Annotated in this window: 101 protein-coding genes and 8 pseudogenes (1 of these 109 cut by a window edge); 68 read left to right on the plus strand and 41 right to left on the minus strand. The window is 34.1% G+C overall.

All coding sequences use genetic code 11. The features are described 5' to 3' along the window. A protein-coding gene (locus MHH45_RS25065) for an ABC transporter permease (RefSeq protein WP_016115898.1) crosses the window boundary here: on the plus strand, positions 1-1328 show its 3' portion. 1243 nt of this gene lie to the left of the window's left edge; the window shows 1328 of its 2571 coding nt (coding positions 1244-2571); its start codon lies off the left edge, out of view; it ends in the stop codon at positions 1326-1328. A 397-nt stretch (positions 1329-1725) separates the two neighbouring features. On the opposite strand, the gene MHH45_RS25070 is transcribed toward MHH45_RS25065, so the two are convergent. Beyond that, a complete protein-coding gene (locus MHH45_RS25070) occupies positions 1726-2148 on the minus strand; it encodes an Lrp/AsnC family transcriptional regulator (protein ID WP_016131863.1) in 423 nt (140 codons plus the stop codon). 157 nt (positions 2149-2305) lie between these two features. On the opposite strand from MHH45_RS25070, the gene MHH45_RS25075 reads away from it, so the two are divergent. Then, complete coding sequence (locus tag MHH45_RS25075) at positions 2306-2506, plus strand: DUF1272 domain-containing protein (protein WP_016115896.1); 201 nt, start codon at positions 2306-2308, stop codon at positions 2504-2506. 127 nt (positions 2507-2633) lie between these two features. Next, positions 2634-3191: an isochorismatase family protein gene (locus MHH45_RS25080; RefSeq protein ID WP_016115895.1), complete on the plus strand. Its 558-nt coding sequence runs from the start codon at positions 2634-2636 to the stop codon at positions 3189-3191. Between the two features lie 548 nt (positions 3192-3739). On the opposite strand, the gene MHH45_RS25085 is transcribed toward MHH45_RS25080, so the two are convergent. After that, positions 3740-4156, minus strand: coding sequence for an Lrp/AsnC family transcriptional regulator (locus MHH45_RS25085; protein ID WP_088094299.1), 417 nt, complete (start codon positions 4154-4156; stop codon positions 3740-3742). Positions 4157-4281: 125 nt separating this feature from the next. On the opposite strand from MHH45_RS25085, the gene MHH45_RS25090 reads away from it, so the two are divergent. The 5 genes from MHH45_RS25090 (at position 4282) to MHH45_RS25110 (ending at position 8138) form a co-directional block, all read left to right on the plus strand. Next, a complete protein-coding gene (locus MHH45_RS25090) occupies positions 4282-4836 on the plus strand; it encodes a cysteine hydrolase family protein (RefSeq protein ID WP_016115893.1) in 555 nt (184 codons plus the stop codon). 462 nt (positions 4837-5298) lie between these two features. Continuing rightward, entirely contained in the window at positions 5299-5943 is a 645-nt protein-coding gene (locus tag MHH45_RS25095) for a recombinase family protein (RefSeq protein WP_016115892.1), read from the plus strand. Between the two features lie 3 nt (positions 5944-5946). Beyond that, positions 5947-6411: a hypothetical protein gene (locus MHH45_RS25100; RefSeq protein ID WP_016115891.1), complete on the plus strand. Its 465-nt coding sequence runs from the start codon at positions 5947-5949 to the stop codon at positions 6409-6411. A 425-nt stretch (positions 6412-6836) separates the two neighbouring features. Next, complete coding sequence (locus tag MHH45_RS25105) at positions 6837-6980, plus strand: resolvase (protein ID WP_077293793.1); 144 nt, start codon at positions 6837-6839, stop codon at positions 6978-6980. Positions 6981-7193: 213 nt separating this feature from the next. Next, complete coding sequence (locus MHH45_RS25110) at positions 7194-8138, plus strand: phosphotransferase enzyme family protein (RefSeq protein ID WP_016115890.1); 945 nt, start codon at positions 7194-7196, stop codon at positions 8136-8138. 158 nt (positions 8139-8296) lie between these two features. On the opposite strand, the pseudogene MHH45_RS25115 reads toward MHH45_RS25110, so the two are convergent. Continuing rightward, positions 8297-8506 (minus strand): annotated as a pseudogene (locus MHH45_RS25115) (DDE-type integrase/transposase/recombinase); the annotation flags it as partial. Between the two features lie 106 nt (positions 8507-8612). On the opposite strand from MHH45_RS25115, the pseudogene MHH45_RS25120 reads away from it, so the two are divergent. Together MHH45_RS25120 and MHH45_RS25125 are read left to right on the plus strand one after the other, a co-directional pair. Further along, positions 8613-10049 (plus strand): annotated as a pseudogene (locus MHH45_RS25120) (IS4 family transposase). A gap of 275 nt (positions 10050-10324) precedes the next feature. Then, positions 10325-10510 carry a hypothetical protein gene (locus tag MHH45_RS25125; RefSeq protein WP_016115887.1) on the plus strand — a complete coding sequence of 62 codons (186 nt, stop codon included), beginning with the start codon at positions 10325-10327 and terminating at the stop codon, positions 10508-10510. An 83-nt stretch (positions 10511-10593) separates the two neighbouring features. Here the strand turns inward: MHH45_RS25125 and MHH45_RS25130 are convergent. From MHH45_RS25130 to MHH45_RS25145, 4 genes and pseudogenes are all read right to left on the minus strand, one after another. Beyond that, positions 10594-11927, minus strand: a protein-coding gene (locus MHH45_RS25130) for an IS3 family transposase (protein ID WP_088094298.1) whose coding sequence is annotated in 2 segments (ribosomal slippage) — positions 10594-11543 and positions 11543-11927 — 1335 coding nt in all. Because the reading frame shifts where the segments join, the coding sequence is not laid out codon by codon here. A gap of 134 nt (positions 11928-12061) precedes the next feature. Beyond that, positions 12062-14290, minus strand: a complete 2229-nt coding sequence (locus tag MHH45_RS25135; protein WP_088094491.1) for a transglutaminase TgpA family protein — start codon at positions 14288-14290, stop codon at positions 12062-12064. Next, a complete protein-coding gene (locus MHH45_RS25140; RefSeq protein WP_016115883.1) occupies positions 14287-15501 on the minus strand; it encodes a DUF58 domain-containing protein in 1215 nt (404 codons plus the stop codon). Before MHH45_RS25140 ends, MHH45_RS25135 begins: the two co-directional genes overlap by 4 nt. After that, a pseudogene (locus MHH45_RS25145) lies at positions 15501-16464 on the minus strand (AAA family ATPase). Before MHH45_RS25145 ends, MHH45_RS25140 begins: the two are co-directional and overlap by 1 nt. 460 nt (positions 16465-16924) lie before the next feature. Here MHH45_RS25145 and MHH45_RS25150 point away from each other — a divergent pair. After that, on the plus strand, positions 16925-17089 hold the full coding sequence (locus MHH45_RS25150) for a hypothetical protein (protein WP_229161835.1): 165 nt from the start codon (positions 16925-16927) through the stop codon (positions 17087-17089). A 501-nt stretch (positions 17090-17590) separates the two neighbouring features. Here the strand turns inward: MHH45_RS25150 and MHH45_RS25155 are convergent. Further along, positions 17591-18364, minus strand: a complete 774-nt coding sequence (locus MHH45_RS25155) for a Cof-type HAD-IIB family hydrolase (RefSeq protein WP_016115880.1) — start codon at positions 18362-18364, stop codon at positions 17591-17593. Between the two features lie 199 nt (positions 18365-18563). Between MHH45_RS25155 and MHH45_RS25160 the strand changes: the two genes are divergently transcribed. From MHH45_RS25160 to MHH45_RS25210, 11 genes are all read left to right on the plus strand, one after another. Beyond that, a complete protein-coding gene (locus MHH45_RS25160) occupies positions 18564-18740 on the plus strand; it encodes a hypothetical protein (protein ID WP_016115879.1) in 177 nt (58 codons plus the stop codon). 527 nt (positions 18741-19267) lie between these two features. Further along, the gene (locus MHH45_RS25165; protein WP_016115878.1) at positions 19268-19468 is read left to right on the plus strand and encodes a hypothetical protein; all 201 of its coding nucleotides are present in this window, start codon (positions 19268-19270) and stop codon (positions 19466-19468) included. 358 nt (positions 19469-19826) lie between these two features. Further along, positions 19827-20459 carry a type 1 glutamine amidotransferase family protein gene (locus tag MHH45_RS25170; RefSeq protein WP_016115877.1) on the plus strand — a complete coding sequence of 211 codons (633 nt, stop codon included), beginning with the start codon at positions 19827-19829 and terminating at the stop codon, positions 20457-20459. 895 nt (positions 20460-21354) lie between these two features. Beyond that, positions 21355-24138, plus strand: coding sequence for a dynamin family protein (locus MHH45_RS25175; RefSeq protein ID WP_016115876.1), 2784 nt, complete (start codon positions 21355-21357; stop codon positions 24136-24138). Between the two features lie 263 nt (positions 24139-24401). After that, positions 24402-25235, plus strand: coding sequence for a GNAT family N-acetyltransferase (locus tag MHH45_RS25180; protein WP_016115875.1), 834 nt, complete (start codon positions 24402-24404; stop codon positions 25233-25235). Between the two features lie 302 nt (positions 25236-25537). Then, the gene (locus tag MHH45_RS25185; RefSeq protein WP_016133212.1) at positions 25538-26449 is read left to right on the plus strand and encodes an ATP-binding cassette domain-containing protein; all 912 of its coding nucleotides are present in this window, start codon (positions 25538-25540) and stop codon (positions 26447-26449) included. Continuing rightward, positions 26446-27180: an ABC transporter permease gene (locus MHH45_RS25190; protein WP_016115873.1), complete on the plus strand. Its 735-nt coding sequence runs from the start codon at positions 26446-26448 to the stop codon at positions 27178-27180. The genes MHH45_RS25185 and MHH45_RS25190 overlap by 4 nt, the downstream gene beginning before the upstream one ends. 269 nt (positions 27181-27449) lie before the next feature. Beyond that, on the plus strand, positions 27450-28058 hold the full coding sequence (locus tag MHH45_RS25195; protein ID WP_016115872.1) for a TetR/AcrR family transcriptional regulator: 609 nt from the start codon (positions 27450-27452) through the stop codon (positions 28056-28058). 12 nt (positions 28059-28070) lie between these two features. After that, on the plus strand, positions 28071-29357 hold the full coding sequence (locus MHH45_RS25200) for an MFS transporter (protein ID WP_016115871.1): 1287 nt from the start codon (positions 28071-28073) through the stop codon (positions 29355-29357). Positions 29358-29553: 196 nt separating this feature from the next. Beyond that, on the plus strand, positions 29554-29973 hold the full coding sequence (locus MHH45_RS25205; protein WP_016115870.1) for a VOC family protein: 420 nt from the start codon (positions 29554-29556) through the stop codon (positions 29971-29973). A 281-nt stretch (positions 29974-30254) separates the two neighbouring features. After that, positions 30255-31079, plus strand: a complete 825-nt coding sequence (locus tag MHH45_RS25210) for a VanW family protein (RefSeq protein WP_016115869.1) — start codon at positions 30255-30257, stop codon at positions 31077-31079. A gap of 160 nt (positions 31080-31239) precedes the next feature. Here MHH45_RS25210 and MHH45_RS25215 read toward each other — a convergent pair whose 3' ends face one another. Then, positions 31240-32097 carry a hypothetical protein gene (locus tag MHH45_RS25215; RefSeq protein ID WP_016115868.1) on the minus strand — a complete coding sequence of 286 codons (858 nt, stop codon included), beginning with the start codon at positions 32095-32097 and terminating at the stop codon, positions 31240-31242. A gap of 145 nt (positions 32098-32242) precedes the next feature. Between MHH45_RS25215 and MHH45_RS25220 the strand changes: the two genes are divergently transcribed. After that, on the plus strand, positions 32243-32524 hold the full coding sequence (locus MHH45_RS25220) for a hypothetical protein (RefSeq protein WP_016115867.1): 282 nt from the start codon (positions 32243-32245) through the stop codon (positions 32522-32524). After that, positions 32521-32931, plus strand: a complete 411-nt coding sequence (locus MHH45_RS25225; RefSeq protein WP_088094492.1) for a hypothetical protein — start codon at positions 32521-32523, stop codon at positions 32929-32931. Before MHH45_RS25220 ends, MHH45_RS25225 begins: the two co-directional genes overlap by 4 nt. Positions 32932-33174: 243 nt before the next feature. Here MHH45_RS25225 and MHH45_RS25230 read toward each other — a convergent pair whose 3' ends face one another. From MHH45_RS25230 to MHH45_RS25255, 6 genes are all read right to left on the minus strand, one after another. Next, positions 33175-33657 (minus strand): CcdC family protein, encoded by a 483-nt coding sequence (locus MHH45_RS25230; protein WP_016115865.1) that lies wholly within the window; start codon positions 33655-33657, stop codon positions 33175-33177. Positions 33658-33670: 13 nt separating this feature from the next. Continuing rightward, complete coding sequence (locus tag MHH45_RS25235; RefSeq protein WP_016115864.1) at positions 33671-34069, minus strand: DUF2871 domain-containing protein; 399 nt, start codon at positions 34067-34069, stop codon at positions 33671-33673. 57 nt (positions 34070-34126) lie between these two features. Continuing rightward, on the minus strand, positions 34127-34498 hold the full coding sequence (locus MHH45_RS25240) for an HsmA family protein (protein ID WP_016115863.1): 372 nt from the start codon (positions 34496-34498) through the stop codon (positions 34127-34129). A gap of 223 nt (positions 34499-34721) precedes the next feature. Further along, positions 34722-35435: an ABC transporter ATP-binding protein gene (locus tag MHH45_RS25245; protein ID WP_016115862.1), complete on the minus strand. Its 714-nt coding sequence runs from the start codon at positions 35433-35435 to the stop codon at positions 34722-34724. Next, entirely contained in the window at positions 35435-36499 is a 1065-nt protein-coding gene (locus MHH45_RS25250; protein ID WP_016115861.1) for an ABC transporter permease, read from the minus strand. Before MHH45_RS25250 ends, MHH45_RS25245 begins: the two co-directional genes overlap by 1 nt. Positions 36500-36738: 239 nt before the next feature. Continuing rightward, the gene (locus MHH45_RS25255; protein WP_016115860.1) at positions 36739-36978 is read right to left on the minus strand and encodes an ATP-binding protein; all 240 of its coding nucleotides are present in this window, start codon (positions 36976-36978) and stop codon (positions 36739-36741) included. A 62-nt stretch (positions 36979-37040) separates the two neighbouring features. On the opposite strand from MHH45_RS25255, the gene MHH45_RS25260 reads away from it, so the two are divergent. Continuing rightward, a complete protein-coding gene (locus tag MHH45_RS25260; RefSeq protein ID WP_016133211.1) occupies positions 37041-37412 on the plus strand; it encodes an HAD hydrolase family protein in 372 nt (123 codons plus the stop codon). Positions 37413-37476: 64 nt separating this feature from the next. Continuing rightward, positions 37477-37695, plus strand: coding sequence for a transcriptional regulator (locus MHH45_RS25265; RefSeq protein WP_088094493.1), 219 nt, complete (start codon positions 37477-37479; stop codon positions 37693-37695). Here the strand turns inward: MHH45_RS25265 and MHH45_RS25270 are convergent. Both MHH45_RS25270 and MHH45_RS25275 read right to left on the minus strand, forming a co-directional pair. Next, the gene (locus MHH45_RS25270) at positions 37689-38123 is read right to left on the minus strand and encodes a CBO0543 family protein (protein WP_016115857.1); all 435 of its coding nucleotides are present in this window, start codon (positions 38121-38123) and stop codon (positions 37689-37691) included. The genes MHH45_RS25265 and MHH45_RS25270 overlap by 7 nt on opposite strands. Beyond that, positions 38062-39273 carry a DUF2515 domain-containing protein gene (locus tag MHH45_RS25275; RefSeq protein ID WP_170927965.1) on the minus strand — a complete coding sequence of 404 codons (1212 nt, stop codon included), beginning with the start codon at positions 39271-39273 and terminating at the stop codon, positions 38062-38064. Before MHH45_RS25275 ends, MHH45_RS25270 begins: the two co-directional genes overlap by 62 nt. 224 nt (positions 39274-39497) lie before the next feature. Here MHH45_RS25275 and MHH45_RS25280 point away from each other — a divergent pair, with 224 nt between their 5' ends. Beyond that, entirely contained in the window at positions 39498-39887 is a 390-nt protein-coding gene (locus tag MHH45_RS25280) for a VOC family protein (RefSeq protein WP_016115855.1), read from the plus strand. A gap of 140 nt (positions 39888-40027) precedes the next feature. On the opposite strand, the gene MHH45_RS25285 is transcribed toward MHH45_RS25280, so the two are convergent. Further along, positions 40028-40672 carry a YczE/YyaS/YitT family protein gene (locus MHH45_RS25285; protein WP_088094494.1) on the minus strand — a complete coding sequence of 215 codons (645 nt, stop codon included), beginning with the start codon at positions 40670-40672 and terminating at the stop codon, positions 40028-40030. A 141-nt stretch (positions 40673-40813) separates the two neighbouring features. Between MHH45_RS25285 and MHH45_RS25290 the strand changes: the two genes are divergently transcribed. After that, on the plus strand, positions 40814-40987 hold the full coding sequence (locus tag MHH45_RS25290; RefSeq protein ID WP_016131861.1) for a hypothetical protein: 174 nt from the start codon (positions 40814-40816) through the stop codon (positions 40985-40987). Here MHH45_RS25290 and MHH45_RS25295 read toward each other — a convergent pair. Further along, a pseudogene (locus MHH45_RS25295) lies at positions 40977-41204 on the minus strand (PhzF family phenazine biosynthesis protein); the annotation flags it as partial. The gene MHH45_RS25290 and the pseudogene MHH45_RS25295 sit on opposite strands and share 11 nt — an antisense overlap. 106 nt (positions 41205-41310) lie before the next feature. Here MHH45_RS25295 and pepT point away from each other — a divergent pair. Together pepT and MHH45_RS25305 are read left to right on the plus strand one after the other, a co-directional pair. Further along, positions 41311-42543, plus strand: a complete 1233-nt coding sequence (pepT, locus tag MHH45_RS25300) for a peptidase T (RefSeq protein ID WP_088094495.1) — start codon at positions 41311-41313, stop codon at positions 42541-42543. Between the two features lie 212 nt (positions 42544-42755). Continuing rightward, positions 42756-43022, plus strand: a pseudogene (locus MHH45_RS25305) (lactonase family protein); the annotation flags it as partial. A gap of 78 nt (positions 43023-43100) precedes the next feature. On the opposite strand, the pseudogene MHH45_RS25310 reads toward MHH45_RS25305, so the two are convergent. Then, a pseudogene (locus tag MHH45_RS25310) lies at positions 43101-43847 on the minus strand (DNA-3-methyladenine glycosylase family protein); the annotation flags it as partial. Between the two features lie 201 nt (positions 43848-44048). Here MHH45_RS25310 and MHH45_RS25315 point away from each other — a divergent pair. From MHH45_RS25315 to MHH45_RS25350, 8 genes are all read left to right on the plus strand, one after another. Next, positions 44049-44807, plus strand: a complete 759-nt coding sequence (locus MHH45_RS25315) for an exodeoxyribonuclease III (protein WP_016131858.1) — start codon at positions 44049-44051, stop codon at positions 44805-44807. Between the two features lie 122 nt (positions 44808-44929). Beyond that, a protein-coding gene (locus MHH45_RS25320) for an IS3 family transposase (protein ID WP_340862129.1) occupies positions 44930-46263 on the plus strand; the annotation gives its coding sequence in 2 pieces (ribosomal slippage) (positions 44930-45317 and positions 45317-46263; 1335 coding nt in all). A gap of 304 nt (positions 46264-46567) precedes the next feature. Beyond that, positions 46568-47533, plus strand: coding sequence for an iron-hydroxamate ABC transporter substrate-binding protein (locus tag MHH45_RS25325; protein ID WP_016115848.1), 966 nt, complete (start codon positions 46568-46570; stop codon positions 47531-47533). Between the two features lie 27 nt (positions 47534-47560). Further along, on the plus strand, positions 47561-48568 hold the full coding sequence (locus MHH45_RS25330) for a FecCD family ABC transporter permease (protein ID WP_033671417.1): 1008 nt from the start codon (positions 47561-47563) through the stop codon (positions 48566-48568). Beyond that, positions 48561-49583: a FecCD family ABC transporter permease gene (locus MHH45_RS25335; RefSeq protein ID WP_016131856.1), complete on the plus strand. Its 1023-nt coding sequence runs from the start codon at positions 48561-48563 to the stop codon at positions 49581-49583. The genes MHH45_RS25330 and MHH45_RS25335 overlap by 8 nt, the downstream gene beginning before the upstream one ends. A gap of 24 nt (positions 49584-49607) precedes the next feature. Next, positions 49608-50426 (plus strand): ABC transporter ATP-binding protein, encoded by an 819-nt coding sequence (locus MHH45_RS25340; protein WP_016131855.1) that lies wholly within the window; start codon positions 49608-49610, stop codon positions 50424-50426. 24 nt (positions 50427-50450) lie between these two features. Continuing rightward, positions 50451-51272, plus strand: a complete 822-nt coding sequence (locus tag MHH45_RS25345; RefSeq protein ID WP_016115844.1) for an alpha/beta hydrolase — start codon at positions 50451-50453, stop codon at positions 51270-51272. 206 nt (positions 51273-51478) lie between these two features. Beyond that, on the plus strand, positions 51479-51784 hold the full coding sequence (locus tag MHH45_RS25350; protein ID WP_016115843.1) for a metal-sensing transcriptional repressor: 306 nt from the start codon (positions 51479-51481) through the stop codon (positions 51782-51784). A gap of 319 nt (positions 51785-52103) precedes the next feature. Here the strand turns inward: MHH45_RS25350 and MHH45_RS25355 are convergent, their stop codons facing one another. Together MHH45_RS25355 and MHH45_RS25360 are read right to left on the minus strand one after the other, a co-directional pair. Beyond that, positions 52104-52376: an HU family DNA-binding protein gene (locus tag MHH45_RS25355; protein WP_003199316.1), complete on the minus strand. Its 273-nt coding sequence runs from the start codon at positions 52374-52376 to the stop codon at positions 52104-52106. A gap of 101 nt (positions 52377-52477) precedes the next feature. Then, positions 52478-53293, minus strand: a complete 816-nt coding sequence (locus MHH45_RS25360) for a formate/nitrite transporter family protein (protein ID WP_088094648.1) — start codon at positions 53291-53293, stop codon at positions 52478-52480. 900 nt (positions 53294-54193) lie between these two features. Between MHH45_RS25360 and MHH45_RS25365 the strand changes: the two genes are divergently transcribed. The 9 genes from MHH45_RS25365 to MHH45_RS25405 all read left to right on the plus strand — a co-directional run bounded on the left by MHH45_RS25365 (position 54194) and on the right by MHH45_RS25405 (position 63770). After that, the gene (locus MHH45_RS25365) at positions 54194-54868 is read left to right on the plus strand and encodes a CsxC family protein (protein WP_340863456.1); all 675 of its coding nucleotides are present in this window, start codon (positions 54194-54196) and stop codon (positions 54866-54868) included. 140 nt (positions 54869-55008) lie between these two features. Then, positions 55009-56007, plus strand: coding sequence for a BC_2427 family protein (locus MHH45_RS25370; protein WP_016131851.1), 999 nt, complete (start codon positions 55009-55011; stop codon positions 56005-56007). An 88-nt stretch (positions 56008-56095) separates the two neighbouring features. Beyond that, positions 56096-56407 (plus strand): hypothetical protein, encoded by a 312-nt coding sequence (locus tag MHH45_RS25375; RefSeq protein WP_016115838.1) that lies wholly within the window; start codon positions 56096-56098, stop codon positions 56405-56407. A gap of 320 nt (positions 56408-56727) precedes the next feature. Continuing rightward, entirely contained in the window at positions 56728-57270 is a 543-nt protein-coding gene (locus tag MHH45_RS25380) for a DUF420 domain-containing protein (RefSeq protein ID WP_033671477.1), read from the plus strand. Between the two features lie 236 nt (positions 57271-57506). After that, positions 57507-58670 carry an iron-containing alcohol dehydrogenase gene (locus MHH45_RS25385; RefSeq protein WP_077295783.1) on the plus strand — a complete coding sequence of 388 codons (1164 nt, stop codon included), beginning with the start codon at positions 57507-57509 and terminating at the stop codon, positions 58668-58670. 159 nt (positions 58671-58829) lie between these two features. Next, positions 58830-59582 (plus strand): DeoR/GlpR family DNA-binding transcription regulator, encoded by a 753-nt coding sequence (locus tag MHH45_RS25390; RefSeq protein ID WP_016115835.1) that lies wholly within the window; start codon positions 58830-58832, stop codon positions 59580-59582. Further along, positions 59579-60490 (plus strand): 1-phosphofructokinase, encoded by a 912-nt coding sequence (gene pfkB / locus MHH45_RS25395; RefSeq protein ID WP_016131849.1) that lies wholly within the window; start codon positions 59579-59581, stop codon positions 60488-60490. Before MHH45_RS25390 ends, pfkB begins: the two co-directional genes overlap by 4 nt. 12 nt (positions 60491-60502) lie before the next feature. Further along, positions 60503-62356, plus strand: a complete 1854-nt coding sequence (locus MHH45_RS25400) for a PTS fructose transporter subunit IIABC (RefSeq protein ID WP_016115833.1) — start codon at positions 60503-60505, stop codon at positions 62354-62356. Between the two features lie 529 nt (positions 62357-62885). Further along, a complete protein-coding gene (locus tag MHH45_RS25405; RefSeq protein WP_340863349.1) occupies positions 62886-63770 on the plus strand; it encodes a cell wall-binding protein EntA in 885 nt (294 codons plus the stop codon). A 93-nt stretch (positions 63771-63863) separates the two neighbouring features. Here the strand turns inward: MHH45_RS25405 and MHH45_RS25410 are convergent, their stop codons facing one another. Next, a complete protein-coding gene (locus MHH45_RS25410; RefSeq protein ID WP_170927990.1) occupies positions 63864-64100 on the minus strand; it encodes a hypothetical protein in 237 nt (78 codons plus the stop codon). A 325-nt stretch (positions 64101-64425) separates the two neighbouring features. On the opposite strand from MHH45_RS25410, the gene miaA reads away from it, so the two are divergent. Then, positions 64426-65376, plus strand: coding sequence for a tRNA (adenosine(37)-N6)-dimethylallyltransferase MiaA (gene miaA / locus MHH45_RS25415; RefSeq protein WP_016115830.1), 951 nt, complete (start codon positions 64426-64428; stop codon positions 65374-65376). Positions 65377-65401: 25 nt separating this feature from the next. Continuing rightward, positions 65402-65626 carry an RNA chaperone Hfq gene (gene hfq, locus MHH45_RS25420; RefSeq protein ID WP_000813896.1) on the plus strand — a complete coding sequence of 75 codons (225 nt, stop codon included), beginning with the start codon at positions 65402-65404 and terminating at the stop codon, positions 65624-65626. A gap of 70 nt (positions 65627-65696) precedes the next feature. Here the strand turns inward: hfq and MHH45_RS25425 are convergent, their stop codons facing one another. Beyond that, positions 65697-67841, minus strand: a complete 2145-nt coding sequence (locus MHH45_RS25425) for a Gly-Xaa-Xaa repeat protein (protein WP_340863352.1) — start codon at positions 67839-67841, stop codon at positions 65697-65699. A gap of 115 nt (positions 67842-67956) precedes the next feature. Continuing rightward, positions 67957-68919 (minus strand): tyrosine-type recombinase/integrase, encoded by a 963-nt coding sequence (locus MHH45_RS25430; RefSeq protein ID WP_016115826.1) that lies wholly within the window; start codon positions 68917-68919, stop codon positions 67957-67959. 119 nt (positions 68920-69038) lie between these two features. Between MHH45_RS25430 and spoVK the strand changes: the two genes are divergently transcribed. Next, positions 69039-69995, plus strand: coding sequence for a stage V sporulation protein K (gene spoVK, locus MHH45_RS25435; protein WP_016115825.1), 957 nt, complete (start codon positions 69039-69041; stop codon positions 69993-69995). A gap of 47 nt (positions 69996-70042) precedes the next feature. Here spoVK and MHH45_RS25440 read toward each other — a convergent pair whose 3' ends face one another. Together MHH45_RS25440 and MHH45_RS25445 are read right to left on the minus strand one after the other, a co-directional pair. Further along, complete coding sequence (locus MHH45_RS25440) at positions 70043-70177, minus strand: hypothetical protein (protein WP_001051869.1); 135 nt, start codon at positions 70175-70177, stop codon at positions 70043-70045. Positions 70178-70425: 248 nt separating this feature from the next. Continuing rightward, positions 70426-71049: a trimeric intracellular cation channel family protein gene (locus MHH45_RS25445; protein ID WP_016115823.1), complete on the minus strand. Its 624-nt coding sequence runs from the start codon at positions 71047-71049 to the stop codon at positions 70426-70428. 92 nt (positions 71050-71141) lie between these two features. Here MHH45_RS25445 and hflX point away from each other — a divergent pair, with 92 nt between their 5' ends. The 4 genes from hflX (at position 71142) to glnA (ending at position 75630) form a co-directional block, all read left to right on the plus strand. After that, a complete protein-coding gene (hflX, locus tag MHH45_RS25450) occupies positions 71142-72419 on the plus strand; it encodes a GTPase HflX (protein WP_016115822.1) in 1278 nt (425 codons plus the stop codon). Beyond that, a complete protein-coding gene (locus MHH45_RS25455) occupies positions 72412-73683 on the plus strand; it encodes a methionine gamma-lyase family protein (RefSeq protein ID WP_016115821.1) in 1272 nt (423 codons plus the stop codon). The genes hflX and MHH45_RS25455 overlap by 8 nt, the downstream gene beginning before the upstream one ends. Before the next feature lie 174 nt (positions 73684-73857). After that, a complete protein-coding gene (gene glnR, locus MHH45_RS25460) occupies positions 73858-74247 on the plus strand; it encodes a transcriptional repressor GlnR (protein WP_002014475.1) in 390 nt (129 codons plus the stop codon). 48 nt (positions 74248-74295) lie between these two features. Then, entirely contained in the window at positions 74296-75630 is a 1335-nt protein-coding gene (gene glnA, locus MHH45_RS25465; RefSeq protein ID WP_016115819.1) for a type I glutamate--ammonia ligase, read from the plus strand. A gap of 131 nt (positions 75631-75761) precedes the next feature. On the opposite strand, the gene MHH45_RS25470 is transcribed toward glnA, so the two are convergent. Then, positions 75762-76916, minus strand: coding sequence for a tyrosine-type recombinase/integrase (locus tag MHH45_RS25470; protein ID WP_016115818.1), 1155 nt, complete (start codon positions 76914-76916; stop codon positions 75762-75764). 192 nt (positions 76917-77108) lie between these two features. Next, positions 77109-77501, minus strand: a complete 393-nt coding sequence (locus MHH45_RS25475) for an ImmA/IrrE family metallo-endopeptidase (protein WP_416076161.1) — start codon at positions 77499-77501, stop codon at positions 77109-77111. On the opposite strand from MHH45_RS25475, the gene MHH45_RS25480 reads away from it, so the two are divergent. Together MHH45_RS25480 and MHH45_RS25485 are read left to right on the plus strand one after the other, a co-directional pair. Beyond that, positions 77496-77645: a hypothetical protein gene (locus MHH45_RS25480; RefSeq protein ID WP_175637027.1), complete on the plus strand. Its 150-nt coding sequence runs from the start codon at positions 77496-77498 to the stop codon at positions 77643-77645. The genes MHH45_RS25475 and MHH45_RS25480 overlap by 6 nt on opposite strands. A gap of 202 nt (positions 77646-77847) precedes the next feature. After that, a complete protein-coding gene (locus MHH45_RS25485) occupies positions 77848-78060 on the plus strand; it encodes a hypothetical protein (protein ID WP_033671414.1) in 213 nt (70 codons plus the stop codon). A gap of 62 nt (positions 78061-78122) precedes the next feature. Here the strand turns inward: MHH45_RS25485 and MHH45_RS25490 are convergent, their stop codons facing one another. Continuing rightward, a complete protein-coding gene (locus MHH45_RS25490; RefSeq protein ID WP_016115816.1) occupies positions 78123-78374 on the minus strand; it encodes a hypothetical protein in 252 nt (83 codons plus the stop codon). 783 nt (positions 78375-79157) lie between these two features. Here MHH45_RS25490 and ltrA point away from each other — a divergent pair. From ltrA to MHH45_RS25510, 4 genes are read left to right on the plus strand one after another with little or no spacing between them, the layout of a single operon-like run. Beyond that, positions 79158-80957 carry a group II intron reverse transcriptase/maturase gene (gene ltrA / locus MHH45_RS25495; protein WP_088094630.1) on the plus strand — a complete coding sequence of 600 codons (1800 nt, stop codon included), beginning with the start codon at positions 79158-79160 and terminating at the stop codon, positions 80955-80957. Positions 80958-80983: 26 nt separating this feature from the next. Then, the gene (locus MHH45_RS25500) at positions 80984-81106 is read left to right on the plus strand and encodes a hypothetical protein (protein ID WP_016115814.1); all 123 of its coding nucleotides are present in this window, start codon (positions 80984-80986) and stop codon (positions 81104-81106) included. Beyond that, on the plus strand, positions 81078-81272 hold the full coding sequence (locus MHH45_RS25505) for a hypothetical protein (RefSeq protein WP_016133205.1): 195 nt from the start codon (positions 81078-81080) through the stop codon (positions 81270-81272). The genes MHH45_RS25500 and MHH45_RS25505 overlap by 29 nt, the downstream gene beginning before the upstream one ends. A gap of 2 nt (positions 81273-81274) precedes the next feature. Next, on the plus strand, positions 81275-81436 hold the full coding sequence (locus tag MHH45_RS25510; RefSeq protein WP_016115812.1) for a DUF3797 domain-containing protein: 162 nt from the start codon (positions 81275-81277) through the stop codon (positions 81434-81436). Between the two features lie 106 nt (positions 81437-81542). Here MHH45_RS25510 and MHH45_RS25515 read toward each other — a convergent pair whose 3' ends face one another. Next, positions 81543-81995 (minus strand): hypothetical protein, encoded by a 453-nt coding sequence (locus tag MHH45_RS25515; protein ID WP_016115811.1) that lies wholly within the window; start codon positions 81993-81995, stop codon positions 81543-81545. 181 nt (positions 81996-82176) lie between these two features. Here MHH45_RS25515 and MHH45_RS25520 point away from each other — a divergent pair, with 181 nt between their 5' ends. Next, entirely contained in the window at positions 82177-82371 is a 195-nt protein-coding gene (locus tag MHH45_RS25520; RefSeq protein WP_088094629.1) for a DUF7167 family protein, read from the plus strand. Between the two features lie 116 nt (positions 82372-82487). On the opposite strand, the gene MHH45_RS25525 is transcribed toward MHH45_RS25520, so the two are convergent. Continuing rightward, on the minus strand, positions 82488-82784 hold the full coding sequence (locus MHH45_RS25525) for a hypothetical protein (protein WP_016131846.1): 297 nt from the start codon (positions 82782-82784) through the stop codon (positions 82488-82490). Positions 82785-82914: 130 nt separating this feature from the next. On the opposite strand from MHH45_RS25525, the gene MHH45_RS25530 reads away from it, so the two are divergent. The 5 genes from MHH45_RS25530 to MHH45_RS25550 all read left to right on the plus strand — a co-directional run bounded on the left by MHH45_RS25530 (position 82915) and on the right by MHH45_RS25550 (position 85235). After that, complete coding sequence (locus tag MHH45_RS25530) at positions 82915-83037, plus strand: DUF3983 domain-containing protein (protein WP_016115808.1); 123 nt, start codon at positions 82915-82917, stop codon at positions 83035-83037. Positions 83038-83154: 117 nt separating this feature from the next. Then, entirely contained in the window at positions 83155-83325 is a 171-nt protein-coding gene (locus MHH45_RS25535) for a hypothetical protein (RefSeq protein ID WP_016115807.1), read from the plus strand. A gap of 26 nt (positions 83326-83351) precedes the next feature. Next, positions 83352-83834 (plus strand): ArpU family phage packaging/lysis transcriptional regulator, encoded by a 483-nt coding sequence (locus MHH45_RS25540; RefSeq protein WP_016115806.1) that lies wholly within the window; start codon positions 83352-83354, stop codon positions 83832-83834. Then, positions 83834-84376, plus strand: coding sequence for a site-specific integrase (locus MHH45_RS25545; protein ID WP_016115805.1), 543 nt, complete (start codon positions 83834-83836; stop codon positions 84374-84376). Before MHH45_RS25540 ends, MHH45_RS25545 begins: the two co-directional genes overlap by 1 nt. 364 nt (positions 84377-84740) lie before the next feature. Beyond that, complete coding sequence (locus tag MHH45_RS25550; protein WP_016115804.1) at positions 84741-85235, plus strand: hypothetical protein; 495 nt, start codon at positions 84741-84743, stop codon at positions 85233-85235. Between the two features lie 288 nt (positions 85236-85523). On the opposite strand, the gene MHH45_RS25555 is transcribed toward MHH45_RS25550, so the two are convergent. After that, positions 85524-85826, minus strand: coding sequence for a WGxxGxxG family protein (locus tag MHH45_RS25555; RefSeq protein ID WP_016115803.1), 303 nt, complete (start codon positions 85824-85826; stop codon positions 85524-85526). Positions 85827-86164: 338 nt separating this feature from the next. On the opposite strand from MHH45_RS25555, the gene MHH45_RS25560 reads away from it, so the two are divergent. Next, the gene (locus MHH45_RS25560) at positions 86165-86680 is read left to right on the plus strand and encodes a DUF3231 family protein (protein WP_033671413.1); all 516 of its coding nucleotides are present in this window, start codon (positions 86165-86167) and stop codon (positions 86678-86680) included. A 607-nt stretch (positions 86681-87287) separates the two neighbouring features. On the opposite strand, the pseudogene MHH45_RS25565 reads toward MHH45_RS25560, so the two are convergent. After that, positions 87288-87893 (minus strand): annotated as a pseudogene (locus MHH45_RS25565) (transposase); the annotation flags it as partial. 2 nt (positions 87894-87895) lie between these two features. Between MHH45_RS25565 and MHH45_RS25570 the strand changes: the two are divergent. Next, entirely contained in the window at positions 87896-88936 is a 1041-nt protein-coding gene (locus MHH45_RS25570) for an N-acetylmuramoyl-L-alanine amidase (protein WP_016115800.1), read from the plus strand. Positions 88937-89004: 68 nt separating this feature from the next. Here the strand turns inward: MHH45_RS25570 and MHH45_RS25575 are convergent, their stop codons facing one another. The 7 genes and pseudogenes from MHH45_RS25575 to MHH45_RS25605 all read right to left on the minus strand — a co-directional run bounded on the left by MHH45_RS25575 (position 89005) and on the right by MHH45_RS25605 (position 94214). Continuing rightward, complete coding sequence (locus tag MHH45_RS25575; RefSeq protein WP_016115799.1) at positions 89005-89472, minus strand: DUF2691 family protein; 468 nt, start codon at positions 89470-89472, stop codon at positions 89005-89007. Positions 89473-89549: 77 nt separating this feature from the next. Continuing rightward, a complete protein-coding gene (locus MHH45_RS25580; RefSeq protein ID WP_016115798.1) occupies positions 89550-89756 on the minus strand; it encodes a hypothetical protein in 207 nt (68 codons plus the stop codon). A gap of 11 nt (positions 89757-89767) precedes the next feature. Then, complete coding sequence (locus MHH45_RS25585) at positions 89768-90277, minus strand: DUF7018 domain-containing (lipo)protein (RefSeq protein WP_016115797.1); 510 nt, start codon at positions 90275-90277, stop codon at positions 89768-89770. Between the two features lie 81 nt (positions 90278-90358). After that, positions 90359-91237: a DUF7018 domain-containing (lipo)protein gene (locus MHH45_RS25590; protein WP_088094725.1), complete on the minus strand. Its 879-nt coding sequence runs from the start codon at positions 91235-91237 to the stop codon at positions 90359-90361. 56 nt (positions 91238-91293) lie between these two features. Further along, on the minus strand, positions 91294-91848 hold the full coding sequence (locus tag MHH45_RS25595; RefSeq protein ID WP_077295818.1) for a hypothetical protein: 555 nt from the start codon (positions 91846-91848) through the stop codon (positions 91294-91296). 211 nt (positions 91849-92059) lie between these two features. Further along, positions 92060-92632, minus strand: a pseudogene (locus MHH45_RS25600) (helix-turn-helix domain-containing protein); the annotation flags it as partial. Between the two features lie 425 nt (positions 92633-93057). After that, positions 93058-94214 (minus strand): IS3 family transposase gene (locus tag MHH45_RS25605; protein ID WP_098116938.1). Its coding sequence is split into 2 segments (ribosomal slippage): positions 93058-93962 and positions 93962-94214, totalling 1158 coding nucleotides; the frame shifts between segments, so codons are not numbered across the junction. Between the last annotated feature and the right edge of the window lie 87 nt (positions 94215-94301).

Below are 94301 nucleotides of genomic sequence, written 5' to 3' on the forward strand. Positions count from 1 at the left end.
AGCTAATTAATATAAATATTGGACCTATCGGAGCATTTTTATTTGTAATAGGATTATTGTTTGCTATACCGTTTATCATTAGAATTATTACACCAATAATCACTAAACCTTTTCAACGCGTCTTTCGTATAGAAACTTCCATAAGTAGCCGGAACGTGGTACGTAATAGACAAAAAGCAGCGATTTCAGTTGCAATATTGTCTTTTGGATTTATGTTAGCGTTGGTAGGAAATATGTATATGAATTCAATGCAGGAAGGTATGAGGCAAGGGATTAAGAAAAGCATGCCAGCTGACTTATCTATTCGTGTACCAATGTTAGGTCGAGCAAATGAACAAATTCCTTTTGAGTGGTTAGAAAGAATAAACCAAATTAAAGGTGTACAGAATACAGCGGCTATTGCAACAGATACAAAATCTAAATTAGTTGATTACGATTTTAAAAAATCTGATTCAGAATGGTATGACTTTGTGCGGAAAAATAATATTAATCCCGAAAGAATGGAAGTCTCTGGTATAGATTCAACTGTGTTTAACCAGATAAAAAAAATAAAAGTAGTATCAGGAAAAAGTTTAGAGGAACCTCTTAAAAACGGTGAAGGGGTTATTTCAAAGAGGACTGCCGATTACTTAGGAATAAAATTGAATGATAAAATTAAGGTTCAATCACAGGGGCATGAACCACAGCTTATTAAGATCGTGTCTATATTGGAAAAAAATTTACAAATGGGTACCATGGGGGTACTAGTTAATGAGGAATGGGCAAAAAAGAACTTCCAAATAACAGGTTATGAATCTATAGAAATAATAGTAGATTCTCATAAGAATATTAATGAAATACAACAGAAAGTTAACCAAGTTATGAAGAATGGAACTAATATAGAACTTATTAATAGTACAGATTTATTAAAGGAACAGCTAACATTGTTAAATCAAATGTTACTATTGATTCGGTTATTAGTTGGTATTATTTTTGTGATTTCTGGTATTGGTTTAATGAATGCAATTATAGCAAGTATATATGAACGTCGTGCTGAAATAAGTATGATTCGAGCTGTTGGTGCAATTCCCGGACAAATGAAAAAAATTATTTGGTTAGAGGGTACTTTTTTAGGATTAATAGCAAGCATTATTGCAGCGTTTGGTGGTATTATATTTAGTTATATTGTGTTACCTAGTTTGGATTTAAAGATAGTAGATATTCCTTACTTACAAATACTATCTTTAGTCGTGGTTAGTATATTATTGGGAACATGTGCAGGATTTATCGCTGCATATCAAATTAGAAAGTTTAAATTACATGATACATTAAAGGAATTATCATCTTAATTTAAACTTATTAGAATGAGTTTTAAATAACTTTAATAACCTCCTACCAAATCAACAGGTAGGAGGTTATTGTCTTTTGGAGGACAAAATTAAACAAGACTATTATTTCTGCACTACACACCAATAGCCAAAGGTATCGATAGATATGAAGGGAGTAGATGTTGTATATGTGTTTATTTATGAGAAAATAGCAAGACCAGTATTAATGGTTAAAAATGAACGTTCAACTTAGCCTTTACCATATGTCCATTAACTTAAGAAATTAGTTATTCCCAAAACGATAAAAATGAATGTCGGTTCTATAAAAAACACAAATTTTTCGTTTAGGGGGTACTTTAAAAAATTAGGTTGATGGCAATGTGGCAGCATCCCTTAAATAGCTTCGAAGAACTCTATTCTAAAAAATACATCTATATTTTACCGGTGATGATAAGTTAATTAAAGTTGATGGATAGCCAAACTCCATTGAAGCATCTATAAATTCTTCTAAATGTTGCACCGATTCAGTGACTATTTTCACCAAATAACTATATTGTCCGGCTAATCTGTGGCACTCAAAGACCATGGGATTTTCTTTACAAAAATTTCTGAATTGTTGACATTTTTTTGATTCAAACAAAACAAAAGCTGTTACATTCTTATTTAACTTCTCTGGATTTATAACTGCCCTATAGGCTGTAATAATATTTTTATCCTCTAATTTTTTTACTCTTTCTTTTACAGCAGGTGTTGATAAGTTCACCATTTTTCCTAGTTCAGTCATAGATATACGTCCATCTTCTTGAAGAATATGTAAAATTTTTCGATCAATATGGTCCATTCTAAACATCCCCTTTTTATTTAAAGCAAAACGCCTATAATGAATAAATTTTTTAAGTCTTTTGGATGAAACAGCTAATAATTTGTATTTAAACAAGATTATATTATATTTATAATTTTATGTATATAATGAAAAAAATGTTATTGGAGGAATAAAAATGGGACTTGAGATGAGGAAATGTTGTGAGAAATGTAATAATAAGATTGAAGAGCAATCTTTGGCTTTTATTTGCACACATGAATGTACATTTTGTGAGGAGTGTACAAAATTAATGAATTATGTATGTCCTAATTGTCAAGGAGAACTTGTCAAAAGACCTAGGCCCCTATCTAGTAGTGTCTGCTCTCTTAACATGTAACAACACTACTTATTAGGTTCGTAACGAAATAGGTTCAAAAGATAAAAGGGGGCGATATTATGATTACTAGAATGAAGAAAGATATGGAGAACATATATATAAATTATAGCATAAAGGAGTTTTTATATTGAACCAAGCTTTGCTTATTATTGATGTCCAACAAGAATTAGTTGATGATAATAACGAAACTAAAAATGTGCTTAATAAAGAAGCATTGTTAGATAATATTAATTTGGTTATTAATAAAGCACTAGAATCACATGCTTTGATTATCTTTGTGAGGGATAAAGATGTTGCTGATGGCAAAGGTACAGGTTTTCAAATACACCAGACAGTAAAAGTGCCAACCAATGCAAAAATATTTGATAAAGTAGCTACAAATGCGTTTTATGGTACACTATTAATGGATTTTTTAAAGGAAAACGAGATCGAACATCTTGTTATCATGGGATGTAAAACAGAACACTGTATTGACACAGCAGTTAGAACTGCAACGGTGCATCATTTTGATGTTACTTTAGTTGGGGATGGTCATTCAACGACAGATTCTTCAATCCTATCTGCTGAAAAGATAATAAGTCATCATAATGAAATACTTCATGGTCATTACAATGTTGACAATTTTTCTGTTGTTCGGGCCAGCCGAGAGGATTTGTTTCAACCAATTCATAACAATTACCGATAAATCACTATTTACCCTGTTAAATTGAGAGCCTCAAAAAATTATTGATCTACAGCAATCAGGCGTGATTGTGGAATAACCCAAACCATATTTAAACGAATGTGTGTTATTATATTTTTAATATGGAATTATATCACACCAGAAACTAAAAAAGTTTATTTTAACCCCGTTCTAAAATTGGAACGGGGTTATGCGTATTTAAGACATTAAAATAATATCAAATACATTTCTTTTAATTGTACATTTAATGGTTTATTTCTTAGATAGAAATTTCGTTTTGGGGACACTTCAAAATATTAGCTTGATGGGCATGGGTTCAAGCAGCTTAAAGTATTTTTATTATTTCCACTGTCTACTTGACAGGGAACTGTTCACATGCGGCTGAACCCCATACCCATCAAGCTAGTGAAAAGAAACACCCCAAAACGAAAATTTTATCTCTTCATAGTTGTCTATGGAAATCCAGTTCATTTGTTGTTTTAGGAAATAATGAATTTCTTAACTTGATGTTGGTGTGGTGAGATCCCTAAAAGATGATCTCTTTCCTTATTTTATCCTTTTACTTTATTAACTGATAAATTCAAACGATAATTTCCAAATATAAGAATCTCATTTAACAAATTATTTAACTGTTCCTGTGACTCTAAAAAAACTTTTAATATATAGCAACCTTCTCCACTTATCTTATGAGCCTCTACAACAGAATCTTTTGTTACAATAAAATCTAAAAACCTAGAATGTTCATTTGTCTTCATAAAAATAGTGATAAAAGCCAAATGAGATTTCCCTAATTTCATCTCATCTAATAAAATTGTATAGGCTCTTATAATTCCCTCTTCCTCCAGTTTTCTAATCCTATTCGCAACAGCTTGCCCAGTCATATGTATTTCTTTACCAATATCTTTCCACTGTACCCTCGAATTCTCTTTTAACAAACCTAATATCTTAATATCTATATAATCAACCATATTCTTAAATCCTTTCACGACGAAATTATTTGAAGCTAAACTCTTTCATGAGAATATTACTAATTTCATTTCATCTCCCTATAATAGAATTATAAAATAATTTTCAGAATATTGGGGGATGAAAAATGAAAACAGCTTTAGTATTAATTGATATTCAAAACGATTATTTTCCTAATGGAAAAATGGAGTTAAGTAAACCATTAGAAACTGTACAATATGCAAAACAAGTTTTAGATTTCTTTCGAGACAAAAAAAGACCTATTTTCCATGTCCAACATATTTCAACTAAAGAAAATGCTACTTTTTTTCTTCCAAATACTGAAGGAGCAGAAATACATCAAGAAGTAAAACCATTGGAAGAAGAATATTTGATACAAAAACATTTTCCAAATAGCTTCCGAGATACTAAATTATTAAAAGTTCTTCAAAAAGAAAATATTGACACTCTTGTTATATGTGGAATGATGACTCATATGTGTATAGATGCAACTGTAAGAGCTGCTAATGATTTAGGGTTTCACTGTATTGTTATAGAAAATGCTTGTACTACAAAAGATTTAGCATTCCAAGAAAACATTATTCCTGCCCAACAGGTACATCGATCTTTTATTAGTGCTTTAAACAACGTATATGCGGAAATAACCACATCAAACGCCCTGACACAAAAAGCAACTATATAAAACATAACACATCATTATTGGTAACGAGGAAACAGGCGGATCCTTTACTCCCACCAGGGATCTACCTGTTTCTCTTTGCATTCGTTTATACATCTTTATATATATTTCTATCCTAGCGCGGCTTTTGCCTCCCCACTGTTCCCTATGTCTCCCTATTTTTCGCATAAAATCTTGTAGGGGTACGGCAAAGATTACTACTTTTGGGGCCGCTCATTATTTAAGTTAACAGAATTAAAGTTCTGTTAACTTAAAGTGGCGAGTGGCCCCTATGAGCCGTCCTAAAAAGTGAGCAGCGTTTAAAAAGGTATACCTTTACAAACAGGTAAAGAACATCTATGAAACATTGAAATATCAAGTTTATAAAGGTGAGTTGAATTATTTTATAAACGTTTATTTTTAATGATTACCTTTATAAACAAAAGTGGTATAATTGTGGTAATAAATGTAAGGGGAGTCTCGAACGTGGCAAATATTTATGGATATATACGTGTAAGTACAAAGGAACAAAATGAACAACGTCAATTACATAAGATGATGGAACGAGGAGTGGAAGCTCGACGTATTTTTGTCGATAAAGCAAGTGGACGACATTTTGATCGTCCTCAGTACCAATTATTACGAAAAATATTAAGTACAGGTGATATTGTTTATATAGATGCTTTAGATCGTATGGGACGTAATTATGATGAAGTAATTGCGGAATGGAAATACATAACAAGAGAATTACAAGCAGATATTGTTGTTTTAGAAAATGAAACCCTGTTTGATAGTCGTAAATTCCGTGAAATGGGTGACATGGGACGATTAATGGAAGATCAATTTTTATCTTTACTTTCCTATGTTGCAGATCAAGAACGAAAAAAAATTCATCAGAGACAAGCAGAAGGGATTGCGGTAGCTAAATCTCAAGGGAAACATTTAGGTCGTCCTCAGTTGAACCTTTCGACCTTAAGCTCAAGGCAATTACTTCTAATAGAAGAAACTTATCCGAAGTGGAAAAATAGAGAAATAACTGGGGTTCAATTCATGGAGGTGCTAGACTTGAAGAAAAATACTTTTTACAAAGTAATAAAAGAATATGAAAATACATTAAATGTCGGAGACTAAAATATGAAGAGTAAATTAATGATTGTGCTATGCCTTATAGGGATAATGGTTCCTAGTTCAAAAACTTTAGCAAATGGAGAAATTATTACAAAAAAAGAAGTGCGTAATTATTATTATATTGTAGATAAAGAAAACAACAATTATACGTGGAAAATTGGTTATAAAAGTTCTAATTCAATAATAAAGGAAAATAAGGAAAATGAGTTGGACTTAGAAGATTTTCGAAATGCCGTTAACAAATTAAGCCAACAAAATTTAGAATTGTATGTATCAATAGCATATTTGGTCATATTACTTTTAATTCTCTTAATATCTTTCATAAAAAAGAAAAATGATATTCCAAAATCGTTTTTGATATTCATGTTTGTTCTATTAATAATATCAATAAATGCTGTAGTGCAGACATCAATTAGTTTATCTGGAACAGATAAAGAAGTACAATTTCTTTATCTAAGACTAACTCACTAAAAAAGATCCCCTAATATTGGGATCTTTTTTTCAAAAGGCTGGATTTTGGTAACAAACTTTTCACTTAACGTACAGTGTATCAGTTAAAATGTGTCCAGATTGTATCTAAACGTACAATTTTCTTTTTTGGATATGGTGAGGCCATCGCCATCAACTTAAGAAATCAATCACCCCCAAAACTAAAAAAATAAACTAAACTCCCATGGATACTTATGAAAAGAAGAAATTTTTGGAACTATAAGAGTTAGTAATAAATTTCTCAATATGGATATTAGCACCATTGTTAGTTATAATATTCAAATTCAACAGTTAATGTAATATGATGAAAAAGTGATGGTTATCACCCTATTTGTTTCTCCTTATGCCATAGATAAGACCGAGCTCCTGGTCTTATCTTTTTTTGCATATTTTCTTAGAGGGGAAGAGTGAAGAAATACACGGATAAACATCCTGACATGAACCATGCAATTAAATTACAAAAACATACCAATAAAACAGTAAAGGAAATATGTCAGATTACAGGAGTGAGTCAGGATGCTCTATATCGTAGATTAAAAGAACTTGAATAAAGTTCTTTTTTGATTTGTAATTAAACCCCAGAGTGGCCCCTCATACCCTGAATCGTTTCCGCACCCCTTTATGGAAAAGTTTCCCACATTTGATATACTATTAAGTGCGAAGGTTTTTTTTTTGAAGCTGGAAGAATTACATTATTATTAAACTAACAAAGCAGGTTAGTTTTGTAAGGAAGTCATTATCTATATTGAATTGGAGGAATTAAAATGTATATGGAACAAAAGATACTTGAATTACTTAACGAATTATATCCAGTGAATTTTATTAAAGTCGAATCAGTAACAAATGAAATGTATCGGTGTATTGCAGAACAAGGTGACTTCTTCGCTAGAATAACGAACTATAAAACATATGATGAACAGTTAGAAGAGGTTAAATATACAAACTTTTTATATAATGAAGGATTTGGTGTCCCGCCTACCATATCTTCTTTAAACGGTAAATTAGTAGAAAATATAACACTTGATAAGGACGTTTTAACTGTTTTATATAATGCAGCTTCTGGTGTACATTTACCAAGAAGTCAATGGAATGCCAATGTATTAAAAGAATTAGGTCGGCAAATCGGTAGATTACATCGTTTATCAAGGAAATTTGAAGATATAATGCCGACTAAATATATCAACGATTGGCATGATAATGAGGAATATGATTTTCATAAATATATCCCTAAAGAAGAAAGTACTATTAGAGAAATAGCACATAAGGTGTTATCTACAATTAAAAATTTGCCAAAATGTAATTCTACATATGGTTTACTACACGGGGATTTATGGTTAGAAAACATATTAGTAGATAGTGATTCGAAATTGACAATGGTTGATTTTCAAGATTGTGAAAAACATTATTATATATTTGATTTAGCTGTTCCAATATATAGTGCGCTGGAGTATTCGTTTGTAGGGAATGGCAACATAGTTGACTATGGACGTTCTATTACGAAAGCAATAATCGACGGATATCAAGAGGAAAATGATATATCTCCAGAGATGTTAGAGAAACTTTCTCTATTTATTAAATTGAAGGAAATATTTGAATATAACTTAATGCATATGTACTGGAATAAAGAGAGGTTAACTGAAGAACAAATACGAATAATGAACCACTTTAGAATAAGGATTGAACATAATTACTCTATTCTTAATATTTAACCAACTTTTATTATTAAACTAAACTACGTTAATCATGTTTAGGGGCATAGCATAAAATTTCCTATGGCACTTGCGGTTCTGGTGCAAAGATAAAATAAAAGAGAATATAGCGCATATATTTCTAGTGGAATTGTATTTGATGCTGCTAGCCCGAATAATTAATGGATGAATTCTTTCTGGTTTTGAACAGACTGATCCTGTAAATCAATATGTTCTTTTTTGATCATATGCATGGCTTCTACTCCTGCAAGAATGCATGTAGCTGTGCTAAAAGACTTGAACCCTAACATAGAACGCACACGTTTCTTAATCAAACGATGATCTTGTTTCACTATATTATTGAGATATCTAACTTGTCTTAGCTTTATGGGGTCACCTTACATGCCCATCAACTCAAGAGATTTTAATACCCTCAAATACCAGAAAACGTTATCCTTTCTAAAAAAGATAAATTAGAAAGGATGGCGTTTTCTTATGAATCCCTCGATTCAAAATGAACTACTACCATTTGCAGAAGAATTACAACGATATGTTACACCTGTATTCTTAGAAGAACTTGCAAGAGAAATCGGATTTATAAAACGAAAACGAAAGTTTTCTGGATCAGACTTAGCTACCATTTGTATTTGGATCAGTCAACGGGTGGCAAGTGATCCCTTAGTCCGATTATGTAGCAGGCTTCATGCAGCTACTGGTACTTTACTCAGCCCTGAGGGCTTAAATAAACGTTTAAATGCGAAAGCAGTTTTGTTTTTACAACATATTTTTTCTTTACTGTTACAACAAAAAATATGTGAACAAACACAGATTTCTAACCAACTCTTCTCTTATTTTGAGCGAATCCGTATCCTAGATGCCACCGTATTTCAAGTGCCAAATGCTTTAGAGAATGTATATCCAGGCTCTGGAGGATGTGCCCAAACAGCCGGAATCAAAATTCAATTAGAATACGATCTACACAGTGGGGAATTTCTTAACTTTCAAGTTGGACCAGGAAAAAATAATGACAAAACCTTTGGTACAGAGTGCTTAGATACCTTACGACCAGGGGATTTATGTATTCGTGATTTGGGTTATTTTTCATTGGAAGACTTAGATCAAATAGATCAACGAGGTACATACTATATTTCTCGTTTAAAATTGAATACGAATGTATATGTGAAAAATCCGAGCCCATAATACTTTAAAAATGGTGCAATTAAGAAACAATCGGAATACATACAGATTGATGTGAAACAGATTTTAAATCAACTACAGCCCGGAGAAACGATTGAATTAAAACACGCTTATATTGGTGATAAACAACAACTGTTTGCACGAGTCATTTTTAATCGATTAACAGAAAAACAACTCCAAAAACGACGAGCTAAGATTGCTGAAAAAGAAAAATCAAAAAATAGAACGTACTCAGAGAAAAGTAAAATGGTAGCAGGATTAAACGTGTATGTGACGAACACACCTTGGGAATGGGTTCCGATGGAACAGGTACATGAGTTATATACTTTGCGTTGGCAAATAGAGATTGTCTTTAAAACGTGGAAATCACTCTTTAAAATAGATCATTATCGTAATGTAAAACAGGAACGATTAGAGTGCCAACTATATGGAAAGCTAATCGCTATTTTCCTGTGCTCCTCTACTATGTTTAAAATGCGTCAACTCCTTTTACAAAGGAAAAAAAGAGAATTAAGCGAATACAAAGCAATAGGAATGATCCAAGATTATTTATATCTTCTGTATCAAGCTATACAGAAAAACACCCAAGAACTAACAAAGATTCTAATCCGCCTATTCCACCTCCTAGAGAAGAATGGACAGAAATCTCATAGATATGAGAAGAAAACAGTCTTTGATATTATGGGTGTTGTCTATGAGTATAGTGGACTTGGAAAACAAAAGAAAGCAGCATAATTTTTAAAAATGATACCTATCTAGGTTTATTTGGTATGCTCATTTTTAAAGACACAAAATATTTTAAGTTTTTTTCGTTCATATGAACGAAAGTTCATTTTATTTTCCTTCTTAAGTTGATGGGCATGGGGTAAATATGAGTAAAAAAAGAAAACAGAGGAAATATAATCAAAGGCAGCAGGCTATAAAAATGAAGCAAATGGTGCCGGAAATTAATTCGTCTAATGGAATATTAAGATCGATAGCTAAAATAATATATGGTATTTTTTGTGTTGATGATGGCATTATATTTTCTATATGTCATTTTGTTTGGTCTGTTCGAGGAAGATAATGAAACTAATAAAAAGACGAACGGAAATGGCTCTTCAGATTCATCATGGGGATATTGGGATAGTGATAATGGGTGTGATAGTAGCAGTGGTAGTGGATGTGGCAGTTCAGGAGATGGCGGAGGCGATTAGGAGTTAGCTATCTCTTATTATGTTTATTAAAAAACACCTCAAAGAATAATCTGTACCCTTTGTAAAGGACATTTTAAAAAAAGTTAGGCAACATCAAGAAGATGATTTCTGTATTCAACAGGAGTCATCTTTTTTAAATTCCATTGATATCTATAGTGATTATAGTACGTCATATATTTCTTAATCTCTTGTTTCAACTCAGTAAAAGACTCGCGAGTTTCTATATGTGCCTCATCTTTCAGATGACCAAAAAACGATTCTTGTGGGGCGTTATCCCAACAGTTTCCTCTTCTTGACATGGATTGTCCGAGCTTTAGCTTTTTGACTAATTTTTGATAGGTAGGGCTTGTATAGTGGGCTCCTTGATCTGAATGAATATATGCACCTTCAGTCAATCGAATCCTCTTATTCCTTTTTAGTTTATGAAGAGTTGTCGTTACGAGGTCTAATGTCATCTGTTCTGAAACATGGTAAGCTAAAATCTCATTGGTTGAGCCATCTAAAATTGTAGACAAATAAGCCCTTTTATTCTTACCGTAAACTAAATAAGTGATATCTGTAAGAAGCGTTTTTCCTGGGATATTTTGTTTGAATTCTCGATTTAATCGATTTGGTACTACTCGATGTTCTTTTGTCTTTTTCAGCATTCTTTTATAAGGGTTCGCTTTACGAATCGGACAGACAATCTCATATTTCTTCATGATTCTACGGATACGCTTTAAATTGTAGACAACTTGAAAATGACCCGCCAATGTCATCTTTATTTGACGAGCCCCTTTCTTTCGATTTCTAAATCGAAGTGCTTTCAGTATGATTTCTTTCACGATTTCATCTTGATCACTCTTTTGTTTCCGCTGTTCTTGAGATGAAACGGAAAAATAATTATAGTATCCCGAACGGGATACACCAGTTACTTTACACAAGTGACTCACCATATTTCTTAAGTTGTATTTTATGATGACAGAACGAATCAAGATATATTTCTGACTAGGTGGTAACGTTATTTCTTTCCCATCCTCCCTTCCATAAGTTTGATCTTTTTTAACAGCTCATTTTCGGCCTTTAGTAAGTTTCGTTCAGCTTCCAAGCGTGCATACTTTTCTTCTAATGTAAGTTCTCTTTCTAACTTTCTTCTAGAGTTTTCTTTACGTGTATCCCTTAAACCAAATACGCCATTTTCTTTATACGAGGCACGCCATCTATTTCCTGATGACACAACACGCTGTATTCCAATTACATCTATATCAAACCCACATTCTTCAAAAATAACTCGGGGTAGTTTTCCTTTTTCATTTTCCTCAATAAAAATACGTTTAAATTCATCTGTATAGGTGAGCCCTTTCTCACTTACAGATTTCACATATGGGTTACTTGATAGAACTTGCATTTCTTTTTCTGTAAATAACTTTTTTGTCATTTTGAATTTTCTCCGATTCTATTTTTTTCTTATTATACAAGAAATACCCTATGGAATAGACTTTTTTTAAGTGTCTATTCCATAGGGTACATTTTAGTCTTTGAGGTATTTTCTTTAAACTCACATTATCAAAATTAAATCACTGCATCGAAGTCATTTGATTTAGGCAGAGAAGCTGCTTTTTTCATAAGCACTTCCCATAAGTGTACGGATTTCTTCCATTCGGCTGCGGCCTGTCCCTTTTGATACATAGCGTTCTCATAACTGAAAGTAAGTTGTTGCATATCAGTCGAGTTGTAAAGTGTATCGATGCGGAGAGCGTATTCTCGGAATGTTTGACTTTCACCTCGTGGTATGCCGATTCTCGCAAATTGTTTTAGAAGTGCACCGTAAGCTTTTAGATAAACAGCATCATCTTTTCGGTATTTATAGAAAAGAATAATAAAAAATGTAATCCATTTCATTCTAGTGGTGAAGAGAATGTATCCCATGATACTAATCGGTATCGTAGAGAGGAATACGTACCACCAAGAAAACCCATTTTTAGAATTTGTGATCTTTTTAGTAGAGGCTTCTTCTGTATTTTCTATTAAACTTTTGAGCTTTGCTTCATTGTTCCGTTGGTGTATTTGCTCGTTTTTAGAATTATTTTCTTCGCTATTTTGTGAAGTAGAAGCAGGAGTATTATTTATAAAATTATAGGGATTGGTAAATCCTTTTGTTGGTTCGAATGGAATCCATCCGTATCCTGGAAAATATACTTCGACCCAAGAGTGTGCGTTATTGTTCGCGATTTTATAAACATTCTCACCTTCTGTACCAGCAAATGTATTCTCAAGAGTTCCTTCTGTATAGCCTTTTACCCAGCGAGCGGGAATCCCGACAGAACGAAGTAACACGATCATAGACGCCGAAAAATTATTACAGTAGCCGCTTTTTGTATCAAAAAGGAATTGATCTACATAATCTTGGTTTTTGGCAGGAATCCTGACATTCATTGTTTCGTATACAAAAGAATTGTCTGTGAAGTAATTTTCAATAGCTAATACTTTATCATATCGGTTGTCTTTATCATTTGTAAGATTGACAGCCAAGTCTTTTACTCGCTGCGGTAATGATTCGGGAAGTTGTGTGTACTTTGTCATGAAATAAGAACTTGTTTCATGACCTTCATTCGTTTTTACAGCTTTCAAATTTTCTATGGAAAACCTCGGGATCTCATATGTCACTTTATACGAATTTAAAGTAGTAGAAGAGTCTCCGTGCATCGTATAGATTTTTTCTGAAAATGGGTCAACACTGTATGATACATCAGAAGAAGCCTCAACTGATACTAATCCTGCTGGATAGGTAAGGTGAGGATAACTTTTTTGCATGGTGATTGTTGCTTCGGTTGTCTCCGTTTTTGTATTTTGTTCGTACCACCTCACGACGTCGTTTTTATTTTTAAAAGAAACCTTTTTCGGCTTTTCAGAAACCTCCCAGCCTTTTCCTGTATAAAAATCTTTTGTTTCTACTCTCCAATATTGTTTGTTTTGCGTTTGTGCTGTAAAAACAATTGTATTATCCGCCTTAAAAGGACCGCCTAATTGCGAGTCATCTAAACCATACCCAATTTTAGAAACTTCTTGTTTTTTACTTGCTTCGGATGTGTTGAATTTTAAAAAATCCATTGGGTTTGGCCATTGAGGGCCAAATTTTGGAGCAAAGTATGCGATGGTTGCTGACAATACAATAAATATTGTAAGAGGCCTAAGTAATTTTGAGATTTCTCTAGCATAATTTTGTGAGTTTTCAATCTCTTTTATTCGTTCTATTTGAAGAAGACTAAGCATAAAAAAGCCGATGACAACAGTACGAATAATAGCGTAGTTTGCATTGTATAAATGTAAGTTATGAAAAGTTGTGATATAAATAATAGTCAATACAAGAAATAACAATCCACGTTTTTTATGAATCATCCAAAAAGAGATGAAAGAACTCAAAAACCAAAATGATAGAAAAAATAAAAATGTCGGAAAAACTGGAGAAATATCTAGCAAATTCCCCTGGAAAAACAGGGAGGAATTTCGAGAAATATCAGAAAAAAACGTTGTTAGCCAAGATGGATTTATAAAAGCATTTTTATAATACAGGGAATGAATGATGAATAAGATCGTGACGATCTTTATTGCAATCTGCCACCTTGTTTGAAAAAAAGAGAGAGTGAAGCAAATTCCTATAAATATTACAAAAATATCTAAGCTACCTACGTTTGTAATACCTATAAGGGGTCTTAGCCATTCTAGTAAAAGAAGAAGTCCACATACATGCATGAAGAATCTGCTCATATCCCATTGGTTTTTTGTTTGTAATGTTATCATTTGCTCACCTCAAAAAACACGTTTGTATACCGGTTTTCATAAACCGCTTTTACAAATATTTTTCGTTTTTGTAGAGTTTCTAGTATACTTAGTTCTCGATGTGAGAGTTGGTTCGCTTTTTCTTTCACGACAAACACCATTAATTTTCTATTTTTTATAGCAGCACAATCAGCTGCCTTTTGAATATCGGGAGAAAGATCGCTTGTCACGAGTATAATCGTTGCGGACTGATAAATTTTTCTTAATTCCATTTCTACACTTCGAGAGAGCGGGAATACACTGTCTGCTTGTACTTTCGCTAAATGACAAAAGACTTGTTGCAACTGAGTATCTCCATTGTCTAAAGGGAAAATAGTTCGTTCTTTTCCGACAGACACGAATGACGCTGGTGAATTTTGCTTCAAGACAGCCCTCACAATAGAGGCAGTAAACGTTACGACTGATTCGAATAGAGGGGATTGGGTTCTGTCCATGAATATCATGATATTATGGCTGCGCTGTTGTTCAAACTCTTTCGTCATAATATTGTTTGTTCGTGCAGTTGCTTTCCAATCAATCCATGAAAAGCGGTCACCAGGTTTATATTCTCTGACACCGACAGAGACCGTAGAGTCTTTTGCTAAATTTATATTTGCTGAAAGCGCTCCTTGTTCGAAATGATTTTCCAATTGTCGATACGTTATATCTACATACTGGGGATAGACTAAAAATGTATCTGGAACTGAAAAAGTTACTTCTTTCTCCATCATACCGAATAGATCGCCAGTTTTGACACGTACGCTTGAAAAAGTGTGCTCTCCTCTAGGGATTGTGTCAATAACATATTGAAACGAAATATTTCGTTTTAATCCTGGAAAGAGTATTACCTTATTCGTCTTTGTTTGTCTACAACTTGTAAATTGTGGTGGCAGTTCATCTTCTACAACTAAATAAAGTAAGGGAAAAGGAAATTTTCTTTTTATTGTAATAGTGCTTAAAAATTGTTCTCCTGCTACATATTCGTTTTGGTTTGTTATTCGTTTTACTTCAGCATCAAGTAAAACGTAGAAGGGGAGTAGTAGTGAATAAAGGCCAATAGGAATCGTACTGTAAAACAAAAACCAACTTACAAATCCTCCTTGAAGCATAGCGTACATAAATGTTAAGACTAGGCATAAAGGGATTAGCAATAACTTGGTAACGTGATATAGTGCTCGTAGTAGTCGTTTCATCAAAGGTTCATCGTCCTTTGAGTCGGCACGGTAGTTCGTGCAACGATTTTGGCGATAACTTTTTCTCCTGTTATTCCTTCAAATTTTGCTTCCATTTTTAGAATAAGTCTGTGAGCTAAAACGTAAGGAGCTAAAAATTTAACATCGTCTGGAATAACATAATTTCTGCCATGGATGAATGCATAAGCCTGTGAAGCTTTCATTAAAGCAATTGAGCCGCGTGGACTTGCACCTAGCTGTATAGAACTATAAGAACGAGTCTGATTAACAAGCTTTACAATGTAATGCTTGATTGCTTTGTCCATGCTTACTTCCCGGACGCTTTGTTGTAAATAAAGTAATTCTTCTATTGTAGTAATAGCTTGTAAACGGGAGAGTGGATTTATTTTTTCCATTCGGTTTAAAATTTCAAATTCTTCTTCTGGTGTAGGATATCCCATTTTTAGCTTCAACAAGAAACGATCGAGCTGAGCTTCTGGTAAAGGGTATGTTCCCTCATATTCGACCGGATTTTGAGTAGCCATTACAAAGAACGGTTTTGGTAACGGTCTTGTAATGCCATCTATTGTGATATTGCCTTCTTCCATACTTTCAAGTAAGGCAGATTGTGTCTTTGGAGATGTACGATTAATTTCATCAGCAAGTACAAAATTCCCCATAATTGGTCCAGGCTTGAACTCAAATTGGAGCTCTTTTGGATTATAAATAGAAACACCTGTTACATCTGACGGCAGTAAATCAGGTGTGAATTGAATTCGCTTGTAATCGGCATCAATTGATTTAGAAAGAGCACGTACTAGCATTGTTTTCCCGACACCGGGAACATCTTCTAATAGTACATGACCTTCAGCTAAGAGGACTGTCAAGGCTAAAGATCGTTTCTTTTCGTTTTCCGACCATTAATTTTTCAATATTGTTGATTATTTTTTCTACAATGGGATGTAATGAATCAAGCTGGGTCATCGTAATCCTCCTAATTTTATTATCGTTTTCTAATTCATTTAGTGGAAAATAGAACTTATGTTAAAGAAAAGGAGTTCCTTCATTTTATTGCAGTATGATAGTAATCTAAGAGGTAATTAGTAATGGTATTATATAAGTTCATATTGAGAACTTATATAAATAGGAAGAAACTTACATGTTAAAAAATCATGGTGATATACTTTATAATTTCTATGTCCTCAAAGGAAATCCTACTCTTAATTTCAAAAATATTCAGATTATAAATTCGGATTACATCTAGTATAATTGTTGCCGTAACCAAGGGCAAAACAGTAAATAATGATTTCTAGTTTTATGTATAATAGTATCGTTGAAGAAAAATAAATTCCTTACATACAATAAAACAATAGGATAATCCGTGTCGGAAGGTGACGAATATATAATGCTTGATCTGTCATGTATTCTATTGGAAGGGACTATTTTGTCTGTCGTTATGCTTGTTACGTTGTATTACAATCCACGAATCTGGCTTCATGATTATCCAAAAGATATTCAGCACATTGCAAAAGGTAGAACAAAAAAGGAAACTAGACAATTTTACTACATTACAATATTTATTAAGGAAGAGATAAAAATTTTCGAGTAAAGCGTTCGTTTTAAACAAAAGGCTGTAAAGTGACGGAACACCATACAGCCTTAATGGGGTTCTCGCCACATCGCCACATCGCCATCAAGCTAAGAAAAGCGAATACCCCGAAACAAGAAAATTGGCATCTCCAGGTGAAAATGTACAATTTTTTGTTTTGGGGGCGTTATAAAATTCTTAAGTTGATGGGCATGGGGTTCGACCGAGATACATGTAATTTTGGGTCATAGCCTGTATTTTATTTCCAATACCATATTTTGTTGTAACAAAAAGGTTTGAATTCAATTATGTTACGAATTATTTTTGATACAGTATTTTGTTACAGCTAATTCAATAACTAAGACATCTCATATTTTCAGATGTTCCATTAAAAAAATGTTTTAGGCTATAGAAAAAAGTATTAGACTGTTAAAAAATAGTTGTAGACTGAAAAAGTGTTTTCTGTACATGAAAGCACCTTTTTAGTATGATCACCTAGAAATTAGGAAACTAACTAGATTCTTAAATAATCCCACATTTTCTCAGTGCATAGTCGATTCCGTCTTCACTGGACTTTTTCGTGACGAAATCTGCAACTGCTTTTAATTGTTCATTGCCATTTCCCATAGCAATCCCTAGTCCTACTAATTCCAACATGTCTATATCATTTCCACCATCTCCAAACGCAATAGCTTCTGATTTATCAATTTCAAAATACTGTAAGACTTTTTTTATTGCTAAAGATTTGGATACTTCTTCTTGTAATACATTTAAAATAAAAGGGTGCCATCTGCTAAATGTTAAATGTGGGAACTTGTGAATGTATTTCTTCACCGTTTCATCGGTAGCATACAAACACATCAAATAAACCTCTTGATTATAAATATGTTTATTTATAGTTGGATAATCATTTAATGACAACGTTTCACTCAATGCTGCTAGTATTTTTTTATCTTTTATACCATTCATACTAAAATCTTCTGTAAAGAACGATAGCCCGTTATTTTCAACATATGCAAATTCAACCACTTCACGAATAATGCTTTTATCCATTGGTACTTTATGAAGAACTTCTTGAGTATGCTTCACATAAGCTCCATTCGCTGTGATAAACGTATCTACTCCTAATTTTCTTATTTCATTGCACATGGATAACGGTCTTCCTGTTGCTGCAACTACCCTTAACCCTTTATTTTTCAGTGCTTTTATAGCTTCTTTAGTATTATCTGAAATACGACCATTCTCATGGTGTGTAAGGGTTCCATCAACATCAAAAAATACAATTCTATAATCCATAAGATAGCTCCTTTAATAATTAATAAATAAGTTAGAAGGTAAGTGCCTGAAATTAAAAATAATCAGAAAATTATACATTCTAATAATATAATAAGTATAAATATGTTAATAAGCAACATTTCTAACGAGAGTATAGTTTAATAAATAATTACGCTATACTTATGCTTAAATAAATATATATTATTGGAGATGTTGAAGGATGGGAATTATTAATAAACATATCACTCTCGATGAAATAGAGATAATAAGAAACTCATTAGATAAATTGCATGAATACCATAACAGTAAATCAAAATTTTTTTCTGGTGATTATCCAAGAATTACATTTGAGGAACGTATTGAAGAATATAAAAAAAATTCAAATAATCACCTATAATATGTATCACCCTTTTACTTCTTGTTCAACAATTGCGCCCGGTTGTTGGATAACAAATCTATGTTAAAGTTTAGATGAGATTGTGAAGGATTCTCTTAAACTAACGTGTAGTTTAGTTTAAGAAGGAGTAATACATAGAAGGGGCATTTTGTTACTACAAACGAATTATTTATACATATGCTATACAGTAAAGGAAATGTAGGGAGTGTCTTTATGCCATTAGTAAAAATTTATTTTAAAAAAAGAAATGGAATAGATAAAAAATTGATTGCTTTTACTGTAAGAGAGATACTTAAGGATGTTTTTTAATGAACATATTGATAAGGACAAGCATATATTGTAATAGGACGAGTTCTTCGTGTCCTATTCAATGCTCAGGGTAAACCCCTAATCACATTGAGAGCATCCAATAGCGAGGATGCTCTCTTTTTGTTGGATAAAATTAACATTCAAATTAAAGGATATTTATAAAAATAGGTAGAATCTAATTATATGGTTTATATTTTAATCCAAGGGGTACAAATTCGATGCGACGTGAAAAGGATTTGTTGAAACAATGGAAGGCGGATTTGCAAGCTGTTCAAGAAGAGAAAAGGCTGAAGAAGAAGGCTAAGAAAAAGAATAAGAAATATAGCATTCCTGGTAATACAGCTGGCTTCATGAATGGCAAGAATACCTATCGTAAAGAGAATGGGGTATGGAAGCAATCTAATAGGAAAGGTGTCTAGTAATGGATTTAACACTTAAAAATTTAATGGATGGTTTATTTTAGGTTCTATTATAGGAATGGTTACTCTTAGTCTTCTGTACCTATGGATATCTCCATATTACAATGCAACGGTATCTCGTTTTTACTTAAATTTAGTGAATAGAAACCATACTGTGGGAGAAAAAACAGTTATCTAGAAGAGGTAATATTAGCTTCTTATGAATTGTTCTATATGGGGTGCCGTCAGGAAAATGCGGATTTACAACGGTAAGCCCATTTTCAAGGCAATTCCCCCGTTAATATAACTTCCCTGACGTTAGCTGTCAGGGAAGTTATATTATAATAGGCTATATCAATTGTGATTGGAGTGTTATTGGATGCAAACAAAAAAAGTGTATCTTTATGTATTTAATACAATGTCAGACTGGGAATATGGATATTTAATTGCTGAACTAAACTCGGGAAGATATTTCAAAAAAGATTTAGCACCTTTAAAAGTAGTTACAGTAGGAGCTAATAAAGAAATGATTACTACGATGGGAGGACTGAGCATAAAACCAGATATTTCCCTTGATGAATGTACTCTTGAGAGTAAAGATCTTTTAGTTTTACCTGGAGGGAATACTTGGAGAGAAGATATTCATCAACCTATCTTGAAAAAAATTGGCGAAGCTTTAAATCTTGGCACTATTGTTGCTGCAATTTGTGGTGCAACTGAGGCCCTCGCAAATATGGGATGCCTAGATTCTAGAAAGCATACAAGCAATAACTTAGAGTATATTAAAATGGTCTGCCCTAATTATAAAGGGGAAAAATTTTATGAGATGGGACCTGCGGTATCTTGTGAGAATTTGGTTACTGCATCAGGAGTAGCTCCTCTGGAATTTGCGATGGAAGTACTGAAAAAATTAGATGTATTTGCACCAGATACATTACATTCATGGTATAACCTAAATAAGACTCATAAACCTGAATACTTCTTCCAGTTAATGAATTCAATAAATAGATGAGCTAAAAAAATCAACTTAGCAGTTTTATATTAGTTTAAATAATTACCATGCTTTAGACGATATCAAAGCATGTTTTTTGTATATAACTTAAAAATGTCTATGGGGGGGGACCGCCACATCACAATCAAGCTAAGAAAAGCAAATACCCCAAAACGAGAAATTTGGCATCTCCAGGTGAAAATGTACAATTTTTTGTTTTGGGAGCGTTATAAAATTCTTAAGTTGATAGGCATGAGAGGTAAAGTATCGCAACTTTTTATGAACATCGTGACTTTATTTCAAATCCACAGTAATATCTTTAACATGGAGTTATTTTGCCAAAATACAGGATTATATACAAGTAAAGTAAACTATTATAGTGAGAGAGGAATAATTCAGTTTTCCTTTTTAACGGGTACGCATAAGTTATTCATATTCTAGTTTTTTAAATGACTTTATTGTTACTGATTATGAGTAAAATGAGTACAGGTCTTAAAAGAATAAACAACTATTTTGAACACCGTTCGAATTATTTGGACGGTGTTATCAGTGTTTATAAGGGCAAAAGTAAACAACTTTATTATGATAAAATACGAAAAACGATTATTGGTAAATAATGTATCGTCGTGACCTAGTTTTACACGTATCTCGGCTGAACCCCTACATGGAATGTTACAACTTAATATGGAATATTATATTCGTATTAAGTTATTAGGAACATCTAATGTTGTTTCACAACTGAAAGGAAATTGAAAAAAAACTGAAACTTTTCTCATTAAAATTCAATCTTACTTAAAAAATGAAAGGAAATTGAAATTTACCAAAAGAAATTCTTTGTTAAAATAAAAAGCATAAATACAAAAAAGTATTGACAAATGGAGAAAAATGTATTTTTCGAGATATAGTGGGGGAAAAAATGAGATTAGAAAAACAATTAATAAAAAAGATATATTATGAAACATTCCTAATGGAGAATGAAACACATCCACCTCTTCAAGTACTTGGAGGAGCTTATTTAAACGAACAAAAAAATGAGATTTCCGATGGATCTTATATTCGTTTTGCACAAGGTGAATTTTATTATCACCATCAAGATTTTGAAACAGCTATTTTTAAATGGGAGAAAGTCAGTAATGAATTAGCACCATGGGCACAAAAAAATATTGCGGATGCTTACTTCGAACTTAACCAATTATCAGTTGCTGAAAATGTTTATACCTCCATTACTACTGATAACAAAATACTTATGACCGAAATTGTACTGCAATTACTGTCTCTTTACATCGAGCAAAATAATCTTGATTCAGCTTTCGCTGTTATTAAAGAAGCGGTTTCTTTAAATCCCGATTATCCAAACGTCACAACAATTGCACGTTCCTTTTATGAAGAACAGCAAGATTTTGACAGTGCAGTAGAGCTTGCTGTGAATGAGTTAATTCGAACAGAATCTTTTCCATGGTTTGAGGTTCTAAAAGAATATATCGATAAAGGATTTACTAAAAATATTTCACCAGACTATTTTTATAAAGTATTAGTTACATTAAATAATGTAGATCAAGTACAATTTACGCAAATTGTTTCATCACTTTGGCACAGCTATAAAAATGAACAAAATTACTTATTATGGCTTAAAACAATAAATGAATTTTTCTTACATATCGAAATACATTCGTCCGATATATGGGACAAAATTTCTTCTCTTTACGAAGAAACGTACTTTGAATTAATTCAAGGTCAATATATGCTAAGACAATTACACGATATCATTCCAAACTTTTTAGCAAATTGGTTAAAGGTAGCCAATCCGTCTCATGCTGTATTTCCATCTGCAGCAGTATTGGCATGGGATGAGATTTTCCCTTCCAAAATAGATTCAGCAAATATAAAACATGCGGAAAACCTACTGTCATATTCTATTAATCATGTGAATGGCTTAGAGTATAGTTTACATCTTTTTGAATCTATTACACAGTGGGCACAAAAAAATAATTTAGAAATTGGTCATCGATTTAGATGGTTAGTTGGCGAGCTTGCAGATTTAAGAACAAATCGCCTTTTAGTAACTGGAACTTCAGGAAACGGAAAAGCTTCATTTATTAACTCTATACTAGGAGAAAATATATTAGAAAACTCAATCTCAAATGTAGTTGTCTTTAAAAATGATGCTCATACAGAAATTAACGATATAACAGATTCAGCAATTACAACAACTGAGAATTTCTCTGATTTCCATAACATGATGTCTCTACACCGCCAAACATATAGAGATAGAGCATGTGTTGAATTTAAATTACCATGCAGATTTTTAAGTAAAAATAAACTTGCATTCGTTGTTACACCTAGCTTTAATAGGAACAACGACACTAGAGATGAGACATTCGAATATTTAAATTCTGTAGACGAATTATTATTCGTATTGAATGCGGATTCACCTTTTACTGACAAAGAACGTGACATTCTATTAAGTATTCAAGAACATACACCAAATCTACAAATTCATTTCTTATTAAATAAAATCGATAACATTTACAGTGAAGCAGAAGCAAAAAGAGTTATACATGATACGCAAGCGAGAATAAACGCATATTTCCCGCATGCGAGAATTTTCCCTTACTCTTCGTTATATACAAATAGTCAACAACTAAACGATTTAACTGAGTTTATTCATTTTAACTTTAACCATAAAAATATCGATGCAGAACGTACTGAAAAGCTATTGTTTTTCATTCGAAAAACAATTACATATCTTTTGGATAAACGCGTCGAGATGGAAAACAACCTAGTGGATTCTATTAATTGGAATGAAGATATGTTAGTTAAACTAAATGGTTTTATTAATAACCTTACAGCTTTTGAGAAGGAAAAAATTCATTTAATTACAGAATCATATCGTACAATGAAAAACGAAATTACCAATGATCTTACAGAGCATATTCCGAAACTATTGCAGAGTTGTTCTGATTTAATTAGTGAAGAAAGCGATTTTGGACACATTGATATTGAACTAAATACAGCGATGAACGAAAGAGTTCAAAAATATCTAGAACAAACTGTGTTACCTAATCTTGCTCGCTCTATGCAAAATTGGATTGCAACTTCTAATAACGAGTTCCTTCAAAGTCAATCGTACTTAGAAGAAATCAGTGAAGGACTTAATTCTTTATGTGGAGAAAATCGAATACGGTTAGAATGTGACTTTAAAGTGCTTGATGACTGGCGCAGAGATACTGATAGAATGACAACTAGAATACAAATGGAAGAAGTAAATATCTTACGCCGATTTACACCAGCACAATTTTTACTGAAAAGTGCCGGTAAATTATTTGGAGTTCTTCCTAAAAATAAAGCTATGCTATATAACAAATACAAACAGTATTTAGAAAATGAAGATTATACCGATGTAACGGCTTCTATTATGAACAAATTTTTCTTGCAATTTGAGCTATTTGAAAACGCACTAGAGCGGGATATTCATATGTTCTTTAGAAATCCATTTGGCGCGTTGAAACAAGCTGTAGCAAACACTCATTTAGAAATACAAGAAAAACAAGATACACTGCATAAAATGAAATCAAATCCTGAAGTTTATCATGATTCTATAACGCTCTTTGAATTGAGATTACGTCAATGTGAAGTAATCTTAAATATAGGTGAGGATAATTCCTATACAGATTTAACTTTAGAAACAAACATAGAGTAAACAAAAAATAACTCCAAAATCAACTTTTAATATATATTTTGGAGTTACTTTACGTTTACGTAGAGAAAATGCACAAAAAAATCATCAGACGTTGACCTGATGATTTTTTTCTTATGAAGCGGCCTCCACCTTGTTAAGGTTTGTTTGTGTTAGAACGGATGTTCTGAGTGCATTTTCATGTCTTTTGTAGGAAATTAAAGTATTCTAGAGAATACTTTAATGTTGGGGAGTAAGACGAAATTTCAATTTGAGGAGAATTTTATATGATAAGGGAATGTAAGTTTGAAGATTTAGAGCAGCTTATAAAAATGAGTAGTATGGAAGTAATAGATCATGATTTGAATAATATGATGAAAATTTTTAGGGACTCTAAAAATTTTTTAGTGTGGGATGAATTAGGAGTAAAAGGCTTTGCTTATGTGATTATAAGAAATGAAGAGAAAAGAGAGTGGGATATTCAAGTTTATGTAGATCCAAGAGAAAGAAGAAAAGGAATCGGTACGTTACTTCATCAAGAAATTTATAAGATTGTAGAAAGTGAAAATCCGAGTATTTTAGTAACCGGAGTGAGGGTAGATAAAGAAAATCCAGCTGCTTTTTACGAAAGGTACGGGTATAAAAAGTGGTTTGGATCACCAAGTATGTGTTATACGGGAGGAGTTCAACCAGAGGTAGATATTGAATTCATTCCCTATGAAGATAAGTTTTACGAACAATATGCCGAGTGTAGGACAGAATGTTTTTATGAAATAGCTGTGAAAAATGATTTTAAGCCCTATGTAATCCCGCTAAATGAAAAAGACAAAAAGACGTTATCTAACAAGCCGATATATGTAACGTTACATAATGACCAACTTGTAGGAGCAGTTACTGTTGAAGATGGATATTTAGATCATATTATGGTTTCACCGGCATATCAGGGGAAGGGATATGGCAAAAAAATTACGCAGTTTGGGATAAATAAAGCATTAAGTAAAGGGGCTACTTCTATTCAACTTTGTTATATAGAAGGGAATAGTAAGGCAGAGAATCTGTATAAATTGTTAGGGTTTGAAACTTTTCAAATTATGCATGTGTATAGGGAATTCATGGATTAATAATGTTTTAGATAGCAAATGTCTACCAAATAGAAAAATGAAGTGCACCCCAATAGTTAGAGTGAGTTTAACAATTGAGATGCACTTCATTTTGCATAGGTGGGGGTTATTTGGCTTATCTTGATAGTCAATGGCAGTAAGTCCTAACACTTTCCTTGCGACGGTTAAACATAGATATGCATTTATTTGTAGTCTACTTGACCTTAATTTTTTTGTCTAGTTCAGTGTAGCCTATCTATTTGTTTTGTATTTATTTGGTAAATTAGTGTTGTATACTTAATTAAAAAAAGTGGGGCGTGTATATGGAATATGTATTAGAAACATCTCATCTTACAAAAATTTATGATTCCAAAACAGTAGTCGACAACATATCATTACATATTAAAAAAGGTGAAATATATGGTCTGTTAGGAGAAAATGGTGCAGGGAAAACCACAACGATAAGGATGATAATGGGGTTATTAAAACCAACTAAAGGTAATATATACCTTTTTGGAAAAGAATTCGATTTCAATAATCGGGAGGTTCTTAAAAAAATTGGTGTTATTATAGAATATCCAGGTTTTTATGGTAATTTAAATGCAATTGATAACTTGCGTATTAGTAGTAATTATATGGATATACATGAATCGAAAGCAATTGAACGAGTTTTAGATATTGTTAATTTACAACATGCTAGAGATAAAAAAGTAAAAAACTATTCTTTAGGTATGAAGCAACGTTTGGGTATTGCTCGTTCTTTACTACATAATCCTGACTTATTATTATTGGATGAACCAACAAATGGATTAGACCCAGCTGGAATTAGAGAAATACGCAAATTACTTATTCATTTGGCTGCAGAACATCAAAAGACAATATTAATATCTAGCCATATTCTTAGTGAAGTACAGCAGTTAGCAAATAGAATTGGAATCATTCATGAAGGTAAATTACTAAAGGAAAGTAGTATGCGAGAATTAGAGGGGAATTTCAAAAAACATTTGAGTCTAAAGGTTGATAAGATCGATGAAAGTATTAATATTCTTAAAGGTATGATAAATAAATTAGATTATCAACTAACTCCTGAACGCATTTTGATAAATAACCACGTAGAAAATACAGCACACTTAAATACAGCATTAGTCAATTCTGGGATTGGTGTTTTTGAAATTGTAACACTAAAACAATCACTGGAAGATTATTATATGAATATAACAGGTGGTGAAAAATGATGCAAGCTGTACTAAAATCAGAACTGATTAAACTCAAAGGTTCCAAACTATTATATTTGACTACTTCACTACAATTGATCACCGTATTACTTGTATTTTTTATATACGCTTCAAACCCTAAATATTCTATAGCTCAAACTGGGTGGGATGAATATTATCAAACAATCTATATATTCTTTAACCTTATGACTGGTACTGCTACTTTCTATATTGTAACTGGATATATATTTTCTAGAGAATACCAAGAAGGCACCAATCTCATTTTATTTACAAGTCCTATTTCTAAGTTGAAATTTTATTTTGGTAAATTATTAATTATATTTAGTTTTATTGTATTTACAATGCTTATAATACTTGTTCTACCTTTCTGTTTAGGTATGTTAATTACAGATTTACCTTTTACATTTAAATTATTCATGAGGCAACTTAAAGTAGTATCATTAATGGCAATCATGCATTTTTGTTTAATACCAATAGCTTCTTTGATCGCTATAAAATGGAAGAGTTTTCTTTATGTAGTAACATTGATGTGTTTAGTTTTATTTTTCAACATTATGTTAGTAAATTCACCCGGAAATTTTTTGTATCCTTGGATAGTACCACTTATATTTAGCCCTCATGAAGGTATGGGACGAACATTCATTAGCTATCCAATTGGAACTTGCAGTATTCTCTTTATTTTGATATTAGGTCTCACTTTGTCAATCTATGAATATAGAAAAATTAGATAATAAGCCTCTGATACAAGAACTTCATGCTGAAAGAAGACTTGATATTTATGTTAATATCGATTATTGAACTACCCCCACCTACCTCTACAAGAGCTTTGAGGTGGGGGATTCTCGGTTAAAATGATAAATAAATTTATTCGTTTACGAAGTTCGAATATAACTAAATGTAAAAATATGAAAATAAATTCCTTCATTATATTGACAATGGAAACAAATTACAATAAAATTTGATTGATTAATCAATCATTTATTATGAAAGGAGTATCTGAATGGAACCTAGACTTACTAATGATGAAAAAAAGAAAAGAAAAAGATCTACTATCCTAAACGCCGCAATTAAATTATATAGTGAGAATGGTTTTGCAGAGACAAAAGTTGCCGAAATAGCAAAAGAAGCAGGAGTTAGCTTTGGTACCGTATTTACGTATTTTGATTCAAAAGAAGCACTATATGAATCAGCGATTTTGGAGCCATTGGAGGAAATCAAACCATATTTTATTGAGATAGAAGAACACTTTAAAGGTGAGCCTCTTGAAGTTGTGAAGGAAATGATAGATTGCCATGTACAACTCTTTTCAATGAAAAGTGAATACCTACGCCTAATTCAGCAGGTTCTTGCGAGACCTGATCGATTTCCAAAGCTTTTTAAAGAACTAAACGATTTCGTAAATGTATTTATAGACTGTATTCATCCGGTTATTGAAGCAGGGCAAAGGCTGGGTTACTTTTATGAAGAATCACCTTCATTAGTTGCTGGGTCGTACTTATCCATCTTAAACGGAATGCGTTTAACGTTTATTGATGAATATACAAACTTGATGTGGAAGGATATAACGATACAAGCCCTAAGATTATTTGGACCTATCTCTAATAAATAAGGAGTGATTTATATGAAATTGAGAGATATACATCCCAACATCAAACTTCGCCTGGCCATGCAATTTCTAGGCAGCCTTATTTCCATGGCTGTTATACCTTTTCTGGCAATCTATTTTGCTCAGAAAATCGGAGCTACTGAAACGGGTATTATTCTTATAATAATTGTGATTAGTGGGATCATTGGAGGTTTTATCGGGGGGCATGTCTCAGACAAAATAGGTCGGAGAAAAATAATGATTTATTCTGAGCTTGGTATATTGCTTTCGTATCTGTTTATAGCACTTTGTAATTCCCCTTGGTTTAACCTTCCTTATATTTCCGCAGCATTCTTTATCATCAATATGTTTTGTGGAGGAATGTTTCAGCCAGCAGCACAAGCTATGATCATTGATGTTACTAATTCTGAATCGAGAAAGCTCGTATTTACAATTAGCTACTGGTTGGGTAATTTATCAACTGCTATTGGAGGAATCATTGGAGCATTTCTTTTTAAAAACCACTTGTTCGAGTTATTTATTGGGATTTCACTAATCTCTTTGTTATCTGTATTCATGACCGTATTCTTCATCACAGAAACCTATACACCTGAACCTTCATCTACGTCTTCTAATTATAAGAAAAAATTTTCATCAATAGAGATGTTTCAAACCTATTCGACCGTTTTAAAAGATAAGCTGTTTATGTTTTATATTTTCGGAGCGATCTTGATCTTTTCCTTGGAACAGTCTTTAACAAACTATATTGGGATTCGTCTTGAAAAAGATATACCCCATCATTCAGCTTCATTGTTTGGAATAGATTTCATGCTTGATGGCACAAAGATGCTGGGTTTTCTCCGAACGGAGAATACAATTCTTGTAGTTCTCCTATCAAGTGTTGTATTATTCTTATTTAAAAAGTGGAGTGATCGCTGGACTCTAGTTACAGGGATGTTGATCTTTTCTATATGCTTTAGTGTTTTTGCTTTTACAAATAGCGTGTTGTTTCTTTTTATTGCCATGTTTATTGGAACCATTGGTGAACTGATGTATGTTCCTATTAAACAGGCGATGATAGGGGAACTCGCACCACCTAACGCTCGTAGCACCTATATGGCTTTTAATAGCTTGACTTTCTACGGAGCAATGATTGTATCTTCGTTGTTGATCATCGTTGGAGAGTGGATTCGTCCCATATATATGGGGGGATTGCTTCTTATTCTAGGATTAACTGGTACATTTTTGTACTACATAATAACAAAAACGCTAGACTCTAAAGTTAGTGAAAAGAATGAAAGAAAAGTACCTGTTTCTTATTAAAGGGTTGTTTTTCCACTAATGCATGAAAAGAAACTAACTGGAAAACGATCTTCCTCAATCGGAGCATTTAATGGAGCATGTTTGTTGAACTAACGAAACATCATAAGGAAAATTATAGAATTTACAAAGGCAATAGGTACATAAAAAGAGAACATATTTATTAATGTTATTTAAGTTACTGAAAGGAGAAAATAGAATGAAAGATAAATTATTGAGGGTTGGAACTATTTATATTCCTGTTACCAATGTAGAACCTTCTTCAAAATGGTATGTAAACAAACTAGGTGCAGAGTTAAGCTATAAAGACGAAGACAAGGCTATTCTTAACTTTGCAAACCAAAGTTTTTTCCTGGTTAAATCCCAAGAAAATCAAAGCTTAAATTTTCACGATTTTTGCGGTGAAGAGCGCTTCTCTTTAACATTTGAAGTTAATGGTTTAAATGCACTTGAATCAATCCATAGTGATTTTATTAAAAAAGAAATAAAAGTTGGAGAGATTGAAAACAGAGGACATACTGGAAAGAATTTTGTTTTTTATGATTTAGATGGTAATAAATTTGATGTTTGGAGTGAATTAAGTTCCATCTTCAGAGAAAAATACCTAACATTGCAATAAGAGATTTTAATTATTCAATAAACAGTAGATTTACAGAATCAGTCTGGCCAAAATTAAAAAGAGTTCATCCACCAAGTGTTTGAACTTATAGCATAAAATACGATCTCGCTAGAAATATATGCGCTATATTCTCTTTTAGTTTATCCTTGCACCAGAACCTTTATATGTACTATAAGGTAATACAGTAAGAAATACATATCAATTTGCTTAGTGATGATGAATAAGGTGTAAATTTGAATACAATATATAGATGAATAATATATAAAGGAGCTCAACTCTCAATGGCAAGAAAATTATTAACACAAAGGTTTCCTCTTTTAATTCCTATTAGAATCAGACAACGTAGGCTGTTTAAAAAAATAAGCGATCGTCTTGAAGGTCATAAATTTTCAAAAACATTTGAGCAAAATCCATTACCTTACAGAATTTATAAACATAAATCTTTGCTTATTAGAAAGTTAGGTGATACGGATATACAGCTACAATATAACAAAATCACCAATCTAAAGCTAGCCGTCTGCAAAATAAACCAGGTTGTAATTAAACCGGGAGAAACATTTTCATTTTGGCATCTTGTTGGTAATTCCAGTGAAAAGGCTGGATATAAAGAAGGAATTATTCTAATGAATGGCGAAGCGATAAAGGGAATAGGCGGTGGTCTCTGTCAGTTAGGGAATCTTCTCTACTGGATGTTTCTTCATTCAGAGTTGGAAACAGTAGAAAGATATCGTCATAGTTTCGATCCATTCCCTGACTATGGACGTGTGATTCCATTTGGAACAGGCGCCACTTTGATGAATGGTATTATTGATCTCAAATTGAGAAACAATTCAAATATTTCCTATCAAGTCAATCTACATCTTGACGAAGAATACATCTATGGTGAAATTAGGGCATCCCAGTATCCTCCATATACGTATTCTATCGTTGAAGAAGATCATCGTTTTGCAAAAAAAGTAGATGGTCAAGTATACAGACAAAATAAAGTTTATAAAAAAATAGTTGATCGTGTCACAGGTAACTTAGTTGACAAAGAACTAGTCATGGAAAATGATTGCTTAGTAAAATATGAAGTAGATGATGAGAAAATTGTGGGTTCTTTATAGACAAGGATCTTCACTCATCTAAAGATATTTGAAAAAACTGCGTAGATAATTTTAAAATAAAATCTTTCAAGGCAAAAAAATATGGTTGAAGTGGATTTTTTTGATTTATTATAAAATGCTGGATTGTGGGTTTTAATCAAGCCTTATTTCAAAGTAACATTTAAGAATGTACGGATGGGGATAGACTCTTTGTTTTATTTTCAACATACATATCATAATTGACAATAAAGCAATCGTATGTTCTATATAGTAAATTATGTTCCTCACTGTATTTACATAGTTCTGTAATAAATTCTTTTTTATCTCTAGATGCTTTAATCGATGTTAACATACCTGAAAACAGTTTCTTGGTTGCTGCTGGTTTTACCGGGATTTTAGTATACAAATATAAGAAATCACTCAGATCCTTTAAAGTTCCGAATTCTTCAAAACTCTGTTGGAAAATTGGTTTTTCGTTAAAATCAAATAATCGTGTTAGATATACATATGTCTTCTCTGGTTTATCAGGAAAATTCTCCAGGTGTAGTCCTAATTCTTTTGCTGCTTCAAATAATGTAACACGTTCCGGAACGTGTTTGTATACCGTAACAGTTGCGTAGACAGGGGAATTAATAACTTTAGCAAATAGGACCCTATTATTTCCATTTATTACATAAAAATGACCTTTATACTCTGTTAAAAAGATGCTATCTCGCTCGTACCCACTGCGCCCCTTTAATTTAGCACGTATAGCTGGAGGACTTTGTAGGTATTTTTTGTAATACTCAGGGTTCTTTAGGTATTCTTTCCATTCATCAAAATGTTTCGTTTTTTCAAACGCATCTAATACGCTAAAGTCTTCATAACTACCGTGAAATATACTTGTAATTTTTGTGCAGTCTACTACTTTTTCTTCAGTATTTTCTTCACAACAGAATGTATGAAGGGTAGGAAAGATATTCATCTTATGATTTATACGTTCTGGGGGATTTTTTCTATCAATTCCAAGTTTATTATAAAAGTCTTCTAGATTTACCATTATTATTTCTCACTCCCAATAGAAATTTATAATAAATATATCCATTATATGGTAGTACACTTTGTATCTTAACCTTAACTGTTTTCTTATTAAGAAGACGAGATAGAGAGATGTTAGCACTTCTTGTTTTCATTGTATTGTACTCATGGTTTCTTTATTTCCTTTTATATGGGTACTAAATAGGGACGAACAGCAACTATTAGAAAAAGGAAAACCAGTTGAAATTGTAGTTGTAAGTAAAAAAGAACTGCCTGCAAGAGGAGGTACCGATTATACGGTAGAGTATGACTTAGATAATAAACTATACAGTATTCACGTAAATAAACCTTTCTATGATGGCGTAAAGAAAGGTGACACATTCGAAGCGATTCAGTACAAAGGTAGAATTAAGATTGACCCAAAATACCATATAGGAGTATACGAATGAGCAAAAAGAAACAGATAAACTTAGGAAAAGAGTCAGATGATTTTGAAGAGTTAGATAAGAAACCCGAATCAGAAAAGAAAAAGAAGACTTGGATTTACATTAGTCTTTTCGTTTTACTCTTTGTTGTACTTTCTGTAATTGAGGGGTTTCAAGATAGAGAACTAATTCGTAATGGTAAGCCTATGGAGGTGACTGTTATAGACAGACAAATCGAAAAAGAGCATATCATATTTAAACACCCTACATTGACATTATACGTAGATAATGAACTTCAAAAGGTATGGGTAAAGCAAGAAACATATGATAAGGCATTATTAGGCAATAAGATTCATGTAATTAAGTATAAAGGTGAGGTTAAACTAGACCCTAGATATGATTATGAGGATTTAGTAATAGAACGCTATTAACCAAGTAAGTTAAACAATTTAGGAGTAAGAATTAACGTATGGAACATGATATTAAAAGTATTGTTGATTATACCTATTACAGTTGCCTTTACTTTGTATCCTTTCATGACTGAACATACTGTATCAGCAAACAATGGTGATTATAAGACTTGGAAACAGTATGAAGGTAAACGTCAAGTAACTTCAAAATATACAATAAAGATTGATTTTAGAGTTGCTTGACGTTTACTTCACTTTTTTCGATTAAAGACTTTTGCCTACAAACTGCATTTCCCGCTGCAATTTCATAAACGAACGGTACATGCCAATTCTCCAAGAGACGATCATCGCAAAAGCAAGTAAGAAGAACATACCGCTTAATTGTCCTAAATCAATTGATTGACTTAAATATTCTTTCATACCGAGGCGGACAGCTAGTAAACCGACTAAAATAAAGATGAATGCTTTAGAAGGTATTAAAAAGATGTCTTTTCCACGTATTTCAAATTTTGACGTTTTAATAAGAAAAATAGAGAAAAATAAACCAACGATAACTGCTTCGAGAATTTCAGATGATGTTAAGCGAAATTCTGGTAAGAAGTACATGCATGCTCCCGTACTCATAAAAATTGGCGGGAGTATAATTTTTTTAAGTGTTACAGGTTTCTTTGCTGATTTTAAGCGAAGAAACATCATTCCAACAGCCATACAAAGAGCAATAATACTTGATAAAACAGCTAAGCTCATGTTTGACCTCCTTTTATCCTTTGAATGATTTTTTTAATAGAATCATAAACCAAACGAGAGCGATACCAATGATCGTATGAGACATTCCTGTAATATGACTTAATCCTTTAAAATCAGCTCCATTGATTTGCAGAAGTCCGCGCGCTGCCAATGAAGATACTGTTAAAACTAATCCTACATTATAGACGATGAACCACATGTTAAAACTTTTTGCCTCATGGAATGCAAATGATTTTGATAGGGCTAAGGCAATTAAGAAGAATAAAAATCCAAGAACTAACACATGTGTGTGTAATAGGTTTAGTAAAGTCGTACCTTGAATTCCTTGCGCTTTTGCATATTCTCTCGCGAATATACCTGATAATAAACCGATAATTAAATAAGTGAATGCTGCATTATATAACTTTTTCATCATATACCTCCTAGGTAGCATTAGCAATGTTTATTTTTGGATAGTAGGCTGCGATTATTAGTGGTTTGTCATTCCGTATATAAGGCCAGAAATATATGGGATCAGCCAAATGAACCAGACGATAATACTTAGCTTGTGGAATGTTGTCATCATTTTTGTATCTTTTTTGATTAACACAATTGTTGCCCAAACAGCATGGAATAACATCAGTAAAATGGCGGCTAAGCCTGTGATTCCGTGGAAACTGAATAGGGATCCTGCTCCTGCCATCTTTTCCATTAATGTAGTTCCGAGTGTATCACATACGAGTCCGAGCCAAAAAATAACGACATGCCAAGGTTTTAATGTCTTTTGGAATTTTTCACTCCATACGCCAATTGTATAAAAAATGAGTGCAGCTGTAATACATGTAATAGCAGATGCCAACACGTTCATCATTCCTTTCTAACAGTCATGTTCCTTATATAAATCATGTTACATGAGAATTATGAATAGAATATGAACGCAATATTACATATGAAATTGGCGTAATTATTATATTTAAATTGTATTATGTTGTAAACAAAAAATGAAGAGGTACTTGTGAATAAAGAAAAAACTTTCTTATTCCCTATGGAAATAGGTATAAGAAAGTTTTTTTATTTATTGTGATTTACACTTCGTTTTCTCGTAATAATTTTCCATCGCGAAGTGTTAAAATTCGATCGCATACATCAAGCATTTTTTCATCGTGTGTAATCATAATCGCTGATTTTTTATTTTTCTTCACTTCTTGCTTCATTAATTCAACGACTTCTCTTGCACGTTTTGAATCAAGACTAGCAGTCGGTTCGTCAGCTAAAATTAAGTCTGGGTCATTCATGAACGCACGAGCAATCGCTACACGTTGTTTTTCACCGCCTGAAAGTTGATTTGGATGATGATTCATGCGATGTCCTAATCCAAATGTTTTCAGTAATTGTTCTGCAAACTTACCAGCTTCTTTTTTATCTTCTCCTTTTAACTTAGCGATATACAGAAGTTGTTCTTTTACCGTTAAGAAAGGTACGAGGTTTGCGAATTGGAATATAAATCCGATTTTTCTTAAGCGAATATCGGTCATTTCCTTTTCTGATAAGCTTGTTATATTTTGACCAGAAACATAAATGTTCCCTTTTGAAGGAGAGAGCAGTGCACCTGCAATGGAAAGTAATGTACTTTTCCCAGAGCCAGATGGACCAACAATACCGATAAATTCGCCTTCTTTTACATCTAACGTAATTGGGTGCAAGGCAGTTACCTCTGTTTCACCTTGGCCGTATACTTTGCTTACTTGATCAAGCTTTAATAATGACGCTGGGTTATCCCATTTTACTTCAGTTACCATTACATGCCACCTCCGATTGCTTCTAATGCATCTACTTTTAATACTTGATATAGAGAAATTAATGTACCCAGTATACTAATTAAGATAAAGGCACCTGTATATTGCAAGATTGTTGTTGTTGTTAATAAGAACGGCATACTAGCTGGTAGAACAGTTTCTACAGCAAAGATTAAGCCAATGCCGATGATAAGAGCAACGCCAGTTAAGACTATAGATTGTACAACTAAAGTATTTGCTAAATATGAGTTTTTTGTTCCGATTGCCTTTAATACACCTAATTGATGTGTTTTTTGTAATGTAATGACATAGAAGAAAACGCCAATTAACAATGCTGAAATTACAAGTAAGAACGCAATAATCATTGTTAATGTTCCTTGTTCTTCTTTATAACCTGGAATACTTTGCAGTACTTCTTTTTTATCAACAACTGTTGCATTATCGATTTTTTTATCAGTATTTAGGGCGATTACACTGTAATTTTTTTGATGTGGCAGTGCAATGCTGTCCCATTCATTTTCATTCATGTGAACAACAGGTGAATGACTAAACATTTGATTTTGTGTAAATCCGACAACTTTGAAAGCCTTTTTAGAAATAGGATCTACTAGCTTATCTCCAAGCTTGATTCCTTTTTCCTTAATAGATTCATCAGCAACGATTTCATTGTTTTCTAACGTACCGTTTTTTCCTTCAATCACTTTTGGAGCAATGAATGAATCTTGTTTACTTGAGAAAATAGCAACATCAACTTTATTGGAACTTCCTTCTTTTTCAAATGTTGATACTTTAATATGCATTGGAACTGCATCTTTTGCATCAACCTGTGCCAATACTTTATCTACATCTTCTTTCTTAATTTGAGAGCGTAACAATTTACCATCTGCATCATCTGATAAAATAAATTTTTCTGCTTTCATTTCGATAAAAGAAGAGGCATTAGCATGAGATAATCCATTTGCTAGACCTGATATGATAAGTACAAGAAATGATAATAACATCATGATTGTACCGATTAATCCGTAACGTAATTTCGATTGTTTTAATTCTTTAAGTGCTAAAAACATTAGATTCGTTCCTCCTTGTTTCGTTCTATGCTCTTATCATAAAGAGGAAATATGAACGGAATATGAACAAAAGGTTACAAAAGACGGGTCTACAGTTTATATATAAATATGTTGCAGAAAAAGAAGATAACTTCCTATTGTATAAAGGGAGTTATCTTCTTTTTGATCGCTGTATATTAATAAAAATTTTGTTCCTTGTTCAAAGTAGGTATTTTTTCAGTAGGCTCAGTGAATGCAGGTTATTTTTTATTTTGCATATGAATAGTCCCTTCTTGTTGTTTCGGAAGGTAAATAGAAAAAATCGTTCCTTTTCCAAGTTCACTATCCATTGTTATTGCTCCGCTATGAAGGTCAATGACTTTTTTTACAATAGAAAGGCCTAATCCGCTTCCGTTTACATTTCTGTTTCGGGCAGCATCGACTTTATGAAAACGATTAAATATTTTTTGGATTTCATTTTCAGGTATACCAATACCCATATCCGTAATCGAAATGCGCCAATCAGTTAGCTACTAATGTATCGATTGACTGCATTGATGAAATGGTGAAAGTTGTGTTGTTCCCTAATGGTAATGAAGAAAGGTTAGTGCAAGTGTTGAAGGCGCTACCTGTGCAAATATATGAACATCACCAAGAGGACATTATTGATATAAGCCCGTTAGGTATTGATAAATGGAAAGGGCTACAAAAGCTGGGGGTAGAAGAAGGAACATTCATTGCATTCGGCAACGATGCAAATGATGTACCGATGTTTGTACATGCGAAAGAGGACATTTGTATTGGCGAGCATGAAATGTTGAGATCCGCTGCATCTATGAGTCTACATAGTAATGAACAATGTATTATTCAAAAAATTATTGAGTTATCAGACTTGGAATCTAGAAAATCATGGAACTTAACAGGGGGTTTTTAAAGCAAATTAGAAGTTAATTTCTAATTTGCTTTTTCTTTATATAAAATATAAATGAGGTGATGAGATGAAACGGAAATTACCATTTTATATAATCATCATTTTAATTTTGGTTGCGTGTAATGGCTGTTCAAAAGAAAAAGAAACAAACCAACATAGCAATATGAAATTAGAGGGTATAAATTTTAATGCAACTATTGAAAGCACTGCTAATAGGGAGCTATTGCCTAATATAACTAGTGGAGGGGTTCATTTAGGATTATCTAACAGTGTTTCACATTATTGAAGCCAGCGATAAATCTTCCATATTAAGAACATGAAAATCATATATCCAAAGAGAGAATAATAATGATGCCAGTTTTCGTTGTGAGTGAATAATCCGAAGCTTTCAGCAAATTGTTCGGATATACTTGCACAAATGCCGATCAGCATAATAAATAGAATTCTTGAGAATGTAGATAAAGCTTTGGCAATATGTAAAAAGAAAGCAGTAAAGGTTGGCAATATAAATAATGTAAAAGCGATATTGACCGAAAACATATTTGGAAATGGTCTGACTGGAAAAGCATACATTTGTTTACTCACAAATAGATAGTCTAAATATGTTCCAATGAAACAGGAGAAAATGATGGCGACTATAAATGCTAGGTGATTACTCTTCTGTTTCTTCTTCTCTGAGAAGGATATTTTTTTTCGTAAGAATTGCAAGCTCAATTTTTTCCATCGTTTTACAATAGTCATCCTCAATCTTTCCATTTGTATTTTCTCCTTTATCAATGAAATAGTCTACGATACGCCAGTCTTCAAACCAGTCTCCTTTTTCTGCCTTTTCATGTTTCAAATCTTTCCATGCGTATATTAATTGAGGGCTGTATAAACGATTTGCATCTTTTCTGAGGTGACATTTTTTTATTCTACGTTTATAAAATTCACGAGAAAATGACTCATTTACATCAGAAAACAAATGAGGCCAGTAGTCTTTCCGTGAAGCAGTATGCGAATGATCGTGAGCCCAATTTATAACTTTGGATAATGTATGTTCGTTGCGAAACAATAAAGAGTATAATCGTTTGCCTAGTAGAATTCGTTCATGTAAGGAGGTAAAGTGTTTCATTGTATCACCAAATAACAATATTTTTTGTTTGGTCTCATCTTCATAGTATGGAAAAAGGATATGATTAAAACGGAAGAAGTCAAAGAGCTTAAATCCAATACTATTTAGTACGGTCTTTTTAAAGTGATCATTTTGAATGACTCTTTTTTCTAAATAGCTTTGTTCATTAATAATCGTTGCTATAGCTAATGTATAGTGATTGCCCGTTTTCCAAAAATGGTTCCACATCGTTTCCATAAACGTTGAGACATTGAGATGGGGTAGGAGGTAAAAGAGAGTTTTAGATCTTTTAAGGCTTTGTTCATATAGTAAAAATTGTGGATACACATCTTGGAAGATTAACCAGTTTCCCCGTTCTAAAAAAGAGTAGTAGGTAAGTTGGTCTTTTTCTGATAACAATCTTGTATATAAATCCCCTTTTAAATCTGTCATATTCCAACCGCCATTACGTGATACCATATGTCCAAGTAGAGCCCAGTGTATTTCAGGATGCTGAAGGTAAAACTGATAATAAGCACGTGTTCTTGTCACGTTATTTTTGTTCAGTTGTTTTGTTTGTTCTGTAATGTTATAAATAAGCATTTTTTCTTCTATTGTTAATGCAGCCTTTTTAAAGGAAGCGGTACTGCTTTTGCTTTTTTTCTTTAGTTCATTTTTTACATCTAAAAGAGAAAGCGGGATCGCTTTGGAAGACCCGTTCCATTTTCTTTTTCGATTGTTTTCATACATTTTATTTCCTCCTGTTAACATGAATTTCAACAAATAGTTTAATAGAACGGTTACCATCATTTTATTACACATATTCTGAATAAATGTGGACTGTTTTTTGGGGACATAAACAGTGTAATATTTTTTACTATAAGCACGATAAGTCTTTTGTACTATTTCATCTTCATACGAATGAGGGATTCAATAAACGTGGAACTCGATTATATTAACAGGTAGGAGCATAAAAAATATAAGGAGAGAAAAGCATGAAGAATTGGGTTCAAATTAGAATTGCACGCCCGACAGATAAATTTGAAGAAGTTATCACATTTTATGAAGAAGGATTATGCTTAAAACGGATAGGTGAGTTCCATAATCATGAAGGTTATGATGGAGTTATGTTTGGATTACCTGATGCAGAATATCATTTAGAGTTTACAAGACATATAAACGGCAGCCCATGTCCAGCTCCAACAAAAGATAATTTACTTGTATTTTATATGACTAATAAAGCTGAGATTGAAAAAGTAACTAGCAGGTTACATGCAATGGGTTATGATGAAATTGAACCAGAAAATCCATACTGGAAAGAAAAAGGTATTACAATAGAAGATCCAGATGGATGGAGAATTGTACTCATGCATATAGAGAAATAAAAGTAGTATTGTCATAAAGTACGAAAGTTGTTTATTTCAATTGTTCGGTGGATAATAATCTAAATATAATAAGAGTCTATTTTGATGATAGTGTCTTCAAAATAGACTCCAATATTTTTTGTAAACGAAGATTTATATATTTATAAATTAGCACTAACGTGTTCTTTATTTTTCCTCTCTAAATTATTTAAAAACATTTGAAATGCTTTAAATGATTGCTGGAATATTGGACTTTGGATAAAAGTGTATAGGAATGTCACGATAAAAACGGGACCCCCTAGTACATATCCAATTACTAACACAATACTTTCTACAATGACTCTAGCACGACTTACAGATAATCCAGTTTTATCCGAAATGGCAAGCATAAATCCATCCCGTGGTCCTGCACCAATTCCCGCAGCAACATACATGCCGCTCCCAATCCCTGTAATTATGATTCCAGCAAGTAAAATAAGAAGATTTATCCACAAATAATGAGTGGCCTGAGGAAGAATGTTTAGTCGTAAGAAAAAGTCCATAATAGGACCAATTAGCAGTGCGTTTAAGAATGTCCCTACGTTTATGTATTTTGGATCTACTACTAAAGAAACAAGAACGAGAAATAAGCCACATATTACACTCCATGTACCAATTGTCCATCCGAATCGCTGAAATAATGCCATATTCAGAACTTCCCATGGATGCAAGCCAAGAAATGTAACCTTTACCGCAATGGCGTTTCCGAGTCCAAAGAAAGTTAACCCTAAGAAAAAAAGAAAATACCGAAAGAGTGTGAGTCCCATCTTTAATCCCCCTAATATTATATATAATTACGTATATTACATGTGGAAATTTAGTTATACAAATATTTTGTACTCTTGTATGAAAATGAAAAAAATTATCTTTTATATATTTTTTGTAATCTTAGTTTAGGGATGATACTAATGAATAGTGAAGAAACGAAAATAATTGATAATATATTTATGATTGGTATGATTAATAGTAAAAAATTTAAAGGGGCATTGTATATGTCTGTTTTTCAATACAAAGTATTCATAGAAGTAGTAGAAAGTGGTAGTTTTCCTAGTGTTTCAGCGAGGTTACTTCCTAAATTGTAACAACAGCTGCACCTGCAACTTTTATTGCAGGCTCATCAGTACTTGGTTCTGTAGTTACATAAAGAGTTTCAGGTCTTCCTATTGCATGTCCTTGAGCAATTGTAAGATGTGTAATTTCCTTTTGGGGAATAAGGCCTTCTAAATAAAGGAACCCAGCTAATGCACCATTTGAAGCTCCTGTTACAGGATCTTCTGGTATACCAATACCAGGTGCGAAATACTAAATGTAATGAAAAAACGACATGGTTACAGTCAAAAACTTTAAAAAGTTTCGCCATGAGGATTATAATAAAGAGAGATTCATGAAAAAGGAGTGAAATAATTTGAAACAAGAGCTTATAGAAAGATTCACAAGATATGTGAAAATAGATACACAATCGAATGAAGAAAGTCATACGGTGCCATCAACACCAGGACAAATCGAGTTTGGAAAATTACTAGTTGAAGAATTAAAGCAAATTGGTTTGACAGAAGTAACGATGGATGAAAATGGATATGTCATGGCAACACTTCCTGCCAATACGGAAAAGGATGTTCCTGTAATTGGTTTTTTAGCTCATTTAGATACAGCAACTGATTTTACAGGAAAGAATGTGAAACCGCAAATTCATGAGAATTTTGATGGGAAGGCAATTACATTAAATCAGGAATTGAATGTTGTTTTAACACCAGAGCAGTTTCCAGAACTGCCATCATATAAAGGGCATACCCTGATTACGACGGATGGAACAACACTTCTTGGTGCAGATGATAAAGCAGGCCTTACAGAAATTATGACGGCTATGAATTATTTATTACATAACCCACAAATTAAACATGGAAAGATTAGAGTAGCATTTACGCCTGATGAAGAAATCGGCCGTGGACCATCTCACTTTGATGTGAAAGCTTTTGGAGCATCTGTCGCTTATACAATGGATGGAGGTCCGCTTGGAGGATTGGAGTATGAGAGCTTCAATGCTGCAAGTGCAAAACTTACTTTTAAAGGCAATAATACGCATCCTGGAACAGCAAAAAATAAAATGCTCAATGCAAGTAAGTTAGCGATGGAGTTTCATGCGCAGTTACCAGTAGAAGAGGCGCCAGAATATACAGAGGGATATGAAGGTTTCTATCATCTTATTTCTGTGAATGGTGAAGTTGAGCAAAGTAAATCTCATTACATTATTCGAGATTTTGAACGTGAAAATTTTGAGGCTCGTAAAGAAAAAATTACGAATATTACGAAGCAGATGCAAGAGAAGTATGGTGAGGAAAATATTATTCTTGAGATGAATGATCAGTATTATAATATGCTTGAGAAAATTGAGCCGGTTAGGGAAATTGTTGATATTGCGTATGAAGCGATGAAAACTCTAGATATTGAACCAAGTATTCAACCAATTCGCGGGGGGACCGATGGCTCTCAATTATCATATATGGGCTTGCCGACGCCAAACATTTTTACTGGTGGGGAAAACTATCACGGTAAATTTGAATACGTTTCTGTTGATAATATGGAAAAAGCTGTTCAGGTTATTATAGAAATAGCACGATTATTTGAAGAGCAGGCATAAAAAAAGAGATCCGGGTAATAATAGCTACCCGGATTTCTTCTGCTGCCATTTCTTAATTGTGAGTTTTTAGTTTACTTGTCTATAAGTGAACGTAAGGTGTAATAGAATCCATAAGGAGGTATGTTATGAGTGAAAATGAACTTCTTGGATATATAGGCACGTATACAAGAGGTGATAGTAAAGGGATTTACAGATTTATACTCGATACAAAAGCAGCAAACAGAGGACATAATAGTATTGCTATCTTTCGTGTGAATTAGGACTTAGGGAAGCTTACTTTTATTGAAACTGTATCGACAAAAGGGGATTGGCCACGAGATTTTGTTTTGGATCCTGCTGAAAAGTTTATGGTTGTTTCTAATGAGAAATCTAGTAGCCTTGTGTTATTTTCTAGAAATGAGACTACAGGACAATTAATATTTTTACAGTCAGATGTGATAGTGCCAGACCCAGTATGCGTGAAGTTTTTACACGATTGATTACAGTTGATTTATGATATGAACAATAGATAGGTTTTACTTATTGAAATGAACCTATCAATTGTTGTGTTAAAGAATTTAATACAGAACTCGCCATAAATAAAAGGTCGCATAGGATTCCCAATTCTTCCATGCTGAAGCATACTCTCTTATTTCTTTTTTTGTTGGTTTTTGATCTGATCCTGTTAAAAGCTTAATTACATTTTGTAGGCCTACATCATCAATTGGAAAAGCAGACGGGAATCTTAGACAACGCATTAAAACATAATTTGCTGTCCATGGTCCAATACCACGTATGTCGGTTAATGTTTTCTCAGCATCTTTTAGGCCGCTTTTTATGAACGATTCTTTACTTAGGTTGCCTTGTGTAATGAGTTTTGCGACACCAATAAGATATTCACATTTCCTCGTAGTCATTTTTAATTCTGTTAGATCTTTTACTGTTAGATTTGCGATGACCTCTGGTGATGGGAATATCCAATATTTCTGTCCATTCCATTCGATATGTTCGCCGAAGGATTCAACAAATCGTCTTTTTAACGTATATGCAAATGTGAGATTAATTTGTTGACCAAGAATACCCCAACATAGTGCCTCAAATAAATTAGGGATTCCCATATTACGGAGTCCGTAATATTCGTTGATTGGTGTAGACAGAAGTACATCGTCTTTTGCTAAATCGTAAAATGGAGTTAGATCCGTATCTAAATCAAACCATTCTCTTACATATCTCGCTACTGTAGCGCGAACCCATTTCTCAGGTGGTGTCTCATCACCTAAAAAGCGAACATGGATGTTTCCCTCATCATTTACACTTGTTTCTAATTGTAATCTTTCATTTGGCATAGGATCACCTCCAAAATTAGTATGCCCTGAAAAAAGTACACATGTACGCATTTACGAATGTAAGAGCAAGATTACAAAGGTGAAAAAATGATAGTCTCTTTATTTTGTGTTAGCATGTAAGCAGAAAATAAAAATATGAGGCGAGTATTAATGCTATGACATCAAGAGGGGGAACAAAAAGTGAAATTTATTTCGTGGAATGTAAATGGTTTACGAGCAGTTATTGCAAAAGGTGGTTTTATAGAATACTTAGAGGAAGCGGATGCGGATATTTTTTGTTTACAAGAAATTAAATTGCAGAGTGGACAAATCGATCTAAATCCTGAAGGGTACTATGTATACTGGAATTATGCTGTGAAAAAAGGTTATTCAGGAACTGCTATTTTTACAAAAAAAGAACCGCTTTCTGTTACATATGGCTTAGGGATTGAAGAGCATGATCAGGAAGGAAGATTAATTACATTAGAATTTGAGGGTTTTTATCTGTTAACGCTCTATACACCGAATGCCAAAAGAGGGTTAGAACGTTTAGATTACCGAATGGAATGGGAGGATGCCTTTTTATCTTATATTAAGCAATTAGATAAAAAGAAGCCTGTTATTCTTTGTGGTGATCTGAATGTGGCACATAAAGAAATCGATTTAAAAAATCCAAAAACAAATCGGAAAAATCCAGGATTTTCAGATCGAGAAAGAGAAAAATTTACTCGGATTGTGGATGAAGGATTTATCGATACATATCGTTATTTATACCCTGATCAAGAAGGGGCTTATTCATGGTGGTCTTACCGTATGAATGCAAGAGCGAAAAACATTGGTTGGCGTTTAGATTACTTCGTCGTCTCTGAAAGATTAAAAAATCAAATTGTTGATGCGAAAATCAATAGTGAAGTAATGGGGTCAGATCATTGTCCTGTTGAATTACATATGGAATTTTAGAAAAAATAAAAAAGCAGTATCTATCTAAAATGTACCCTATAGAATAGACACTTAAAAAAAGTCTATTCTATAGGGTATTTCTTGTATAATAGGAGAAAAATTAGAATCGGAGAAATTTCACAATGACGAAAAAGCTATTTACAGAAAAAGAGGTTCAAACGCTATCAAAGAATCCATACGTAAAATCTATGAGTGAGAAAGGAATTACTTATACAGACGACTTTAAGCGCATATTTATTGAAGAAAATAGAAAAGGAAAGTTACCACGAGACATTTTTGAAAAATATGGTTTTGATATAGATATGATCGGAATGAAGCGTGTTACGTCGTCAAGAGATAGATGGTGTGCCGCTTATAGAAAAAATGGTGTATTAGGATTACGTGATACACGTAAAGAAAACCTAGGGAGATCTTTAGAGAGAGAACTTACTTTAGAGGAAAAGTATGCGCGTTTAGAAGCTGAACGGAACTTACTAAAAGCTGAAAATGAGCTGTTAAAAAAGATCAAACTTATGGAAGGGAGGATGAAAAGGAAATAACGTTACTACCTAGTAAAAAATATATCTTGATTCGTTCTGTTATCGTAAAATATAACCTAAGAAATATGGTGAGTCACTTATGTAAGATAGCTGGCGTTTCACGTTCTGGATATTATAACTATTTCTCTTTGAAAGCTAGAGAACAACGAAAACAAATGGATAAAAAAGACGAGAAAGTGAAGAGAATCATATTAAAAGCTTTTCATTTTAAAGGACGTCAAAAAGGAGCCCGTCAAATAAAAATGACATTGGAGGGGCAATTTCATATTGTTTACAATTTGAAGCGTATACGAAGAATTATGAAAAAATACAAGATTGTTTGCCAGATTCGGAAAGCGAATCCTTATAAAAAAATGATGAAAGCGACGCAAGAACATAGAGTGGTCCCAAACTTATTAAAGCGAGAATTCAAACAAAACATCCCGGGAAAAGTATTACTTACCGATATCACTTATTTATTTTACGGAAAAGGAAAGAAAGCGTATTTATCGACTATTAAGGATGGATCAACCAATGAAATTTTGGCTTACCACGTTTCTAGTCGAATTACGTTAGATTTAGCCATAGATACACTTGTAAAGCTAAAGAAGAATAGAAAGGTAAAGTTAGCCGAAGGAGCATTTATTCATTCTGATCAAGGCTCTCACTATACAAGTCCTATTTATCAAAAGTTGGTCAAGAAATATAGATTAGGACAATCCATGTCAAGAAGAGGAAACTGTTGGGATAACGCCCCACAAGAATCATTTTTTGGTCATTTTAAAGATGAAGCATATATAAAACCTTGTGAGTCTTTTGCACAATTAAAAAATGAAATTAAGAACTACATGACGTATTACAATCATTATAGATATCAATGGAATTTAAAAAAGATGACTCCTGTTGAATACAGAAATCATCTTTTTGATGTTGCATAACTTTTTTTAAAAATGTCCTTTACAAAGGGTACAGATTAATCTTGGATGAAGGATAGATACTGCTTTTTTATTTGTTTTGTTAAAATTTTTCAAATCATTCTTGAAATAATTCATTTATAACTATATAATTAGTAACGATAATCATTATCATTTAATAAGAGTAGAAGATAATTTATTATTAGGGGAAGTGAAATAAATGATTTGCAGTTTTAAATAGATGTATTGTAAGGGGATACATGGAAAGAATATTTCACTAAAATACTATATTTAAAGATTACAAATTTGGAGAGGAGTATTTATAAACATGAATAAGAAATTATTTACACTAGGGATGGTTACAGTATTAAGCGTAGGTCTTGCAGCATGTAACAGCACGGAAAAAAGCTCAGGCGAACAAAAACAAGAATCGAAAGCAACTGAAACGAAAAAAGATGAGACACGAAAGATTACATACTTAGGAAAAGAATATACAGTACCCGCGAAAGTAACGAACATTGTAACTGCTAGTTTAGAATCAATGGAGGATGCGGCGGTACTTGGTATTAAACCAGTAGGAGCAATTACTGTAAGTGGAAAGTTACCAGCGAACGTTGCGAAAAATTTAGAAGGTGCAAAATCTATCGGGGAGAAAATGCAACCGAATTTTGAAACATTACTTCAATTAAAACCAGATGTAATTACATCTAGTTCAAAATTCCCACCAGAGGCTGGTGAAAAGTTTACGAAGATAGCTCCAACGATTCCAATATCACATGTTTCAACAGATTGGGAAGATAATTTAAAGCTGATGGGGGAACTTTCTGGTAAAAAAGATAAGGCAGAAAAAATTATTAAAGATTATAAAGCTGATGCCGCAAAAGCAAAAGAAAAGATTGGAGATAAATTAAAAGATAAAAAGGTGCTTGTAATAAGACTAAGAGCGAATAGCTTATACCTTTATCCAGAAGGAGTATACTTCAATCCTGTAATTTATAAAGATCTAGGATTAACTGTTCCAGAACAAATTAAATCTGTAAAAGCACAAGAAAAAATTTCTTTAGAAAAACTGGCTGAAATCAATCCGGATTATGTATTCTTGCAATATGAGGCAAGCGAAAATGATAAACCAAAAGTATTAGAAGAATTAGAAAGTAATCCAATTTGGCAAAGTATGAATGCTGTAAAAGATAAAAAAGTATTTGTAAATACTGTTGATCCAATCGCGCAAGGTGGTACTGCTTGGAGTAAAACAGCATTTTTAAAAGAAGCAGTGAAAAATTTATCTAAATAATTAAATAGGTAAGGTGCGTTGAATGATATGCGGAAAATAAATGCAGTACCAATGATAATTTTATGCTTAGCGCCCATATTTATTTTACTTACAGTTATGCTATCTATTTTATATGGGGCAAAAAATATCGATTTTGAAACAGCTTGGAATGCATTGTTTCATTTTGATTCAGGAAATGTAAATCATAATATTATTATTACTTCTCGTTTACCAAGGGTAGTTGCAGCTCTTTTAGTCGGAGCATTTCTAGCCATATCAGGAGCACTTATGCAGGGGATGACAAGGAACTATCTTGCATCCCCTTCTATTATGGGTGTGACGGATGGCTCAGCTTTTGTGATTACAATGTGTATGGTATTTCTTCCTGGAATGTCTTCAGTTGGTATGATTTTATGTTCTATGCTTGGCTCGGCATTAGGGGCAGGAATTGTTTTTGGTTTTGGTTCACTGCTTCGAAACGGATTATCACCAGTTCGATTGGCGATTATAGGAACTGTTATAGGGACATTTTTAAGTAGTATTTCTGCAGCGATTGCTTCCTATTTTCAAGTTTCTCAAAATATTAGTTTTTGGTATAACACAAGATTAGATCAAGTGGATCCGAATGTACTTAAGTTAACAATTCCTTTCGGTATAGTTGGCATTATTTTAGCCCTTCTAATTTCAAAATCTATTACGATTCTTTCGTTAGGAGAAGAGGTTTCTATTAATTTAGGACAGCGTACAAAGCTTGTAAAAGCTACTGCAATTCTATCTGTTGTATTTTTAACAGGTACTGCGGTTGCTTTAGTTGGAAAAATAGGTTTTGTAGGATTAATTATCCCTCATATTACTCGCTTTTTAATCGGGGTAGATTATAAATGGATCGTGCCTTGTGCTGGGGTAATTGGTGGGGTTTTTCTAGCTTTATGTGATGTATTAAGTAGATTTGTAAATTATCCATTTGAAACACCGATAGGAGTCGTTACGTCTTTAATTGGAATTCCTTTCTTCCTTTATTTAATTCGAACAAGAGGAGGAGAGAAGCATGCTTAAAGGTTCAAGTCAGCGTTTTGTAATGACAATGGGGATTATTATATTTTTAATTTTGAGTGCCATTTATATTAGTTTAACGAATGGTACGTTTGACATTACGATTACAGACGTATTTCGAACAATATTTCGGATTGACCCTGTACCTGAACATGATTTAGTTATATTTGATTTTAGGCTTCCGAGAATCGTAATCGCAGGATTAGTAGGATTAGGTCTTGGGATTGCAGGTGCTGTTATTCAAGGGGTTACAAGAAATGGTTTAGCTGATCCTGGTATTTTAGGGATTAATGCGGGAGCGGGTACTGCAATTGTGATCTTTATGTTTTTCTTCCAAGGACAAATGAAAAGCACAGATTGGATTTCTATTATGATGATGCCATTGTTTGGTCTAGTCGGCGGGCTAGGTGCTGCTATATTAATTTATATGTTTTCTTGGCGAAGTGGAAAATTAGATTCACAGCGTCTTTTGCTAACAGGGATTGCGATAGGTTCAGGCTTCGGAGCATTTTCTATGTATGTATCATTGAAGATGAAAGCAACTGACTTTGAAATGGCTGCTGTGTGGGTTTCGGGAAGTATATATAATGCAAACTGGAAGTATATTATTGCTATGTTGCCATGGCTCATTATCTTAATTCCAATTATCAAAAGAAAAGCGTATTTACTCGACTTATTTCAATTGGAAGAGACGAGTATAACAAGTTTAGGAGTTTCAGTAGAAAGAGAAAAATCGATTTTATTATTAAGTAGTATTGGGTTAGTGAGTGCATGTGTTTCTATTTCAGGAAGCATTGGATTTATTGGTCTAATGGCACCACATATTGCGAAACGTCTGGTCGGCATTCATCATAATCATGTAATTCCTGTATGCGGTGCAATTGGAATGTTACTCGTGATTACTTCGGACTTTATTGCAAAAACTGTTTTTGCACCAGCTGAATTACCAGTTGGGATTGTAATTTCGATTGTTGGTGTACCATATTTCCTATATTTGTTATACAAAGCAAAGGCGTAAGAGGAGTAAGAGGAGTGATAGAAAGTGAAGGTTCTAAGCGCTGAGAATTTAGAAACGAGCTATGAAAAATTCACGGTGTTTCGTGATTTGAATGTAGAAATACAAAAAGGAAAAGTCACCACAATTATTGGTCCAAATGGTTGTGGAAAGTCAACATTATTAAAAACAATGGGCCGAATTTTAAAACAAAAAAGTGGAAAAGTGTATTTACAAGGACAAGATTTAACTACAATTCCTACAAAACAAATTGCGAAGCAGCTAGCATTACTTCCGCAAAACCCAATTGCTCCGGGAGAGCTTAAGGTAGAAGAATTGATTTCTTATGGACGCTATCCACATCGAAACAATGTAAATAAATTATCATCCAAAGATAAAGAAATTATTGAATGGACGATGGATATTACAAAAACGACTGCTTTTCGCAAACGCCAAATTGCAAATTTATCCGGTGGACAAAGGCAAAAAGTATGGTTAGCGATGGCATTAGCACAAGAAACGGAAGTTCTATTATTAGATGAACCGACTACATATCTTGATATGTCTCATCAATTAGAAGTATTGCAAATTATTGAACGGTTAAACAGAGACCATAAATGCACAGTTGTTATGGTTTTACATGACATTAATCATGCAGCGCGATTCTCAGATGAGATTATTGCAATGAAAGAAGGGAAAATCGTGACAACTGGAAGCCCGGTAAATATTATTACAAATGAAGTGTTAAAAAATGTATTTCATATTGACGCACGCGTCATGATAGACCCATATAATGGTGCTCCTGTATGTTTCGGTTATGATAGTCTGTTCCAAGAAGAAAATACTGAAATATATGTAACTAGCTAAAATGATAAAAGGAGGGGGAATCACATGAATACTAGTATTGAAAAAAAGGATGTTACTATTTCGAATACAGAGCAGTGGAAGATGGATTCGAAACTAGGAAATCGTGAATATCAAATTTATATTTCGAAGCCAAAGCAACCCGCTCCAGAATCTGGATATCCCGTGATTTATGTATTAGATGGAAATGCATTTTTTCAAACGTTCCAAGAAGCTATGAAGATTCAATCGGTAAGAGCAGAAAAAACAGGAGTGGCACCAGCGATTATTGTTGGTGTTGGTTATCCAATCGAAGGAGTTTTTGCGGCTTCTGAAAGGTGCTACGATTTTACCCCTTCTTCACCTTCGGTGGATGCACCGCCGAAACCTGATGGGAAACCGTGGCCTAAGTCAGGAGGAGCGAATGAGTTTTTAGAATTTATTCAAGATGAATTGAAGCCACAAATTGAAAAGGATTTTGAGATTGATAAAGAAAGACAAACAATATTTGGACATTCACTTGGTGGATTATTTGCTTTACATGTATTATTTACAAATATAAATGCTTTTCAAAATTATTTCATCAGTAGCCCATCGATTTGGTGGAATAACAAGTCTATTCTTGAAAAGGAAGCAGCGTTTATAAATGAACTGAGTAGAGCGAGTTCTGAAGTCGGAGTCTTTCTGACAGTGGGAGCATTAGAAAGAGATCATATGGTTCAAGATGCAAATGCATTATCTGAGCGTTTAATGAACTTGCAACATAATAAGTTTCGATTTGCATTTTATGAAGCTGAGGGAGAGAATCATGCATCAGTAGTGCCAACTGCTTTAAGTAAGGCACTGCGCTTTGTAAGCAATTTATTCTAATCGTTGTTTTTTAGTAGAAGTGAACTTGTGTGGGAATTGCTTTCGTAGTTGAGTTCTGTCATATAAGTAACGAATAAATAGAGGATATAGGTTGTTATTTGATTCTTATATAGGGTATCACCATATGTAAGTTTAATGCTATAATTGGTATACTCATGGGGGCATTGTTCCTTATGGATGAGGATAAACTTTAAGAAGGTGATAAAATGGATCATAATGAAAAAGCAGAGGTTACTACCCATAGATCGGATAAAGAAAAAGAACAAATCATGAATAGGTTAAAGAGAATTGAAGGGCAAGTACGTGGTATCCAGAATATGATTGAAAATGATCGCTATTGTGTTGATATTTTAGTGCAGATTTCAGCTATTAATGCTGCAATGAAGAAGGTTGGTATGGGGATACTTAAAAATCATACAAATCATTGTGTTTCGAATGCTATTAAAGATGGTAATGGAGACGAAGCAATTGAAGAGTTAATGACAGTGTTTGAACGATTCTCAAAAGCGTGATAGAACAAGCTAGTATTGGATCTAGCTTGTTTTTTATTTTTTCATGGAAAAGTTTTTTATCTGTGTTGATACTTTTATACACAGTGTTATTTTAAAATTTAATTTTAGTAAATGTACCTGGAAATGTTGTTTATCCATGGGTAGTTCCAATGTTATTTAGCTCACATGAAGGGCTTTTATTAATTATCCAATTAGGATTATAAGTTTGACGAGTCTTTTTATAATGGAGTTAATTTCATTAATTAGAGAGCATAAACGAAGAATATAACATTTTAAACATAAAAAATAGCCTTCTCATAAGCGAGAAGGCTATTTTTTATTATTTTACTGCTTCTTTTAGTTCTTTACCAGCTTTAAATGCAGGTACTTTTGAAGCTGCGATTTGCATTTCTTCACCTGTTTGTGGGTTACGGCCTGTACGAGCAGCTCTTTCACGAACTTCAAATGTACCAAATCCGATAAGTTGTACTTTTTCACCAGCAGCTAAAGTATTTGTGATTGATTCTACTACAGATTGCACAACTACAGTAGCTTCTTTTTGAGAAATTTCAGCTGTTTGTGCTACATTTTTAATTAATTCTGTTTTATTCATATCTTCACCTCATATGTAAATAATGCTATTTAAGTTGTTATTATAACGTATAAAAGAGAAGAGAACAAGTGTACTATAGGTTTTCTCTTAAATTCTTTTTGCTAAGCAGTTACAGATTTTTTCTTTAATTCCGTTGTTTTGCTTTTTGATTGCTCTCGTTTGTTATAAGCCAAGAAGTAAGGGAGCGCTACAAATAGCATACCGCCGACTAAGTTCCCAAAGAAGACGACAATGAAATTTGGTAAGTATTCCATCCAAGTTAGATGCCCTGCAAAGATAGCGGCTGGTATAACGAACATATTGGCAACAACGTGTTGGAAGCCAATTGCAACGAAAGTCATAACGGGAAACCAGATACCAATCACTTTTCCTGCGAATTCTTTGCTACCCATACTGATCCAAACTGCTAGGCAAACAAGCCAGTTACATCCAATAGCAGAGACAAATGCCTGTAACGGTGTATCATGTAGTTTTGCTTGAGCGATAGATAAAGTTTTTGCTAAAAATTGTCCCTCTGTTAATCCAACGATGTGGCCAAAAAAATAAGCTACAAATACAGCACCCAAAAAATTACTAATTGTAACAATTAGTAAATTTTTTAATACTTTAGAGAAAGGAATTTTTTTTGAAAACCAAGCGATAGGTACGGTCATCATATTACCGGTCACTAGTTCACCACCGGCAAGAATAACTAGAATTAGGCCGATAGGGAAAACAGCGGCTCCTAGAAAACTAGTAAAGGAACCCCAAGATTTTGGCATTGTTCCAATGACGTGAATATCAAGTAAATAACCTAACGCGATGAAAGCGCCGCCAAAAAAACCTAAAATCAACATAGGTAGTAGCGGTAAAAGTGCTTTTTTTTGACCCGAATTCGCGGCCAATTCAGTAATCTCTTGTGGTGCATAGACAGACATAAATAACCCCTCCATATTTTGATACATTACTCCATTTCCATTAATGAGTTTTTCTGTCTCATTAATGGTTAAATTGATAAATCCGGGGGAACGAGAAAAATCCCTCGATTAAGCATTTTCTGTTCTCAGAACATGAAGACGAGGCTTTTTCGGAATGAACACAAAAAATACCAAAAATGATACTCATCTTGGTAAGTAAAAGTAAAAATTACTTAGAGTAGTTCTGTAGAATCTTTTATCAACAATAAAATATGAATAAAAAGTACATGCATTGCATATCATGTCGATAAATTTATGTTATATAATTTGAATAATTTTGTCAATTAGTGGTAAAAACAAATGGATAGAAGTTAGGATATTCTATGAAAAATGATAGACATATGGAAACAATGATAAAAGTGAGATACGGGAAATGAGTAAAATTATTTTTAATAAAATATAAATGAAACAACTAAAGGAGATGGGGATTAGACAGTCTATGTCACGTAGAGGAAGCTGTCTAGATAATGCCCCAATGAAATCCTTTTTCGGTCATATGAAAGATGAATTAGATTATAAGTGTTATAAAACATATATAATGTTGAAAAACATATGTTTTTCAATTCATCAGTTAGGAAGTGATTGATGATGAATAAACCGTGGATCGCTAATAAACCATGGATCGGTAATAAACCAATAGATAAAATTTTTTCTAAGCATAAAATAAGCACTGAGCTGAAGGTGGAAAAAAATGCCCCCTCATGGATTGGAATAGAAGAAAATTCATTTTCAGAGAGTGGAATGGAAAAAAACCCCTACTCATGGATTGGAATAGAAGAAAATTCATTTTCAGAGAGTGGAATGGAAAAAAACCCCTACTCATGGATTGGAATAGAAGAAAATTCATTTTCAGAGAGTGAAGTGGAAAAAAACGACTCTTTATGGATTGGAATAGAAGAAAATTCATTTTCAGAGAGTGAAGTGGAAGAAAGTTCAGCGACAACATCAATTGTAAAAATCCCGGTTGTATTAGCAGAGAGAACAATTCAAGTTGTTGTAGAAGCAAATATTTCATTGGATCCTTTGGCAATCGAAATTAAACGTGTGTTGAAAAATGTATTTTTAACACACTGTAAGTTAGTTCCTGTAGCGTTTACGTCGGTACTAGGTACCAATTATCGCCGAGTCACAAGAGCAAAATTATTTGTAGAGGGCTATATTCGAAATAGCATTGAATATGTTGCTGATCAGTGTAATGGATTATTGTATAGTCGGATTGTTAATATTTCGTTTTCTAGATTCCTAGATTTGACAGCAGGTGATTTTATAATACAGCCTTTATTGGTAGCTTTTTTAGATACTACATCCCACTTGATTAATCCTAAGGGTGGCTATTTACCCCAGTTAGATACAAATTCTTTTGGAAATCCAGTTTTTTATAATAAACAACCGTATTGTGAATTAGTCAGAGCTAATTTTTATGAGTTTGATTTTTCACCATGTTTAACAAATTTGAACGAGTCATGTAGCAAACTTTGTAAAATCGTACTAGATCTTACTTTGAACATCTTACAGGTACAGCAAGTACAAGTTTGAAAGATAGACAGACATCGTCTTTTTTTATAATAAAAGTTGATGTCTTTTTTTTTATTATAAAACATATATAATGTTGAAACGATTATGGGTTTAAAAAAATACGTAAGTCTTTCAATTCATCAGTTAGGAAGTGATTGACGATGAATAAGCCATGGATTAGTAATAAAATGATAGATAAAATTTTTTCTGAGCATAAAATCATCTCGGAGCTGGAAGTGGAAGAAAGTTCACCTTCAGAGATCGGGATGGAAGGAAATCTATTTTCAGAGAGTGAAGTGGAAGAAAGTTTACCTTCAGGGATCGGGATGGAAGAAAATCTATTTTCAGAGAGTGAAGTGGAAGAAAGTTCACCTTCAGGGATCGGGATGGAAGAAAATCTATTCTCAGAGATCGAGAAGGAAGATAATTCACCTCCTGAATTAAAAGAAGGAAGATTAGCATGTCTCATGACAGTGGAAATACCATTTTCCACCATTGCTGAAGTGACTGATTTTTTAATCTCACCTATTGTGAGTAGTACGAATGAAGAAGTATTTGCATTTCAAAACGAAGAGAATGAAACATTTCGTGAGTTAGATACAAAGTTGTTAGCTACGGTACATCATTATAACGAACAGCCATATTGTCGTTTAATTTCTTCAAAGCTTTTTGAAAAGAGGATTTTTCTAGAATTTTCGAGTGAGAATTATATAAAACATAGCGGGGAAAATCAGTTAGAGCAATCTTTATGGGTTCCTATACACAATTTGAATTTAAAGCAGAGAAACGAGAAAAAAAGCAGTAATTATGTAACGACGAAACTGCCAGTTGAAATAGGGAAGTATAAAACGGAAATTAGTTTAGAAGAAAGAGTGATGTTTCAAGAAGAAGTAGAAATTAAAGAAGTTTTACAAGAAATTGTTTTGACAGATAGTAAATTTTTTTCTCAAAAAGTTCTAAAATCAAAAGAGAATTCAGTAACAATTGAAAAAGGGAAGTTGTTGGTAGAAGGCTATGTTGTGCAGCGAATTGAATATACAATGGGGTGTTCTAATGAGCAAAGTAATGGATTAGTTAGGTATCAGTTACTGCAAAAAATAGTGCTTGAGTTAATCGTTCAAATATTACAAGAACAAGAAGTGCAAGTGGAAATTATGTAATCACTATTGCCACAGTGTATATAAAACATTTTTCTTGACTTTTTATATGCGGACGAGGAAAATGGTAAAAAAGGAAGGAGGGGTGATAATGGAAGAGTACGTATTGGATCTTTATAATGTATTGTATACAACAGATTGGCAAGATATTGTTTCATTTCTTGGAATTTTATTTTGTTTGAAAATTGTTATTGTGTACATGGAAGAGCAAGGTATGTTCTATTCCTTCTCATCTCCGTCCGATTTAGAGCGGGAACCGTTGCTCAACTATGCCAATATAAAACAGACGGAACTTCCTTTTATCACATTCTTTATGATTCGGTTTATAACAGCCATTGTGAAGAAAAAAGAAGCCGAAGAAGGAGATTGCTATCCGACTTGTAATACAGCGTATTGTTTATAAGCTAAATACAAGGAGGAGAATAATATGTGGTTTCGATTTCTTATGATTGGTTTCTTTTCATTAACAGCAATTTCTTTAATGGGATATCAAGTATCAGAGATTTTTCAAGCATATAGTGACATGTTTTTTAACAAAAACTAAACGAATTGCTATTTCAATAATAAAGCGATAAAATCCTTCTTAAGAAGTATGATTAAGAAGGATTTTTTCTTTGTTTGATTTCAGTGTGTCAAAGTATTGTCACATTTGCACTATGAATAATATGTTAAAATAGTGTAGTTAACTGTACATATGTAGAAGAGGAAGAGGGAGTGAACAATTTGATAGATCAATCAACGAATCAGAAAAGCTATGCTCCTATTGTGATAACGCTTTCTGTAGTTGTCAATGCGATTATTTTATTTTTGTTTTTTGGACCTGTTGGCTACAAAGGGAAGGTACATTTTGATGTAACAATCTTGCCGATGTTAAATGCAATTTTTAATAGCTTTACATTTGTATTTTTATTGGCAGCATTGTTTTCTATTATTAAAAAGAATGTAAAGATGCACCGAGGTTTTATTCTTGCGGCATTTACAACAACATTGCTATTTTGTGTTTCATATTTATCGTATCATTATTTAGCACCAGCAACGCATTTTGGTGGGCAAGGTATCATTAAATATGTGTACTTCTTTATTTTAATTACGCATATTTTCCTTGCGGCAATTATTGTACCGCTTGCATTATTCTCGCTTGTATATGGTTTTACAAACCAATTGACTCGTCATCGTAAGATTGTACGTTGGACGATGCCAATTTGGTTATACGTAAGTCTTTCTGGTGTTATTGTTTACTTAATGATTTCACCGTATTATCAATAAAAAATCTCAGCCTTTGGGCTGGGATTTTTTTATTCCACTATTCATAGGTAGTAATATCCCACAACTCAAGATTTAAAGAGAGGTGAAGAAGGTAGGGGGAGGGGAAATCTGATTGGTGAGGGCTAACTTTCACTGAGGAAAGATTCACTTTATGAAGCAAATATTTTTGTGAAATGAACAAAATATGTTATACAAAAGTATAGTAACTTTTATATTGGAAGGATGGGTAGGGAATTATGCAAAATTTTATATTTCGTAATCCGACAAAGCTTATTTTTGGGCAAGGGCAATTAGAACAATTAAAAACAGAGATTCCTCAGTATGGTAAAAAGGTTCTTCTCGTATATGGCGGGGGAAGTATTAAACGAAATGGCGTATATGATAATGTAATCTCTATATTAAACGAAATTGATGCGGAAATTTTTGAATTAACAGGCGTTGAGCCGAACCCACGTTTATCTACTGTAAATAAAGGAATTCAAATCTGTAAAGAAAATGATATTGAATTTATTTTAGCTGTCGGTGGTGGAAGTGTCATCGATTGTACGAAAGCAATTGCTGCAGGTAGTAAATATGATGGTGATGTATGGGATATTGTGACAAAGAAAGCATTTGCAAATGAAGCTTTACCATTTGGTACAGTACTAACTCTTGCAGCGACAGGTTCTGAGATGAACGCAGGGTCTGTTATTACAAATTGGGAAACGAATGAAAAGTATGGGTGGGGTAGTCCTGTTACGTTCCCACAGTTTTCTATTTTAGATCCAGCGCATACAGCTTCTGTACCAAGAAATCAAACTATTTATGGTATGGTTGATATTATGTCTCATGTATTAGAACAATACTTTCATCAAGGTTCAAATACAGAATTACAAGACCGCTATTGTGAATCTATTTTAAAAACAGTCATTGAAACAGCCCCGAAACTTTTAAACGATTTAGAAAACTATGAGCATCGAGAAACAATTTTATATTGTGGAACGATGGCGCTAAATGGCATTTTAGCAATGGGTGTCCGCGGTGATTGGGCAACGCATAATATTGAGCATGCCGTTTCAGCTGTGTATGATATTCCACATGGCGGTGGTTTAGCGATTTTATTCCCAAATTGGATGAAGCATGTTTTAGATGGAAATGTAGATCGGTTTAAACAATTTGCGATGCGTGTGTTTCATATAGAGATGGAAGGGAAAACGGATAAGGAAATTGCGGTGGAAGGTATCGAAGCGTTGCGAAGCTTCTGGACATCTATTGAAGCACCGTCTCGTTTAGCTGACTATGAAATTGGAGAAGAGAAAATTGATGTAATGGCTGAAAAAGCGATGGTTTATGGTGAATTTGGTCATTTTAAAAAATTAAATAAAAAAGATGTAGTAGAGATTTATAGAGCTTCATTATAAAGGATAAAGATAATTCAAAGAACCTTCTTGATACGTATCAAGAAGGTTCTTTGAATGTTATTGAACGGTTTAGTGGCTTTATTTGAATGAATTTGAATGTTTTTGATTGATTTTTGAATCCGATTTCATTATACTGTAATTAAAGAAGAGGTGAGTGATATGTTAACTCCTGAACGTCATCAGCTAATTTTACAGCTTGTGAAAGAGAAAAAAGTAGTGAAATTACAACAGTTGGTGGAAGAAACAAAAAGTTCAGAATCAACAATCCGTCGTGATTTAGCGCAATTAGAGAAAGAGCGTTTATTAAAAAGAGTCCATGGCGGGGCTGCTGTATTAACTGGAAAAGGTGAAGAGCCTACGATGGTTGAAAAATCAGCCAAAAACATTCAAGTGAAAAAACAAATCGCTAAGCATGCTGCGTCTTTTGTAGCAAAAGGTGATTGTATTTATTTAGATGCGGGAAGTACAACGTTTGAAATGATTCCGTATTTAATAGAGAAAGAAGTTACAGTTGTAACAAATGGACTTATGCATATTGAAGCGCTAGTTGAAAATAATATTCGTGCTTACTTGCTTGGTGGGATGATGAAGAGTCGAACAAAGGCTTTAATTGGTGCGATGGCACAGGAAAGTATGCAGCAGTATCGATTTGATAAGTGTTTCTTAGGGGCGAATGGTGTACATGAACAGCTTGGATATACAACACCTGATCCTGAAGAAGCATTGCTGAAAAAAAGGGCGTTAACATTAGCGAATGAAGGTTATTTTTTAATAGATGAAAGTAAATTTGCCGAAGTTGCATTTGCGAAAATTGCAAGTATTGAAGAAGCGACAATTATTACAAATGCATTAGAAGAAGAGCAAGAAGAATATAAACGAAAAACAAATGTAATTGAGGTTGATAAACGATGATTTATACAGTTACTTTAAATCCATCGATTGATTATGTTGTTCAAGCAGAGTATTTCACACTGGGAACTGTCAATCGAGCGGAAAACGATATGAAATTTCCTGGTGGGAAAGGGATTAATGTATCCCGTGTGCTTCATCGGATGGGAATAGATAATACAGCGCTTGGTTTTATAGGCGGATTCACAGGTCAATTTATTGAAGATGTTTTGAAAAGTGAAGGTGTTAGGACGAATTTTGTTCATGTAGATGGAGATTCGCGTATTAATGTGAAAATAAAGGGACAGGAAGAAACAGAACTGAACGGGCAAGGGCCTGTTATTACGGATGAGCAGCTCGGGCAGTTGATGAACAAAATTGAAGATATGCAGGCTGGTGATTATCTTGTGTTAGCTGGTAGTATTCCGGCATCGATTCCAAAAACATTTTATGAAACGATTGCTGCTTTTGGGGCAAGACGTCACATTAACGTCATTGTTGATGCGAGCGGAAGTGCGCTTCAGTATGTGATTCAAAATAAGCCATTTTTAATCAAGCCGAATCATTATGAGCTTGGAGAATTATTTGGAGAAAAGCTTTCAACAGTAGAAGAAATTATTCCATATGGAAAAAAGTTAATTGAACAAGGTGTACAGAATGTAATTGTTTCTATGGCAGGAGATGGAGCTTTATTATTTACAAGTAAAGGAATATATGAGGCAACCGTACCAAAAGGAACAGTTATCAATTCTGTCGGAGCGGGAGACTCTCTTGTTGCAGGTTTTGTGGGGATATATGAAAAAACGAAAGATGTTGAAGAAGCAATTCGTTATGGTGTAGCAACAGGAAGTGCAACAGCTTTTTCAGCTGATTTATGTACGAAAGATAAAGTAGAGGAATTATTATCGCAAGTAATGATTACAAAGCGGTAGGGGGAACAGAATATGAAAATTACAGAACTTTTAAAAAGGGATACCGTTATCATGGATTTGACAGCTTCAGCAAAAGAAGCTGTCATCGATGAATTAGTAGAGAAACTAGAAAAGGCAGGAAGATTGAATAGCCAAGAGGAATTTAAAGAGGCTATTTTACAGCGTGAAATGCAGAGTACAACTGGAATTGGTGAAGGGATTGCTATTCCACATGCCAAAACAAAAGCAGTCAAACAACCAGCTATTTGCTTTGGACGAAGTGTAAGCGGTGTCAACTATGAGTCGCTTGATGGACAACCAGCTCATTTATTCTTTATGATTGCGGCTAGTGAAGGAGCAAACAATACACATTTAGAAACACTATCTCGTCTATCTACGTTATTAATGGATGAAGGGTTTCGCAAACAACTGTTAGAAGCAAAAAGTGAAGAGGAGCTTCTTCATTTGTTCGATGAAAAAGAAAATGAACAAGAAGATGAGCAAAGTGAAGTAACAAAACCGGAAGGAAATGAACCATATGTGTTAGCAATAACAGCTTGTCCGACTGGTATCGCTCACACATATATGGCTGCGGACAGTCTAAAGGCAAAGGCAGCAGAATTAGGAATTGCGATTAAGGTCGAAACAAATGGTTCTACTGGTGTGAAAAATGGATTAACGAAAGAGGATATTGAGCGTGCAACAGCTATTATCGTTGCGGCGGATAAACAAGTAGAAATGAATCGCTTCGCTGGAAAGCATGTTATTCAAGTACCGGTTGCAGATGGTATTCGGAAATCAGATCAGCTAATTAATCGAGCTGTGAATCAAGAAGCCCCGATTTTTAAAGGAATAAAAGAAAATAGAAAAGTAGAGGGGCCAGAGAAGGAAAAAGGATTTGGTATATATAAGCATTTAATGAATGGTGTTAGTAACATGTTACCTTTCGTTGTTGGTGGTGGTATTTTAATTGCACTAGCCTTTTTCTTTGGTGGTATCGATACGAAAGGGCCGATTGCAGAAACATTGATGTCAATTGGTGGTAAAGGGGCATTCCAATTCCTTGTTCCGATATTAGCTGGATTTATTGCGAGTTCTATTGCGGATCGCCCAGGGTTTATGCCTGGTATTGTCGGTGGATTTTTAGCAGCGCAAGCAAATGCAGGATTTTTAGGTGGATTAATTGCTGGTTTCTTAGCTGGATATATTGTACTTGGTTTAAAGAAAGTATTAGCAGGTTTACCAGCACAATTAGAAGGAATTAAACCTGTTTTATTATATCCGGTACTTGGTTTGTTACTTACAGGGGTATTAATGTTGAAAGTTGTAAATCCTCCTGTTGTTGCTTTAAATGAGGCGTTAACGAGTTGGTTAAATGGTTTAGGTGGTGCGAATGCTATACTATTAGGGCTTATTTTAGGTGGAATGATGGCTGTTGATATGGGTGGTCCTATTAATAAAGCAGCATTTACATTTGGGATTGCTGCAATTGAGGCTGGAAACTTTGGTGTGCATTCAGCTGTTATGGCTGGTGGAATGGTACCTCCGCTTGCGATTGCACTTGCAACTACACTTTTTAAAGCGAAATTTACAGAAGCAGAACGTAAATCGGGTTTTACAAACTATATTATGGGGACATCATTTATTACAGAAGGGGCAATACCATTTGCGGCTGCTGATCCAATCCGTGTAATTGTCAGTTGTGTTGTTGGCTCAAGTCTTGCTGGTGCATTATCGATGTTATTTGGAATTACATTGCCAGCGCCACACGGTGGAATATTTGTTATATTATTAGTGAATAAACCAGTTCTATATATTCTTTCTATATTAATAGGTTCTATTGTATCTGCCTTTATGTTAGGGATATGGAAAAAGAAAATTTCATAAAAAGTTGAAAAGGACAGCGGCCATATTACGAAGGCACTGAAAAAGTGTTTGCTTTGAAAAAACAACATGCATTTTTATCAATATGTTGAAAGGAAAAAGGAGTCCATCGCCTGTATATAGTAGGTGGTGGACTCCTTTTTCTTATGAAGTGGACTTTTTCAGTGGCCTCCATATTAGGTAGCTGTCCTTTTCGGTTTATAGTGTATGTTATATATATGAATGTCAAAATGTATATGATTTATTACATAAAAAGACATAGCGCAACTAAGAATTGTAATGTTTCGGTGTTTTTTTGTAACAAGATGGTAATACTATTACTTTTATTGCAAAAAAAACATATGAGTTTGAAAGAAAAAAATGATTAAAACTCTTAAAAATACGTATAGAACACTATTTTCTATTATTCTACTTTATATTACAAAGCATTAATGATTGATTACGAATCGTTTGTAATTGTGTGATATCCTAAATCACCTAAAAAACTGTTGCTATAATGAGGACACGAAAACAAAGCGAATGGAGGCTATTCATGAAAAAATTAATTGGTATAGCAGCAGCAGCGGTTTTTGGTCTTGGGATTTTCACTACTTCTGCAAAAGCAGAAACTGTTGTAACAACAGAGGTATTAAATGTACGCGAGAACCCAACTACTGAATCACAAGTTGTAGGTAAAGTATTAAATGGTCATAAATTAGATGTTACAAATACAGAAAACGGATGGTCACAAATCAAATTAAATGGTAAAGACGCATTCGTAAACGCAGAATTTACAAAAAGCATCTATTACGTAACAGCAAACGTATTAAACGTACGTGCTGAAGCAAACACAAACTCAGAAATTCTTGGTACGCTTAAGAAAGACGATATGATCGAAACAACGAACCAAGTACAAAATGAGTGGTTACAATTCGAATATAATGGGAAAACAGCTTACGTTCATGTTCCTTTCTTAACAGGTACAGCACCTGTTATTGAAAAACAAGAAACGCCTGCTCCTGCTCAAGCTGCAGCACCTGCTAAAGCAGAGGCAAAAGCACCAGCAGCACAAGAAAAACCAGCTACTAAACCTGCTGTCAAAGCAGCAGAAACAAACACTCCTTCTGGTGGTCGTGAACTAACAGTTGAAGCTACAGCATATACAGCTCATCCGAGTGACACTGGCGGCACATATGGTGGTCGTGTATTAACTGCAATGGGTCATGACCTAACAGCGAATCCAAACATGAAAATGATTGCTGTTGACCCGAAAGTGATTCCACTTGGATCAAAAGTATGGGTAGAAGGTTACGGAGAAGCAATCGCTGGTGACACTGGCGGCGCAATTAAAGGTAACCGTATCGACGTTCTAGTTGGCTCTGATTCAGCTGCTAACAAATGGGGACGTAAATCTGTTAAAGTGAAAATTTTAAAATAATGCTATTGTTGTTAAAAAAATAAATCCAGCACTTAAATATTGAGTGCTGGTCTTTCAGGCTGTTGGGAATTTCCTAACAGCCCTTTTGTGAGTTTAAAATGGATATACAGTGCGGCCTGTGATGATTTTATATGCACTGCAAAATTGGGTTTGTGCATATTGTTTAGTCGGTTCGTCTAAAGTTTGATTGTCCAATAATGTATGAAAGGAACGTAGTAAACAGCTTAAAGCGAAATATAATTCTTCTTGTGAGCAGTTCTTTTCTTTTAAGGATGTTGCTAAAATGAGTTCCTCCGTTAATGTTGAAAAATTATGCGTAGCTTGTCCGATTTTCATTATATCCTCTCCGATCCTATTTTTTATCATGTATATGTACCATTGGACAAACTATGTCAAATTTATCTCGCCATTTAGGTAGTAAGGTCCTCATCTCAAGATTTAGAGGGAGGCGAGAAACTTTATAAAAGCCTGTTTGGTTAGGGGGATAATCGGTGAGGGAAGAAGGTGATCTTACTTGGTTAAGGGTTCACTGTATCATTCTTATTTTTTGAATTTCATTTACAGTATTGAAAGAACTTGCATTATGACTATTAAAATTGGTAAGATTGGATATAATGATCAGATGGATAAGATTACATAAAGAGAGTTGAAGTATATGGGAGAACTGCAATGTGAAAAAGTTGCTGTCATCATCGGACCGACTGCGGTGGGAAAGACAAAATTAAGCATTGATCTCGCAAAAGCGTTAAATGGTGAAATCATTAGTGGGGACTCGATGCAAATTTATCGTACGATGGATATCGGGACAGCTAAGGTAACAATGGAAGAAATGGAAGGAATTCCGCATTACATGATCGATATTAAAAATCCAGAAGATTCATTTTCTGTAGCGGAATTTCAAGAGCTTGTTCGAGGCCATATTCGAGAAATTACAGAACGCGGGAAACTACCAATTATTGTTGGTGGTACCGGCCTTTATATACAATCAGTTTTATATGACTATCAGTTTACAGATGAAGCTGGAGATCCTGTATATCGAGAGGGACTGGAAAAATTAGCGACAAAACATGGTGTAGAATATGTACATGAAAAGCTGCGAGAGGTAGATCCAGAAAGTGCAAGTCGCATTCATGCGAATAATGTAAGGCGTGTCATTCGTGCGCTAGAAATTTTCCATACAACAGGGCGGAAGATGAGTGATCAACTTGAAAAGCAAGAAAATGAGTTGTTATATGATGTTTCGCTAATCGGCTTGACTATGGATCGCGAAATGTTATATGATCGCATCAACTTGCGTGTTGATCTTATGGTCAAACAAGGATTGCTGCAAGAAGTGAATGCTTTATACGAAAATGGAGTCAGGGACTGTCAATCTATTCAAGCGATTGGTTACAAAGAATTATATAATTATTTCGAAGGGCATGTTTCGCTAGAAGAAGCGATAATGCAATTAAAAACAAATTCGCGTCGCTATGCAAAGCGTCAACTAACATGGTTCCGTAACAAGATGGATGTTACATGGTTTGATGTGACTGATGGTGAAAAAACAGCAGAAATTTTGCGGTACATAGAAGGAAAGCTACAATTAAAGTCGAATAATAAGTAAGTAGAGAAAAAGAGGAGGATTCGACATGAAGCAATCAATCAATATTCAAGATCAGTTTTTAAATCAACTCCGTAAAGAAAATACGTTTGTGACGCTGTACTTATTAAATGGTTTCCAGCTTCGTGGATTAATTAAAGGTTTTGATAACTTTACAGTTTTATTGGAAACAGAAGGAAAGCAACAGCTTATTTATAAACATGCTATTTCTACATTTGTTCCACAAAAAAACGTTTCAATTGAATTAGAGTAGTAAAGAATTGTACATAGCAAAAAAGAGCGAGTGATTCGCTCTTTTTTTATTTATATATTTTAGAGATTCTTTAATGAATGCGGAAAATAGAGAGTCTAACAGTGGTATCACCTGTCTCGGGAATAGTGATTGTATTAGTGGTAGATTGAATAGTAATCGTAGTTCTGGCTTTTAAAGTTTCAATTGTTGAAAATGTAATTGAACTTCCAATTGTGTTTGCTGAAAAGTTATCTGAAGGTATGTTGCCATTAATGGAAATTCCAAAGCCGAAGGGAGCTGACCCTGAAAATATTGTTGAAGCTGAAAAGTCAATGACATATACACCATCTTCAAGGATTGTGATTGTATCTGTTGCATCGAAATGTATGTTATTTATGTTTGAGATAAGATTGAACTGGATGTTTTGATTAGGTTTTATAGTTTGTGGAAGTGTATTTTTAAGTACGGCTGTAGTTACTGGAAAACTAAACCCTTGAGGTCCTCGCTCCCCTTGAAGCCCTTGTTCGCCTTGAAGTCCATGCTCGCCCTGAGGCCCTTGTTCGCCCTGAGGCCCTTGTTCGCCCTGAAGCCCTTGTTCGCCCTGAGGCCCTTGTTCGCCCTGAGGCCCTAGTTCGCCCTGAGGCCCTTGTTCGCCCTGAGGCCCTTGTTCGCCCTGAGGCCCTTGTTCGCCTTGAGGTCCTTGTTCGCCTTGAATACCTTGTTCGCCCTGAAGCCCTTGTTCGCCTTGAGGTCCTTGTTCGCCTTGAGGCCCTAGTTCGCCTTGAGGCCCTAGTTCGCCTTGAATACCTTGCTCGCCTTGAGGCCCTTGCTCGCCCTGAGGCCCTAGTTCGCCTTGAGGCCCTTGCTCGCCCTGAGGCCCTTGCTCGCCCTGAGGCCCTTGCTCGCCTTGAATACCTTGTTCACCTTGAGGTCCTTGTTCGCCTTGAGGTCCTAGCTCCCCTTGAGGTCCTTGTTCGCCTTGAAGTCCTAGCTCGCCTTGAGGCCCTTGTTCACCTTGAGGTCCTTGTTCGCCTTGAGGTCCTTGTTCGCCTTGAGGTCCTTGTTCGCCTTGAAGTCCTTGTTCGCCTTGAGGCCCCTGTTCGCCCTGAGGTCCCTGTTCGCCCTGAGGTCCCTGTTCGCCCTGAGGTCCCTGTTCGCCTTGAGGTCCCTGTTCGCCTTGAGGTCCTTGTTCGCCTTGAAGTCCTAGCTCGCCTTGAGGCCCTTGTTCACCTTGAGGTCCTTGTTCGCCTTGAATACCTTGTTCGCCTTGAGGCCCTTGCTCGCCTTGAAGTCCTTGTTCGCCCTGAGGTCCTTGTTCGCCTTGAAGTCCTTGTTCGCCCTGAGGTCCTTGTTCGCCTTGAGACCCTTGTTCACCTTGAGGTCCTTGTTCACCTTGAGGCCCCTGTTCGCCCTGAGGCCCCTGTTCGCCCTGAGGTCCCTGTTCGCCTTGAGGCCCTAGTTCGCCTTGAATACCTTGTTCGCCTTGAATACCTTGTTCGCCTTGAGGCCCTTGCTCGCCTTGAAGTCCTTGTTCGCCCTGAGGTCCTTGTTCGCCTTGAGCCCCTTGTTCACCTTGAGGTCCTTGTTCACCTTGAGGACCCTGTTCGCCCTGAGGCCCCTGTTCGCCCTGAGGTCCCTGTTCGCCCTGAGGTCCCTGTTCGCCCTGAAGCCCTTGTTCACCTTGAGGCCCCTGTTCGCCCTGAGGTCCCTGTTCGCCCTGAAGCCCTTGTTCACCTTGAGATCCTTGTTCGCCTTGAGGTCCAGTCATTTCAATTGACGCAATTTGTAGTAAAGTAACTTGTAAATTTTCTATTTGCACGATGATTTTTTTGAACACAAGATGATTGATTCTAAATAATTTAGTGATATACAGTGAAAAGTTGAGTAGGTTTTGTAATTCAATATATGTTGCATTTGCTACAAAAGGTTGATTATCCAAAATAGTAATTAAATTTTCGACAATTGCAATGCCAGCTTCTCGCTGTGTAAGCGTTAAGTTTAAACGTTCCAGGAACCCTTTTATTATTTCTAATAAGTTTATAAGTTCTTTTATGTTAGATTCTGTTGGATTGGAAAATACAGCTGGAATAATATTAGTTAGGTCACTTAAAGTATCGGAAAAAAGATTCGCGTATAATTTAGGAATAGGGGTATAATGAACTGTCGGAATACGACGAGGTTGTGTTGGAAAATACGGTTTTGAAATCTTTTTTTGGTTATCATTAAAATGAGACATTAAAATGCTCCTTTCTAATTGAGATGGTGAAAAACCTATCATAGTAGATGCAAGTTAAAGATAAAAAGGAATAGGGAAACGGGCAGTTTATGTGAAAAATAGTAAAAACGCCCATTTATAAGGCGTTTTCTTTTTGTTTTGCATATTGATAATACCTTTTTAAAGAAATTTTTGATTTGAAACCAACGCGTTTCATGATTTCTTGCTCTGGAGTGTTTTGTTCGATTAACCGTAAAATAAAGGTGTTTCGAAAGTGTTGACCGGAAATCCCTTTACGTAAATTTGCACGGGCTACTTCAAGGCGAATCATTTTTTGGACCGCTATTTCTGTTAGTGCTTTTGGAGCATCATTTTCGTACACCCATCGATATGTGTTACGGTTGAAATCGAATGCCACAAATAGCGGGTCATCACTATGGTATTTGGGACGAACTGGTTCAGGGATTTTTTTGTAATAGTTATATAGTTGTTTTTTGTCGTCGTGAGTTAAATTAATGGTTCTTTCAATACCTGCTACTGCTGGAATGGAAATTGTATTCGTTTCAAAATGAACGTGATGCATATTTAATGATACAAGTTCTTGTAGGGATAAGCCGTAGTCAATGAGTAAATTTACAATAGAAATATTACGATCCATTAGTAATGGACGGACAGGGCGTTGTTTCTCTGATAATCCTTCTAATGAAGTCAAGGTATGTTTTAAGCGTTTTTCGTCCTCTTTTGAAATGAAATCTTCATCACGTAACGCACGATTAGGTTGGATGACGAGTTCCATGTCCTTTAATGGGTTTGGGAGGTTTAAAAACTGATATAGTCTATTTAAGACAATAAATACACGGTGCATTGTTTTTTCAGAGTAATGCCGTTTCTTTTTTAAGTCGGAAAAATAATCTTCATAGTCTTTTGTACAAAGTGTAGCCCATATATTACTAGAGGAAAGTTTTTTATTTTTTTCTAACCAATGCCCAAAATCTTCAATATCATAGACGTAACGTTTAATGGTTGAAGGTTTTCGTCCTTTATTTAATAAAAAGGAAGAAAAAGCTTGTACTGTATCATGAATTTCCTTTGTTTCCATATTCCCACCACCCTGTTTTTTTCTTATATTATAACAAATTTTTCTGAAAACAGTTATTTGTATGGGGAGTGGAAAAATTAATAATATTTTTTGGTGAGTCGATAAAAAGAGGTGATTGTATGGAACAATCGATGCGAAAGAAAAATAATAATCAAATTAATATCGTGTTAAATCACCGGAAAAAAATTTCAGTACCTGCTCCAGAAAAGAAATCCGTAATTTCAAGTGAAACGTCTACGAAGCATGAGATGCTGCAGCGGATTGAAGAAGAAATGGGTAAACTTGTTGGAATGGAAGATATAAAAAAAATCATAAAAGAAATTTATGCATGGATTTATGTAAATAAGAAAAGGCAAGAAATTGGCTTAAAGTCAGAAAAGCAAGTGCTTCATATGTTATTTAAAGGAAATCCGGGAACGGGGAAAACAACTGTTGCAAGAATGATTGGAAAATTATTATTTGAGATGAACATTTTATCAAAAGGGCATTTGGTCGAAGCGGAACGCGCGGATCTTGTGGGAGAATATATTGGGCATACAGCACAAAAAACAAGAGATTTAATTAAAAAAGCCATGGGTGGAATATTGTTCATTGATGAAGCATATTCGCTAGCGCGTGGTGGAGAGAAAGATTTTGGAAAAGAAGCGATTGATACGCTTGTCAAACATATGGAAGATAAGCAACATGGATTTGTTTTGATTTTAGCGGGATATTCAAGAGAGATGAATCATTTTCTTTCTTTAAATCCAGGTTTGCAATCGCGTTTTCCATTTATTATTGAATTTGCGGATTATACAGTGAATCAGTTGCTTGAAATTGGTAAGAGAATGTATGATGAACGAGAATATCAATTATCAAAAGAGGCGGAATGGAAATTCCGTGATCATTTACATGCGGTGAAATATTCATCACAAATTACATCATTTAGTAATGGACGCTATGTCCGGAATATTGTTGAGAAATCCATTCGTACACAGGCGATGCGCTTATTGCAAGCGGATGCATACGATAAGTATGATTTAATTGGGATATCAAGTAGTGATTTAACGCTTGAAGAAGAGACGCACAGTTCATGAACTGTGCGTTTACTTTATTATGGAAGAGAAACGTAATGCATCGTATTCTATTTTGTATTTTTTGTTTTTGCTCGTTGTTCTAATTTGCTTTTTGGACTTGTATCAGCTACATCTGATGCAAGTCCTTGTGGATTAACGCTACTACTTTGTCCGCGATTGCGGTTGTTGTTTCCTTTTGCCATTCTTTATCACCTCTATTCTTCTTTAGCTTTTTGTTGATATGCCCTATGATATCGCTCCATCTTTTTGCTTTTTTCATAGGCGGATTTTGGGTCGAAGCTAATTTGGTTGACTGAGCTTTTTTGAGCACCTTTGTTTACGTGGTTTGTCATTATGTTCACCTCGCTTTAAAGTTTAGTATGGACACTCTGAACAGAAAAAAACGTTGGAAAAGAAAAACCTCTTTACGTCATGTAAAGAGGTGAAGTTACTATTTATGCAAAGAACGCTCTTTATTCTCTAAGCGTCTGTGCGGTAAATGCCATTTGAAATGAATGGAAATCATGCGGAAGCAAACAATAAAAATAAATAAGGTGTATAGAGCCCAGTCACTGACGATAATCTTGGCGCCAATTAAAAATCCTGCTAAAATCGTCCAAAATGCATATACTTCTGCGCGAAGGACGAGAGGTTTGCGGCGTGCTAATAAATCACGAATGATACCACCGCCAATCCCTGTTAAAACAGCTGCAACAATTGTAGCGCTAATAGGTAAATTTAGTTTTTGTGCATAAAGTGCTCCTTGTACAGCGAATGCTGATAAGCCAATAGCATCTGTAATGTTCTCCCATCTTTTCCAATGTTTAATTAATTTATTTGGAAATAGAAAGATAATCGTCATTGATAAAAGTGCAATTTGAAATAACATGTCTTGTTGCCAAAAAGCGCCGATTGGATAACCGATTAATAAATTACGAAGGGCACCTCCTCCAAAGGCAGTTGCCATCCCTAAAATATATACCCCGAAGATATCGTAATCTTCTTCCATTGCGACAATAGCTCCGCTGAGTGCGAAGGCAATTGTACCGATGATGCTAAAAATCTCCCATGCCATGAATTTTCTCCCTCGCTAACTAGATGAAATGTGCTTCCTCTGCTATTATATTAGAAGGTTTAAATTTCGAAAAGGATGAGTGAACATATTTGATGGAAGAAAAAGAAAAAGTCATATTAGTTGGCTGTCAATTGCCGCAAGATGATGATGAACGGTTTATGCATTCCATGAAAGAACTCGCATCGCTAGCAAATACGGCACGTGCAGAAGTTTTGGTATCTACAACGCAAAAACGTCCGAAATTTCATCCCGCTACTTATATAGGTAAGGGAAAATTAGAAGAACTTGCAGCGCTGACAGAAGAACTAGAACCGGCTGTTATTATATTTAATAATGAATTAACACCAAGCCAAATCCGTAATTTATCAGCTATGTTAGATGCGAGAGTAATCGATCGAACGCAACTAATATTGGATATCTTTGCTCAGCGTGCGAAATCAAGAGAAGGTAAGCTTCAAGTGGAATTAGCTCAACTACAATACACAATGCCGCGTCTTATGGGACAAGGGCTAGCGCTATCACGTCTTGGAGGCGGGATTGGTACGAGGGGTCCTGGTGAAACGAAACTAGAAACAGATCGTCGTCACATTCGCTCTCGTATTGATGAAATTAAGAAGCAGCTAGCGATTGTTGTGGAGCACCGGAAAAGATATCGTGAGCGCCGAAAGGATAATCAAGTATTTCAAGTTTCGTTAATTGGGTATACAAATGCTGGAAAATCGACGTTGTTTAACAGATTAACAGAAGCAGATACATTTGAAGAAAATTTGCTGTTTGCGACGTTAGATCCAACAACAAGAAAAATGCAATTGCCGTGTGGGTATACGGTGCTATTAACTGATACGGTAGGGTTTATTCAAGATTTACCAACGTCATTGGTTGCTGCGTTTCGCTCTACACTGGAAGAAGCGGGGGGAGCGGATGTGATTTTGCATGTCGTTGATTCTGCAGATCCAAATTATGTAGGTCATGAACAGACAGTGAAAAAATTACTACAAGACCTTGAAATTGACCACATTCCAATTATTACGGTTTACAATAAGAAGGATAGATTACATCAGAATTTTATTCCATTTCCAAAAAATGATTTTCTTATGACAAGTGCTTTTGAAGAAACAGATTTATTAATCTTGAAAGAATCGGTAGAAACGAAGATGATGGAAGAGATGGAATCGTATAAGGTCATGATTCCTCCGAGTGAAGGTAGATTACTAACGCTTTTAAAAACAGAAACGGTATTAACTGGGATGGAATTTAAAGAAGATGGATTCTTGTATGAGTGTACAGGTTATATATTTGCTCATTCACCGCTGAATGGACAGTTAAAGAGATTTTTAGTGGAAAAAGGAGAAGAGAATAAAAATGTTTGATCGTTTGAAAAATGGAGAAAGAATCGCTCCTATTGTAAAAGAAGTAGAAGAACAAATTGCCGGTGTACACAAACGTATTGATACAGTAATTGAAAGTAATCAATTCCGTGTATTAGAAAGTTTTCGTAAACATAAAATTAGTGATTCACACTTTATTCCAACAACAGGTTATGGCTATGATGACATCGGTCGTGACACATTAGAAAAGGTGTATGCTGATGTATTTGGAGCAGAAGCAGGGCTTGTTCGTCCGCAAATTATTTCAGGTACACATGCGATTTCGACAGCTTTATTTGGTATTTTGCGCCCTGGTGACGAACTATTATATATAACAGGGAAACCATATGACACGTTAGAAGAAATTGTTGGTGTGCGCGGCAAAGGTGTTGGTTCTTTTAAAGAGTATAACATTGGATATAATGCTGTACCGTTAACGGTAGAAGGGCGTGTTGACTTTAAAGCTGTAGAAGCAGCTATTCATGGAAATACGAAAATGATTGGTATTCAGCGTTCGAAAGGGTATGCGACGCGTCCGTCATTTACAATCGCGGAAATTAAAGAGATGATTTCTTTTGTAAAAGAGATTAAATCAGATGTTGTTGTATTTGTAGATAACTGCTACGGAGAATTTGTTGAAGAGTTAGAACCGTGTCATGTCGGGGCAGATTTAATGGCAGGGTCTCTAATTAAAAACCCAGGTGGTGGAATTGTAAAAACAGGTGGCTACATTGTTGGGCAAGAACAATATGTAGAAGCTTGTGCATATCGTTTAACATCTCCAGGTATTGGAGCAGAAGCAGGGGCATCTTTATATAGCTTACAAGAAATGTATCAAGGTTTCTTCTTAGCTCCTCATGTTGCTGGTCAAGCGTTAAAAGGGGCGGTCTTTACAGCGGCATTTTTAGAAAAGTTAGGAATGAATACATCACCAACTTGGAATGCTGCAAGAACAGATTTAATTCAGTCTGTTCAATTTGATGACAAAGAGCGTATGATTGCATTTTGCCAAGCGATCCAATACGCATCTCCAATTAATTCTCACTTTACACCGTATCCAAGCTATATGCCAGGTTATGAAGATGATGTCATTATGGCTGCAGGTACGTTTATTCAAGGTGCAAGTATTGAGCTATCAGCAGATGGTCCAATTCGTCCTCCATATGTTGCCTATGTGCAAGGTGGATTAACTTATTCTCACGTGAAGATTGCGATTTGTTCTGCGATCGATGCGTTAATTGAAAAAAATCTATTAACAATTTCGTAAGGGAAAGCTGCCGATTTCGGTAGCTTTTTTGTATAGAAGAAGGTATTTATGCCATTTTAAAAAAGAGTGAAAAAACTTATAAAAAAATCATGTCAGAAAAGCTAACATCTGTTGACATCAAACATAACATGATATAAAATGAGAAACAGTTAAAGCGAAGGAGGAACTGAAACAATGAAAGAAGATAGACGTTCTGCCCCGCTGTTTCCTATTGGTATTGTAATGGATTTAACACAATTATCTGCTCGTCAAATTCGCTACTATGAAGAGCACAATTTAATTTTCCCAACCCGTACAAAGGGAAATCGTAGATTGTTTTCATTTAATGATGTAGATAAGTTGTTAGAAATTAAAGATTTGTTAGATCAAGGCTTAAATATGGCTGGTATTAAACAAGTGTTACAAATGAAAGAAAATCAAACAGAAGCAGTGAAAGTAAAAGAGGAAACGAAAGAAATTTCAAAATCCGAGCTTCGTAAAATTCTTCGAGATGAATTGCAACATACAGGTAGATTCAATCGAACTTCATTACGGCAAGGTGATATTTCAAGGTTTTTTCACTAAAGATTACTGATTCTGAAGGTGTTTAGAGGGACTAAGGAGGAATATATAATGGCAAAGTACACAAAAGAAGATATTTTTCGTTTAGCGAAAGAAGAGAATGTAAAATATATCCGTCTACAATTTACGGATCTTTTAGGGATTATTAAAAACGTAGAGATTCCGGTTAGTCAGTTAACAAAAGCTCTAGATAACAAAATGATGTTTGATGGATCTTCAATTGAAGGATTTGTTCGTATTGAAGAGTCTGACATGTACTTATATCCAGACTTAGATACTTGGGTAGTATTCCCTTGGACTGCTGAAAAAGGTAAAGTAGCTCGTTTAATCTGTGATATCTACAATGCTGATGGCACTCCATTTGAAGGTGACCCACGTAACAATTTAAAACGTATGTTAAAAGAAATGGAAGCACTAGGATTTACAGAATTCAACCTTGGACCGGAACCGGAGTTCTTCTTATTCAAAGTTGATGAAAAAGGAAATCCAACATTAGAACTAAACGATAACGGTGGATACTTCGACCTTGCGCCGATGGATCTAGGGGAAAACTGTCGTCGTGATATCGTTCTTGAACTTGAAGAAATGGGTTTTGAAATTGAAGCATCTCACCATGAAGTTGCACCAGGACAGCACGAAATTGATTTTAAATATGCGAATGCACTTCGTTCATGTGATGACATTCAAACATTCAAACTTGTTGTAAAAACAATCGCTCGTAAACACGGTTTACACGCAACATTTATGCCGAAACCATTATTCGGAGTGAACGGTTCTGGTATGCACTGTAACTTATCTCTATTCAAAAATGGAGAAAACGTATTCTACGATCAAAATGGTGAATTACAATTAAGTGATGATGCGCGTCACTTTATCGCAGGTATTTTAAAACATGCCCCAGCATTTACAGCGGTAGCTAACCCAACTGTAAACTCTTACAAACGTTTAGTACCTGGATATGAAGCGCCTTGTTACGTAGCATGGTCTGCACAAAACCGTAGTCCATTAGTGCGTATTCCAGCATCTCGTGGTATAAGTACACGTGTAGAAGTTCGTAGTGTTGACCCAGCTGCAAACCCATATTTAGTAATGGCAACATTATTAGCAGCAGGTCTTGACGGAATTAAAAATAAATTAACTCCGCCAGCTGCAGTGGATCGTAACATCTATGTAATGACTAAAGAAGAACGTGAAGAAGCAGGTATCGTTGACTTACCAGCAACATTAGCACAAGCGTTAGTTACACTACAATCTAACGAAGTTGTATGTGGTGCATTAGGTGAACATTTACTTGAGCACTTCATCGAAGCGAAAGAAATTGAGTGGGATATGTTTCGCACGCAAGTACACCAATGGGAACGCGATCAATATATGTCTCTTTACTAAGAGTCTCAAACCCTTGACACATAACGTGTTGAGGGTTTTTTGTATGCGTGGATAAAGGGAGAAGTATCAATTGTTTTTAGCTTATGACCATATTTTGACCATATTTATTTCATGACCATACCATGACCTTTTTAAAGTAGGTTGCGTTTCGCAAACGCTTCGTATTTATTAAGACTCTTTTTGTTCATTTCTTTTGAAATGTGGGCATATATGTCAGAAGTAATTTGAATTGAATCATGCCCTAATCTTTCTTGCACTTCTTTCATTGAATATCCGGCGTCTAACAAAAGAACGGCATGTGTATGACGTAAACCATGAATCGTGATATTTGTTACATTAGCTTTTTTTAAAATGCGAGTCATCGCTCTTTGTAAAGTAGACTTTGGATAAGGAAGTCCATTTTCACGTGCGAATACTAATGAAAGATCATGGTATAACCCTCCTAATTTCAGTTTACATTTATTCTGTTCAAGTTTATGATTTTTTAAGATTTGGATTAAAAAATCTGCTAAGATTATCGTGCGGTAAGATGCTTTTGTTTTGGGTTTAGCGAATAGATTATCTAGGTTTTTATAATCATAAGTGAAGGTGTGACGGATACTTATTGTTCCTTCTTCTAAATCAATATCATCCCATCGTAAAGCCAGTGCCTCACCCTTGCGTATTCCTGTGTGAAGTAGTGTAAAGAACAACGAGAAATAATGAGGTTCTGTATCTTTTAATTTTTGAACAAATGTATTCACTTCTTGTCCTTCTAAATGCTTAATTTTTTTGTCTTCAGTATCACTTTTAGCAATGACAATTCCGCGGAAAGGTGTTTGTTGAATAAGCTGCAAATCAACAGCTTTGAGCAAAGCTCCTTTTAAAGGTGCAGTGTAATTCTTAACACTATTTTCACTATACCCTTCTTCTAAGAGGTGATTCACGAATTTTTGACAGAGTGAAGGTGTAATATCGAATACCTTATACGATCCGAAAAACGGAACGATATGCTTGTTTATTGCTGTTTTGTGAAGATTGTATGTATGATTTCTAACCTTTCCTTTTTTGTAGGTTATAAGCCAATCATTCAAAAATGTAGAAATCATCACATTTTTATCTTCTATAAAAGTCCCGTTACTTAATTCTGTTTCAGCCTTCGCAGCATGAAGTTGAGCTTCTTTCTTTGTTTTAAAACCACGTTTTGTTGTTTGTTTTTTCTTTCCTGTTTTCGGATCAATAGTGGTGTAAATTTTGTAGAGCCATTTAGCTCCATCTTTTGTTTGGTATTTTCGGAAAGACGCCATGATTTTCCCTCCTTTATTTTTCTTTTAACTAAGAAACAGGTGTGTCTATATATCCTTCTATTTCGTATTTAATTTCTCCATCTTCTTCGTAAACTCGCGTAACGATAGGCAATTTTACAAGTTAATTTTCTTTTTGTTTCTGTCTTTTTTCTCTTTCAATCGCTAAATCAATAATCAAAACAACTTCCTCTTTTAATAAATTTTATAAAACTTTAAGAGTTCTATAGGAATGTTATTTTTATAGGTGATACATTTTTTTGTATCACCTGGAATAATGGTATTTTTGTCTATTAATAAAAATGCAGCAAAGGTATTGGCTTCTATTTCTAATCTATCAACAGATAAAAAAGTATTTTTTCGTAAGAATAGAGTATTTACTTCTTCGTGAAGGACAGCATGTCCCGATTCGTGAGCACAAACTGTCCTTTGCATAGTTTCTGATAAATTATTATTGATAGCGATAAACTTATTTCCTTCTTCACATTTGTAAAAACCATTAATCTCTTCATGTAAATCATGAAAAGTGTGGATACTAAGTTTACTGAAAAGATAAAATAATTGATTTGTAGCTGATTCAAGATGAATAAAAAAGGAATTGATTTATCCGAACTATTTAAAATGCAAAAGGCGTTGGATCAAGACATTAAAGCGCAGCATCCGCAAAATTACAATGATCGTGTAGTTGTACTTGAGGAAAAGATGAAGCAGAAGCGACTTATAGAAATATAGTTTCGGTCATGGGTGACATGATTGAAGAACCAACGCAATTTACGTTGGAATGGATCAATGAGTTGGAAGAGTTTTTAAAGAAACACTGCAGATTGTAAAACAAGACAAAATCCTTATTTTGGAGAAAGATGATTATCTGAGATGAGTTTCAGCTAATCCCTAATCAATAAAATAAATGAAGATGTATATGCAAGCGTAGAAAATACCTAAAATTATTAAACCAACAAAAGCGAATATTTTGGCTGTACCTTTCGGAGCAAAAATAGCTAAAACAATTGAGATGGGTATTAAAATTAAAAAAGGACCGGCTATACACAGACCGAAAAATAAGATTGAAGTTAAAAACATTGAAATGAAACCAAAGTATTCTCTCATTGCTTTATCCTTTCTTGAAAAAATGAATTATACAGATTAAACCATAGTCAAAGTGAATTGAAGTGAAATTTTAACAAAATCGTTATTTGGAAAAAAAGGGGATTAGTTTAATTTTGATTCTGCCAATCCCCAACCAATGATAAAAAGTAGGCCGAATATGAGAGCGTAAATAATACATGAAATTACTAAACTAGCTACAGCGACTTTTTTCGATGTACCTTTTGGAGCAAAAATAGCTAAAATAATTGAGATAGGTATTAAAAAAAGTATATAACCGTTTGTACGCATAGATAATAGACCGAAAAATACGATTAAAGTTAATAAAAATGAAGTGATCCCAAAGTATGCTCTCATTACTTTGTCCTTTCTTGAAAAATGAATTATACAGATTATACCATAAACAAAGTGAATCAAAGTGAGTTTTCAATAAAAACGCTATTTGTGCGACACGTTTCCTTATAAGTGTGTAAACACGAAATAGGAGGGTTATCAATTTGATGACAACAACGGATTGACTGAGAGTAGGAATGAAAGCCGTCAGGTTGAGCTGAAACTACTTATCTGATACTCCTACATGCGAGGCGTGATAGTAGTCGCAAATTGTATGAAGCTAGGTGAAGTCGGCTGAACAAAACCTAAGTGAGAAATCATATGGTAATGGATAGGTCGGGATGCTACAAAATATCTATGGTGAGAATGTCTGAATGGACTGGCGAACTTGCGAATGTACGGGTCTAAACGCTTAATGCATTAGAAATGTGTATGTCGTCAATGACGACGTTATCTACCGAAAAGTAAGAGTAAATAATATGAAATTCGGAACATCTAACGATGAGGATGTAAAGATAACAGGCTTAAAGCAAGCACCTAAGGATATATGTATAGCTAGGTCAATCGGAACGTGGTAAACAAGAAACTGTCAACAACGCCTACTAGCGGACAGATGCATATAAGGTTCTAACGAACCGAAATTGCTTCATTCTTGTGAAGGTGGGGACACAGTACCGACGAAGCATGTAACGAATGTGGAGGGATAGTCCCTAGTCTTGTTCTTTGAAAACTAAATTAACTAGATGTAACTCACAGGATCGAGTAAGATGATGGGACTTTTCGTAAGAAAGGGGAATTAATACATCGGTGAGTACAACATTACGACATGCAGAATATTACGACATGCAAAAAGTGTTTGATGATTTATATCAACGTAGCGAAAACAATGCTACTAAAGGTGTGAATTTATATAAGCACATAGTATCAAAAGAAAATATTCTACTAGCATATAGAAATATAAAGACTAACACCGGTTCTAAAACCGAAGGAACAGATGGTATTACAATCGACCACTATAAAATGAAAGATGTAGATTCTTTTGTTGATAACATAAGAAAAGCTCTTGTAGACTACAAACCTAACACGGTACGTAGGGTAGAAATACCTAAACCAAATGGAAAGAAACGCCCATTAGGAATACCTACTATGAGAGATAGATTGATACAACAAATGTTCAAACAGGTTCTAGAACCAATATGTGAGGCAAAATTCTACAAGCATTCATATGGATTTAGACCTAACAGGTCAACACACCATGCAATGGCTAGGTGTCAATTTTTGATAAATAGAGGGGGATATAGTCACGTAGTAGATATTGATATACAAGGTTTCTTTGATAACGTAAACCATTCCAAATTATTAAAACAACTATACAACATAGGTATAACTGATAAAAGGGTACTGACAATCATCTCGAAAATGTTAAAAGCACCAATCAAAGGAGAAGGTATTCCCACAAAAGGAACTCCGCAAGGAGGAATCCTAAGTCCATTACTTAGTAATGTTGTACTAAACGATTTAGATTGGTGGATATCTAGTCAGTGGGAGAATATCAAAACAAGAAAACCACATACAGTACAAACTAAAAACTACCGTTTATCAAAAGCAAAACTGAAAAGAATGTATATAGTTAGGTATGCAGATGATTTCAAGATATTTACCAACAACCATCAATCTGCAACAAAAATATTCCATGCAGTGGAAGGGTATCTCAAAAATCAATTAAACCTTGATGTATCTAAGGGAAAATCAACTATAACTAATCTGAAAAGAAAATCTTCGGATTTTCTGGGATTCTCTATCAAAGCTGTTAAAAAGCGCAAAAGATATGTGGCAAACACACATGTAAGCGAGAAAAAGAAAAAGGACATCCTTGAAAAAGCAAAAACAAGGATTAAAGCAATTCAAAAGAGTCCATCAGGAAAAACGGTACAGGATTATAATTCTTACGTGCTTGGTATAAAAAACTACTACAGAATTGCAACACAGGTGAATATAGACTTTGCTGAAATAGCCTTTCGTCTCTCGAAAATATTGTTTAATCGTCTAAAATCAATAGGAAAATATAAAATTCCTACCAATGCTAATACATTATACAAAAAATTACACAAGAACAATTTTAGAACCTTTGAAATAGCAGGTAATCATGTATATCCACTAGCAGACATACAAACACGATTCCCTCAAAGTTTTAGTCAAGATATATGTAATTACACTAGAAAAGGAAGACAGAAACTCATCAAAAGTTTAAAAGGCAACATTGCCAATGAAATGCAAAAAATGTTGTTATCCTCCACCATAGGGAAAAGCATGGAGTATACAGATAACAGAATGTCGAGATATTCCATGCAAAATGGAAAATGTGCTGTCATAGGAATCTTTTTGCTAGCTGATGAAGCACACTGTCATCACAAAGTACCGAAAGGTATGGGAGGAACTGACGAGTTCAATAACCTAATTATTGTATATGAATTTGTCCACAGACTGATTCATGCTACAAATGAAGAGACGATTAGAACGTATATGAGAATACTTCAATTGAACGATAAACAATTGAAGAAAATAAACAAACTCCGTAAAGCTTGTAATCTAGTTACTTTAGTATAAAAGAATAAGATGGGACGCTGTATGCGATGAAAGTCGCACGTACAGTGTTAAGCGGGGGAAAAGATAGAGATAACTTCAAAGTCTTACCTATCGCAACTAGTAGAAATGGGGAGTTGAAAAGTGAACCAAAAGGAGTACGTCGTTTATAAAGGTGAGTCATTGATATGTATCGGGACCATAAAGGAATGCGCTCAGCATATGGGCGTACTTCCTAAAACAGTTCACTTTTACATGACACCAGCTTATCAAAGCAGATTGGCAAAGAAGAAGAAAGCAAGAAATTACTTAACTGTTACGGAACTTGAGGAGGATTAATAATGAATGTTGTAAGTACACTTAAATTAACTAGAAAATATGCGAAATGTCCTGAATGCGGTAACGATAAGGTCGGAAATGGTGAAGGCACTTTAGAAATAAATGATGATACATTCAAGCGAACTTGTAAATATGGATGGAGTATTGAAATAAAGGAAAACTAAACAAAAACGCTATTTTATAGAATAAGAGAATTATTGGGGGATTAGAAAAGAGAAACCCCTTGACGGCTTCGTCAAAGGATTTCTTTTTTAGAGAAGTGTATGACTATCAAGGTGTGGTAAATGTGATAGTTCCTGATGAATCAGAGGAACGTATAGAGTCCACTTTTTTTACATACAGCATATAAGTTCCTACAGGAGCTGGCTTATTAGTTGTAAAAGTAAATGAACCAGTACCTTTAAATGTACCAGAACCGAAGATAGTCGAAGAACCATCTGGTTCCATTTTTAAGAAGGCGTACGTTATTCTTTTACCATCAACTGTTTTTTGATCAACATTAAAAGTGATATGTCCTGCATTATTCACATAGATGTAACCGAATTGTCTAGGATCAGATAAACTTGAGAAACTATAAGAATATTGTTCTGAGAGTAATGACGTTTGTACTAGTGGTTTAATTTCTAAGGGGTTATGCACTTGTTGAGGCGACGTGGCATGTGCGAAGTTTCCAGGCAATAAAATTCCGATAGCTAATGTTCCGATAGCTAATTTTTTTAACATACATACATCTCCTATTCTATATTGGTTATCTATCAATCAAGTGTTATAACCTAATTGATATACTAGATAATACCAATTAAGAAATAGAAATAGTGTCATATTTTGTAAGTTGATGAAAATTTTTCGGAAATATGACGAAAATACGAACAAAAATTTCATTTTGTAGAAAAGGGGAATGGATATGGATCCAAATACAAAAGTGCGTTTCACATTAAGTATTGGTTATGTTGGTGCAAAGCATGATGAAACATTCACATTAAATGAATTAGGGTATTATCCAGAAACAGATAAAGATGTAGAAGATTTCCTAGAGCAAAAGTGGAAAGAATGGTCAGCAAATTATATTGATGGCGGCTGGAGCTTTGAAGAAGATTAACGAAAGAGCAGCTAGCAAAAGCTAACTGCTCGGGTTGTGGAATAGGTTAAGAAATGGGTTGTCTACAGTATTGACGGAATATTGAGTTTTATTCAGTCTTGTCTTTAAATTGCGTTTTAGCTTAACGCATATCCTACAATCAAAGTAAGTGTTAGAAATACAGATAATGAAAATGTTAGTAGGACTGTTACTATGCTTCTAAGCATCGCTACCCAATTATTTATCTTAGAGAAGTCAATCATGCCAGCAAAAAAAGTTCCTATTGTTAAAACTAGTAAAATGAATAAAGGGTGAATGTGTAGTGAATCCGTAAAAAATTTGAATATTTCAGATGGGATTTCAAAATATAAACGGAATAAACCAATACAAATCAAGGAACAAATAAAGGACCATAGATTGATGTTATGTTTCATAGCTTTCTCCTATGTTATCAAAATGTTTTTATTTAATTTTAATGGAAAATAAAAGAAAAAGATAGCGGTTATAAATTGGAATAAAGTTCTTAACAAAATAATCCTTTTAATAGAAAGTGAGGTTAGAGGAATGACAAGTTTAAAGAAGAGAAAAATAAAGAAAGCTATTGCTCGTCGTGCAAAAGTGGTGGATAAATATCAAGTTGATAATGCTTGGAGAAATATTTTTGTACAAGCTAGTATTTTAAAGTGAATGAAAAAAGAATATAGTCCGGCTAGAAAACTAGAGGACACCAATTCATAAAAACGGCAATTATAGCTGTTTTGAGAATATGGTGTCCTTTTTATTTTGAAAAGGGAGATGGGGAGAATGAAAGCACTAAGAGATCAATTACGTGAATGGAAAAAGCAATCAAAACAAGGGAAAAAGAAAAATAAGAAAAAACAAAAAGAAAAGTTAAGCACACGTGATATTGAGGATTTAATGGGGATTCGTGGACCACGATATGAGCGTAGACGTGGAGCATTAAGACAAAAGTAATTAATAAATAAAAGGAGTGGTCTTACATGACTAAACAATTATCTTTCTTACCAAAAATCGATAGAACAGCAACACAAGAGAAATTAGAAGGTGTTCTTGAAAGTGTACGTATATATAGGCAGTTTGGAATGATTCGTAAAGAAATGAAAGTCACTCCTTCTTATGAAGTTAGATATCATGGACCTACACACGATGTTGGAAAACCGTTAGAAGATGTTGCGATAGCAAATGTACAGCAAAGTGAAAGAGAAGAATGGCTTGAAAAGATGTCATTTCGTATTGATCAAGCATTAAACCGCTTTGGAAATGGATTAGCCGGAAGGAATCAAAGAGACATCATTATTAAGCGCTATTTAGAAGATGAAGATATCTGTGATTATATGGTGTATAACGAACTGGGGATGAGTGAACGAACTTATCGACGTGTTAAAGCTAGAGCATTTTATAAGCTTGCTTTTGCTCTTAGACTCGAAGTTTACGAGAAAGAAGAAGCAGGAGGAAATGAATAATGAATTTTGTTCAGCCAATACGTGATCCAGAGCAAATACAACAATTAAAAGATTACTTTAAGGAAAAGAGCGAGCGCAATTATATTCTGTTCATTATGGGCATTAATACAGGATTAAGAATTAGTGACATACTAAAGTTAAAGGTTGGTGATGTAAAAGGAAGTCATATATCTATGCGTGAAAAGAAAACAGGCAAACAAAAGAGAATACAAATTACATCATCACTAAAAAGAGAACTAAAATGGTTCAATGAAGAAAGAGAAGATGATGAATATCTATTACGAAACAGGCAAGGGAAGAACTGTCCAATCGGTCGCAGCATGGCATATAAGATATTAAGCGGAGCGGCAGCGGAATTTGGATTAGATGAGATTGGTACACATACTTTAAGAAAGACATATGGCTATCATATGTACATGCAAACAAAGAACATCGCATTACTTATGGAGATATTCAATCACTCATCTGAGAAGGTCACGCTACGTTATATAGGTGTAAACCAAGATGCAATGGACAAAGCGATGACTAGGTTTAAAATCTAATCATTGTTTTTTCTTTTGTTTTTATATAGTTGCCCATAAATTTCGTACTGTGTAACTCAAAAAAGAAAGTCTTATAAATTCATTGGTATCAAGGGATTTGGCGATTGGCTCAGTTACACACAATATAAGATATGGGTAAGTCATAAGGCAAAACAAAAAATGCTAAGACATTTTTTTATAAATTAATATCTTCTTATTGAAGTGAATCTAGTCGGTGCTTTTAATAAGAGTATTTCCTATATTTTTATGGGTGTCTCTCAAAGTGTATAATTTTGGTTATTTATTATGAAATTCAGTATACAATTATATTTTTATATAGTATGATTTAACGATATTAAATTTATTAGGGAGGAAATAGATTATTATGAAAAAATTTGTAAAAGCAATGATATTATGTTTTGTTATTTTTGTTATTTATCCTACTACAAATGCTTTTGCAGCTAATACATATGTAGCTGGAACTGATGGAGAATGGAAGGAACTAGAAACAGTAGGGACGTGCCCTTCTAAAATATGGGTTTTTAACTTATATGCCGATAATGGAAACTCAATATATAATGGTTGGGTGAAATCTGAACAAGATTGGTATTATATTTCTAGACGTATTATGGTTGATCCAGGCAATAAATGCATTAATTCTACTACAAATGGATGGATAGTGATAGACCGTGGTTCTGCAGGAGCAAGATGGTATTTATTTGCTCCAGGAGGAAAATTAGTTCAAAAGTCAGGTTGGGAACAAAACGCACAAGGAAAATGGATGTATTTTATTCCAGGAGATTATGGACTTGCAACAAATGAATCATTAGTAATTAACGGGACAAAATACTATTTTGATAGCAACGGTTATATGAAATAATAGTGAAAAAGAAGAATACTTGAAGGAGTATTCTTCTTTTTTATTTTCGACAATGTCAGATATGGGTAAGAGAAGCGACGGTATAAAAAAGAAGCGTTGTTCGTTAAATGGACGTACCGCTCTATTACCATCAAGTTAAGAAATTCATTGAATAGTATCCGTTTTTATATAATTATTATTGATTTTGAAAAAATAAAAAATCGCCTGATTAAAGGCGATTCATAGTTTATTCATTTTGCATTTTTTTGATGAATAAGTATCTTTTTAAGTTAAATGCAATGTTCTACATTAACGTCTTTCTGGTTCTTTTTCTTTTCTTCTAAGACCGAATAAACCTACTAGTCCTAATAAACCAAGCCATGCCCAATTATTATTTTTACGATTATTATTCAAATCATTTGTTGTATTCACATTTCGAGTTCTAGTATCATAATTAACTCTATTCATGTTATTGTCATTAACTCGAGTTGTAATATTATTATTGTTAACTCTATCCGTATTATATCCATCGTATTCAGCATGGATGCTTGTACCAAAAAGCATAATAGTTAGTAATAGGGCACCTAAAATAGATGACAATTTTTTCTTCATGGTTTTCCCTCCTTTCATATTTAGTAATGTCTCCAGTTCCTTTAGACAATATTCGGTTGAAAATATATAAAACCATTTGAATTGAAATTATGATAAACATCTTTAACTTTTATTATTAAAAGTACTGATAATAATGGGTCAAGTTAATTGCTATATATTTATAAGAATAAATTTTTTATAACAGTATATCCTATGAGAGGTAATTACTATATTTGGGTAAGGTGTTCCTTATGAGTTATAAGAACTTATTTTCTTTAATCCAGAAAATGGTTGGGAAAATTTTTTCTATAGTAAGCATTGTTGGTAAGAGTTTAATTTCTTTAAGGAGGAATATTTTAATGGGTGTTTTAAGTGGAAATCCACAAAATGAACCAATGCACTACGGAGAAGTCTTTGGGATTTGGAGTTATCTTGCAGCGGCACAAGGTGCAATTGCTGGATATCAAGTTCTTATTAACCACACAGGAGACGAGGATTTGAAGAAATTTTTAGAAAATCTTGTGGAAAATGATATCCAATCAGAAGTTGAAGAATTAAAAAATTTATTAAAATTAAATGGTGTTGCATTACCACCAGCACCTCCAGAAAGACCTGTTGCATCTATTGAAACGATTCCTCCTGGTGCTCGTATTAATGATGCAGAAATTGCAGCAACGGTTTCTGCAGGTCTTGCTGCTGGGTTAGTAGCATGTAGCCAAGCTATGGGACAATCACTCCGAGAAGATGTAGGAATGATGTTTGGTCAATTCCATATGAAAAAAGCACAAGCTGGAGCTATATTACTTCGCTTGAATAAGAAAAAAGGTTGGATTATTCCGCCACCATTACATGTTCAACAATCAGAACAAGCATAATACCTTAATCGAAATCCAATTTATTCTTTATGGTTGTTGCAATGAGCTTGTCTAGGGAAATAAGGATTATTGGCAAATTAAAATAAGTGGCAGAGTCGTGACCGCTTTTTGGCAGTAAATGTGCCGGTTGTTTTGGAATTAGCGTGTTATATTTGTATTGTGAGTAGTAGCGGAAAACATTGCTCGCAAGATTCCTGATAATTGAAAATGGATCGTCATGACCGATGGCGATGGTTGCAGATTGGATGAATAGTTGTTTCTTGATTTCACATTCAATTGCAATTTACGTTGTGTAAACGGAGAAGGGCTTTTGCTCTTCTTCCAGTTACTTAACAATGTTATAGAAGATTAGCGCGGCAGCATTAGGTGATTGGAAGAAGAATAAAACTTCATTTACCGTAATTGAAGTTACAAATTAATAATTGATAACAAAGCATCCATTCGGGTGCTTTTTCTTACGATTAGTCAACCTGTATTTATAGATTTTTGATGGATTGAGTATCAAAAATCTATATCACACATGTATCCACGTATAACGCATACTAAATACCCCTAATATGGATTCGTTTTTTTACTAGGGGGAGATATGATGAATGAAACTATGATGTTAGGCCGTTAACCGATAATCATAGTGTATATCGTGTGTAATAAGATGAAAGAGAAGCTTCAGTAACTTATTTACACACGCAATGGACGCAACTTTATGACATTTGTTATATGGTTGCGTTTTTAATTTATCGTAGTACTCTATAATGTGATTTCGCCCGTAACGTCGTTGTTTAATCATGTTTTGGATAATCAGGAAAAGTAGTTTTCGTAAATGTTTATTTCCACGTTTATTAATTTTATCTTTATAAAAAGTTTTACCTGATTGAAAGCGACGTATATCAATACCGGCATACGCATTCAATTGCTTGTTATTCGCAAAACGAGTAATATCTCCTATTTCAGCCATTAAGCGTACAGCCGTATTTGGCCCAATTCCAGGAAGGCTCAAAATGATACTATATTCTGCACGTTGTTCGGCTAGATGTACCATATTGTTAATGCAACGTTCCTTTTGATGAAGAAGTTCTTGATAACGTCTTGCGTATACTTTGAGTTGGTCACACAGGACATCATTTTGAGAAACGGCTGGATAGGAATTTTTCGCTATTTCAAGTATTTGAATTGCCTTTTTCTCTGCCATAATAGTTGATATTTTTTTATTGGTAAATGAAACTATGTACTTCTGTTTTTGCAACGCTACTTATTTTATTTTCGTTTGTTACGGGTGCATTTGCTGATAGGGTTTTACTTATTCCAGATTTACCGAAACAACCATATCGCTATGGTGTAGGTGCTTATGAAGGCGTTGTTGCGCACAGTACAGCAACTCCAGAAGCTCCAGCTATTAATATTCAAAAGTATGAGTCTCGTACTTGGCGTTCGGCTTTCGTACATTATGCAGTAGATTGGAATGAAACAATTCAAATTGCTGATACAAAGTATATCGCTTATGGGGCTGGTTCAGGTGCTAATAAGCGTTTTGTACATGTTGAACTTTGCGAAACTGCAGACTATGGAAAATTTAAACGCTCATATGAAAAGTACGTTAAATTATTAGCTGAAATCTTAAAAGATAACAATCTATCTGTAGAAAAAGGATTGTGGACACACTATGATGTTACAAAGTATCTTGGCGGTACAGATCATGAAGATCCACTTGATTATTTACGCAGTCACGGTGTATTAGAAGCGCAATTCCGTGCGGATGTTCAACGTGCGTATAATAACGGTGACGTTTCTGTTCCGAAACAACCATCTAAACCAGGCGAACCAGTAGCGAATATGGAAGGCATTGCATATATTGAAGGTTACAATGTAAATCTTCGCAAGGGACCAGGTGCAAGTTACTCTGTTATTCGTCAGTTAAATAAACCAGAATCCTATAAAGTATGGGGTGAAAAAGATGGATGGCTAAATCTTGGGGGAAATCAGTGGGTATATAACAATCCTTCTTACATCAAGTTTGAGAAGAAAGAGCCAGTTAATCCGATTGCAGGAAAGCGTATTGTGTCTAAAGTAGACAATCTGCGATTCTATGATTCTGCTTCTTGGCAAAATAAAGATGTTGCTGGTACTTTAGATGCAGGATTAGGATTTACTATCCTAGATAAAGTATCTGTGAATGGTTTACCACAATATAAGGCGAAAAACAGTAGAGGTAATATATTCTATATCACAGCAAGTTCAACTTATGTATATGTGAAGTAATGAGTAATGGAAAAGAAGAATTTGATAGATTTATCGAATCCTTCTTTTTTTAGCTGATTTAGACTTAGTTAAAACGTTCCAGCAGTACGTTCTGTTAAATACTTGGTATCTAAATAACCAAGGTCTTGAACATGTTGATGCAAGTTCTGAAGTAAACACTCATCTTTACATAAAATACTGATATCAAAACCATCAACTATACTTAATAAAAATTCGCAATCAGTATTAATAAAGTTTGATGCTGTTCTTATCCATGTTGGACTGTGCTTTTTCATATCAGGAAAAGCACACATTGTTAAGAAAATTAAATAATAACCTTTGTTTAGCAGTGTTTCTTCCAACTCTTGTCCAGTGATAAAACGTTCATTATCAAACAACATCTTATTTGTAAAGTTACCGCGTTTATCTTTAATGTATATTTCAGCATCATCTATTTGCCACATGAAATTGTTAGAATTAAAAGGTTCTAGTAATTTCAATATGGACAAATTGAAATTGTTATTTTCTGGGACATGGAAATGTATGCCTATATTCATTGTATGCTAGTCTCCCCTTATTTTTATTATCTAAAGAAAGTGCCGGCTCTTAATTGAGTCGGCTTTTTTACTATGTATTAAACTTTAGCATTCATAAGTAACTCTTTTAATTCTTCTGTAGATAATTTGCTTTCTAACGCTTTACTTAAGTCAAGTATAGAAGTTTTATAATTTACTACGACTTGTAAACTATCAGTCTTCTTTTTTTCTGCATTGTCTTTAGAACAACCTACCTCACTAATTAACATAACTGGCAATGCAACTGCTAATAGTTTACGTTTCATTGTTATACCCCTTATTTTGTCTCTTTCAACTTTTTATCTACTTCAAATATTAGTTTAGACGCTTTATCCATTGACTCCCCACCTTGTTGAACTACACTTCCGTCTCTCATAGTTAATCCGTTTCTTATTGAACTTACGCCTTCCCTTAGTGCATACGTAACTTCTTTTACAGTATTTTGTACGTCTAGATATTTATCTCCAGGGTCTAACGCAACTAACTTTTCTGCTGTCTCGTATATAGCATGTGACTTCTCTCTAAATTCTGTGTCTTTTTCTTCTATTGGTTTAGTACTATTCAAGATTTCGTTTAACTCCAGTGATTCCTTCGTAATATCTTTCATTAAAGAGTTTAATTTTGACTTATATTCTTTCTCTGCTTTAACCTTCGATACGTCTTGACTCTTCTCTTCTGATACTTGTAAGTTATCAGTCTTTTTCTCTTCTACGCTGTCTTTGTTACAACCTACCCCTGCTAATAACATGATTGGAAGTGCTAAACCTACTAGTTTCTTTGCTTTCATGATTGAATACCCCTCTTGTATTGTATTGTATTGTTTATATGTAATACAGGTTACTTTTGATAAGTAACCCATTACTAACTATTACTTACGTTTTACTTGGTGCATCTTGCTACCATCGTCGCCTACCATTTTGAATATACCATCTCTAAAGTACTCCATCGTATAGGACATAGATTGTTTCATTTCACCAGGTTTCGCCTTTTTTCCGTCTTTTACATACTCGTCTATTGTTAATGTCATTTCTTTCTTGTCTCCATTGTAAGACCATTTCCCATCCATATGTGAGTTCTCATAAGGTGTGTTGTCTTCATCATCAAATATGGTGTATGTACCATCTTGACGGAACTCTGATCCTTTGGTGAACTTGTCACCAACATAACTACCCCATTCACCAATTATTTCTTTACCGTCTTTTGATAAAGTGATAGGGTCATACGATTGATTCTGTCTTGCGGTATGGTCTACAGCTTTCTCAATTGGTTGCATACCTTCTTCTAAGTAGTTATTGCCTTTATACATTAATTCTTTTAATTGTTCCGTCTTCTTCTTTGTTACAGAACCACTTTTTGCTAGACTTATTTGTGTGTCAAACGCTTCTTTATAACAGTCTATTGCTTTTATAACAGTCTTGTGTGCTTCTTCAAACTCTTTAGGTGGGTCTATTTTATAAAACTTAGCAAATATTTCTTGTACCTCATCTGCACTTTTTAGAATCTCTTTGTTTAACTCTTTTACATCGTTGTCTTTTCTTTTCGTTAACTCAGTAATATCAGACATCTTTGTCTTTAACTCATAATCTAAGTTTGACATACGTGCAGGGTAAGCCTCTTTTGATACCTTTTCTTTTTCTTCTGCTTTTACTTCTACTTTAGAGTCTGCTTTCTTCTCTGCTTTGTCTGTTCCGCAACCACCTAATAACATGATTGGAAGTGCTAACGTTACAAGTTTCTTTGCTTTCATATTTCTATTACCCCTTATTAGTTGAATGATTGTATGTATAATTACAAGTTACTCTATTACTTTGTATGTTCTTCCATTTTCTTATCAAGTGCTTTGGCGTAGGCATCTTTGGTTTCCTGATTTAACTTATAAATTGCTTCTCTCCACTGTTCTCCATCTACACCTGACATATGTGGAGAACTTTTTAATACAGCTTCTTGAATCTTCAGTCCATCGTCTTTATCAGCGTCTTTTATTAACTTTGTTCCTTTTCTTGCATCTGTTATCCCTTCTTGTACGAGTTTATGAATGTCTTTGTATTTATCAGGTACTATTATGTTCTCCATACGGTCTAAGGCTTCATCCATATCGTTTGCTGTTTTAAATACATCTTTATATTTCTTATTATCTTTTGAAGCTTCTCCTAGTTTTAACAATATTTCATCCTTCTTGAATTGAAAATCTACCAGTTGCTCACAAATATAATACGGATACTGTTTTTCAGATATTACTGTTTTCGACATTGCTTTACTAGTCTTCTCAGTCTTAGGGGTAGAATCTTTATCTCCTACCCCACAACCTACTAATAATAGAATAGGTATTGCTAATGATACGAGTTTCGTTCCTTTCATTATGTATCCTCCTTTTAGAAAGTATTGTAATTAATTAACATATTGTACCATAACATGAATTATATAAATAAGATATGAAGATTTCCCATCCTTAAGAGAAATTTTGAGTGTTTTAACAATATGAAAAAATGTATTACGGTTGTAGAAAATCCCGCCCCATATGCTTTTTAAAAAAATTCCCTTATTGGTTCCTCAGCGTTTGGGAGCTTTTTTATAATCCCATAAACTCTTTATCGAAGTAGAACTTGTCCATTAAGTTATTTACAATCCCATTGAAATAAGCAAATTTACCATACTTCATTTTTATTCCAGACTTCACTTTCATAACAAACTCTTTAATAGCTTTTAAGCCAATAGTAAGCTCCTGGTCTTTAGTAAATGCTTTATCACCTGTTGTGTAATTAACAACTCTATTACACTGTCTTACAACCTTCCACAGTTCTTGAATTGTTTTTGATTCAGAATAAAAAGAGCTAGTTAAAGAAACGAAACGTTCTGGAACCCAGTGAGCAACAAAATCAGCTTGTTTAATATTCTCTTCAGTAGTATTACTATTCTCATTACTATTACGTTTGTTTATATCTTTTATATTTTGTTTTAAGGAAACAGGGGGTGTTTTAATGGTAGGACACTTTGTAGGACTTTTAGTAGGTTCCTTGTCGGACACTTCTTCCACAATAGGTCGAATTACTATAGCATTAGCAGTTTGCATCATATCAGAATTACTTTTCATAGATACCTGGCGGATCATGCCGAGGTCCACAAGTTTCTTCATTAATATTTGTCTCCTTTGTGGAAACAAAAAAGCAACATAATGCCAAATTTAAGCAAACTTTTGCTAGGTGTTTTTTACCCACAATTCGCCCACATATCTTTCTTGTCATATCAAAGTTTATCCGTAATAAGAAAATAGAGAAGAAAAACCCGCAAAAGCAGGCTATGTTTTGTCGGCCGTTTAATGACCATATTTTGACCATATTTATTTCAAAAGCAAACGAATATTATCGAGAGTCAATATACAAACAATTGTCGTTAAACATTGGTACTACAACATTTATGCATAGCTTAATAGATACAAATCTTTATTGATTTTTGTTCCGCACACAAGTTCACCAATGGGAACGCGACCAATATATGTCTCTTTACTAAGAGGCACAAACCCTTGACACATTGAAGTGAACCCCGAAAACGGGACGCATATCAAAACACCTAAACCATCTGTTCCCTATATTCTTTAGGGGATAGGTGGTTTAATTTTTCTTGAATTCGCACACAATTGTAGTAATGAATGTATTCTAGCACAATCTTTCGCACAGTTGTGTTGGATACTTTTGTTATCTTTTGTGAGTAGAAAGCTTCGCTTTTTAAATGACCAAAGAAGCTTTCCATGACGGCATTATCATGGCAATTTCCTCTCCGGGACATGCTGGTGATAATGCCTTTTTCTTTGGCATATGCTTGAAATTCCTTCGCAGTATAAATACTTCCTTGATCCGAGTGAAGGATGACATCTTTTACTTTTCGCCCTCTCATTGCTTGTTTTAATGTCTTCATCGCTAATGTTAAAGTTTGTGATTCACTGATGACATAACTAATAATTTCACGATTAAAGGCATCCATAATCGTTGATAAATACAATGTACGCTCTCCAAATAATAGGTAAGTCACATCCGTAAACCACTTTTCATTTGGGGCTGATGATTCGAATTGACGTTCCAATCGATGAGGAGCTACGACTGGTTCAGCACCATTGATATATTTCTTTTTCTTACGACGAACTTTTGAGAGTATATGATATTGTTTCATGATCCGTAATACTTTTTTATGATTGACACACAGCCCCGTTTTTCGAAGAGTGGCGGTCACTCTTCGATATCCATACCGTAATTTATGCCTAAGGCAGACCTTCTTTACTTTCTCTTCTATCTCGTCTTTAGGGCGTTCGGTTATCTGTAACCAACGATAAAATGTGGAACGTGGTAATTCTAATACTTTACACAGTTCTTGTACGGTTAATTTTGTTTTTAATTCATTCCATAGGGTAATAACGGTATGTGGTTTCAGCTCCTTTCGATTTCCAGATACTTTCCCCATACAAGTAATTTTGTTTTTAAATGTTTATTTTCTAATCGTAGCTGTTCCAATTCACTTAGCTCTTTTGGTCCTTTTCCATAAGAATATTGTTTTCCTACAGGTTGTTGAAAACGATACGTTTGATCTGTACGATACCATTTCATCCATGTCTTAATTTGGGAAACATTTTTAATTCCGAGTGTCTCCATAATGGTACGATTTGAATAACCATCCTTTTTCATCTCAATCACTTTCCACTTTATTTCTTCTGGGTAATGTACTCTTTCTTTCAAATGAAAAACACCTCCGTTGAATTTGCATACTTAGTATGCGAATTCAGGAGGTGTTTTTTTCATGTACCACTATTCGGGTTCACTTCA

Source organism: Bacillus sp. FSL K6-0042 (genome assembly GCF_038006685.1).
GTDB lineage: Bacteria > Bacillota > Bacilli > Bacillales > Bacillaceae_G > Bacillus_A > Bacillus_A pseudomycoides.

Bases quoted from the DNA above. Each gene is read 5' to 3' on its own strand.
- MHH45_RS25230 (WP_016115865.1), bottom strand. From the start codon at position 33,657: ATGAGCTTAGCTGTTTTATCAAGTATTATTGCTCTTTGTATGGCTGTT.
- MHH45_RS25185 (WP_016133212.1), top strand. From the start codon at position 25,538: ATGGAATATGTATTAGAAACATCTCATCTTACAAAAATTTATGATTCC.
- MHH45_RS25560 (WP_033671413.1), top strand. From the start codon at position 86,165: ATGGGTGTTTTAAGTGGAAATCCACAAAATGAACCAATGCACTACGGA.
- MHH45_RS25440 (WP_001051869.1), bottom strand. From the start codon at position 70,177: ATGGCAAAAGGAAACAACAACCGCAATCGCGGACAAAGTAGTAGCGTT.
- MHH45_RS25350 (WP_016115843.1), top strand. From the start codon at position 51,479: ATGGATCATAATGAAAAAGCAGAGGTTACTACCCATAGATCGGATAAA.
- MHH45_RS25345 (WP_016115844.1), top strand. From the start codon at position 50,451: ATGAATACTAGTATTGAAAAAAAGGATGTTACTATTTCGAATACAGAG.
- MHH45_RS25070 (WP_016131863.1), bottom strand. From the start codon at position 2,148: ATGGACCATATTGATCGAAAAATTTTACATATTCTTCAAGAAGATGGA.
- MHH45_RS25585 (WP_016115797.1), bottom strand. From the start codon at position 90,277: ATGAAAGCAAAGAAACTAGTAGGTTTAGCACTTCCAATCATGTTATTA.
- MHH45_RS25125 (WP_016115887.1), top strand. From the start codon at position 10,325: ATGATGGCATTATATTTTCTATATGTCATTTTGTTTGGTCTGTTCGAG.
- pfkB (WP_016131849.1), top strand. From the start codon at position 59,579: ATGATTTATACAGTTACTTTAAATCCATCGATTGATTATGTTGTTCAA.
- MHH45_RS25140 (WP_016115883.1), bottom strand. From the start codon at position 15,501: ATGAAACGACTACTACGAGCACTATATCACGTTACCAAGTTATTGCTA.
- MHH45_RS25175 (WP_016115876.1), top strand. From the start codon at position 21,355: ATGAGATTAGAAAAACAATTAATAAAAAAGATATATTATGAAACATTC.
- MHH45_RS25235 (WP_016115864.1), bottom strand. From the start codon at position 34,069: ATGAAAAAGTTATATAATGCAGCATTCACTTATTTAATTATCGGTTTA.
- MHH45_RS25480 (WP_175637027.1), top strand. From the start codon at position 77,496: ATGAATAAAAAAGGAATTGATTTATCCGAACTATTTAAAATGCAAAAG.
- MHH45_RS25355 (WP_003199316.1), bottom strand. From the start codon at position 52,376: ATGAATAAAACAGAATTAATTAAAAATGTAGCACAAACAGCTGAAATT.
- MHH45_RS25180 (WP_016115875.1), top strand. From the start codon at position 24,402: ATGATAAGGGAATGTAAGTTTGAAGATTTAGAGCAGCTTATAAAAATG.
- MHH45_RS25155 (WP_016115880.1), bottom strand. From the start codon at position 18,364: ATGGATTATAGAATTGTATTTTTTGATGTTGATGGAACCCTTACACAC.
- glnR (WP_002014475.1), top strand. From the start codon at position 73,858: ATGAAAGAAGATAGACGTTCTGCCCCGCTGTTTCCTATTGGTATTGTA.
- MHH45_RS25110 (WP_016115890.1), top strand. From the start codon at position 7,194: ATGTATATGGAACAAAAGATACTTGAATTACTTAACGAATTATATCCA.
- MHH45_RS25375 (WP_016115838.1), top strand. From the start codon at position 56,096: ATGGAAGAGTACGTATTGGATCTTTATAATGTATTGTATACAACAGAT.
- MHH45_RS25285 (WP_088094494.1), bottom strand. From the start codon at position 40,672: ATGGGACTCACACTCTTTCGGTATTTTCTTTTTTTCTTAGGGTTAACT.
- MHH45_RS25445 (WP_016115823.1), bottom strand. From the start codon at position 71,049: ATGGCATGGGAGATTTTTAGCATCATCGGTACAATTGCCTTCGCACTC.
- hfq (WP_000813896.1), top strand. From the start codon at position 65,402: ATGAAGCAATCAATCAATATTCAAGATCAGTTTTTAAATCAACTCCGT.
- MHH45_RS25210 (WP_016115869.1), top strand. From the start codon at position 30,255: ATGGCAAGAAAATTATTAACACAAAGGTTTCCTCTTTTAATTCCTATT.
- MHH45_RS25490 (WP_016115816.1), bottom strand. From the start codon at position 78,374: ATGAGAGCATACTTTGGGATCACTTCATTTTTATTAACTTTAATCGTA.
- MHH45_RS25205 (WP_016115870.1), top strand. From the start codon at position 29,554: ATGAAAGATAAATTATTGAGGGTTGGAACTATTTATATTCCTGTTACC.
- glnA (WP_016115819.1), top strand. From the start codon at position 74,296: ATGGCAAAGTACACAAAAGAAGATATTTTTCGTTTAGCGAAAGAAGAG.
- MHH45_RS25330 (WP_033671417.1), top strand. From the start codon at position 47,561: ATGCGGAAAATAAATGCAGTACCAATGATAATTTTATGCTTAGCGCCC.
- MHH45_RS25090 (WP_016115893.1), top strand. From the start codon at position 4,282: ATGAAAACAGCTTTAGTATTAATTGATATTCAAAACGATTATTTTCCT.
- MHH45_RS25570 (WP_016115800.1), top strand. From the start codon at position 87,896: ATGAAACTATGTACTTCTGTTTTTGCAACGCTACTTATTTTATTTTCG.
- MHH45_RS25085 (WP_088094299.1), bottom strand. From the start codon at position 4,156: ATGGTTGATTATATAGATATTAAGATATTAGGTTTGTTAAAAGAGAAT.
- MHH45_RS25390 (WP_016115835.1), top strand. From the start codon at position 58,830: ATGTTAACTCCTGAACGTCATCAGCTAATTTTACAGCTTGTGAAAGAG.
- MHH45_RS25385 (WP_077295783.1), top strand. From the start codon at position 57,507: ATGCAAAATTTTATATTTCGTAATCCGACAAAGCTTATTTTTGGGCAA.
- MHH45_RS25590 (WP_088094725.1), bottom strand. From the start codon at position 91,237: ATGAAAGCAAAGAAACTTGTAACGTTAGCACTTCCAATCATGTTATTA.
- MHH45_RS25370 (WP_016131851.1), top strand. From the start codon at position 55,009: ATGAATAAGCCATGGATTAGTAATAAAATGATAGATAAAATTTTTTCT.
- spoVK (WP_016115825.1), top strand. From the start codon at position 69,039: ATGGAACAATCGATGCGAAAGAAAAATAATAATCAAATTAATATCGTG.
- MHH45_RS25100 (WP_016115891.1), top strand. From the start codon at position 5,947: ATGAAGAGTAAATTAATGATTGTGCTATGCCTTATAGGGATAATGGTT.
- MHH45_RS25200 (WP_016115871.1), top strand. From the start codon at position 28,071: ATGAAATTGAGAGATATACATCCCAACATCAAACTTCGCCTGGCCATG.
- hflX (WP_016115822.1), top strand. From the start codon at position 71,142: ATGGAAGAAAAAGAAAAAGTCATATTAGTTGGCTGTCAATTGCCGCAA.
- MHH45_RS25425 (WP_340863352.1), bottom strand. From the start codon at position 67,841: ATGTCTCATTTTAATGATAACCAAAAAAAGATTTCAAAACCGTATTTT.
- MHH45_RS25165 (WP_016115878.1), top strand. From the start codon at position 19,268: ATGCGACGTGAAAAGGATTTGTTGAAACAATGGAAGGCGGATTTGCAA.
- MHH45_RS25215 (WP_016115868.1), bottom strand. From the start codon at position 32,097: ATGGTAAATCTAGAAGACTTTTATAATAAACTTGGAATTGATAGAAAA.
- MHH45_RS25470 (WP_016115818.1), bottom strand. From the start codon at position 76,916: ATGGCGTCTTTCCGAAAATACCAAACAAAAGATGGAGCTAAATGGCTC.
- MHH45_RS25290 (WP_016131861.1), top strand. From the start codon at position 40,814: ATGAATAGTGAAGAAACGAAAATAATTGATAATATATTTATGATTGGT.
- MHH45_RS25255 (WP_016115860.1), bottom strand. From the start codon at position 36,978: ATGGGTATTGGTATACCTGAAAATGAAATCCAAAAAATATTTAATCGT.
- MHH45_RS25250 (WP_016115861.1), bottom strand. From the start codon at position 36,499: ATGTTTTTAGCACTTAAAGAATTAAAACAATCGAAATTACGTTACGGA.
- MHH45_RS25500 (WP_016115814.1), top strand. From the start codon at position 80,984: ATGAAAGTCGCACGTACAGTGTTAAGCGGGGGAAAAGATAGAGATAAC.
- MHH45_RS25430 (WP_016115826.1), bottom strand. From the start codon at position 68,919: ATGGAAACAAAGGAAATTCATGATACAGTACAAGCTTTTTCTTCCTTT.
- MHH45_RS25135 (WP_088094491.1), bottom strand. From the start codon at position 14,290: ATGATAACATTACAAACAAAAAACCAATGGGATATGAGCAGATTCTTC.
- MHH45_RS25170 (WP_016115877.1), top strand. From the start codon at position 19,827: ATGCAAACAAAAAAAGTGTATCTTTATGTATTTAATACAATGTCAGAC.
- MHH45_RS25550 (WP_016115804.1), top strand. From the start codon at position 84,741: ATGAAAAAATTTGTAAAAGCAATGATATTATGTTTTGTTATTTTTGTT.
- MHH45_RS25575 (WP_016115799.1), bottom strand. From the start codon at position 89,472: ATGAATATAGGCATACATTTCCATGTCCCAGAAAATAACAATTTCAAT.
- MHH45_RS25360 (WP_088094648.1), bottom strand. From the start codon at position 53,293: ATGTCTGTCTATGCACCACAAGAGATTACTGAATTGGCCGCGAATTCG.
- MHH45_RS25275 (WP_170927965.1), bottom strand. From the start codon at position 39,273: ATGTTAACAGGAGGAAATAAAATGTATGAAAACAATCGAAAAAGAAAA.
- MHH45_RS25265 (WP_088094493.1), top strand. From the start codon at position 37,477: ATGAAACGGAAATTACCATTTTATATAATCATCATTTTAATTTTGGTT.
- MHH45_RS25160 (WP_016115879.1), top strand. From the start codon at position 18,564: ATGGGAATTATTAATAAACATATCACTCTCGATGAAATAGAGATAATA.
- MHH45_RS25580 (WP_016115798.1), bottom strand. From the start codon at position 89,756: ATGAAACGTAAACTATTAGCAGTTGCATTGCCAGTTATGTTAATTAGT.
- MHH45_RS25510 (WP_016115812.1), top strand. From the start codon at position 81,275: ATGAATGTTGTAAGTACACTTAAATTAACTAGAAAATATGCGAAATGT.
- MHH45_RS25260 (WP_016133211.1), top strand. From the start codon at position 37,041: ATGGTGAAAGTTGTGTTGTTCCCTAATGGTAATGAAGAAAGGTTAGTG.
- MHH45_RS25540 (WP_016115806.1), top strand. From the start codon at position 83,352: ATGACTAAACAATTATCTTTCTTACCAAAAATCGATAGAACAGCAACA.
- MHH45_RS25515 (WP_016115811.1), bottom strand. From the start codon at position 81,995: ATGTTAAAAAAATTAGCTATCGGAACATTAGCTATCGGAATTTTATTG.
- MHH45_RS25190 (WP_016115873.1), top strand. From the start codon at position 26,446: ATGATGCAAGCTGTACTAAAATCAGAACTGATTAAACTCAAAGGTTCC.
- MHH45_RS25530 (WP_016115808.1), top strand. From the start codon at position 82,915: ATGACAAGTTTAAAGAAGAGAAAAATAAAGAAAGCTATTGCTCGTCGT.
- MHH45_RS25405 (WP_340863349.1), top strand. From the start codon at position 62,886: ATGAAAAAATTAATTGGTATAGCAGCAGCAGCGGTTTTTGGTCTTGGG.
- MHH45_RS25075 (WP_016115896.1), top strand. From the start codon at position 2,306: ATGGGACTTGAGATGAGGAAATGTTGTGAGAAATGTAATAATAAGATT.
- MHH45_RS25280 (WP_016115855.1), top strand. From the start codon at position 39,498: ATGAAGAATTGGGTTCAAATTAGAATTGCACGCCCGACAGATAAATTT.
- MHH45_RS25555 (WP_016115803.1), bottom strand. From the start codon at position 85,826: ATGAAGAAAAAATTGTCATCTATTTTAGGTGCCCTATTACTAACTATT.
- MHH45_RS25335 (WP_016131856.1), top strand. From the start codon at position 48,561: ATGCTTAAAGGTTCAAGTCAGCGTTTTGTAATGACAATGGGGATTATT.
- MHH45_RS25325 (WP_016115848.1), top strand. From the start codon at position 46,568: ATGAATAAGAAATTATTTACACTAGGGATGGTTACAGTATTAAGCGTA.
- MHH45_RS25225 (WP_088094492.1), top strand. From the start codon at position 32,521: ATGAGCAAAAAGAAACAGATAAACTTAGGAAAAGAGTCAGATGATTTT.
- MHH45_RS25545 (WP_016115805.1), top strand. From the start codon at position 83,834: ATGAATTTTGTTCAGCCAATACGTGATCCAGAGCAAATACAACAATTA.
- MHH45_RS25195 (WP_016115872.1), top strand. From the start codon at position 27,450: ATGGAACCTAGACTTACTAATGATGAAAAAAAGAAAAGAAAAAGATCT.
- MHH45_RS25520 (WP_088094629.1), top strand. From the start codon at position 82,177: ATGGATCCAAATACAAAAGTGCGTTTCACATTAAGTATTGGTTATGTT.
- MHH45_RS25220 (WP_016115867.1), top strand. From the start codon at position 32,243: ATGGTTTCTTTATTTCCTTTTATATGGGTACTAAATAGGGACGAACAG.
- MHH45_RS25455 (WP_016115821.1), top strand. From the start codon at position 72,412: ATGTTTGATCGTTTGAAAAATGGAGAAAGAATCGCTCCTATTGTAAAA.
- MHH45_RS25245 (WP_016115862.1), bottom strand. From the start codon at position 35,435: ATGGTAACTGAAGTAAAATGGGATAACCCAGCGTCATTATTAAAGCTT.
- MHH45_RS25400 (WP_016115833.1), top strand. From the start codon at position 60,503: ATGAAAATTACAGAACTTTTAAAAAGGGATACCGTTATCATGGATTTG.
- miaA (WP_016115830.1), top strand. From the start codon at position 64,426: ATGGGAGAACTGCAATGTGAAAAAGTTGCTGTCATCATCGGACCGACT.
- MHH45_RS25525 (WP_016131846.1), bottom strand. From the start codon at position 82,784: ATGAAACATAACATCAATCTATGGTCCTTTATTTGTTCCTTGATTTGT.
- MHH45_RS25595 (WP_077295818.1), bottom strand. From the start codon at position 91,848: ATGAAAGGAACGAAACTCGTATCATTAGCAATACCTATTCTATTATTA.
- MHH45_RS25535 (WP_016115807.1), top strand. From the start codon at position 83,155: ATGAAAGCACTAAGAGATCAATTACGTGAATGGAAAAAGCAATCAAAA.